The sequence below is a fragment of the Acetivibrio straminisolvens JCM 21531 genome, from assembly GCF_000521465.1.
GTDB classification, from domain to species: domain Bacteria; phylum Bacillota; class Clostridia; order Acetivibrionales; family Acetivibrionaceae; genus Hungateiclostridium; species Hungateiclostridium straminisolvens.
In genome coordinates this window covers 1-96,716 of the sequence record NZ_BAVR01000007.1, presented here as the reverse complement: position 1 = coordinate 96,716, position 96,716 = coordinate 1, and the positions used below count along the sequence as shown (strand labels likewise).

Sequence of the window (96,716 nt, the reverse complement as noted above, 5' to 3'; positions counted from 1 at the left end):
CTTTTCAGGTGTCCGAAGGTTAAGCATGATGAGTACTTTTCATCATTATTAAATATAATAAATTAGTTATAATAATTTTTATCATGTAAAATCACTAGTATAAAAAAGTGAAAGGATGTCGATTATGAGAAAACCAATATTTACCGGTGCCGGCGTAGCAATAATAACACCATTTACAGAAAATGGCGTTAACTTTGACAAGTTGGGAGAACTCATTGACTTCCAAATAAAAGAAGGTATCGACTCGATTATAATCTGCGGTACTACCGGAGAAGCATCGACAATGCCTGATGAAGAGCATAAGGCCGTTATAAAATATGCTGTAGAGAAAGTAAATAAAAGAGTTCCGGTTATAGCCGGAACGGGAAGCAACGATACCCACCATGCAATCTGTTTGAGCAAGTATGCAGAAGAAGTTGGTGCAGATGCAATATTAAGTGTAACTCCTTACTACAATAAGACAACCCAAAAAGGACTTTACGAACACTTTAAACTGATTGCCGAAAGTATCAAAATTCCTGTGATTTTATACAATGTACCGGGAAGGACCGGCCTGAATATTGATCCGAAGACTGTAAAACAGTTGTCCGAAATAGAAAACATAGTTGCCATCAAGGAGTGCAACATAAACCAAGTTGGTGAAATTATCAGCATCTGCCCTCCTGATTTTACAGTGTACTCCGGAAACGACGATATGGTAGTGCCTCTTCTTGCTTTAGGAGGCAAGGGAGTAATATCCGTAATGGCAAATATTATTCCAAAGAAAACCCATGAACTTGTGGCTTCTTTCCTTGACGGAAATATTGAAGAAAGCAGAAAAATACAGCTAGACCTCTTAAATCTCGTCAAAGCATTGTTCATCGAAGTGAGCCCTATTCCGGTTAAAGCTGCAATGAACCTTATGGGCATGGAAGTTGGAAAGTGCCGTTTGCCACTTACAGATATGAGTGAGAAAAACTTCGATACATTGAAGCAAACCCTTAAGGATTATGGCTTAATTTAAATTACGCCGTACATATTACGGCGTTTCATGTTGTTTTAAATTTTTTTAATGTACTAATGTAAAAAGGAAGTGCTATTTAGATGATAAACATATTATTAAGCGGATGTAACGGAAAGATGGGTCAAGTAATCAGCAAGCTTGCCTCGGAAAAGGAGGGCTTGAAAATTGCTGCGGGTTTGGACATAAATACTTCAATACAGAATCCTTACCCTGTATATACCGATATAAATAAATGCGATATCAAAATCGATGTAATTATCGATTTTTCTCATCCTTCTGTTTTGCAAGGTCTGCTTGAATTTGCCGTTGCACGAAAAATACCGGCAGTTATTGCAACAACCGGTCTTAGTAACTCCCAGATAAAAATGCTCCATGAAGCATCAAAGCATATTCCCATATTTTTCTCAGCCAATATGTCAATTGGAGTAAACCTGATTCTGGACCTTGTTAAAAAAGCTGCAAAAGTGCTTGAAGGTAATTTCGACATAGAGATTATCGAAAAGCACCACAATCAGAAAATCGACGCTCCCAGCGGAACTGCACTGGTGATAGCCGATGCAATAAACTCTGTTTTGACCGAGGAGCATGAATATATTTATGACAGACACTCCAGAAGAAAAAAGAGGAATAAAAAAGAAATAGGCATACATGCGGTAAGAGGCGGTACAATTGTTGGCGAGCACTCTGTAATCTTTGCCGGCAATGATGAAATAATCGAGATAAAACACACTGCCACATCAAAATACATATTTGCCGAAGCTCATTAAACGCCGCAGTGTTTTTACATGATAAAAAACCGGGTATGTACAACATGGATGACCTTATTCAAAATAAATAGAATTCTGCCGGGGGGGTGTTTGCATGTCCCAGAAAGCGGATGCAAATATTGATATGTCTTATGATACGGCACTTATGACAATTCGCAATGTTCCAAATGACATAAGACTTATTTCCGATATTTTTACTTCCATAGCAGATGAAGACATCAATATACAGATGATAACTAAAACCCCTCAACACCAAGGACATGTAAACGTACTTTTTTGTCTTCCGTCAGAAGATCTTTTTAGAGTCCTTACTGTCTTAAACAAGTATAAAAGCATTGCTAAAGATCTTTTGATAGAGGTTGATGCGTACAACACAAAAATATCGATATTCTGTGGGGAAAGAAAAAATTTTCCCAGCCTTGTTGCAAAGATTTTCAGGCTTTTTGCCGACGAAGAAATCGATATAAAGCTGGCTACCTGTTCCGAATCGGAAATATCCTGTCTGATTCATGAATATGATTCTGACAAAGCTGCATCACTGATACAATGATTTAAGACCATGGATTTTAATTTTAAGCGGGGAGTTTATTCCCCGCTTAAAATTTTGAAACCGACTATCAATAATGAATTTAATACTCTATTCCTTTTCTTGCGCCGATTCCTCTCTCAAAAGGGTGCTTTTTGCACACATTGTGAGATACATAATCGGCAAGTTCAAGTATTTTATCCGGAGCATCCCTTCCGGTCAAAATCATCTCAACATCGGAAGGCTTGTTTTTTAAAACCTCAGCAACATCGCCGACATCAATCAATCCGTTATTCATAGCCGCCATTATTTCATCCAATATCAATATATCGCACTCTCTTTTAAAAAGTACGGTTTTTACAAAGTCAAACGCAGCTTTAACCTCTTTTTTCAGCTCTGCAATCTCCTCTTCACTCATATTAAATATAAATCCGTGTTTCTTCTCGAAGCGAAAAACTTTAAAGCCAGGCTCCAGCTTCTCAAGGACTTTTAACTCCCCCGTATCCTGACTTTTTAAAAACTGAACCATATAAACGGTATAACCTCTACCAAGAGCCTTATGCCTGGCCTACAGCTGCCGTGGTCTTACCTTTTCCATCACCGGTATAAACCTGAATCAAGCCCTTCTCCACTTCTCTCTCACACTCTCTCCTTCTAATACTTCTATATTCTAACAATTGTGCTCTATTATTTCAACTGAAAATTCACAAATCCAAAAATTATATTATAAATTTTATTAAAAAAAGTATTGACATATGGATTTAATGCTAGTATAATTTATTATGCTGAAACGAGATAACGCGCGGTCGTGGTGGAATTGGCAGACACGTACGTTTGAGGGGCGTATGCGAAAGCATGTGGGTTCAAGTCCCACCGTCCGCACCATTAATGAAGAAGAGGAAAAATGTTCCTCTTTTTTTCATTTTATAAAGCTTTAATCTTCATTCTTCAATATTATCTGCAATATTTTTATTAACCCCAATAAATACTTTAATCAATCGCTTTATATATTTAAAGGTCTAACTCTAACAAGCACCCCTTTACCTCCAACTGAATAGAATATAGTATCTCAAGATTCGTGGAGGTGAATATTATGTCAGGTTTCTTTAAAAAGAATTTCTTTAATGACAACAGCGAAATTTTATTCTTCATTATCCTTTTCCTGTTGCTGTTCTTCAACGGAAAAGATTATGACAAGTATGGCTGCTAATAATTAAAAGCAGTATACAGGGTTGGTAGGTTCACTATATACCCTCTAACTACATGGCATAACATTCGGAAACATACATATCGGAATAAATGCACTAATATTTATTTATGAAATTGTATCCACAGATGCATTTAGGAAGGTATTTATGTTTCCGAATTATTTTTAATTAATAATTCTATAGGCACTGCATTTGACATATGCAAAATTCAACATTATCAAGAAATCGTTGATGTCTGTATCTTTTTACCCTCAATACACGTTTTTAAAGAAAGCATTTTTGTTCCTACGCTTTCAAATTCAATTACAATTAAATCTTTAGATTCATCAAGCCTGGTCACCAACCCCTGACCGAATACTACATGTTCCAATACTGCCCCTTCGCAAATTTCATTGGATACAGCTTTATGTTCAGCCTGTTTTTGGGCGAGATTGAAACGATGAACAAATCTTGATACAGCGACCGGCTTATTGTTTGCTTTTGAAAAAGTTAGAAGTTCAAGGTATTTTCTGGCTCTAGTGACACCCACATAGAAAAGCCGGACTTCTTCCTCCATCAATTCATAGTTTCCTTCTTTGCAATCGCTTATGCTTTTTGATGACGGAAACTGCCCATCCACCAAGTCAATCATATACACTCTGTCAAATTCCAGGCCCTTGCTTGAATGTATGGTGGTTAAAACAACCGCATTTTTATTTCTGTTCTTGATAGAATTTTCCACCGCTGTTTTCAGTATGGACAGTCTTTCAAAGAGCCCTTCGAAGGAATCAACCCTTGAAGCTATTGACTTGAGACTATCAATAATATAATTAAGGCTTTCAACCGAATAACCCATTTCCTTCGATGCCCTGCGAATATATTTCTCGTATTCACATTCCTTTTCTATAAACTCTACCGCCTTTAAAGGTTTAAAATAATCAATGGTTTCAATCTGGCCGGCTAAATACTTTATTGCTTCAAAAGTGTCTTTGGGGATATTGGGGTAATTCAGCAAAGTTTCAATAGCTCCTTTACCCTTCCCCATGTTCTCAACGACGTACTCATACATCTCACGGCTTATAAACGCATTGGTTTTGTAATAAATCTGTCCGAAAGCCTCGACATCAAAGGGATCTAATGCAAGACGAATAAAAGCAAGGATGTCATTAACTACCCAATGCCTGAAAAAATGAAGATTGGTATCTCTAATATAAAAAGGTATGTTGTTGTATTCCAAATAATCCACCAGCGGAATGGCGGAAATATTATTCCTGTAAAGGACGGCACATTGCGCCAAATTGCTCTGACTCTTTAAAGCCGAAGTCAGATATACATACTGTTCATTACGGCTCTCTACATGCTTGAATACTACTGCTTCGCCCTCCTCATTCTCGGTGTACATATCCTTTTGATACCGCCCTTTGTTTTGCTTTATAAAAATATTTGCCGGAACCACAATGCTCTTTGTGGATCGATAGTTTTTTTCCATTAATAAAATTTTAGCACCGGGATAGGTTTTCCCAAAATCAAGAAGCGCTTGGGGAAAAGCAGCCCTAAACCCATATATACTCTGATCCTCATCCCCTACCATGAAAATATTGTTTTTAGGGCGGGCAACAAGCTTTATAATCTCATGCTGAACCAAGGAAGTGTCTTGGGATTCATCGACATTAATATAATGATATTTTTCTCTCAGCATATTTATAATTTCAGTATTTTTCTTTAATAGCCGATAGGTTCCGGTAAGCATATCGTCATAATCTATAAAGCCTTCATTCTTCTTACGTTTTTCATATGCATTATAAATATCAACGAAATTTTTGATTCCTACATCCAATTCCCTTATATTTTCTTCAGTGTAAAGCATATTTTTAACAAAACTGATAGAGTTGGACAAATCCTCAAGCCTGTCGTCGCTGATATACTCGTTGTTTATATCCAAATAAATCTGCTTTAATATCTGATTTTTATTAATCGGGCTTTCATTGCCTTCAATAATTTGGGGCATAGGCTTGTTTTTACTTCTAGTATATAAACGCGCAACCGAATAACAAAAGCTGTGAATTGTTGAAAATATCATGCTGGAAGCCAACTCTTTGCCGAAAATACCGCAAAACCGGGTCTTCATGTCCTGGGCCGACGCTTTACTGAATGTCAGCGTGAGTATTTTACCGGGGTCAATTTTATGATTCAGAATCATATTGGCACACCTTGACACAATTACAGTTGTCTTTCCCCCTCCCGGCACAGAAAGCAGCAGAGAAGGCCCGTGAACCCGCAAAACAGCCTCTTTTTGCTGAGGATTAAGATTTAAATTGTATTTGTCAGCCAAAAGCCTAAAAAAGTCTTCCCGGTTCATAAACTCACTCATCTCTTTCTTCCAATTTCAATTACTTATTTTAGCATGGGTAAAAAAATAAATAAAGAAGGTAAAAATTGTGTTATACTAAAAATAGAAAAATTCTAAGCAAAATTATATTTCTGACTTTACAGAAAATACTGATTGCACAGAGGAGATGGGTTCATGAAGCTTATTGATCTTGCCCATAAAATAGAAGACTTTCTTCCGGCATATCCCGGGGATGATGAAACGAGGCTCATTAATACTCGAAAGCTTAAAGAAGATAGCTACACCAATCACAGGCTTCAGATAGATATGCATTCCGGCACCCATATTGACTCTCCCATGCACCTTATCGATTCCAATGCTTATATTTGCGAATACCCCTTGGAATCTTTTATCGGTGATGGATGTATAATTGACGTAAGAAATGAGCCGGTAATCAAATTAAAAAAAGAGTACAAAGACAAAATAACAGAGGGCTGCATCCTGCTGCTTTATACCGGGCTATATCATAAATTCGGTGCAAAGGAATACTTCTATGAGCATCCTGTAGTTGATATGGAATTTGCAGAATTTATGGTGGAAAGGAAAATCAAAATCCTCGGAATGGATACTCCTTCTCCGGACAAACCGCCTTTTCCGGTTCACAAGCTGCTTTTAAAAAGCAAAATTTTCATCCTTGAAAATCTCACGAACATGGACACGCTTCTTGATGCCGAAAAGTTTGAAGTTATAGCCCTTCCTCTTAATATAAAAGCAGACAGTTCAATCCTAAGGGTTGTGGCAAGGGTAATATAAATTTGTAAAAAAGCCCTTCTTTCCGGTTTTTCATTTTCGGGAAAAAGGGCTTTTAAACTTTTCTTATCGGTTTTTTTCAATTTTTCTATTTCTATTATCGAAGTCTTTCTTTTTCTCTCTTAAATTCTTTTTTAGCTGTTTATAGCTTTCTTTATCTCCGCTAAAAGGCACTATTGCCTGGTGGTGCTGATAAGTCCATAATAGTCTTCTTTCAAATGAGTAAAAGGCTCAACACTGTGTTTCAGATAAAACACCGATTCTTGATCCATCTGCAACTTGTCTTCCACATAATGAATTATCATTTCAGAAATAGCCAAGTTAACTGTTTTATACTTTTTTGCCGTATTATTTACTATCGTATCTGTAACTTCAAGTTCATATACCATACAAGGAGCTTCTCCAACTGTAAAAGCAACTCCCTTTATACCTTTCAATTTACCCTTTACAATCAAGCTGCCTTCGCTAAAATAAGCTTCATCAGTTAATTCACTTTCAGTTACTAATGCAATAATATCATTCTTACCATATTCTTTTTCATACTCCTCAAGACTTAACAACACATCTTTTTCCTCCTGTTTATCATTGTCTTGAGAAGACTCAAAAGCCACGCAACTTATTGAAATAATTACGCAAAGTAAAATAGTAAAAACAATTGTCAAATTCCTTTTCATATTTCCATTCTCCTAAAACATATTTTTATAAAGCTTTTTAATTAATTTCATTTGAATTAAGAAATTTCATATATACATTTGCCCAAAATATGTATTATTCCGGCTTAAATTATATACTGCCCTCACCAATTAGCAAATTATAACATCCACTAACATCATATATATTTATTTTTTCCTTGTCAAATTAATCTTTCTTTACATTCCAAATTTAACCTATTAACACTCAAAAATGTGCCAATAAACTTTCACACCCACCCGGGTAGCTAATAGTCACTTTTTTAAATCTGGACAGCAAGGGACCTAAAAAAATAATAGAAGATCTCATTTCCACTGCGAGATCTTCAGGAATTTCGGTGCTGTTAATAGTTGAAGAATCAATTGTCACAACATCTTCTTCAAACTTAACCTTGCAACCTAACTTCCTCAAAATCTCAAGCATTATCTCCACATCTCGAAGCCTTGGGCAATTCTTTATGACACTTATACCATCATTAAGAACTGTGGCGGCAAGTATGGGTAAAACAGCATTTTTTGAACCTTCAACAACTATTTCACCCTTTAGTTTCTGGCCACCTGTCACAATCAACTTACTCATAATACACCTCCGTAACATTCGGTGGTTAAACCCAAACCATCTTTTTCTCATTGTATAAATGTAAATATAACTATACATATATAATTATCTTATGCTGGGTTTACAAAAATGTTACTTTAGTGATTATATAACGAGTGAATAAAAAAGGACTCTCTTTCGAGTCCTTATATTTGGCCTCTTAGAATGAAATGAAAGAGGCAAAAGCGAAGGGACTTGATGTCCCGAGCCTTTATTTAACTTGCTGTTTTGCTTTTCATTATGTCTTTTATTATTCCAAAAATTTTTTCCGTTGCATTTGTTATACCCATACTCTTGGCATTTTGAGCCATTTGTGAGAGTATGCCATTGCTTTTGAGAAGTGTTGTAATCTGTTCGTACAATATATCCGGCCTTAAGTTTTTTTCCAGAATCACTACCGAAGCTCCCTGCTGTTCCAAGGCCCTGGCATTGTGCTCCTGATGATTGGCCGTAACATAGGGTGACGGAATTAATATTGAAGGAACACCCAATGCGGTCAGCTCGCTTATTGTTATTGCCCCCGCCCTGCAAACCACAAGGTCTGCCGCCGCCATAGTATTTGCCATGTCAAATATGTACGGGAGGATGTTAATATTCGGCAATTTTACATCTCCGATTTTCTTCATTATACCCTCATATTGAGCCTCTCCGGTCGCATATATCAAATGAAATCCCAAATCATCTTTATGTTTTTTGATAAGTTCCGCCACTGTGCTGTTTATATTTTCAGCACCCCTGCTTCCTCCAAATATCACAACCAAGGGCACATCTTTAGGTATTCCAAGTTTCTTACGGGCAGTCTCCCTGCTTACTTCCAGCATTTCACTTCTTATAGGATTTCCGGTAAATACCACTTTGGATTTGTCTTTAAAATACTTCTCCGATTCCTTAAAGCTTATTGCTACCTTGTCAACAAACTTTGACAATATCTTGTTTGTCACTCCGGGGAAAGCATTCTGTTCATGAATAAGGGTTGGTATTTTCATGCTTGAAGCATTGAACAATACCGGTCCGCAAACATATCCTCCGGTCCCTATCACCAAGTCGGGCTTGTAATCCTTTATAATCTTTCTTGCCTCTAAAAGCCCTTGAAACAATTCCTTCACTGCAACAAGAGTATCAACGGAAAGCTTTCTTCTAAATCCCCTCACCTTTATCATCTTTATCTCAAAATTCTCTCTAGGTACAAGCTTGGTCTCAAGTCCTCTCTCAGTTCCGATAAAAAGAATCCGGGCACCCGGCTCTTTTTTCTTAATATACTTGGCAATCGCAAGTCCCGGATTAATATGCCCTGCTGTACCTCCCCCGCTGATAATCACTTTCAAAATCAACTCACCTCAAATTCTTTCATAATTTGCATATTTAGAAATATTAAGAAGTATACCTACCCCCGCCATAAGGAAAATAAGAGAAGTTCCTCCGTAGCTAAAAAACGGAAGGGGCATTCCCGTTACCGGCATGGAAGATGTAACAACAGCAACATTTATAACCGCCTGAACGGCAATCAGCGAAGTTATACCTATAGCCACTAGGCTTCCGAAAACATCCGGTGCATTCATGGAAACCTTGACTCCACGCCATATAAAAATTAGGAACAAAAGAAGCACCAATGCAACTCCTATAAATCCCAATTCCTCTGCCAATACAGCTAAAATAAAGTCATTATACGGTTCCGGGATATAAAGAAACTTCTGAAGACTGTTTCCCAGGCCTCTTCCAAACAGCCCGCCCGAACCGATGGCATAAAGGGATTGTATAACCTGCCATCCTGCTCCCTGAGGATCATTCCAAGGATTTAAAAAGGACGTAACCCTGCTCATTCTGTAATCGGAAGTAAAAATCAAATAACTTACCGCAGCCACAGCAGGCGCCCCCATCAATACAAAGTGTAAAATCCTTGCTCCTGCACAAAAGAGAATTATACACGATACCATACCTATAATTATGGTTGCACTCATGTGAGGCTGCAAAAGCAGCAACAATGCATGAATACCTATCAGTATCAGATATGGAACAAGACCTTTAAAAAAGTACTTCAGACTATCCTGCCTTTTGGAAAGACTAAAAGACAGGAACAAAATCATAGCCAGCTTTGCAAATTCGGAAGGCTGAAAGTCGACAAACCCAAGGTCAAACCACCGGGTTGCGTTGTTACGGGTAGCACCGATTCCGTCTATCCAAACAACAGAAAGCATCCCAAGACTTACAAGCATGATAATGGGCGACAATTTACCAAGCTTTCTGTAGTCAATATTCATTGTAATAAACATTGTAAAAAGCCCTAAAGGAACATATAGCAGCTGTTTCTTTAAAAAATGATACGAATCGCCCTTCATATAGTTATATGCATGGGGAGCACTGGAACTAAATACCATTATTGAACCAATAGTAAGCATTATCAACACAGTTAGGAATATCAAAAAATCAAACGGCTTCTTAGTTATAGTTGCAGATTTCATTGTTTTCCCCCTCTAAAGCTTCAGCCTTAATGGCTGTTAATGCTTTTACCGGATTTTACTTCGCGAAACAGGTTTTATCAATAGAACTTAAGTCTCAGCGCAAAGAATCCAATGATGCAAAGGAGCACCGTTACTCCCCAGAATACCCAAACCACCTTTACTTCTTTCCAGCCGGAAAGTTCAAAATGGTGATGAATAGGCGCCATTTTGAAAACTCTTTTTCCCGTCAATTTAAACGAAAGTACCTGTATCATAACCGATAATGCCTCAATTACATAAATACCGCCAACTATCAATAGTATAAGAGGCATTTTCATCAAAATTGCAATTGCACCAACCGCCCCGCCTAATGCCAGTGAACCTGTATCTCCCATAAAAACTTTGGCAGGGTATGTATTGAATGCCAAAAATCCTAAACATCCACCCGAAACTATGGATGAAAATATTTTTATGTATTCCCACTCGCCTCTTGTCATTGCCACTATGGTGAAAAAGACAGCAATTATAAGAGTCACACCTGCTGCCAGTCCGTCCAGGCCGTCGGTAATGTTCACTGCATTCGTTGAGGCGATTAAAACAACCACCACAAAGGGAACAAACAACCATCCAACGACACCGTTTTATCCATTCCCATAAAAGGAATTATGATATCCGAAGTCTGGGTCCGAGAGACATAAACGGCAAAAGTGACAGCAACCAAAAGTAAACCGAACATTTTTTGATTCCAGTAAAGACCGTCTTTCCTTTTCTTTACTACTTTTATAAAGTCATCAATAAAACCAATAAGCCCAAAGCCAAGAGTTACAAAAATAAGAGGAATAACCCTCTTGTCCTGTCCTGCATAATAAGCTGCAAGAACAACAACAGGTATAAGGAAGATCATTCCGCCCATAGTCGGCGTGCCTGTCTTTTTATAGTGGGATTTCGGCCCGTCGTCCCTTACCGTCTGACCGAATTTCAACCGCGTCAGCATCGGAATAAGCATAGGACCTAATATCAGAGATAAAGCAAAACTCAGTATAAACATAAAAACATGCATCGAAATATTAAACGGCAAATTCAATTCCACACTCCCCCATTAATACCAAATAATCCACTTGTTCAGATATTCTATGCAATTTTGTATCACTCCAACTTTACACCTTTAAGCGGGGCAAGTCAATATATTAACTATTTCCTCCATCCTCATACCCCTTGAACCCTTTACAAGCAGTACGTCTCCGCTCTTTAAAACGTCTTTCAAAAACTTTGCCGCATCTATATTATCCGTGAATTCAAAAACCCTATCCTCCTTTGCTCCTGCTTCAATAGCTCCTTGGGCAATATTTCTTCTGTACTCTCCCACAGCTACAACAAAATCTATTCCCTTTGATACAGCATATCTTCCCAATTCAACGTGAGCACTATGGGAGATTTCCCCAAGTTCAAGCATATCACCCAATACGGCAAAAGTTCTGCCTTGGCAAGATATATCCTTTAAAACATTAATTGCAGCTCCATTGACTGGGGACTGGCATTATAAGCATCGTTTATAATCTTCAAACCGTTATGGTTTAAAATATTTAGCCTCATCTTTCCCGGCGAAAACTCTTCAATTCCTTCAATTATTTTCTCAGGCGATATACCAAGCTCAATTCCCGCTGCAATACCTGCAAGGGCATTGTAAACATGATGAATTCCGGGTACAGGAATTCTCACCCTGTATTCTCTTCCTTTAAGCTCAATATCAAATGTAGTACCTTCTCGCCCAAAGATTCCACATTGTACGCCCGGTAATCGAGCCCTTCTTCCATACCGTAAAACACAGTCCTAAACTTTAAAAGATTGTTTAATCCATACAATAATTTGTCATCACCATTTAGTATTGCCAAACCTTTCTCATTTAAGCCCTCAAAAATCTCCATTTTTGCTTTTAATATATTATTTTTTGATCCCAGCTTTTCAATATGAGATACTCCTATATTTGTTATTATTGCTATATCGGGCTTTACTATTGACGTAAGACGCTTATTTCACCAAAACCGCTCATGCCCATTTCCACAACTGCAGCCTCATGAGATTTGTCGAGGTTGAAAATTGTAAGGGGTACTCCGATTTCATTATTAAAATTCCCCTGGGTTTTTAACACATTAAAACCTTTTGACAACACTGCAGCAACCATTTCCTTTGTGCTGGTTTTTCCCACACTTCCGGTAATTCCCACAAAAGGGACCTTGTATTTCTGTCTGTAATATGCCGCAAGATCCCTTAAAGCCTTAAGTGTATCCGAAACCTTTATCAAAACTTTGCCGTAAAAAGGCTCTATTTCCTTTTGGGTGAAGCTGCCAAAAGCTCCTTGTTCAAGGGAAGATGCAATATAGTCATGTCCGTCAAACCTTTCTCCTATAAGAGGAACAAATAAATCTCCCTGCTTTATATTCCTTGAATCGGTGGAAACATTGCAAAAAACAGTATTGATTTCCCCGGATACCAAGGTCCCTCCAACTGCTTTTATTACTTCCTCGCATTTTAGATTCTCCATTTTTATTCCCTCCAGGCTGTTTAATTATTGTTGCTGTCCAATTCCTCCAGTATATCTCTTACTACTTCCCTCTCGTCAAAATGGATTGTTTTATCTTTTAGAATTATATATGTTTCATGTCCCTTACCTGCAAGGAGAATTATATCCTTTGGCTTTGCATTCATCAAAGCATATTTTATAGCTTCACGCCTATCGGTAATTGTGGTATACAATCCCCCGGTCTTTTTAATTCCTTCTTCGATGTCCCTTATTATCGCTTCCGGATCTTCCGTTCGGGGATTATCCGAAGTTATCACGGTAAAATCCGCAATTTGTCCCGATATCCTTCCCATAACCGGTCTTTTGGTTCTGTCACGATCGCCGCCGCATCCGAATACGCACACCACTCTTCCGGGAGCATACGCCTTTACTGTGGTTAGAATATTTTCAAGGCTGTCAGGGGAATGGCATAGTCAATCATTACCGTATAATCTTTTTGATATCCAAACTTCCGCTCTTCCGGGAACAGTCACCTTTTCCAATCCTTTTTTGATATATTCAAAGGGAACTCCCATAAGGGCACAGCTTCCTATTGCAGCAAGAGCATTATATACGCTGAACTTTCCGGGAATATTTACCTTGACGTCTCCGGTAAACCATGGCGAAACAACCGTAAAATCCACACTGTCCGAGTGGTGTACAATATCCATTGCCCGTAAATCCGCTTTGTTGTCTATCCCCATTGTATAGACTTCACACTTTGCGTTGTCCACCACTTTCGGTCCAAATTCATTATCTATATTTATAAGACCTTTTTTACACATGCTAAAGAGCTTGATTTTTGCATTAAGATAATTGTCAAAGGTTTTGTGGAAATCGAGATGATCTCTTGAAAGGTTCGTAAACACTCCTATGTCATACTCACTGCAGCTTACCCTGTGAAGCTCAAGGGCATGGGAAGACACTTCCATTACAACACTGTTCACATTCTTTTGCACCATCTCTGAAAAAAGCTCTTGAAGGTCATAGCTTTCCGGTGTTGTTCTGTCAGTCGGAAGCACCTCGTGCCCTATCATATTTGATATTGTTCCGATAAGCCCAACCTTCTGCCCAAAGGCTTCAAGAATTGATTTGATCATGTATGTAGTGGTAGTCTTTCCTTTGGTACCGGTAATGCCCACCAGATTAAACCTGCTCGACGGGTGTCCGAAAAAAACGTCGGCGACACTGGCAAGAGCATATCTGGTATCCTCAACCCTAACAACCGATGCATCTTCAGGAACATCCACATCTTTTTGAACCAGAAAAGCTCTGGTTCCATTCTCTATTGCCTGGGGAATAAACTTGTGTCCGTCCACCTTGAAGCCTTCTATGCAAACAAATAGAGAGCCTGCTTTTGCTTTTCTGGAATCGTAAGCAATATCCATTATTTCAATATCCATGTCACCTTCTACTTCAACTACATTCAGTCCTTTAACAAGATCTTTCAGTTTCATAAAAATCCTCCCGTCAAATTACGCTTTCTACGTTTCATCCTGCGTTTTTAAAGTGCATCTCAATAAAATGTTAATGCGTATCAAGAAATACAAACTCAACCTCTACTACTTCGCCCTGTGCTATTTTTGCTCCGGGTTCAATGCTTTGCTTTACGGCATTACCGTTACCTACAACTTTTATGTTAAGTCCTGCAGCGTTCAAAGCTTTAGTCGCTTCATCAATTGTCTTGTTAGTCACATCCGGAACTTCCACCAATATTTCTTCTTCCGGTTCATAAGTATATGCAATGACAACAGATTTTTTGGCAAGAAGCGCACCGGGCTTGGGAGTTTGTTCTTTAATAACCGCATTTCCGTCAGTGCTGTCCCCTTCTATTCTATATTCAAGTCCATACTCTTTTAGAATCTTTTTTGCCTCATCTATAGTTTTATCTCTTATATCGGGAACATATACCTCTTCTGCTATCATTTCCATGTCTTTTTCATTATATCTTCTTTCAACACCAAGATAATCCAATGTCTCTTCCACTATCTTGCCCGCTACCGGAGCTGCAATAGTTCCTCCGTAATATACCTCACCTCTCGGATTATCCAGAGCCACCAAAACGCATATGCGAGGGTTGTCTGCCGGCGCAATGGCTGCAAATGAAGCTATGTATACCCCTTTTTCAATAGTTTCCGAAGTACCTGTCTTTCCTGCCACTCTATATCCTTTAACATACGCATTTCTTCCGGTTCCTTCGGATACCACTCCTTCCAAAACATTCAGAAGAGTTTCTGCTGTCTGCTTTGAAATAACATTTCTCACAACCTGAGGCTCGAATTTTTCTACCACATTTCCTTCAGAGTCAACAACCTCTTTTGTAAGATGAGGTTTTATAAGCTTTCCTCCGTTGGCAATTGCTCCATATGCAGAAATCATTTCAAGTGGGGTAACGGTAAATCTCTGTCCAAAAGAAGCAACTGCCAAGTCAATTTCTTTCGGCTTTGCATGAAAACTTCCCTTTGCCTCTCCGGGAAGCTCTATACCTGTCTTGTCATAAAATCCAAAAGCTCTTAAGTAATTATAGAACTTATCAACACCTACATCCAATGCCACTTTGACAAAAGCGGGGTTGCAGGAATTGTATACTGCTTCCCTGAAAGATTCCTCACCGTGGAAATTCGGTTTCCAGCAATTAATATCGTGTCCCTGGACTTTAATGGTTCTATCACTGGTTCTTGTCTCGGGAGTCACAACACCTTCTTCAAACCCTATGGCAGTTGTTATTGCTTTGAAGGTAGAACCCGGCTCATAAGTATCGGAAACCGCCTTGTTTCTCCATACAGTCTTGTATAAAATGTCTATATCCTTCTGAGAAGTTCCAGTCCATGTTGCAGGATCTTCTGACGGGGGACATGCTCTAGGATTATTGAGATTAAAGTCAGGCTTTGACACCAAAGCCAAAATTTCTCCGTTTCTGGGATCCATTACAATGGCAAAACCTCCGTTTGCCACCTTATTGTCGTCTATAGCTTTTTGCAAAGCTTCCTCGGCAAAATACTGAATGGTTTCGTCTATTGTGAGCACCACATTCAATCCATCCTGAGGGTCAATACGTTTATTTTCATAGTTGGGCATTTGACGGCCATGGGCATCAACCTCGCTCAAGATTTTTCCCGGTACTCCTTTAAGATATTTTTCCATGGTCTTCTCAATACCGTCAAGACCCTGGTTGTCTTCTCCAACAAATCCAATTATATGGGCTGCAAGATTTCCCTTCGGATAATATCGTTTTGTGTCCTCGTCAATATACAAGCCTTTGATTTTTTCTTCACTCTTCCACTGTCTTATCTGATTGCCGATATTTTTCTCAACTCTTTTCTTTATTATCTCATACCGGCTGTTGGTTTTGTTTATTTTCTTCAGTACCGATTCCTCATCCAAGTCCAAAAACTCTGCAAGCTTTTGTGCAATTTGCCTCCTTACCTCCGGCGACTTATCCATTTCTGTGGGATTTACCACTATCCTGTCAACAGTTGCACTCATTGCAAGCTGCTTGCCATTTCTGTCAAGTATTGATCCTCTTCTTGGAGGTATTTCTCTGTCGCTGTTTTGCTGTTCGTAAGCTTTTCTCTGCAGTTCTTCACCTTTAACAATTTGGAGCCATCCAACTCTTACCACCAAGCATACTACTAAAAAAGAAAATATCAACAAGACAGCCAAAAGCCTCTTTTTCATTACTAAACTTGTGCCTGCCAATCAAGTTCCCCCCAATACTTTTTTATATTATAAAAAACTGCCCGCTAAATTTAAGTTAAACAAGCTCTTTTGTCCCAAAAAAGACACAAACCATTTCCTAAGATGCCTAGGGTTCACTTAAAAATTTAAGGTGCAGTTTTACCAAAAATCCAAACATATTCTTTTATACCGGCTATATTTAGCGTTTACTTCTCTATAAGCAACAAGCTTAATATAAGAGACTGGCAAGCAAATTCACCTTGCTGATAAAGGCAGAGAATATGCCGGCATTTTTCATCTCCTCCTGCTTTGCTGCTTCAGATACTATAGTAAAGTCGCTTTGAGGAACCTTTACATATACAATCTGATGCTTGTCGGGTTTATGCATACCAAGTTCTTTTTCGGCAAATTCTTTTATCTTCTGTATGTCAATACTGTTCTCTATTTCAACTTTTATCCTAATATTTTCATTCTTAATTTCCTCATAAGCTTTAAGTTGCCTGTCGATTTCATAATTCATCTCAGTTATACGGGAATATCTGTACATTGCCAGAGAACCCATGGCAAATACAAAAAGAAGACAGAAAATAACCTTTCTCTTTACTTTGTTGTTGTTTCTCTGTTTCTTCTTAGCGTTTAGCACCTTGTTTTCTTCATATACGTCGTATTCGATTTTTCTTGCCGCTGTTCCGATTATGTAGTTCTTATCCTCTAACATATGTATTCACCTCAAACCGATTATATTCCCATAAAACAGACAACAAATCCGGGGGCTAGCATAAAAGCATCCCCACCCGGAATAATCAATCATAAAAGTTCCTGCCGTAAGGCTTTGTCTTTAGTAATGTCGGTTAATCTTTCTCTTTTCAGTTTGACTCATCTTTTGTTTACTCTTTTCTTATCTTTTGTTTGCCTGTAAATTTGTGTTTTCTTTTGTTTTTTTGACTTTCTTGCATTTTTTCTTTTGTGTGAAATTTTGCTTTAACTTTTCTCTTTTTTCTTTGGTTTTTTAATTGTTTTTACTTTATCTTTTGTTGTTTTTACCTTTAAACTTTTGTTTTGTACTTTTAATAAAATTTTGTCCTTTGTATTTCTTTCGCTTTTATCTTTTGTTTTCGTTGTTGTCTATATATTATTTTATATTAAATTTTTTCCAACACTCTAAGCTTTGCACTTCTTGCCCTCGGATTTGCTTGAAGTTCTCTCTCATCCGGAACTATCGGTTTCCTGCTTGCAAGTAATGCCACCGGTTTTCTTCCGCATGTGCAAACCGGAAATTGCTTCGGGCAAACACAAGGGTTTACTTTTTTATTAAACTCATCCTTAACAATCCTGTCCTCAAGAGAATGAAATGTTATTATGCAAAATCTTCCCCCGGACTTTAACAGCTCTGTGCCGTCTTCAATGGTCTTTGCAAGTATTCCCAGTTCATTGTTTACAGCTATTCTTAATGCCTGAAAAGTCCTTTTTGCAGGATGTGGGCCTTCCCTTCTTGCAGAACTGGGTATCGCCGCCTTAATGATGTCAACAAGTTCCCCCGTTGTCTCAATTTCTTTCTTCTTTCTTTCCTCTACAATAAACTCTGCAATTCTCGATGCCCATTTTTCTTCGCCATAGTCTCGAATTATTGCCTTTATTTCCTCCCTGCCGTATTCATTGACTATTGTCTTTGCTGTAAGCATTCCTCTTCTGTCCATTCTCATGTCCAAGGGAGCATCTTTGTTGTAGCTAAAGCCCCTGGAAGCTTCATCAAGTTGATGGGAGGAAACTCCTAAATCCAAAAGTATTCCGTTTACAGTCTCAATATTGTGTTTTTCACAAACATCCTTGATGTTTACAAAATTTGTGTTTTCAAGGATGACTCTTGCTTTAAAGTTCAATTTAGCCAATTTCTCTTGTGATGTTTTAATTGCAAATTCGTCCTGATCCAGACCGATTAATGTACCGTTTTTATCAAGCCTTTTTAAAATCTCAACGGAATGACCCGCACCTCCCAAGGTGCCGTCTATGTATACTCCATCAGGCTTGATTTCAAGGTTTGCAATGGTTTCTTCGAGCAAAACAGGTTTGTGATGAAATTCCATTTAAGCTAACCAACTCCCACTTTAAAATTCAGCATTTATCCGACACAACCTCAAATTCCCAGCATCGCCATCTTTTCAGCAATGCTTTCGGCACTCATATTTTCATCTCCAGAATAGCTTTCCCATTTGCTCTTATCCCATACTTCAACCCTTGTCGATACACCAATTATATATACATCCTTTTCCAATCCCGCATACTCCCTTAAGTTCTGCGGTATAAGTATTCTTCCCTGCTTGTCCACTTCAGCTTCAGCAGCACCGGCAAAGAAAAATCTCACAAATGCTCTTACATCTTTATCTGTGAATGGAAGTGATTTTAGCTTGGCTTCCAAGTTGCTCCACTCTTCCAATGAATACGCAAACAAACAGTTATCCAGACCCTTGGTCAATATAAATCTCTCACCAAGTCCTTCTCTGAATTTGGAAGGTATTATTACCCTGCCTTTGGCATCAACTGAATGTTGGTATTCACCATAGAACAACAATTTCACCTCACATTTTGGAACAACCCACCACTTCGCACCACTTTCCACCACTTATACTTCAATTTTAGTTCAAAATGGCCCAATAATCAAGTCCATTTTAAAAATTTCCTAATAAAAAAACAAAAGATAGGAAACAAGTCCTATCTTTTTAGAATAAATTCCGCTTGATAATATCAGCTTTTCACTTTAAATATGATTTACCCACTCCAGCTATCTTCCATATTTATCCTCCATACAAGCTTTTCTGTCTCCTTGCCGATATGCTTAGAACCACTCCTATAGCAATATAGTTAGTCAGCATCGCACTCCCCCCCTGACTGACAAAGGGAAGAGGAATACCGGTAACCGGCAAAAGTCCGATGCTCATACCTATATTTTCTATAAAGTGTATTGCGAAAATGCAGTTATGCCGGTAACTACAAAAGTTCCGTATCTATCCCTTGCATTTTCAAAATATATAAGCATCTCATTAGAATGAAGAATACCAAAGCCAGAATTATAATTGCTCCAACAAACCCCAATTCCTCACCCACTACGGAGAATATAAAATCCGACTCCTTTACGGGCACCAGTGAATTTTGCGTTTGAATCCCCTTAAAGAGCCCTTTTCCAAAAATCTTGCCCGAACCTATCGCTATTTTCGACCGGATAACGTTCCATCCCGCCCCTAAAGGGTCCAATTCGGGGTTTAGGAAAACCCTTATTCTGTCCTTTCTTGTTTCATTGAGGACAAAAAACCACATAACCGGTAAAGCAGCAACCCCCGCACCCATCAGCATCAAAATATACTTATAGCTGATTCCGAAAACAAACAGCATTACAAAAACCGCAAATACAAATACCAATGTGGTTCCAAAATCCTTTTGTGCCAAAACCAATGCTATCGGTATACCGGAGTATATGACAAACTTTATGATATTGGCAGTCCTATTCTTTTGCCCGTCATATATTCTTTCCAGAAAAACGGATGAAACCAGCACCATCGATATCTTCGCAAGCTCAGAAGGCTGAAAACTAAAACCCATTATATTAAGCCAGCTTCGGCTTCCCAACTTTTCTCCCGTACCTATGAAAAGAACCAGTACCAATAAAACCACCGTGAAAATATAGAATGGAATTCCCAGTACCTTAAAATCCTTATAATCCAGTAAACTAATAATCAGAGCCAAAACAGTACCTACTACAATACTTCCCACCTGTACCAGAAACATTCTCCGTCCACCGGGCATTGTAGCTACCGCACTTTTTAAAACAAAGGCACCAATAATAGATAAAAAAGTAACTGCAAAAAACAAAAGATAGTCGAATTTTTGTAATATATTGGAGTTTTTTGCCTTTTCGATAAAATACATAGAATGTCACCTTCTAACAGATAATATGTAACCACGGTAAAAATCTGTTGGAATCAATAATTAAAAACTACTGTCAAGCCCTTTTAACATTCCTTGCCCGACAGTAGTCAAACTACTAATAATCACAATATAATTATATTTTTATCTCAAAGCAATGTCAACCAATTCCAGAATTTAACCATTTAAAGCTTAACAAACAGTGTCTTTCTCTATTCTAATTCGGATTCTTCCTCCCCAACAATTCGTTATAGTACTGGACGATAAGCATATCAAGCTTCACACTCAGCTCGTATATTTTTGAGTAATCGTCACCGTTGTCAATCATATCGTTTAATTGACTTTGTAAGTCTTCAATTTTAAATTGCATTTACTACACCACCATTTATCTTTTGTATACTAACACGACGTCAAAACTAAATTTGTGACATTCATGTTTGTTTTTTGTTCCTTTATTATAAAAAAATACTAATTACGAGTCAATACCATTCGAAAATTGTAATAATAATGTAATATTTGATATAAACATGTCAATTATAGCATTTTTTTATTGTCAATCTCACTCTCTCCAATACTTTTTTCCACATTTTCCTCTTTGGTGTCGCATTCTGTCTCATTTTTGCAAACCTCTTCACAGTCCTTTATGTCACACGGGCCATTGGCAGCATTATAGACCAATTCTCCTTTTGAAGTCCTGTGCCTTATAACGATTATTATCGCAAATACTATAGAAAAAACAATGGCTAGAAGCTGTGAAATTCTAAAATTCCCAAGATAGAGGCTGTCGGTCCTTAGTCCTTCAATCCAGGCTCTGCCTACGCCGTACAAGAGCATATAGAAGAAAAATAATTCGCCGCGAACTTTATACCTCTTCCTGTACCAAATCAAGAAAAGGAAAACTCCAAAATTCCACAGGGATTCATATAAAAACGTCGGATGAACCGGCATCGTAGGATCAATACCGCTGTCATTCAAAGATCTTAAGTAATTTTCCACATCCCCGCTATGCATTCCCCAGGGAAGATTGGTATTTGTCCCGAAAGCTTCTTGATTTACAAAATTACCCCATCTGCCAATTGCCTGAGCTAAGACAAAGTATGGCGAGCCCAAGTCCGCAAGCTTTAGAAAATCTATCTTTTTTATTTTTGCAAAAAATATGCGGTAATTACTGCCCCGATTAATCCTCCATAGATTGCCAGACCACCGGTCCTGATATTGATTATTTTCTTGAAATCCCCATTAAACTCATGCCAGTTAAAAACAACATAGTAAATTCTTGCACCAATAACAGCTATGGGTGCAGCCCAAAAAACAAGGTCAATCGCATCGTCGGACTTTATACCGAATTTTTCACTGTTTCTAAGACCAAAAACAATTGCAAGGAAAAAACCTGTTGCAATAATTATTCCGTACCAGTAGACAGGCAAATTAAAAATATAAAAGGCAACCTTGTCTATGGTAAACTCCAACCCCAGCTTCGGGAACTTCACAATATTTACAGTATTCATTTTTTTCCCCCTTTTCTTTATACCGGATTTATCACCGACATTGCAAGTCTATCCAAATTAAAATGTTCTTCAAATACATTTTTTACATAATCAAAAGACATATTGTCATAGACATCGGGATAGTCAAACATGCTTACCTCTTTAAAGTACACCGATATGAACATATGCGAAATTCTTTCCACCGAATTGAGTTGCCTCATAAATCTTCCTTTCAAGGCTCTTTTAATCCGTTCGTAGCTGTCTTTATCAAGTCCTTTACTTTGTATTTTCTTAATTTCATCCACCACTCTGTTCTTTACCGTCAAAGGGTCTTTGGACTCACCGCCAAAAGCCGAATAAGCATAATTTTCTTCAATAGTATAGTCAAAATCAAAGGTGTTGTTGATAAGACCTTCATTGTACAATTCATTGTAAAGGCTTGAACTTCTGCCCATTATCATCTCAAGCAGGAGCTTTATTGCAATCTCCCTCTTTAAGCACTCAATTCCCTTTGAAGCAAAATCTGCGTCCTTAAATCCCATTTGAAACATGGGCATGGCAACCGCAAGCTTTTGCTCAACATAGTCCCGGTTAATTGTCTTTGGTTCCTCGGGAAAAATCCTCTTTATTTCAGGCTTGCTGCTCTTTGTATCAACACTGTCCTCTATCTGTCGGAACACTTCTTCAGGTTCAACATCCCCCACTACCAGAATCATCATATTTGAAGGATGATAGAAGGTATTATAGCACTTGTACAAAATGTCCCTGTTGATTTTGCTTATGCTTTCAACAGTTCCCGCTATGTCAATTTTCACAGGGTTATTTACGTAAAATGCATCCAGCAAATTGAAAAAAACTCTCCAGTTCGGATCATCTTCGTACATCCTGATTTCCTGAGCTATTATGTCTTTCTCCTTCTCGACACTTTCCTCTGTAATAAAGGGGTTCTGAACAAAATCCAAAAGGAGCTGAAAATTGTCTTTAAATCTGTCGGTACAGGAAAAAAGATACACCGTCTGGGCAAAGCTGGTGTAAGCATTGGGATTTGAACCCAGCTTAGAAAACTTATCCATGACACTTCCGTCTTTTTGCTCAAAGAGTTTGTGCTCCAAAAAGTGTGCAATCCCGTCAGGAACCTTTATTGCATCCGTTTCTCCGGGTACAACAAACTCATTATTGATAGAACCGTAATGAGTTGCAAAGGTTGCATACTTTTTCGAATATCCTTTTTTCGGCACCACAAAGGATTTAAGACCGCTTGAGTGCTCATATATATAAACTGTTTCATCGATGTTTTTATATTCAATAGCTCTCATATTCATTTTATCTATAATTCTCCCTTCTATTTTTTCTGCCATTTATTCCTTTGATGTTAGGAAATAAACCGTATCCAGCTTTATTCTTTGGGCAATATCCACTACATCTTTTTTGGTTACTTCTTTTACGTTTAAAATAACGTCATCGGGAGTGTCGTTGGTTTCTGCAATATACTGGCTGAGATAGAAGTCCACAGTTTGAAGCTGACTGTCCTTTAGAGACTTAATCCCCGTTTCTATGCTTTTGATGGATGCCTCATACTCATAGTCGGAAATATTGCCGCTTTTTATCTCTTCCAACTGCTTATATATTATCTCCAACGCCTTGTCTTTGTTTTTTATCTCTATCCCGCTGCTTACCACCATAAGACCCTTAAACTTCTCAAGTCTTGAAAATGCATAGTATGCAAGCCCTGCCTTTTCCCTTACGTTCTGGAAAAGCTTTGAATGAAGTCCGCCGCCTAAAATGCTGTTATAGACCAGCAATTTATAATAGTCCTTGCTTCCGGGCTCTGTATTGGTACGAAAGCCCAGACACAGTTTTCCCTGATTTACGCTCACTCTTTCAATAATGTTTTTAACTTCCCCCACATCGGCTTCTACCTTAGTCCTGTCTATGGATTTTATATTTCCTCTCTTTATTTTCCCAAGGCCGTCAATTATGTATTTCACTCCTTCATCCTCAATATCTCCGGAAATGAAAACATATACAGGCAGAGTTTCAAGGAAGTATTTGTAGTGTTCAAAAAGGTTTTTCTCGTCAATACCTTTCAAATCTTCCACACTTCCATAGTCATATATCCCAAAAGGTTCATCCTTGCACATCTCCTCAAGGCATTTTTCTATGGCATATTGCATTTTGTCATTGACTCTGCTCTCAATAAGCTCCTTCAAATTCTGGGCTTCCTGTTCCACATATTCTTTCTTGAAGGCATTGTTTTCAAGAACAGGCTTGGTTATTATGTTTAAAAGGAGATCAAAGTTTTTCTTTGTAAGATCAATATCGGGCTGAGCATACTTATTTGAAATGTATTCAATATAAAACTGAACTATCTGATGCTCCCCCTTCTTTGTTACGCCACAGTCAAATACAGAGCCGTAAAGCTCTTCAAGGTAAAGAGATATGTCCCTTATTGTGGGATAACCCTCGCATCCTCTTCTTAGAACAGCGGGAAGCATTGCATTTTTAGACGCATTTTCCCCGGTTAGATTGTCATAGAAAAAAATATTAATTGAATTGGTTTTAAATTTCTGGCTTTTTATCCTGTAAACCTTTATTCCGTTAAAAGATGCAATTTCCGATACTTTGCTTTCTGAAATCAAAGTATTCATTAAATCAATCCTCTCTTTGTAAATGATATCTTTCCTGCAAAATCTCAATCTTACAAACTTAATTTCCAAAACTTTAGGTAAAATAACGTATGTTAATAGTATAATAAAAAATACACCTTTATTCAATATTTGTCAGTCAAGTTTTATTAGTTGTTTATTATTAGTAAAATAAAAATCTTGGGTATTGAAAATAATAATATTGGAGGGATTTCAATGAATCAGGTTAGATATTACAGAAAATATCCAAGAACTCATTCCAAGCAAAATGAGAATAATGAGCATAATGAGGCGCGGACGATTGATCTAACTATTGCACAGGCTGCCGGAATACTCGTATTAACATTTGCAACGGGCATACTTTCGGGATGTTTGCTAAAAAATACAGATAAAAAGGGAGGCATATCCACCTCCCTTTAGTTCATTTGCAATTTCAATATAAAATCAACTTCCAAAGTACTTTTTTGCGATTTCTATGTCCTTCTCTATTTGGTCTGTAAGTTCTTTTACACTGTCAAACTTAATTTCTCCTCTTAATTTGGAAATGAAGAAAACCTCGATTTCTTTACCGTAAATACTCTTTTCAAAATCCAGTATATATGTTTCAACGGAAATCTTATCCAATCCTCCAAATGTAGGATTGTTGCCGATATTTGAAATACTGGGATGCATTTTGCCGTCAATAAGGGTCTTTGTTATGTACACACCATTAGACGGAAGAACAAGATACTCCTCCGGATAAATATTCGCAGTTGGGAATCCAATAGTATTTCCCACCCTTCTGCCCTTTTCGACCTTTCCGGCAACGGAATAATGCCTTCCCAAAAATGCAAACACCCTATCCATATCGCCCTCTAAAATATAGCTCCTAATCCTGGTGCTGCTTACTACTTCTTCTTCCAACATAATCGGCTCAATAACAATGACTTTGAAACCCAGCTCATTTCCCATCTTATGTAAAAGTTCGGTATCACCCTGTCCCCGGTAGCCGAATCTATAATTAAAGCCTGCCACCGCAAGCCTCATATTGAACTTTCCCACAAGAATGTCTTTAACAAACTCTTCGGGCTGCATTCTTAAAAGTTTTCATCAAACTTTTCAAAATATAAATAGTTAAGCCGGGTCTTTTCAAGCAGCTCCACTTTCTTGTGAGTTGAAGTAATCAACGGTGTAAACAGCTCTTTTCGGATTATGTTTTCCGGGTGCTTGCTAAAAGTGTACACGACCGAATCCAAAGAATTAAGCTCCGATTCCTTTATTAATTTGTCTATCAAAGCCATGTGCCCTATATGCAAACCGTCAAAATTTCCGAGTCCTACACCCGTTGGTTTTATGAAATTGTAATTGCTTTCTGCTCCATATATGACTTTCATATGCCTTCCTTCTAAACTCCAACTACAAAATAAAAGATATCATTTTACTCCAAAAGGCTAAAACTGTTTTTTCACTGTTATACAAAGAGCTTGTCAACCTTTAGATTTAACTGTCCCGTTCTGTCCAAAACAGTCTCTCCCAAAGCCAGAAAAGCTCCATCCTGACCGTATACTCTGATTTTTTGAGCTGAAGTAAATTTGCCGCGCATTTCAAGGCCCACAAATCCCCCGTTTAAAAACCTCTTTTTGTCCTTTTCATTAAGACATATTCTGTCATAGTCCTCGAAAACCCTATCTATGCATGTGAGATTTTTTTCAAGGGTTCCTTCCCGAGCCATATCTTTTATCTGTTCTAAAGTCAGAGCATTTTTAATATCAAAACTTCCGGCCTTCATTCTTACCAGAAAAGCCATATGTCCTCCGCAGCCCAGCCTGTCTCCTATATCAGAGCATAAAGTCCTTATATAAGTACCTTTAGAACATCCCACATCAAAAACAACCCTATTGCCGTTGATGCTTAAAATATCAATAAAATGTATTTTAACGTTTCTTGGGCTTCGTTCCACTTCAATACCGCTTCTGGCAAGCTCATAAAGCTTCTTGCCGTCTATCTTTATTGCAGAATACATAGGGGGCAGCTGGCTGTAGTCCCCTTCAAAAGACTTCATCACCCTTTCGATTTCATCACAGGAAGCCTTTACTTCCTTCTCGCTTATGACTTTTCCGTATGAATCCTGGGTATCGGTGGATATCCCCAACAATAGCTCTGCTCTGTAAACCTTATCTTTATCAGTGAGATATTCAATTGCTTTTGTAGCCTTGCCTGCACAAACAGGAAGCACACCTGCCGCACCGGGATCAAGCGTGCCTGTATGTCCAATCTTTTTCATTTTCAGGATTCCCCTAAGGTATGCCACCACGTCAAAGGAGGTCATACCCGGGGGTTTTAAAACATTCAATATTCCATTCATAACCTATAAAACTTCACGTATCTCCTTTATGAGCATTTCTTTAGCTTCATTTATACCGCATTTTATCGTACATCCGGCCGCTCTTTTGTGACCGCCGCCGGAATGCCTGTTTGCAATAACCGAGACATCAACATAGTTTTTGGATCTGAAGTTTATCTTAAGCTCACCGCCTGCACGCTGCCGGATTACCACCGCTACTTCTACACCTTCTATATTTCTTCCTATATTGACGATACCGTCACAATCCTCTTCCTTTGCTCCGACACTCTTTAATAAGTCATCGGTAATTTTTATTATCGCCAATTTTCCGTTTTCAAACAGCTCAAGATTTTCAATGGCTTTTCCCATCAGCTTTACTTTCGGCAAGGATACGGTTTCAAAAACCGTCTGGGATATATAAGAAACATCCACACCGTTGTTTATCAAATCGGCGGTTATCCGGTGGGTAACAGGTGTTGTATTGCTGTACCTGAATCCCCCGGTATCTGTAGCTATCGCAACATAAAGGCATGTGGCCATGTCCTTGTCTATGTTAATCCCCATCATTTCGATGAGCCGGTATATCATTTCACCGACCGCCGCCGAATCGGTATTTACCAAATTCACCTGTCCAAACTGTGTATTTGTAGGGTGATGGTCAATATTAACGGTAATGCCGGCATCATTAAATATTGCCGCTCTTTTTCCAAGCCGCTCCATATCGCCGGTATCGAGGGCTATTACCAACCCGTATTTATCCGGCTTTTCATCATATATGCGGACAAGCTCCCTGCCAGGTAAAAACCATATATAGAAGGCATCTCTTCTTCAAAATAAATCATTGGTTTTTATTTAGCTTTTTTAGTGCCAATGCCAGCGCCAAACTTGAGCCCATCGCATCTCCGTCTGCTGAAACATGAGGCAAAATAGCAATTCTATCTGCATTTTTGATTAAAGAAATAATTTCATTTTCAATCATTTCATACCTCTCGTCAATTCAGCATTTTTATGGATACTTAAGCATCTTCAGAACCCTTTGCGCTATTATCCTGACCCGATGTCTCATTAATCAGCTTGGTAATATACGCTCCCTTTTCAATGGAATTGTCCAGCTCAAAATGTATTTCGGGAGTATACCTTATTTGTACCCTGCGGCCGATTTCCCGTCTAATAAAACCGGCTGCACTTTTAAGACCTTCCAATGCACTTGCTTTTTCCTCTTCGCTTCCCATAACGCTGACATAAACTTTCGCATAGCGAAGATCTTTTGTCACATTAAGATGCGTTATACTTATAAGTTTGGAAAGTCTCGGGTCCTTTAACTCATTTTGAATAATACCGCTCATTTCCCTTTTTATTTCTTCAGATATACGTTCAATTCTCTCCATTTAAAACACTCCTACAACTTATTGCGTGTCTATTTTAGTCCATAGAATTATTTTACTTCTTCCATAACGTAGGCTTCAATTACGTCTCCTTCTTTTATATCATTATACTTTTCTATGGATATGCCGCACTCATATCCTTGGGCTACTTCTTTCACATCATCCTTAAACCTCTTTAATGAGGCAAGCTTACCTTCGTGAATTACAATTCCATCTCTTACCAATCTGATATCACAATTTCTCACTATCTTTCCATCGGTTACGTATGCTCCGCCAATTGTTCCCACACCGGAAACCTTGAATATTTGCCTAATTTCAACATGCCCGATTACAACTTCCTTGTAAGTCGGATCAAGCATTCCCTTCATAGCGGCCTCAATGTCCTCAATTGCATTGTATATAATTGTGTAAAGCCTCAGGTCAACACCGGCTTTCTTCGCCGCATCAATAACATTAGCCGAAGGTCTTACATTAAATCCGATTATAATAGCGTTGGAAACTTGTGCTAAAGTAACGTCGGATTCGTTTACCGAACCTACGCCTCCATGTATGATCTTAATTCTGACCTCGTCATTGCTAAGTTTCTCCAAAGACTGCTTTAAAGCTTCAACCGAACCCTGAACATCAGCCTTTACAATAATATTCAGGTCTTTAACCTTACCTTCTTTTATCTGGTTAAACAGATCATCGAGGGTAACTCTTGCAGTTGATTTTAGCTGCTGCTCTCTCTGTTTTAGTTTTCTCTTTTCTATTAATTGTTTTGCAGTCTTTTCGTCGGTTATGGCATAGAATATTTCTCCAGCTTCCGGAACTTCATGCATACCAAGGATTTCAACCGGCGTTGAAGGTCCTGCCTTTTTGATTCTATGGCCTTTATCGTCCGTCATTGCCCTTATTCTTCCGGTAGTAGTACCAACTATAATGGAATCTCCGACATTTAAAGTTCCCCTCTGGACAAGTACCGTCGCAACAGGTCCTTTGTCCTTGTCAAGTTTTGCCTCTATGACAGTACCTTTCGCTTGTTTGTTCGGATTTGCCTTAAGTTCAAGCATATCTGCTGCCAGAAGAACCATTTCCAACAAATTGTCAATATTTAATCTCTTCTTTGCCGATACCTCAACGCAAATTGTATCGCCGCCCCATTCCTCAGGAATGAGTCCATACTCGGCCAACTCCTGCTTAACTCTGTCGGGATTTGCAGTCGGCTTATCAATTTTGTTAATTGCAACGATAATAGTTACATTTGCAGCTTTAGCATGGTTTATTGCTTCAACTGTTTGAGGCATAACACCATCGTCTGCCGCTACAACCAAAATGGCAACGTCTGTAACCTGCGCTCCCCTTGCCCTCATGGCTGTGAACGCCTCATGACCCGGGGTATCAAGGAATGTAATATTCCTGTTATTTATTTTTACCATGTACGCACCAATATGCTGTGTAATTCCACCTGCTTCACTTTCTGTAACATTTGATTTCTTAATTGCATCCAAAAGTGAAGTTTTTCCATGGTCAACATGCCCCATAACAACCACTACAGGAGGCCTTGGCACTGCCTCGGGATCATTGGAATCATCGGAATCGTCAAAGAGAATATCCTCTTCATTGACAACAACTTCCTCTTCTGCCTTTACCCCAAACTCATCCGCAACTATAGCCGCTGTATCAAAATCCAGTTCCTGATTCAATGTTGCCATGATTCCCAAAGCCATCAGCTTCTTTATTACTTCAGCAGCTGTCTTCTTGAGGGCTTCAGCCAATTCTTTTACAGTAATGGGCGCAGAAATCTTTATTGATGTAAGAACAGCCTTTGGTGGAATATACTTTTCTTCTTGCTTTTCTTCCTTCTTCTTTTTCACTTTTCTGACTCTCTTTGAGCCATTGAAGTAATACTCCTCCATCTCAAAATCGTCGGATAATACTTCTGAAACTCCTTTTTTAGTGTTCAAAACATTCTTTATTACTTTATGATTCTTATTTTTTCCGTTGTTTATTCCGGCTCTGGGCTGTTCTTTCTTAAGCTCCCTTTTCGAATCCTTTTCGGCATCTTTGTTGAAATCGCGTCTTTCGGCACGCTGCGAATTCAATTCTTCCTTCTGAGAAGCGCTAAGCTCAACCTTCGGTATTTCCAAAGGCCTTTTTGAAACAGCACGGCCGGCATCCCTATTTTTATCGGCACCAGGTCTGTTATTATTCGGCTTGTTGGCATCCTGGGCACGATTGGGTTCATTTCTCTTTGTATCGGGATTTTTATGTTCGTTTCTCTTTACATTGCCGCCTCTATTATCACTTCTATCATTCTTCTTGACATCATTTTTCTTTTCATTACTCTTTTTAACGTCAATCTTTTTATTGTCATTTTTCTTATCCATGTCTTTTCTGCCTGCAGATTCCACAGTATTGCTTTCTTCATTGCCGACTATACTGTTATCCGTTGAAATCGGCTTATTATTGTCTGTCTTTTTGTCTTTATCATTACTAACATCCAAGTTTGAATCACATTATTAACGCTCTCCGCAGAGGTAGCTTTTACTTCTTCCAACACTTTACTTTCCATATTCATAGAGCCATCCTTAATTTCAGCAATTTGTTTGGAAACATCCTCTTTCTTTTTATCCTGAACTATAGTTGTTTCCTTTTGCAGATTCTCTTTTATATTGATTTTATCCGCATCTTTCTTCTCATTGGTCTGAGCTTTCGATGCTTCATTTTTTTTCTGTTCTTCAAGAATTCTCATATATTCCGGCTTCGTTTCCCTCACAAGTCCCGGCCTCAAACCGGAAGTATCTGTTGAAACTTTGATAAAATCATTTTTCTTTCGCCTGTCTTTCGACCTTTTTTGGGCTTCTTGATTCATTTTCTTTATTTACCTTTGGTTCTTCATCTTTTGAATCGAGGTAAATCTCAGTTGTCCTAATAATTCTTGGAGCCTTTTTGGCATCTTTTTTGATTTCCTTCATAGCCTCGCTGCTCGGCTGAACAACGTGATGAGCAGAAGTACTTTTATTGTCATCGGCATCGGCCTTATCATCTTTATGCCTGATTACACCAATATGGTCATATAAAGCTTCCAGTTCATCCTCCTCTAAAAAGCTCATATGATTCTTGACAACTATGTTTATTTCCTCTAGTTTTTCCATCAATCTTTTACTTGTTGTGTTGAGTTCTTTCGCAAGCTCATAAACTCTCTTTTTTGCCAATAGCTTCACCCCCGCATCCAATTTTTGCTTCATCAATCATTTGTATTGTCCTATTTGCAAATCCCTTATCAAGTATTGCTATCACCGACCTTATATCTTTACCGATAAATTTACCCAACAAATCTTTGTTACCGAATATTCTTATGTCCACGTCCCTATATTTGCAGGCATTAATAAACTTTTCCTTTGTGCTTAGCGAAGCATCTTCGGCCACAATTATCAAGCTCACTTTTCCTGCTTTGAGCAATCTTTCACAGGTTTCATACCCTGATACCAGCTTATTTGCTTTTCTAGCCAACCCCAGAAAAGAGTATATTCTTTCAGTCATGACCCTCCTCCAACTCTTTCCTTAATAACTCATATATTTCATCATCAATAGATGTCTCGAAGGCCCTTTCAAACTTTCTACCCTTTCTGGCTTTTTCAAAACAAGAAATACTCTTGCAGAGGTACGCCCCCCTGCCCGGTTTTTTCCCGTTAAAATCCAAAGAAATTTCATTTTCCTTGTTTTTAACCACTCTAATAAGTTCTTTCTTAGGTCTCATCTCCTGACAACCAAGGCACATCCTCATTGGAATCTTTTTCTGTTTCACCTTTCACCACTTCCCAAAATCAAGCTTAAAATATATCAAGTTCCTCCTGTTTCCAGTCGATGAACCGCAAGGAGCAAACTAAAACAAGCCAAAAGTTATCAACGTAGATTTATAAAAATCATTCTTCCAAATCGTCCGCAATATCTTCGGCGGTCTCTTCGTTCACATCATCAATTATATCATCTGCACCATCTTCAGTTACATCTTCATAAGTAACATCCATGGTATTTTCGTCTGCTCCATCCGTAAAATTCGGTTTAAAGAGGTCATTTGCCGTAAACTCTGCTTCATCACTGTAATTGCCGTTATAATTCAAAAGCTGCTGCTCAATTGTAGCTCTAAGCTGTGATTCACTCTTAATATCGATTTTCCAACCCGTCAGTTTAGCAGCAAGTCTCGCATTCTGGCCCTCTTTACCTATCGCCAGTGAAAGCTGAAAATCGGGAACGGTTACCTTGGCACTCTTTTCTTCTTCATTTATGTCAACTCTGACAACTTTGGCAGGACTAAGACTGCTGGAAATATATTCTTCCGGATTGCTGCTCCACTTTATTATATCTATTTTTTCGCCGCGAAGTTCATCAACAATAGCTTGAACCCTGGTACCCTTCTGACCGACACATGCTCCCACCGGGTCCACATTGTCATCTTTTGAGTAAACAGCAATCTTGGTCCTAGAGCCCGGCTCTCTGGAAATACTCCTTATTTCAACAATTCCTTCATATATTTCAGGAACCTCAAGTTCAAAAAGTCTCTTAATAATTCCGGGATGCGTTCTAGACACCATAATTTGAGGACCTTTTGTGGTCTTTTTCACTTCAATTATATATGTTTTTATCCTGTCGTTAAACTTGTATTCCTCACCCGGTATTTGCTCTGCCGGAGCCAGTATTGCCTCAGCTTTTCCGAGATCAATAATTACGTTTTTTCTTTCTATTCTCTGAACAACCCCGGTAACGATCTCGCCCTCTTTATTTGAAAACTCGTTAAAAATAATTCCTCTTTCAGCTTCTCTGATACGCTGTACCACCACCTGTTTGGCAGTCTGTGCCGCTATCCTTCCAAATTTTCTCGGTGTTACTTCTATCTCAACAACATCATTCTCTTCAAAGTCTGGATCTATTTTTTTCGCATTCTCAACGGATATTTCCAATAAGTCATTTTGGGGATTGGCAGTAACCTTCTTCAATGCAAAAACCTTAAAGTCCCCGGTTTCACGGTCAATCGATACTCTTACATTCTGAGATGAGCCAAAACTTCTCTTATAAGCTGAAATAAGAGCAGCCTCAATAGCTTCAATTAGTGTATCCTTGTCAATCCCTTTTTCCTTTTCCAATTGTTCCAATGCATGAATTAAATCCGCACTCATTTTAGAGCCTCCTTATTTACTTTTCATGTTTATAATATCTAAATCATCACCTAAAGTGATCTTGTTTTGTCAGCTTAATTTAAAACTTTATGACTCTTCTCACCATGGCAACCTTATCCCGCTCAAATTCCATGATTTCTTTATCATCATTTTTTATAATAATCTTGTTGTCCTTATATCCTACAAGTTCACCTTCGAATACTTTCTTCCCTTCGATAGGCTTAAAAACTTTGACTTCAACCAGTTCTCCTTTAAACCGTTCAAAATCCGACTCCTTCTTAAGCGGCCTGTCAAGCCCCGGTGAAGAAACTTCCAGGAAGTAACTCTGAGGTATGGGATCCTCTTTATCTAGTATATCACTTATTTCCTCGCTTACAACCTGACAGTCATCTATAGTTATTCCGCCCGGTTTGTCAATATATATACGCAGATACCAATTTGAGCCTTCTTTTATAAATTCAACATCTACCAACTCAAAAGAATACCTGTTTACTATTGGATTGGCAATTTCCGTAACAATTTCTTCTATTCCTTTTCTAGTCATACAAACCTCCGATAGAATTGGTATAACTTTTGTCAAGTTCCTTTTAAAGTTTTCTCTTCGTTCCAAGAAATAATACGAAAGAGTGGGTCCGACCCACTCTTTACCATAAGCTACTATTTGCTTTAGTCCAAAAGTATTATAACATTATTATTCGTAATTATCAACATTTTATTAGCATTAATTATAATTATTATTCAAATTTAATAGAATACCTATTTTCTTCAATGTCAAAGAAGCGGTATCAAATATGTAAACTATTTCACCTTAATCAGGTTCATCAAATTTGAAAGAACACATCATATCCAGTATTTTTTGCCTGTATTTCTTGTCGTTATAGGTATCCTGGGTCAAGACGCAGCCGGTATTGTATTTATAGTTTTCACCTATCATAAATATTTCAATAATATATTCGGTCGTATCACCGTCTTTTTTTACATACAGAAGTTCCTTTGCTTTTTTGCCGCCTATCTCAACATCATTGATATTTTCAAGCTTATATGTCTCAGAAGCGTATTCCTTTTTGATATAATCAATATCCGACTTTACCACATCATCCAATGAAAGGCCTTTTCATAAGAATAAATATTAATGTAAACTTGGTTTCCCAAATTATCTATAAAGCTAACCATGTTTTCGGCATCACTATTTTTTACCTCCATCCAGTCAGCCAAAACATCTATTGAATATTTTAAATTATTATTTGTATAGAGCCTAAAACCCTCTTTTGTGACATCCGAAAGGTCTTCAACACTTCCGTCATCCACAAATTTAACGCTGAAAGAATCGAGAAACTTTTGAACGTCCCGGTTGGCTTTGTAACTGTTGTAATCTTCAAAAATCAAGTTTACAAAATACACTTTGCCTTCATTTACATAAAACCTGTCCTCATAGGCATACGCTTCATCTCTGTACACTACTTTGGCATAAGAATCGCCTTTCTCCTGCCCAATCAAAGTATAACGGTCTTTTATCGTGCTTAACTCCATGGAAAGAATGTTGTCAATTGTAAATTCTCCCTGCTGTAATATGCTGATTATGATAGAGCAGTTTATATACTTGTGCACAAATATATTTACATTACCGCTAAAACTTCTGTAATTTAAGTTTAAATTTTTAGGAAAATCTGCCGACCACCCGTAGTAACTGTCCCCTACTTTCTCCTTGGCTGTTTTCTTTAAAATAAGGCTAAAATCTTTTACACTATTTGCATTTACTTTTACAACCGTGATCTGCTTTGTATAGTCATTATAATCCACATCTGCTCCAAAATTTTCCGTTATAAACCTTAAAGGAACCATTGTCCTGCCGTTTATTATCCTCGGGGCCTCCAAAAGCTCTACGGCAGTACCGTCCACATATGCTTTTTTATTATCAATGTACAGCTTTATTGCAACTTGGCTGTAGTCTAGAGTAACACATCTTTGCTGCCCATTCCAGTCAACCCGGGCACCAAAGGCTTCTGTAATAACTCTTACGGGTACAAGGGTTACTCCATTTACAACAACAGGTCTTTCAACCTTGACCTCTTTACCGTTAATGTATAAGATTTCATCGCCCACTTTAAAGTTTATCGCTATTTTTTCTCCCTCTTTTACCGCTCCTGCAACACAGGTCAGTAAAACAACACACAAAAGAATCATTACCGGCATAAGAATTTTCTTCAAAGTGATTCCCCCAAAAAATTTTAATGCTAAAAATTCAAAGCAAAACATTAGCCAAACAAACTTATCTGATTGCTCTCAGGCAAACCGTCAAGGCATCCGCTCTGCTGCAAAATTTCTATGACAGTCTTACTTACTTTGGCTCTTATTCTCAAGTCATCCACAGATATAACTCACCGTTGTTTCTTGCCTCAACTATACTCTGTGCTGCAGAAGTTCCAAGTCCTTGAAGGGCATTCAAAGGCGGCCTGAGCCCATCTTTTTCAATCTTAAACTTTACGGCATCGGATTTATAAATGTCTATGGGCAAAAACTTTATGCCCCTTGCATACATTTCGTTGGCAACCTCAAGTATGGTAAGGGTATTCTTTTCTTTCTGAGTCATGTTGTTTCCCTTGAGTTCAAACTCCCGAATCTTGTTTATTACTCTATCCTTTCCATGGCACATCATAGCAGCATCAAATTCATCCGCCCTTACGGTAAAATATGTTGCATAAAATGCTTCAGGATAGTATACCTTAAACCATGCAATTCTAAAAGCCATCATAACATACGCAGCCGCATGGGCTTTCGGAAACATGTACTTTATTTTTTTACAGGAACCTATGTACCAATCCGGTACATTTTTCTCTCTCATTATCTGTTCATACTCTTCCTTAAGTCCCTTACCCTTTCTGACATCTTCCATAATCTTAAATGCTGTCTTATTCGGAAGACCATAGTGTATGAGATTGAGCATTATATCATCCTGGTACATATAACCTCGGACAATGATGCAATATTGCTTCTCACAAGGTCCTGGGCATTGTTGAGCCAAACATCTGTTCCGTGGGAAAGCCCCGAAATCCTTATAAGCTCGGAAAAAGTTTTGGGCTTGGTGTCTACAAGCATCTGCCTTACAAACTTGGTTCCGAATTCGGGAATCGCAAAAGTTCCCACTGGACTGTTTATATCTTCGGGGTTTATTCCCAGCGGTTCGGTACTGCTGAATATACCCATTGTTTTCTTCTCCCTATGGGGATTGTTCTGGCATTAACCCCGGTCAAATCCTCAAGCATCCTTATAACCGTAGGGTCGTCATGACCCAGTATATCAAGCTTTAAAAGCCTTCCGCTTATGGAATGGTAATCAAAATGGGTTGTGATAGTACCGGAGGTCGAATCGTCTGCCGGATACTGTATCGGGCAAAACTCATAAATTTCTCTGTCTTGAGGAACTATCATAACTCCCCCCGGATGCTGTCCGGTAGTCCTCTTTACACCGGTACACCCCTTGACCAGCCGGTTGATTTCCGCATTGGTCGCAACTATGTTCCTTTCGTCCAAGTAGTTTTTTACAAAACCGTAGGCTGTCTTCTCTGCAATTGTTCCAATAGTACCGGCTCTGTAAACATGTCCCACACCAAAGAGTTCTTCGGTATATTTATGTGCTACCGGTTGGTATTCTCCCGAAAAGTTGAGGTCAATATCAGGCTCTTTATCTCCTTCAAATCCCAAAAAGGTTTCAAAAGGAATATCATATCCGTCTTTCTTTAAGCTTCTTCCGCAATTGGGGCATTCCTTGTCCGGCATGTCAAAACCGCATCCGTAGCTTCCGTCCAAAACAAACTCCGAATATTTGCAGCTTTCGCATATGTAGTGGGGCGGAAGAGAGTTAACCTCGGTTATGCCTATGAGGTAGGCAACAAATGACGAACCGACAGATCCCCTCGAACCTACCAGATAGCCGTCGCTCAAGGATTTCCATACCAGCTTTTGCGCAATGATATACATAACCGAAAAGCCGTTGGTTATTATCGAGTTAAGCTCCTTCTCCATACGCTTTTCCACAATGTCGGGAAGAGTATCCCCATAAATCTCACAGGCCTTGTTTTGGGCAAGCATCCTTATTTCCTCTTCGGCACCTTCGATTTTAGGCGGAAAAGTCCCGTCCGGTATGGGAAGTATATCTTCGCACATATCTGCAATCAAATTGGTATTGGTTACAACTACTTCGTAGCATTTTCCTCGCCAAGGTAATCAAACTCCTTAAGCATTTCATCGGTGGTCCTGAAATACAGCGGTGCCTGGTTATCCGCATCGGAAAAGCCTTGTCCTGCCATAAGTATCCTGCGGAAAACCTCATCCTCCGGATCCATGAAATGGACATCGCAGGTGGCAACCACCGGCTTGTTGTACTTTTCACCGAGAGCAACAATTTTTCTGTTTATATTTTTCAAGTCTTCCTCACTGTTTACTTTTCCGCTGTCAAGAAGAAAACGGTTATTGCCTAAAGGCTGTATTTCAAGATAATCATAAAATCTCGCAATCTTTGCAATCTCTTGTTCGTCCTTGTTTTCAAGAATTGCACGGTAAAGCTCTCCCGCCTCACAAGCACTTCCCAGAATAAGACCTTCCCGGTATGCCATTAAAAGCTTTTTTGGAAGCCTCGGCCTTTTGTGAAAATATTCCAAATGAGTCTTGGACACAATCTTATAAAGATTCTTAAGACCTATATAATTTTTTACAAGTATAATGGCATGATATGAATTCGCCTTTTGATAATTCCAGCAATCCTCAAAAGCATTCTGTATATCGTCAATGGTTTTAACATTCTTTTGGGCCAGTATCTCAAGGCATTTAATAAAAATACCCGCACAAGCTTTTGCATCGTCAAGCCCTATGATGGTTTTCCAAGGATACCCCAAGATGCTTTGCTACTATGTCCAGCTTATGTTTTTTTAGCTCCGGAAACATCTGTCTTGAAAGCTCAAGGGTATCAATCACCGGATTTTCAACATTCTTATTCATAAGAAAAGCATTATACCTGATAAATCCCGTATCAAAAACCGCATTATGAGCCACCAAAGGAGAATTGCCCACAAACTCCAAAAACTGAGGCAAAGCCTTGTCAATGGTCGGAGCATCGGCAACTAAATCGTCAGTAATACCTGTCAAATTGACTATTAACTCCGGTATCGGAATTTCAGGATTCACAAATGTGCTGAAGGTATCGACAATTTTACCTTCCTTTATTTTTACCGCACCGATTTCCGTTATTTTATCTTTATCAGCCGAAAGACCGGTTGTCTCAATATCAAATACCACAAACTCACCGTCAACAGGATGTCCGTTAGAACGATAGACGATGGGGACGGAATCATCAAGAAGATATGCTTCAATTCCGTAAATAACCTTTATTTTATTCTTTTTGGCCGCATCACAAGCATCAGGATAAGCCTGTACCACTCCGTGGTCGGTTACGGCTATTGCCTTGTGCCCCCACTGGGCAGCCCGCTTTATCAGGTCTTTAACCGATGTAACTCCATCCATTGCACTCATCTGTGTGTGAAGATGAAGCTCCACCCTCTTTTCACCGGCATTGTCGTTTCTCGTCTGCACAGAAACCTCAACAATATCCGAAGCCAACACCGTCAGCTCCCTTGAAAATTTATCATACTGCTCGCCGCGAATCTTTACATTTGCCTTTTCCTTAATCCTCTCCATAACGCTTCCGGACTTGTCCTTGTCCAGAAAAATCTTAACAGTGAGGGAGCTGGTAAGATCCGTTACATCAAATATATAAAGCAGCTTGCCGCTTTTTAGTTCCCTGGTTTCCGTCCTTATTATCTCACCCTTTACGGCAATTCTGCCGGAATCCTGCGTCACTTCGGACATGTTCATAACACTGTCATTAAAGTTTTTACCTAAAATAACCTCCGACTTGTCTCCTGAATCCAAAGGTGCACTCTTCTTTGAATCGCCGGAGGTTTTCACAGGCTTTGCAATATTCTTGATAACCGTATCGGTTACAACCTTTGCTTCCTCATTCTCTTTAAACTCAATATACTCGTTTATTTTATCCTCATTTATTTCAGAATCCTTAAACTCAACCCTTATCTGCAATCCAAAACATTCTTTTATTATATTTTCAATTAAAGTGTCGCAATTCTTGCATTTCAAAATCTCCGTTCCCTTTGTCTTGAGATAAATGCAAAGCTTTTTATCCTCTATTTTCCACTTGCATCCGCTTAATATTCCACGGCACAACGCAATATTTTTCTTTGTCATATAGAGTATGCTGTCCCAGTATTTATCAAGCACTTCCTCTATGGAAAGCGCAATATTAAAGGAAACCCTGAGATGAACCTGTTCAAGCCCAAACATCCTTTTAAAGCTCTGCTCCACATCATCGAGGGTCTTTGCAGGTATTAGTGTGTCCGAAACAATAAAAATCTCCAGTTTTCTGGATTTTTTATAGACATTAATATTATGTATTCTTGCAGCACTAAAAAGCTCTCTGTCAACGTCATTATTAATTACCTCAGGAAAAAGATCCGAGAGCCTTTTATCCTTCATCAATACATTTTGCACCAATTCCTCCCCACCTTTTCTCACATCTTCAGTATTTCCTCCATAAGTTCTTCCACTGCTCTTTCCTGCGGAATCTTGCGAACTATATCTCCCTTTTTAAACAGCAATACCTCACCTTTTCCTCCGGCAATGCAATATCCGCTTCCTTGGCTTCGCCCGGTCCGTTTACGGCACAACCCATAATTGCTACCTTGATATTTTTATCAAGTCCCCCAAGTCTTTTCTCTACTTTTTCGGCTATTCCGATTAGATCAATCTGGCATCTTCCGCATGTAGGGCAGGAAACAAACTCAATTCCGCCCTTTTCTATTCCTAAAGCTCTAAGCAGTTCATGTCCGACCAAAACTTCTTCTTTGGGGTCCCCAGTCAGCGATACTCTTACCGTGTCCCCTATTCCCTCGGCCAAAAGGCAACCCAAACCGGCACAGGATTTGATAGTGCCTTTAAAAACGGTTCCAGCCTCGGTAACGCCAATATGTAAAGGATAATCCGTTTTCTCTGATATCAACCGGTAAGCTGCTATAGTCATTGGCACATTTGAAGCCTTTAAGGAGATTACTATATTGTGAAAATCCAGTTCCTCCAATATCCGGGCATGTCCTAATGCACTTTCTACCATTGCCTCAGGAGTTATTCCTCCATATTTTTCAACAATATTTTTCTCAAGGGATCCGGAATTCACTCCTATGCGAATGGGTATCTGCCTTGACTTTGCAACCTCAACAACTTTTTTTTACCCTTTCTTTGTCTCCTATGTTTCCGGGATTTAATCTAATCTTGTCAGCTCCGTTTTCCATGCTGGATATAGCAAGCCGATAATCAAAATGAATATCGGCTACCAGCGGAATCCTAATAGACTTTTTTATTAACTTTATCGCCTCTGCTGCTTCCTTGTCCACGACAGCAACTCTAATAATTTCACATCCCATATCCTCAAGCATTTTTATTTGATTTACGGTAGACCCGACATCCCTCGTATCGGTGTTGGTCATGGACTGAACTGTAATTTTGGCATCTCCGCCTATATATACATCTCCAACTCTTACCGTTCTCGTTTGCTTTCTTTTAATATACTCCATATTTAAAACTCTCTTCTTTCTTTTTGATATTACTTCGTACTATTTATATCAAGCAATCTTTATGCTTTTTATTTAATTATAAATCTAATTATGTCATTTGCCATTACAAATATTGAAAGGCCTATCAAAATAACAAACCCTATTGATGTAATAATCGCTTCCTTCTCCAAAGGAATCTTCCTTCTGCTTATCGCCTCAATCGCAAGAATAAGAAGCTTGCTTCCGTCAAGAGCCGGGAAAGGCACAAGGTTTGTTGCACCAATTGCGGCACTTATCAAAGCAGTCCAAAGGAGTATGTTCAAAACCGCATCTTTAAAGGTATCACTTTGCTGGGCCACATCATTCATTGTGCTGACAATCCCCACCGGACCTGTCATCTGATTTAGGGATACCTGACCCGTCACAAGCCAGTACAGGCTGTATGGCACCATACGTATGTTGGAATAGGTAAACATTGCACCGTTCTTCATAACATCTAAAATATTGCCTCCCTTTGCCCGGGTAAAGGCTATACCCAATGCGTAATTCTCGACGAATTGCGGTACAACATTAAAAGCCATTTCTTTTCCGTCTCTCAAAATAGTTACACTAACCGGCTGCTCCTTATTCTCTTTTAAAAAATCCCTTATTTGGTCAATACCGCCAACTTCTATATCATTCAGCTTCACAATCTTATCCCCAGGTTTTGCACCGGCTTTTTCTAAAGCTCCACCGTTAACCAACTCAGCAATAACATTGGAGTTTTCCACCGATTCGGAATAATAACCCAACTGGTAAGTCCTCTCTATCGCAGGCTCGATATCTTTTTTTATCTTAGTTCCGTTTCTTACAAATTCAATTGTTGTTTTTTCTCCTTTGGATATATACAAAAACTGGATAACTTCCAGAGGATCATATATTCTCTTGCCGTCGTAGCCGACAATAGTGTCTCCTTTTTCGATACCGACATTATAAGCTGCAGAACCTTCCTGAACAACACCCACAGTTCTTGTGGTATAACCCGTCGTATAATACACTATTGATATTATCAGGAATGCTGAAATCAAATTGGCCAACGGTCCTGCCGCCACCACTGCAGCCCGCACCCATACCGGCTTGTTGCTAAAGGCCCTTTCGCTGTCCGATTCTTCCTCTTCTCCCTCCATCTTGACGTAGGCAAGTATCGGAAACAAACGCAATGAATAGGCCGTCTCACCGCGCTTGACGGAAAAAAGCTTCGGACCTACAAAGAGAGAAAACTCTTCAACCTTTATGCCCGACAGTTTGGCAACAATAAAGTGTCCAAGCTCATGAATAATAATTATAAAATCAAAAGCCAGAATAACCAATAAAAATCTCATAAAAACCTCCTGAAATTGATTGTGTCATACATTATCCAAATCGAGAGTAATACAAATCTTTCATTGTCTCATATTATGTACAGCAAATAAACTAAAACCAGATATTTAATTAACAACTTCCCTAACTATTTTCCTTGCCCATAAATCGACATCAATTATATCGTCAATGCCAGGGTCGGACTTGATTGAATGTCTCCCCATTACATTTTCTATGATTCGGGGTATATCCAAAAACCTTATTTTCTCCTCCATAAACAATCCTACAGCTTCTTCATTGGCTGCGTTGAGCACTGCAGGCATGGTACCTCCGGCTCTTAACGCCTCAAAAGCAAGCTCAAGACACGGAAAAGCCTCAAGGTCAGGAACCTCAAAGGTAAGACTTCCGTTCTTGATAATGTCAAGCTTTGAAAAGTTATTTGGCTTTCTGTCCGGATATGTGAGAGCAAACTGTATGGGAAGTCTCATATCCGGTGATCCCAACTGGGCTATTATAGAGCCGTCTTTGTATTCAACCATTGAATGAATGATGCTCTGAGGATGAACTAAAACCTCAATATCTTCTTGCGGCATATCAAAAAGCCAACGAGCCTCAATAACTTCCAATCCTTTATTCATCAAAGTTGCCGAATCAATAGTTATTTTACTGCCCATGCTCCAGTTCGGATGTTTTAGGGCCTCCTTAAGCGTTACATTCTCAAGCTGTTCCCTCTTTCTGCCTCTAAAAGGACCTCCCGATGCAGTCAAAATTATCTTTGACACATCTTCCTTATTATTACCCATTAAGCTTTGAAAAATAGCAGAATGCTCACTATCTACCGGAAGAATCTTAACTTCCATCCTGGAGGCTTCGGACATAACAATATGCCCTGCGGTTACAAGGGTTTCTTTGTTTGCCAGTGCTATATTTTTTTTATGCTTTATGGCCTCCATGGTAGGAATAAGGCCAGCTATCCCCACTATAGAGGTAACTACAGTTTCCACACTTTCAATGGAAGCCACCATTTTAAGCCCTTCAATTCCACCTACCACTTTACAATCCGTTTCTGAAAGCCTTGCGCTTAAAACCTTCGCCAGCTCTTCATCTTTTACCGCGACTATCTTGGGATAAAACTCTCTTGCCTGTTTTTCAAGCAAATCTATGTTTTTATTTGCCGCCAATCCTTCAACTTTTATATTCAAATTTCTGGCCACATCCAAGGTCTGAACACCTATAGAACCTGTAGAGCCAAGAATTGAAATCCTGTTTACCATATTATCCTCCTTATGCTTATTCATCAAAGCAGCCTAAATAATCCAGCTTAAATAAAAGTATACCACAGGAGCGGTAAATAATATACTGTCAAACCTGTCAAGGCTCCGCCGTGCCCCGGCATTATATTGCCAAAATCCTTAACTTTGACAAACCGTTTTATTGCAGAAGCTGCCCAATCTCCCACCTGGATATAATACCGCACAAAATCCCCATAAGCAAGAAGTGATAATATGGAATAAAGCCAATAGAGCCACTTTTATTCAAATACAAGCCATAAAGCAGACTTGTCAATGCACAGCCTATTACTCCGCCAATTGCTCCTTCTACTGTTTTTTTAGGGCTAATAGCGGCATAAGCTTGTGTTTTCCGAAAAAGCGTCCGGCGAAATATGCCATGGTGTCGGTGGAAAAAGCCCCGATAAATATAAGCCATACAAAGAAAAAACCGTTATTTAAATTCCTTGTGAAGACAATAAATGATAATAAAAACGCTATATAGAAAACACCGAAAAAAGTCAGTGAAATATCCACAATATTGTATTTACTATGTAAAAAAATACTAAACGAAAATAGGGCTACAATCATAATAAAAACAGCAAATATCAATGTTTTAAAAGATAATATCTGTTCAAGGAAAAGAGTTTTTGGTACTCTGTCGAAACAAAGAAGCAAAATACCGGCACACGAAATGTAGCTACTGCCCTGACAGGCCTGTAACCGGCATTCCTCAAAGACTTAAAATACTCATACATTGCAAGCAAGGAAACAAAAAAAACCGATATCCCAAGAATTATTTGCCCCGAACATACCACTGCGATCAATATAATAACTGCTATTAACGCACTTACACTCTGGTTTTAGCAACTCTATATCCCTCCAAATCTTCTGTTTCTCTTCTGATACTCAAAAATAGCATCTAAAATGTGCTCCTTCTTAAAATCGGGCCAGAGTACATCAGTATACCAAAATTCGGTATATGCCGACTGCCATAACAGAAAATTGCTGAGCCTTTTTTCTCCTCCGGGACGAATCAATAGATCAGGATCCGGTATCATAGCAGTGTATAGACCGTCATTTAACACTTTCTCATCAATATCATCGACTTTCAATTTGCCCTCGGAAACTTCCTTTGCTATTTTTTTTGCTGCATGCACAATCTCTGCCCTGCTGCCGTAATTCAATGCGATATTCAAAATCAACCCGGTATTTTTTGAAGTAAGTTTCGTAACCCTGTCTATTTCTTTTTTTATCTTATCGTCAAATACGCTGACATCACCTATAACCTGTATTCGAACGTTTTTTTCCGCCAATATGGGTTTCGGCATTTTTCAGATAGTCTAAAAGAAGATTCATCAAAGCATCAACTTCGCTTTTAGGTCTCTTCCAATTCTCCGTTGAGAAAGCATAAACAGTGAGATACTTTATTCCGATCTCTCCGCAAAATGTAGTTATTTCCTTCAGAGTCTTTGCACCTTCTCTGTGACCTACAGAACGCGGAAGCGCTCTTTTCTTTGCCCATCTGCCATTCCCATCCATTATAATTGCAATATGAGCCGGTAATTTGTTGTAATCTATATCACTTTTTTTCCAATTCCTTATTTTAAATATATTTTTCAAAAAACTCATTATAACCTCCAAAACCTACTAGCAAAAATACTTTTACTACTAATTATTATATTATATATATAAGCAGCAATAAAAGCAACAAATTCATTTCACCGATACAATTTTAAAACCCCTCTTATTTAGAGGGGTTTGCAAACAATAAGTTCAATTCCTTCTTCACCTTTATCAATTGCATTTATCACTCTGTAATAGTCACAAATATCAGTAAGTTCAGCCTTAGGCGGAGATGTCATCCTAACAGAAGCAATCTTCCCTCCTGTGTCTTTCAGCATGTTTCTTGCTTCTTCCAATGTAAAACCAATAACATTTTCAGCCTTCATGGCTAAACCTCTAATATTTCTTTCTCTTTTGATTCAACAACCTTATCTATTTCCGCAATATATTTGTCAGTAAGGTTCTGGATTTCTTTTTCTGCATTCTTGAGATCATCTTCGGTAATTTCGCCGTTCTTTTTCATGGATTTCATTTTTTCAAGTCCGTCTCTTCTTATTGACCTAATAGCGACTTTGGAGTCTTCTCCGTATTTTCTGGCAAGCTTTGTAAGTTCTTTTCTTCTTTCCTCAGTGAGCGGAGGGAAAACCAATCTAATAACCTTGCCGTCATTATTCGGATTTATGCCAATATCAGATTTTTGAATTTCCTTTTCTATTTCCTTCAATATCTGGACATCCCAAGGTTGAATCATAATAACCCTTGGCTCCGGTATTGAAATAGTACCAAGCTGATTAATCGGTGTAGGCACACCGTAATACTCAACCATTATCCTATCTAATATCGCTGCGTTTGCCCTTCCTGCTCTGACAGTATTTAGCTCATCTTTTAACACACTAATGGTTTTTTCATCTTTTCTTCAATATTCTTATACTCTTCCATTGACATATTCCTCCTCTATTTACATTACTATTGTGCCGATGTTATCACCCAATACAGCTTTCACAATATTTCCCGGTTCATTGAGCCCAAAAACTATTATCGGGATATTGTTGTCTTTGCAAAGGGAAGCAGCAGTTGAATCCATTACTCCCAGACCTTTATTGATTACATCCATAAACGAAAGCTTATCAAACTTCTTTGCATCAGGGTTTAGATTGGGGTCACTGTCATATACGCCATCAACCTTCTTTGCAAGAAGTATAACTTCTGCATCAATCTCTGCTGCACGCAAAGCGGCTGTAGTGTCTGTCGAAAAGAAGGGATTCCCCGTTCCACACGCAAAAATAACAATCCTCCTCTTTTCCAAATGCCTTACAGCCTTCCTTCGTATATACGGCTCTGCTATCTGACGCATTTCGATGGCTGTCTGAACCCTCGTAGGCACCCCCTGGGATTCAAGGGCATCCTGAAGTCCTAACGCATTTATGACTGTTGCAAGCATCCCCATATGATCCGCTGTAGTACGATCCATTCCTTTTCCGCTTCTACCTCTCCAAAAGTTTCCACCCCCTACAACAATAGCAATCTCAACTCCCATATTGTAGACTTCTTTTATATTTCTTGAAATTTCATTTATTGTATCGGTATCAAGCCCCATCTTCTTTTCTCCTGCCAAGCTTCACCGCTTATTTTCAACATAACTCTTTTATACTTTGTTTTTTGCATTAAAGATAATCCTCCGCTCCTTAATGTTATTCTAACACACAAACATTACAATTGGAAACAGTATTTTATTAAAATAACAATAATCCCTAAAAAGGAACATATAAAGTAACTTTATATGTTCCCTTAACTACTTGAGATTTATCCGCCTATTTGCTTCATAACTTCCTCGGCAAAGTTTTCTTCCTTCTTTTCTATACCTTCGCCTCTTTCAAATCTTACAAATCTTCTGATATTGATATTTTCGCCTATAAGAGCTATCTTCTCAGTGAGAAGCTGTTGTATTGTCTTGTCTGGGTCTTTTATAAAAGGTTGCTCTAAAAGACATATTTCTTTATAAAACTTGTCTATTCTTCCTTCAACCATCTTATCGACAATCTTTTCAGGTTTTCCTTCATTTAATGCCTGAGCTCTAAGAATTTCTTTCTCTTTTTCAACCTTTTCCGCGGGAACTTCATCTCTACTTATGTATTCAGGCTTGCTTGCTGCAATATGCATTGCAATGTCTTTTACAAAAGCTTTAAAATCTTCATTTTTAGCGGCAAAATCCGTCTCAATATTAACTTCGACCAATACGCCTATTCTTCCGTCACCATGGATATAAGCATCAACCAAACCTTCCGCTGCAATTCTTCCTGCTTTCTTAGCTGCTGCCGCCAATCCTTTTTCTCTCAAAAGCTCAATAGCCTTTTCCATATTACCATTTGCATCCGCAAGAGCTTTCTTACAATCCATCATGCCTGCTCCGGTTCTTTCACGAAGCTCCTTAACCATTTCAGCAGTAATCATTCTGAATTCCTCCAAACAATATTAATTTCTCAAAAATTTATAAGCTGATTTTTGAATATTATTCTCATTTAAGGTGTTTTTTAAACCTTACCGAAAAAAGTTTGAGACATCATCTCAAAAGCTTTTATATCTTTCCTATCATTAAAAGATACCTAAAATCCGACTTCAGCATAACAATCCGCTGAAGTCGGAAAATTTTTAAGCTTCTACAGAAACTTCTTCCTCAACACTTTCTTCAACTGCTTCTTCCGAGCTGCTTTCAACCGAGAGCTGCTCGCCCTGTCTTCCTTCTATAATAGCATCTGCAATTTTTGATGCAATCAACTTAACAGCTCTGATGGCATCGTCATTTCCGGGAATTACATAATCCACTTCGTCCGGATCGCAGTTGGTATCAACAATTGCAACTACAGGAATGCCGAGCCTTCTAGCTTCGAGTATCGCAATTCTTTCTTTTCTGGGATCCACTACAAACAATGCTCCGGGAAGTTCTTTCATCTCTTTGATTCCTCCCAGATACTTTTCCAGCTTTTCCCTTTCACCCTTAAGCTTTATAACTTCTTTCTTCGGCAGAACGTCAAAAACGCCTTCCTCTTCCATTTTGATAAGCTCTTTTAACCTGTTTATTCTTCCTTTGATTGTCTTGAAGTTGGTGAGCATTCCACCGAGCCATCTTGCATTTACGTAGAACTGATCTGCTCTTTGTGCTTCTTCCTTTATGGAATCCTGAGCCTGCTTCTTCGTACCTACAAAAAGAATTCCCTGGCCGTTCATTGCCACTTCTCTGATAAAATAATAAGCCTCTTCAACCTTTTTCACAGTCTTCTGAAGGTCTATAATATAGATACCGTTCCTTTCTGTGAAAATGTACTCGGCCATTTTCGGGTTCCATCTTCTGGTCTGATGACCGAAGTGAACACCTGCTTCTAACAATTGTTTCATTGAAATAACTGACATTTAAAGCACCTCCATTAGTTTTATACCTCCGCAACCTTCATCTTTATGGGGAACCTTGCGGCACCATCCCATAAATCAAGCTTGCGTGCGTATTTTCCGTCTAGTAGTATAACACATAGTTATTCTTTTATCAATAATAAATAAAATTTTTTACGAAAATCAATTAAGGCCATATCAATTATATTTCCAATTCGGTACTTTTCTGTATTCCTACTTTATTGACAAGACCCAATACCTATTTTACAATAATATAGTTATTAAAATAATTGAATTTTTAACGATTTAGAGGGAGATTTTTGTGGAAAATATTAAAGGAAATATTAGAGAAAACATCAGAAATGTCGCTATAATTGCCCATGTCGATCACGGGAAAACAACGCTTGTAGATGCAATGTTGAGACAAAGCGGTATATTTAGAGAAAATGAACAGATTCAGGAAAGAGTAATGGACTCAAATGATTTGGAAAGAGAGAGAGGCATTACAATTCTCGCAAAAAACACTGCCGTAACTTATAAGAATATCAAAATTAATATTGTTGACACCCCGGGGCACGCTGACTTTGGCGGCGAAGTTGAACGGGTGCTTGGAATGGTTGACGGTGTTCTTTTATTGGTTGACTCCTTTGAAGGCACCATGCCCCAAACAAGATTCGTACTCAAAAAAGCTCTTCAGCTTAATTTAAAACCTATAGTTGTAATAAACAAAATTGACAGACCGGAAGCGCGGCCCATTGAAGTTGTGGATGAGGTTCTTGAGTTGTTCATCGAACTTGGAGCAGATGATGAGCAGATTGATTTTCCGATTGTATATGCCTCTTCAAGAGAAGGCTATGCTATACACAACTTGAATGACGAGCCGAAAAATCTTGAACCGCTGTTTGAGACCTTGATAAATCACGTACCTGCTCCCCAAGGTTATATGGACAAACCGCTTCAGCTTTTGGTATCAAATATAGATTATGACGGTTATGTGGGAAGAATAGCAGTAGGAAGAGTCGAAAGGGTATAATCAAAACAGGACAGCAAGCTGTTTTGTGTAAAAAGGACGGAAGTGTTGAAAATGTCAAGATAAGCAGGCTCTACGTGTTTAACGGCCTCAAAAGAATTGAAGCTGACTCTGCGATGATGGGAGATATTGTTGCAGTGTCGGGTATCGGCAATATTAATATCGGTGAAACAGTTTGCGATATCAGCGCACCGGAACCTTTACCTTTTATTGACATAGACGAGCCCACAATTTCCATGACCTTTATCGTAAACAACAGCCCATTTGCAGGACGCGAAGGAACTTTTGTTACTTCAAGACATCTTAGAGACAGGCTTTTTAGAGAATTGGAAACCAATGTGAGCCTTAGGGTCGAAGAAACCGATTCTCCCGACTCCTTCAAGGTATCCGGAAGGGGCGAACTTCATCTTTCAATATTGATTGAAACAATGAGGCGTGAAGGCTATGAATTTCAGGTTTCCAAGCCCAGTGTTATTTACAAGGAAGTCAACGGTGAACTGTATGAGCCTATTGAGTACTTGATCATTGATGTTCCCGAGGACTTTATGGGTGTCGTTATGGAAAAGCTGGGAAGCCGCAAAGCTGAAATGGTAAATATGCATTCTTCCAACAGGGCTATATGAGACTGGAATTTAAAATTCCTTCAAGAGGGCTTATCGGATACAGGTCGGAATTTTTGACTGATACGAAGGGAAATGGTATAATGAATCATGTCTTCCATGGTTTTGAACCTTTCAAAGGAGAAATACCGAGAAGACAGAGAGGCTCAATGGTTGCATGGGAGGATGGAGAAGCTGTCACCTATGGCCTTTATAATGCCCAGGAAAGAGGTTCTCTGTTCATTACGCCCGGGACAAAGGTATACGAAGGTATGATAGTGGGAGAGAATTCTAGGGCGGAAGATATTGTTATTAACGTTTGCAAAAAGAAACACGTTACCAATATGAGAGCATCCGGTTCGGACGAAGCCTTAAGACTTACTCCTCCCGTAATACTAAGCCTGGAGCAGTGTTTGGAGTTTATCGAAGACGACGAACTGGTAGAAGTTACTCCAAAGAATATTCGACTTAGAAAGAAAATCCTCAATACAGAGCTTCGGGCAAAGGCAAGAAGAAAAGAATAATTTTATCTAAGATGTACAACACAAAGATTTATGTAATAAAAAGAATATTGGGTGGTGAGAATAATGAATGGAAGCAGTTCGGCAGCATCAAAAAATAAAGCAAAAAAGAGTGGGAATAAATTTCCATCTTTGATTTTGTACTTTCTTGTCTTCCTTATTATATTTACAATAAGCACCCTGGCTTCTTACACATATTTTGTAAATGAGGAAGAAATCAACTATGAGGAAGTTTTGGCAAAAATAGACCCCGAAAAAGGTATTCAGGTCGAAATCCCCCGTGGTGCTAATACCGATGACATTGCAAATATACTTAATAAAGAAGGGGTAATAAGTTCTCCTTTTTGGTTTAAGTTTGTTTCAAAATTTAACGGTTATGACGGCCGCTACAAGTCGGGAAAACATATTGTAGACAAAAACCTTGGATATAAAGAAATTATGGAGATACTGTGTAGCAACCCTGTTACAACCACCGTCACTATAATTGAAGGTAAAAACTCAGACCAAATTGCAGATATTCTAAGCGAAAAAAAGTTGTGGACAAAGAGGATTTTATTGAAGCCTGCAATACCGAAGAATTTGAATATAAATTCTTAAAAGATATTCCCGACAGCCCGGAAAGAAAAAACAGGCTTGAGGGCTACCTCTTCCCCGACACCTATTTCTTTGACCCAAAGGGAGGAGAACGGGCAATAATTGAAAAGTTTCTGGACAACTTTGATGCAAAATTTAAGCCGGAATTCTACGAAAGAGCTAAAGAGCTCAACATGACAGTTGACGAAGTAATTATTCTTGCTTCCATTATAGAAAGGGAAACAGCTCTCCCCGAAGAACGGGCGATTGTTTCCAGCGTATTTCATAACAGGCTGAAGTCTTCGAACCCTGAGCTAAAAAAGCTTCAATCCTGTGCTACCGTGCAATATGTTTTATATAATACTCAGGGTAAAATGAAGGAGAAATTATCCGATGAGGATACCAAGATCAACCACCCGTATAACACATACCTTTTTGAAGGACTTCCGCCGGGGCCTATATGCTCCCCGGGTCTTGCTGCCATAGAAGCGGCATTGTACCCCGACGAAGAATCGGAGTATCTGTTCTTTGTAGCTAAAGGTGATGGAAGCCACGAGTTTTCAAAGACTTTGGCGGAGCATTTGGAAGCCGTTAAAAAATACGAAGCAAATTAAGCAATGCTATAAAAAACTGTTGTGAGGATTTCAAAAAATCCTCACAATTTTTATAATCTCTATAAGGACTGAATAAAAATGATTTCTTATGAATATATAAACGACTATATTAGAAATACAATAAAGAAAAATGACGGGCTTTTGGCAGAGCTCGAGGTTTTTGCCAAAGAGAATCATGTTCCTATTGTACATCCGGAAGTGGCATCCCTTCTTAAAGTAATAGGTCTAACCCTTAAACCCTCCCGTATTTTAGAAGTAGGGACAGCCATAGGTTATTCTGCCATCCTCTTCTCCACCGTGCTTTCGCCGGGAGGAAGAATTGATACAATTGACAGATACGAGTTGATGCTGGAAAGAGCCAGAGAGAATATTGAAAAAGCAGGACTTAAGGAAGTCATAAACATAATTGAAGGCGATGCCTTAGATGTCCTCAAATGCCTTGAACATAAATACGACATGATATTTTTGGATGCCGCCAAAGGCCAATACCCGGAATTTCTTCCCGAGTGTCTGAGGCTTCTAAGGAGCGGGGGGCTTCTTATATCAGACAATATCCTGTATAAGGGAATGGTTGCAACGGATGAACTTGTCGTAAGAAGAAAAAAAACTATTGTAAAAAGGTTGAGAACTTACCTTAAGACTATTTGCAGCATGGATGAACTTGAGACAAGCATTCTGCCTGTCGGTGACGGAGTGGCAATAAGCTTTAAAAAATAGCCCTCTTTTTGTTGCATCCATAGCAGAATTTTATCATCTGATTAGGAGTGAAGTATATGAAAAAAGCTGAACTGCTTGCACCTGCCGGCAGCCTCGAAAAACTGAAAATGGCTGTTTTATACGGTGCAGATGCCGTTTATCTCGGCGGAGAGGAGTTTAGTCTTAGAGCCTATGCCGAGAATTTCACAATGGATGAGTTGAAAGCAGGAGTGGAATTTGCCCACAATAAAGGAAAAAAAATATATATAACCATGAATATATTCCCTCACAATGAGGATTTAAAGAGAATTCCCAAGTATATAAAAGAAGTTGCAAGTATCGGAGTTGATGCCATAATACTGTCTGATCCCGGTGTTTTCTCAATGGTAAAAGAAGTGGCCCCGGATATGGAAATACATTTAAGCACCCAGGCCAACAACACCAATTTTATGAGCGCCCGCTTCTGGCATGACCAGGGCGTAAAAAGAGTGATACTTGCAAGAGAACTGTCCCTTAATGAAATCCGCGAAATAAGAGAAAAAACTCCCGATTCTTTGGAGCTTGAAGTTTTTGTCCACGGAGCTATGTGTATCTCCTATTCCGGAAGGTGCCTTCTCAGTAATTACATGGCCGGCAGGGATTCCAACAGAGGACTGTGTGCCCATCCCTGCAGATGGAAATACTACTTGATGGAGGAAAAAAGGCCCGGTGAATACTTCCCGGTATATGAAAATGAAAGAGGTACATTCATTTTCAATTCGAGAGACCTTTGTATGATTGAGCATATACCGGAACTAATAGAGGCCGGAGTTTCCAGTCTCAAAATTGAGGGACGGATGAAAAGCTCCTTTTATGTCGCAACAGTTGTAAAGGCATATCGCGAAGCTTTAGATGCCTACTATCAAAACAAAGACAGCTATAGATTTGACCCTCGACTCTTTGATGAGGTTTGCAAAGTCAGTCACAGGGAATTTACCACAGGCTTTTTCTTCAACAAGCCCGGGCCAAAAGATCAGATTTATGCCACCAGTTCATATATAAGAGAGTATGACTTTGTAGGAGTTGTCCAAAAATACGATAAGGACACAAAAATAGCAACAATAGAACAAAGAAACCGTATGTACAAAGGTGAAGAAATAGAAGTGGTAAACCCTCAGGGCGATTTCTTTATTCAGAAAATCGAATGGATGAAAAATGCTGACGGTGAAGATATAGACGTTGCTCCCCACCCTCAAATGACGGTATACATGCCCATGAAAGAAGATGTAGAGGAATATACAATGCTTAGGCGAAAAAGCAGTCCTAATGAGTAAACCCTGTAAATAAGCGGTTAATATTGTAAATCTGTTCTAAACTGAGGTCCTGTGACGGACTTCAGTTTTTTTGCAAATACTAAAAAACAAGTATAAAGGCCCCGCTATTTGGAAAAATTAATTAATAATACTAATTAATACAAGGGGGCTTTCTATGTCTATCAAACGCAATAAAATTATTCTTGCAGTATTTACTCTTTCAATCATGCTGCTTATATTAAGAGCGCTTTATATACAACTGGTTATGGGTGAAAAGCTTTTCATACAGGCAACTGCCCAAAAAGTAACCAACCTTCCTGTCGATGTGCCAAGAGGAAACATACTTGACAGAAACCTTATTCCCCTAACCAACAGAAAAAAGAAAGTGGATGTAATAATACAGCCGCTTTATCTTAAAGATAACACAAGCGATCTTTTAAAGATATCAAACATTCTGGAACTTAATTTTAATGAAATCAAAAGACAGGTTGAAATTAAAAAAGAACCCTTAAAAATAAGTGTAGATGAAAATAAAAAAGAGCTTCTTATAAAAGAAAAAGTTCAAGGTATATCCTTTATACACTCCCTTGAAAGATATGACGACAGTACGCCTGCCAAGCATGTTGTTGGCTACCTGAATAAAATTGATATGACAGGACAAACAGGTATTGAAAAAGCTTATGAAAATTATCTTAAACAAGACTCCCAAAGCAGTATCGCAGTCATAACCGACGCCAAAGACAACCCTGTAAAGGGTCTTGGCTATCGATTTATAAATCCCGTTAAAATCAATGAAAAGCTGAATGTAAAGCTGACCATTGATTATAATATCCAGAAAACAGCTGAAGAAGTCATGGAGAGGTATAATCTCAAAGGTGCTGTCGTAATAGAAGAGGTTAATTCCGGAGATATTGTTGCTATGGTAAGCAAGCCCGATTACAACCCCAATGAAATCGAGAAATATCTGGAGAGTCCGGACAACGAGTTGTTTAATAGAGCCGTGGCATCCTACAATCTCGGCTCCATATTTAAAATTATCGACCTGGCCAGTGCCTACAGCAAAAATATAGATCCGTCGATGTATTACTATTGCCCGGGATATGTGATTTTGGGAGACAAAGAATTCAGATGCTCCGCTTACGGAAGAGGGGGACATGGATTAATTGACCTGCACGAAGCCTTTGCATCCTCCTGCAACCCGTATTTTATTGAGCTGGGCATTAAAATTGGTCCAAAAAGCATAATAGAAACAGCAATTAAATTTGGCTTCGGCCAAGTCACCGGCATTGATGCCCAAGGCGTTGAAGAATCGGCCGGTATTCTTCCAAAACCCGACAGCTTCACCTACGGAGATACCGCAAATATTTCCATAGGTCAAGGAGATGTTCTGGCAACTCCCCTTCAGGTTGCAGATATGGTTGCCACTATTGCCAACGGTGGAATTAAGAACAATGTGAATATTGTCGATTCCATAGTTGACAGTAAAGGAAATACTGTAAAAGTAATCAGAAAAAATAAAGGCCAAAGAATTATAGATAAAGGAGTATGCGATAAAATAAAACAGCTTATGGAGGAAGTTACAGTCAGCGGTACCGGAACCAGAGCAAACCTAAGTGAGTACGGCGGCGCCGGCGGAAAAACCGGAAGTGCCGAAACGGGTCAATACATTAACGGTGAAAAAGTTGTTCATGCGTGGTTTGCCGGATATTTTCCACGGCTTGATCCGAAATATTCGGTCGCAGTATTTATTGAAGACGGAAAAAGCGGTGGAGCAATAGCTGCTCCCATCTTTGAGGAGATTGCCAAGACTATCTTGAAAAAGGGCTTCTAATTTATTGTTGTACTGGCACCTTAAATATTTTTGCTACATATACTTATAAGGTAGCCAATTTATTGGAGGTGCCTTATCTTGCTATATATATTGATTTCCTCAATTCTAGAGATACTAAATAATATATTTTTTCTATTAGGGTATATTTCCAATGTAAATTCATTCCCCCAGCCTTTAAGCGCTGAGGAAGAACAACACTATTTAAATCTTCTTAAAAAAGGAGATGAAGAAGCAAGAAATATACTTATTGAAAGGAATTTAAGACTTGTTGCCCATATAGTAAAAAAGTACAACTCTACCACAAGTGACAGTGATGATTTAATTTCAATCGGAACCATCGGATTAATAAAGGCCATTTCAACTTTCAACCATGAAAAAGGTACAAGACTTGCAACTTATGCAGCCCGGTGCATCGAAAACGAAATTTTAATGCACATCCGTTCCACTAAAAAAAATCAAAGCGAAGTCTCCCTTCAGGACCCTATAGGAGTTGACAGGGACGGAAATGAAATTGCTCTCATTGACGTTATCGGCAACGAATCAGAGTCAGTAGTTGAAGAAGTAGAGCTTAAAATGCAAGTGAAACGTCTCTACAATAAAATGAAAGATGTATTGAAAGCCCGGGAGAAAATGGTTCTAGAGCTTAGATACGGACTCTTAAACGGCACAAGCAAGACCCAGAGGGAAATAGCAAAAATGCTAGGAATATCAAGGTCTTATGTTTCGAGAATTGAAAAAAAGGCGATAAAAAAATTGGGAAAAGAGCTGAAATCTGAAGGCTGTAAATAGTTATCAAAAAGACATATATTACGTTCGTTGCCTTTTACACCTTTATTTTTTATTGAAATCATTTATCAGCTCTTTTAGGCTCCTTTGCTTCATCATTCCCGATATGATATTTTTAACAATCAATACTACAATAGGACCTAAAATAAGCCCGAGCAAACCGAAGAACTTCATTCCAAGATACATCGACATTAATGTCACCAAAGGATGGAGTCCTATCTGATGTCCAACTATTTTTGGCTCTATCATTTGCCTTATAACAAGTACTATAATATACAAAATCAAAAGTGATACTCCCATCCTAATGTCCTTGGTTAGAAACTCATATATTGCCCAAGGAACCAATACACCGCCCGTACCAAGGACGGGAAAAGCATCTATAAAACTGATAACCATACCAAGCAAAACAGAGCGTTTTACTCCAATTATCGTTAACCCGATAGAAAGCTCACAAAAAGTAATCACCATTAGTATAAGCTGCGCTTTAAAATATCCAAACAAGGCCATAAATGTATCGTCTTTTATACTTATTATTTTATTTAAAAATGTTTCCGGCAAATTATTTTTGATATAACTATAAATTCTGTCCCTGTCACCGGAAAGAAAATATGTTGAGAGAATTGTCACAAGTACAAATATCACCATCTGAGGTATGGATACCGCCGTGTTGTAAATCCCTTTCACAAAAGAATCCACCACACTGGAAATGGAATTGGAAAGATTCGAAACCATATTTGAAATCTGTGCGGTGACCTCACCGGGAAGACCAAAATAAATGTTCAATCCTCTATTTATCAAATTTGATATGTTTTGATACGCTTCTTTCAAAAACTCCGGCTGAGTGTTTGAAAGGCTTGTTATTTCCTTATAAAGTTTTGAGAACAACATAAGGAGCAATATTGTTATAATCGACAAGACCAAAAGTAATGACACCAACGCAGCAAATTTTCTTCTGAACTTTAGCCTTTTCATAAGAAACTGGATTACAGGCTCTATCAAAGAAGATATGGCAAATGCAATAAGAAACGGTGCCAAATAAATTGCAAGCTTAAGTCCCAGCAATATTCCGACAATTGTCCCCCCAAAAATAAGGACTAATTTTATAACAAGTTTTACTCTTCTATCCATAATACCCTTCCTATTTTAAAATTTACAATATTACTATCTGCAAAATATAACATTCTTTTGCTTATATAATATTAAACACTTCAACATAATGCAAGGGATTTTTTATTTGATGGAAATAAATACGAAGAAAATAATTAAAAAAGTGCTTGCATCTACTGGAATCTACAAGCACTTAAACTAAAATATACGTTTGTCGAACTAATTATAAAATACCTTATTTTACATATGATTGTCAACATATTTGCATGTTCTATTTTGCACACACCGCAATTTGTGTTCAACATGCCATAACACTATAAAATACCAGGATAATAATTACATTACTTAAGTTCGACTATTGTAACTCCCGACTCTCCTTCCCCGTACTTCCCAAGCCTGAAAGATTTAACCCGGGGGTCAGATTTTAAATACTTCTGTATACCGCTACGCAGTATTCCGGTTCCCTTGCCGTGGATAACAGACACTTCTTTAAGCCCGGAAATGAACGCATCATCCAAATACTTGTCAACACTTTCAATAGCCTCTTCCAAGTTGTACCCTCTAAGATCAATCTCTGTTGATATGCTTTTGGTCTTTGATACGCCTATCTTGCCCATACCGGAGCTGTTTAGCACGCTTTTCTGTTCATCCACCAGTTTCAAATTTGATATGTGAACATTTATTTTCATTATTCCTGCCTGCACCACTGCTTCTCCATCTTTGTCAGGAGGAGTGATGACTGTTCCCTTCTGGTTTAGGTTGACAATCAAAACACTGTCTCCCGGCTTCAGGTTTTCCGGAGGCTTTACCAAAGTGTTCCTCGGCACAAGGGGTGCAGCCAGTATATCCTCGATGGAATCAATCTTTCTCTTAAGCTTGAGTCTCATTGCTTCCGCTTCCTTTTGCCTCTGCTCGTTATGTGCTTCCTGCTCGAGCCTTTTCATTTCTGAAATAATTTCTTCCGCTTCTCTTCTTGCTTCAAGAAGGATTTTCCTTGCTTCTGCCTTCGCCTCCTGTAGGAATTTCTCTCTGGTTTCGTCAAGCCTCTTTTTTTGCAGCTCCAGCTCTTTTTTCAGCTTCTCAGCCTCAAGCCTGTAGCTTTCAGCTCTCATCTTTTCATTTTCCGATTGACTTAAATTTTTCTCAATTGACATAAGCATGTCTTCGAACTTTATATCGTCTTTTGTCAAAAACTCTTTAGCCCTCTCAATAATATCATCAAATAACCCAAGTCTTTTGGATATGGCAAAGGCATTACTTTTTCCGGGAACTCCAATCAAAAGCTTGTAAGTAGGCTTCAATGTCTCTACATTAAACTCACAGCAGGCGTTTTCCACAAACTTTGTGGTAACGGCATACACCTTGAGCTGGCTGTAATGAGTGGTGGCAACCGTAGTACTGCCCTTATTTCTTAAATACTCAAGTATTGACATTGCAAGGGCCGCACCTTCAGTGGGATCTGTTCCTGCACCAAGCTCGTCAAACAGGACTAGGGAATCTTCGTCCACATCTTTTAGTATTCCAACTATATTCTTCATATGTGAGGAAAAAGTACTAAGACTCTGCTCTATACTCTGCTCATCCCCAATGTCGGCATAAACCTTTTTGAAAATACTCATTCCGGTTCCTTCATTTGCCGGAATGTGGAGACCTGCCTGCGTCATAAGGGTAAACAGGCCCACAGTTTTTAAAGTAACTGTTTTTCCTCCTGTATTCGGACCGGTCACTACAAGGGTATTAAAATCTTCTCCAATCCAGAAATCGGTGGGAACTACGGTTTTTCTGTCTAAAAGAGGATGTCTACCCTTTTTTATTAATATCTTATGTTCATCGTTAAGCACCGGACAAACACAGTTATAATCAAGGCTGAATTTTGACTTGGCAAATATAAAATCCAGCAGTCCGAGAATGGAAACATTGGATTTTAAAAAATCAGCAATTCCTCTAACTTCCTCGGTTAATTCGCTTAATATTTTCTCAATCTCAGCCTGCTCTTTAATCTTGAGCTCTCTTATGTTGTTGTTTGCTTCAACAACTGCCATTGGTTCAATAAAAATAGTCGCTCCGCTGGCAGACGAATCGTGTATAAGTCCGGGTATTTCAGACCTGTACTCCTGTTTGACCGGAATAACATATCTATCGCCCCTTAAGGTAACTATAGGCTCTTGAATATACTTCTGATACTTTGACGACCTTATGATGTCATTGAGCCTGTCTTTTATTGACTCCTGTGCATTGCGTATCTGTCTTCTTATATTTGCAAGGGTCGGACTCGCATTATCGGCTATTTCATCCTCGCTCAATATTGACATGTAAATTCTGTCCTCTATCCGTTTATTGGATTCAAGGCATCTTATAAGCTCACTTACCGTATTGTCTTCATCTGTCTTGATTCTGTCATCGCTTGCATAGCTTTTAAGATTTCTTACAGTTCTTAAAATATCAGCAGTCTTTAATAGCTCTCCGGGACTTAAAACCGCCCCAATCTCAACTCTCCTAAGGCTGTTTCGTATATCATGGATTCCTCCATGGGAGGGCTTCCTCTTCTTGCAATAAAGGTGACACCATCACTGGTTTCTTTTAGCGCCTTCTGTACTCTTACAAAATCTGTATCGGGCACCAGCGCCTCTGCCAGTTCCTTCCCCAAAGGAGATGCTGTAAGACTTACCAGTTTGTTAATTATTTTATCAAACTCCAATACTCTAAGCGTTTTCTCGTTCATTTATTCCTTACCTCATATTTTTATGCTTTATTTACATCAAATAATTATAACACAAATATGTCTGCCTTAAAAGAAAGTTATAACTTGGAACAATTCCCCAATAAATTCTTTTGAATTAAATTTTTTTTACAAAACACTATATATTAAAGAAAACTTTGCCTTGAATAATTAAATATTAAAACGAAAAACCTATAAATGGATAAGCCTTTATATATATTTTATAAAACCTTAAGGAGGTTTTAGCATATGACAAATGAAAAAAAGCTTGAAATAATTAAATCCTACATTGACGAGATAAAAGCATATGAGGAAAGCCAGGACTGGCCTATAAACAAAAAGCAACATATAAGAAGGGCTCGTGAGGCGTATATAAGTCTGTATAAGGATGCTGAAAGCGGAAAGCTGGACCCGGATCTTCTCCATGAAAATATCACCAGCTTCATGTATATGCTGCAATAAAAGCTCGGAACATCGAGTCCCTTCACTTTTCTCTTTCATTTCATTCCAAGAAGCCAAATAAAAAAGCAATACTAATCGAAAAGCACTATTGATTAGTATTGCGGACCGATAATTAATTATTCTTTACTTAAATAATCTATTCACAGGAAATTTTTATTTATACATCTTTTCAAGGCTTTCAAGTACGGCATTTCTTAAGGCTTCTGCGGCCTGCTGCTTATAGGAATCTGTCTTCAGTTTTGCAAGCTCCGAGCTGTTGGTCATATAGCCTATTTCTGCAATCACCGCAGGCATGTTTGATGTTCTCAATACTGCCAGATTTGGTCTTTGAATAACTCCCATATCCTTTGATTTCAATGTCTTATTCAAGTTCTTCTGTACTATTTGTGCGAACTCATAAGCAGTAAGATTTCCCTTTTTTTTGCTGCTGTCAGGATGATATAATGTCATGGACCCAGAAGTCTTGCTGTTTCCGGCATTGTTATGCACGCTTACCAACAAATCCGCACCTACATTGTTTGCAAGAGCAGATCTTGCATACAGACTTACCGTTGCATCATTTTCTCTGGTCATATATGTTTTTATACCTTCAGCTTTCAGCAAAGCATTTAGCCTCTTCGCAATATCCAGATTCAAATCTTTTTCTTTTACTCCTCCGTACACAGCCCCTGATTGGCTTCCCCCATGACCGGCATCTATTACGACTTTGTATGTTCTATTAGCTTAAGTCCACTTCTTGAAGGCACTTCTGCCGGTTTATTTCCGATATAAGCCACCTCATTTTTCGCATCCCATCCTACATTTTCTCCGAAGGTTTCGGCGACAAATCTAATTGGGACCATAACCGTGCCATTGACAAGCACAGGAGGCGCTTCCATATACTTTATAGAACGTTCCGTATATGCCACTTTATTCCCTATGCTCATTGTAATGGACTTACTGCCTTTTGACATCTCTATTACTCCATAAGAAGGATACCAATCGGTCGTTACTCCTAATACCTGAAAAGTAGTTCTTGCAGGCACTAGAATTCTTCCATCGATAACCACAGGATTTCGTTCGAGAGTCAAAACCTTTCCGTCCACAGCTATAAATGCATTTGAGGTAACAGCCCAATACCCCGAATAATACTCACCACTTGCAGCAAAGCTAGGAACTGCTACGAGTAATACTAGTGTTAATACAGCGAGCAAAAATGCTAACTTTCTCACGACTCCCCTCCTCTCTCTCCTTTGATTCAATTATATCAGGTTTACATAATAATTCTATAAATAAACTCAAACTTCCTCTATGTAATTTATTCTAAGGAAAAATAAGATACATAAGAAATAAGTTAACATAAAGTGTTTTTTCGAAAAAGTGGTTGTTGCTCAGTCTTTGAATTTTCTTCTAATGATTGGAAATACCCAAAAACCAAGGGACATGGAAAAAAGACATGCTCCAATTCCCGAAAGAATGGGAAGCAAAGAAAAATACAGCTGCGATAGTGAAACAACAGAATTGCTTAAAATAGTTGATGTCATTCTAATGATTCCTATCATAAAAAGAAAAGCTATTCCCGTAATTTGAAATATATAATGCTCTTTTAACAGATTTAAAATAGAAGCCGCCAACAGTACTACAATAAACACTGCAATTGAATATGAAATACTTAAATCCGCATTCAAGTCTCAACACCCGGTCTTTCAATTTTTTTCTTCCAAAATTTCATTTATTCAACCACAACATATATTGTAATACTCAATTAAAATAATTTCAAACTATTTCCCTAACCGTAAAATAAGTTTAGGCTTCGACAAAATCAGATTTCGCCAAAGCCCAGATAAAATTAATTAAAGCTTTTTATTTTAATATAAGTCATATTTCAAATAAAATTAATTCTTTCTCTTAAAATTATCAAAAGCAAATACTGCTTTTTAATTTGTCCCCATACAGGCACAAACACTCAGGCCATTATAATTAATCAAAGTATTAACCCTTAACTGCTCCGGCTGTCATACCGCTAATGAACTTCTTCTGCATACTGAAGAACATAATGAGTACAGGAACAGTTACTATACTACCAGCTGCCATCAATAAATCATATCTTGCAGTTGTGTATGCAATAAAGGCTCTGATACCGACAGGAATAGTAGTTACTTCGGCATCTTTCAAGAGAACCCATGCAAAAAGCAACTCGTCCCAAGCCATCAGGAAAATGTATATTGCTGTTGCAACAATTCCAGGAACGGCCAAAGGAAGCATTACTTTTATAAATGCCGAAAACTTATTGCATCCGTCTATTCTGGCTGCTTCTTCAAGCTCGCCGGGTATAGATGCAAAAAATCCTCTAATTATCCAAATACTAAAAGGAACAAAAAACGCAGAATACACTATAACAAGTCCGGGAATTGAGTTTGTCAACTGTATTCCAGTTGCTTCCTTAAGTTTAACAAAATCAAGATAAAGAGGAAGCAAAAACATCATTCCTGGAAGTAACTGCGTCGAGAGAATAAGAATACCAAAAAAATTCGAACCCGGAAATTTGTACCTAGCCAATGCATATCCAGCCAACGTTGCTATAACCAGTGCTACAACCATAACAAATCCACACACAATGAGACTGTTTCTAAAATAAGTTCCGAAAGGGAGTTTTTGAAACACTTCAACATAGTTTGAAAAACGAGTAGGTAAAATCCATTTACCTGTTGCGATGGCACTATGGTTCATTAATGATGTCAATACCATAAATACTATTGGCCCAAGAGATAATACCACCAATATAGCAAGAACTATATTAGAAAGGGCATTCTTCATTTTCTTTTTTCTTTTCATTGATTCAAAATAACCTATTTTCGCCATTACTTCACCACCAAATCATCTTTAAAGAATGCATACCATAAAGCAACCACGCCAAGCGCAAAGAACATAACAATCATCAAGCTGCCGCACCAGGACCAAATTGCCACAACTGGAATGAGTTTCTATGAATGTTTGTCATCAGAAGATCTCCCCAGTCACCCGGTATACCGGCACCATTACCAAACATCATAGCAACGATGTTGTAAGAATAAATATTTGAAATCAAAGAAAACATGATGTTGATGGCAAGAATAGGTTTAAGCAACGGCAAAGTAATATTCCAGAACTTCTGCCAACCGTTAGCGCCATCAATATCAGCCGCTTCATAATAGTCAGGAGATATACTCTGCAAACCAGCCAACATCAAAATCATCGAAAGAGGAAGACCTCTCCAGATGGTAGGCAATATTATTGCCCAGATCTGATTTTGTCCAAGCAACCAATATGGCTTTTCGGGCAATATATGCAGAATGTCATGCAAAATAATATTTATTAAACCTGAATCTTGTCTCCATAAAAAGCCCCATACTATACCAACAACATATGAAGGTACAACCCAAGGCATAAGAAGCGCAGTCCTTACAATACCTCTACCTTTAAATTCCCTGTTAACCAACATAGCCAATATAATTCCCAAGGCAAATGTTGCAAAGGTAACTACAATTGTATAAATAGCAGTATTTCTAAGTGCATTCAAGAAACCTGTCCTAATTAAGCTGTCCGGATCAAAAAGAACCTCATAGTAATTCTGAAAACCAATAAATGGTGCATTCAGAAACTTAGTCATAGTCATCATGTTGAGATTCAGAAAAGAAATATATATTCCCTGAATCATAGGAATAAAGTGAATACACATCATTGCCACAAAAGCAGGTATTAGCATAGCATATGCAAATAAATTCTGCTTTATCGAATACAACAGATAACTAGACCTTTTTTCTTTAACCCCTATAGTAGATTTTTTCAATTGAATATCCATATAATCAAGCTCCCACAATTATTATAGCATTTTGACAATATAGAATATAATAAAAGTATTGAGTCTGTGCAGAGCATTTCTGCCCTGCACTAAACTCAATTAACTTTATTAGATACTCTTTACAAGTAATTATTTATAAAAGCTATTTCATGCTTACTTGTATTACTGAGCGCTATCCTGCAATACTTTGTTAACCTGTGTTTCAACTTCTTTTACGATTTCTTTAGTCTTTTCGAAGCTGTATGCACCTTCGATTCCCATAGCGTTATCCCAGATTTTGCTGAGACCCTGCTGGAAGTAAGTTTCTGAAGGAGCCCAACCAGGAATTGATGCATAGTGTTTAGCAAATTGCAACTGATCCTTGAATACTTTTACCATAGCATCTGATTCAAAGTATGGATCTTCGTAAGCAGCTTTAACAGTTGGAAGCATGTTAGTAACTTTTGAGTATGCAACCTGAGCTTCTTTAGTGCTCAAGTACTTAACAAGTTCAAGAGCTGCTTCTTGATTCTTAGATGACTTGAATATAGCAATATTACTTCCACCCAAGAATGCGTATCTTCCTTTTGGTCCTTCTGGAATCATAGTAACTCCTACTTTGTCAACAAGATCTATACCTTGTTCAGCTTTGTTTCTCTTAAGAGTTGAGATAACCCAAGGACCCATGAATGATGTAGCATATCCACCACTGCAGAATGTGGATTCAATATCGGAAGTGTTCTTTTCGAGTGAAGGCTTATCCATTAAACCTTCAACAGCAAGTTCTGAATAGAATTTGATACCTTCAAGTGCTGCTTCACTTGCGAATGTAGCAGTTTTGCCATCTTCGCTGATCAAGTCTCCGCCAGCACCGTAAATCCACCATGCGAAGTTGTGGATAACGTTCCAGTCGTTCTTACCTGGCATACCCAATGCAGGCAATTTCTGACCGTCAATTTCGATATTGTTGAGCTTCTTAAGAGCTTCTTTATATTTGTCCCAAGTTGCAAAATCTGTTTCAGGATTTACACCAGCTTTTTCAGCTGCATCTGTTCTGTAGTAGAGAGCTCTTGTTTCAGCAAACCAAGGCATACCGTAAATTTGCTCTGTACCTCTGATACCAGCTGACTGCAAAGTTGAATCAACGAATACGCTTGTGTCGATTTTTCCGTTGAGGTCAACCAATGCACCCATTGCTCCGATAGCAGCTGTCCAAGTTGAACCTAACTGAGTAAGGTCAGGAGCTTCTCCACTTGTAGCAGCAGCTGTGATCTTAGTCCAAGCTGCACCCCAGTCAACAACTGTAGGTTGAACTGTGATATGTGGATTAGCATCAGTGAATGGCTTAATAGCATTCAAGAAGTCTTGGTCTGCAGTGTTACTGTTAGGCATAATCCAAAGTGTCAATGTTACTGGTTCCTTATTGCCACCAGCGTTTGAATCTGGTGAAGTTTGATTTTGATCTGGTCCTGGAGATGTCTGAGGCTCATCTCCACCACATGCTGCCAGACTTAAAGCCATAACAGCAACCAACATTAATGCAATTACCTTTTTGAGCATAGTTTTGTTCCCCCTTTAATGATAATTAAGATATTGCTTATACAATAAATTATATTATAAATTAATCTAAAAAACACAACATGAAATAATTAGTATTTTTAGTGAAAATGTTACGTTATAGCTCGAATTGCATCATTTTGCTTGTTCTACGTCCGTTTTTTGACTTATTGTATTAATTTTACTGGTCAGGCTAAAATATCCTGATGTTCAAGATATTCTATTTGGCTAATACCGATACTTTGCCTGATTTGGAGCAACGAAAAATTCATTGTTGTTATTTATTGGCATGTCGATTATGTAGCTATACTGTAAATTTTTTTAGATTAATTTCTTGTACAAACAATATCTGCTCGCTTTATATATATTATCATACTTTATGTCTTTATTCTATAATTTTAATGCATTTTCTTTTATTTTAATGCATATTTTTTGATTATTTATTTTTGTCAGCACATCAAAAACTTCTATATTGTTTATTTTTATGTTGTTTTTTGGCAAAACAAGCAAAGCACTTCCATAATATCATCTATATGGCAGCACTTTGCAGGATTCACAATGACTATTTTATTTACTTTTATTATTTGGATTACAGAATAATACAGATAAGCCTCCACTTCCCTCGTTAATTATTTTCTGTAATGTCTCCTGAAGTTTTAGCTGTGCATCCTCAGGCATTCTGTAAAGTTTGTTCTGAAGTCCTTCGCTTACCAATTCATGCAAGGACTTTCCAAAGATATTTGACTGCCATAGTTTTTCCGGCTCACTTTCAAACTCTTTAAGAAGGTAGCTAACCAATTCTTCGGATTGCTTTTCCGTTCCCACCAAAGGTGCTATTTCCGTTTCAATATCTGCCCTTATCATATGTATTGAAGGTGCACTTGCTCTAAGCTTAACCCCAAAACGGCTTCCCTGTTTTATTATTTCGGGTTCTTCAAGAGACATCTCTTCTATCTGGGGTGATACTATACCATATCCTTTAAGTTTAACCTCATTAAGGGCTTCTTGAACCTTGTCATACTCTTTCTTTACCTTTGCGAGATCCGTCAAAAGCGATATGAGCCTGTGTTCGCCATCGATTTCAAGTCCGGTGACTTCACTTAATATGCGATAAAGTAGTCCATCCTGCTCGTTAATTTCCACATAAGCAGCTCCCGAGCCAAGGTTTATACTGTCGATATAAGCCCTTTTTATAAACTCATATTGATCAAACCTGCTTACGCTCCCTTTAATCTCCCGAATTCTGGTAATTCCGCTGAAAACCTCTTTCACCGCATTTATCATGTCAACCTTAAGCCAGTGACTTTCATCGAGGGATTCTATCCATTTGGGTATATTAACTCCAATTTCGCTTATCGGGAACTCAAGCAACACTCTCTCCATTATGTTGTTTAAGTCTTCGATTCTAAGCTGTGCACAATTGGTGCCTATCACCGGAACATTGTACTTTGCTTCGAGTTCCTGTCTCAAAATTTCTGTTTCAGGATTCGACGGATTTACCGAATTCAAAAGTATTACAAAAGGCTTGTTGATCTCCTTTAATTCCTTAACAACTCGTTCTTCGGCTTCAACATAGTCCTCTCTCTCGATATCGGTTATACTGCCGTCGGTTGTAACTACGAACCAATGGTAGAATGATCGTTGATAACCTTCTTGGTGCCGATTTCAGCAGCCTGAACAAACGGAATCTGCTCATCAAACCAAGGTGTGGACACCATACGGGGCACATCGTTTTCCATATGGCCAATGGCACCTTTCACCATATACCCGACACAATCTACCAGCCTCACCTTAAACTGAACATTTTCATCAAGCTCAATTTTAATAGCCTCATTGGAAACAAATTTGGGTTCCGTGGTCATTATCGTACGCCCAGAAGCACTTTGTGGGAGTTCATCCTTTGCTCTTCCTCTTGAAAATTCATTTTCTATATTAGGTATAACCAATAAGTCCATGAACCTTTTAATAAATGTGGACTTTCCTGTTCTCACCGGACCTACAACACCTATATATATATCTCCCTGCGTTCTTTCTGCTATTTGCTGGTATATATTATATTTTTCCACCCGCAAGCCCTCCTTACTTTTATTTAAACCTACTGCTATCAACTTTTTCACTCGAAACTTAAGCTTAAGTATTGCGGTAATACCGTTTTTTGCGCCTTCATAAATGCTATATGAGCTTTTATTGATCATTTAGCATTAAGAAACGCATCTTAAGTTTTGAGTACTAGTATTCTTATCAATATAAATATATTGTCTGTATTCTTCTATTATTACAAAAAGGACAAAAAAGTGAGCAGTTGTCTTTTAATCTGCTCACTTTTTTTGTCAAATTCTTAGAGTTTTAAAAAATCCCTTAATCATAGCCATTTTGCATCTAATTCCTCAACCTCATTTTTCTTGTTTCTCATCATAAGGTCGGACACCGCCTGTCTCGCTTCTTGCCATTAAACAATACTTCATATGCTTCAAAAGTTATAGGCATCGGCACCTTTCTCTTCTGTGCAAGTTCATAGGCGGCTTTTGTGGTTGTAACACCTTCAACAACCATTTTTACTTCATCCATAGCTTCTTTAGGAGATTTTCCCTGTCCGATTAAGATTCCGGCACGGCGATTTCTGCTGTGCATGCTGGTACAGGTTACAATAAGGTCTCCTATGCCCGTAAGCCCGGCAAAGGTCTGCGGATTGGCTCCCATGGAAACCCCCAGCCTTGAAATCTCGGTTATCCCTCTGGTCATAAGTGCAGCTTTGGTATTGTCCCCAAAACCCAAACCGTCCGATATCCCGGCACATAATGCTATTACGTTTTTCAAGGCTCCCCCAAGCTCAACTCCCACGGCATCCGAATTGGTGTACACTCTGAATTCCGGACTCATAAATATATCCTGAACAAGCTCTGCCGCTTTGATATCACAAGATGCTGCAACAACTGTCGTAGGTATTCCTTTACCCACTTCTTCAGCATGGCTAGGACCCGACAAGATAACAGTCTTTGCATCCTTTATTTCTTCGCCTATTACTTCGGACATTCTAAGCCCTGTTCCTTCTTCCAATCCTTTAGAACAACTCACAATTATCATATCTTTTCTTATATATTTGGATATATCTTTTGCAGTCTGCCTGACCGTCTGAGAAGGTACCACTAAAACCAGCACCTCAGCATCATGCACAGCTTTCTCCAAATCCGAAGTGAATGTGACATTCTCCGGAATAACAACTCCCGGCAACTTATGTACATGTTCTCTTTTTTCACTCAGCATCTTAATCTCATCTTCAAAAACGGACCACATGTTAACGCTTATACCGTTGTTGGCCAAAGACACTGCCAGAGCAGTACCCCAACTTCCCGCACCAATTACAGATATTTTTTTAATCATATTAAGTCTCCCCTTACTCATTCTTTTTTTGCACCAAGCTTATTTTCAGTACCTTTGCATAGTCTTGCAATATTGGATCGATGCCTGATTATAACAAGAAGAGATACAAAAACCGCAAATGAAGTATATATTATTTCTTTTTCCATAAAGGCAGCCAGAAAAGGAAAACATAATGCAGCAGTTATTGAGCCCAGGGACACATATCTAGTCAATGCAACTACTGCCAAAAATATACCCAAGAGAATTAGTCCCTGATATGGCCCTGCGAAAAGTATCACGGCAAAAGTAGTCAATACACCTTTTCCGCCTTTAAAACCGAAATAAAGCGGCCAGTTGTGGCCCAATATTGCTCCCAAGCCGCCGGAAAACACCCCAACTCTGTCAAGTTCTACGGCAAATTTAAGTTCCGGCATATTAAAACTATTAAAACTAATTTTGAAAATATAATACCCGATAATACATGCCAAAATACCCTTTAGCATATCCCCTACAATTACAAGCAAAGCCGGAAGCTTTCCAAGAGTCCTCAGAGTATTAGTCATGCCGGCATTTCCGCTCCCGTGCTTTCTCACATCCACACCGTAAAATTTTCCGACAATAAGTGATGTATTTGCGCTCCCTAAAAGATATCCCGCCAATGCAGCCAAAACAATCTTCAATACCAGCCAAGCCAACGCAATCACTCCCTTTCCTTTTCCCTCAATATGAATTTTATCGGAGTACCCTCAAATCCAAAACTCTTTCTAAGCTGGTTCTCGAGGTACCTCTCATAGGAGTAATGCATAAGCTCCATATTATTTATAAAAAGAATAAATGAAGGCGGCTTGACAGAAGCTTGAGTCATATAATAAATTTTGAGTCTTTTTCCCTTGTCAGACGGAGGCTGAACCATAGCAGTTGCCTCATTCAGGAGGTCATTTAACACTCCAGTGGTAATTCTCATAGCTGCTTGATCTGCCACATACTTTATGAGTCCATAAATTTTATCTACCTTTGTCCGGTCATAGCCGATATAAAGATTACCGGAGCATAAAGCATAAACCCCAATTTCTCATAGACCTTTTTTCTATACTCTTCAAGAGTACCGGTTTGCTTCTCCACCAAATCCCACTTGTTCACCACTATAACAGAAGCCTTCCCCTGTTCGTGAGCGTACCCGGCTATTTTGGTATCCTGCTCGGTAACACCTTCTTTTGCATCTATCAATATTAGGCAAACATCCGCTCTTTCAATTGCTGTCCATGACCTTATAATGCTATACTTCTCAATTTTTTCATTAATCTTGCTTTTCCTTCTAATACCGGCAGTATCAATAAAAACAAATTTACCGTGCTCGTTTTCAATATATGTGTCAATGGCATCCCTTGTTGTACCCGGGATATCGCTTACAATAACTCTATCTTCCCCGGCAATTCTGTTTATAAGAGAGGATTTACCGGCATTGGGCTTTCCCACCACCGCAATCTTTATTACATCTTCATCGTAATCCTCGGGATCCTCCTCAGGGAAATATTTGAATATCTCATCGAGCAAATCCCCCATCCCGAGTCCATGAATAGACGAAACGGTCATTAATTCGCCAAAACCCAGGTTGTAGAACTCATAGACATCTGCCGGAGGTTCTCCAATCTGATCCACTTTATTGACAACCAATATAACAGGCTTTTGAGTTTTCCTGAGCATAGTTGCCACTTCTTTATCCGAAGCGGTAACCCCGTCTTTTACATCCACCATAAATACAATGACGTCTGCTGTCTCAATAGCTATCTCAGCCTGTCTTTTCATCTGCTGCATTATCATATCCTCAGAATATGGCTCTATGCCGCCCGTATCTATCAGTGTAAATTTCCTGTTTCTCCATTCCACTTCAGCATATATTCTGTCACGGGTAACTCCCGGTGTATCTTCCACAATAGAAATTCTTTTTCCCACAAGATAATTAAAAAAAGTCGATTTGCCCACATTAGCCTTCCCACTACCGCAACAACAGGCTTTGACAACTTATCTCCCTCCATATGTTTCAAAATAGTTAAAAATCAAACCATATTATTATAAAACTATTCCTAGAATTTTTTCAATGAAGTCTTTTCCATTATTGCTAACTATCCCTATTTTTGTTTCTAATTTATCTTCAAGCATTCCAACAGTATAATCATCAAGAAATACCTTCTCACCGGTCCTTAACATGGATTCCGAAATCAAAAGTTCTTCCCCTATATTTTTCCCCAAAAGCTGTTCTGCTATATCTTGTCCTGTTAAAAGCCCGGTCACAGTAACATTTTCTCCAAAAAAACGATTCTTTATTTTATAAACATGAATACTCAAATTTTCATATTTCCTTTCAAGAATATCTATCATTTCCTTTATATATTTATAAGAAGAAACTCCGGTCGCTATAGCAACTTCTCTCTTTTTTTCGGATTTGAAATCCACTTTTTCCAGGTAATCATCAAATTCCTTCTTAAACATTGCAATAAGGCCTACACCGTTTTCTATCTGGGGAAAGTCCTCGTAAGCGCAATAATCCGGCATATCAAGTTCTCCCATAATATAAAACTCATCCGCAAGAAAAACTATCCTTGACCCGCACCTTGAAAGAAGCTCCCTCTGCCAAGCTTCGACCTGCTCGACAACTTTCCGGGACGACTCTTTGTCAAAGGGCTTTAGCTTGTATAAACCATCACGGTGTTTTGTAATGCCTACAGGAACAACTGAAACACTGTTCAAACCCGGGTATAATGCACTAAGATCCCCTAGGGTTCTGTCCAGTTCTTTTCCGTCGTTTACTTCCCTTACCAAAACTATCTGTGCATTAACCGTTATCCCGCCGTCTATCAGCCTCTTAATTTTATCCATCACATCTCCGGCCGTCTTGTTCTTTAACATATATACCCTTAATTCCGGATTTGATGTGTGAACCGAGACATTAATGGGAGACATTTTATATTTTATTATCCTATCTATATCATTGTAACTCATATTTGTGAGTGTTACATAATTTCCCATAAAAAATGAAAGCCTGGAGTCATCATCCTTAAAATAAAGAGTCTCTCTCATTCCTTTGGGCAATTGGTCTATAAAGCAAAAAATGCACTTATTCCTGCAGCTTTTGGCATCATCAATCATCAGACTCTCGAATTCTATGCCCAAATCCTCATACTCATCTTTTTCAATCTCTATTTCCCAGATTTCTCCGTCCTTCTTCTGTACTTCAAGAACCAGATTTTCATCGGTAATTAAAAACCTATAGTCAAATATGTCGCCTATTCTTTCGCCATTAACGGATAGTAAAAAGTCTCCTTCCTGAAGGTCCGATTCTTCCGCAATACTTCCGGGCAATACCCTTTTAATTGGTATAGGTCTGTACTCCAACCCAAAACCTCCCCATTCTTTACTTCAACGTATGCTCAAAAATAATAAAATATACTATAAGCAAAAAGCAGCAGTTGTATCTGCTGCTTTTACTCTATTCTACGCTGAGAACCTCAATTGATTTGCGCTCACCCTTATGCCTTACTGTATAATGTCCACACTCTTTGCATACTCTATGGAGCATCTTCAAGGAGTGACAATGTGGACATTCAACCAAGTTAGGTGCTGATAACTTCCATTGAGACCTTCTCTTACCTGTTCTAGCTTTAGACCATTTACGCTTTGGATTTGCCATGAATTACACCTCCTCGTCACCATACAACAAACCTTGTGTATAAATAAAATCTTGTACACATCGAAGGTACTCGATTTTGTTTCTGTTTAAACTTTTATACAGCTTGATTAATTCTCGCTAAAAAACTTCTTAAAAACTTCCATCCTAGGATCTATATCTTCATTTATGCATTTGCATTCATTGTTGTTAAGATCCACTCCACACTTCGGGCAATATCCCTTACAGGTCTCATCGCAAACCTGCTTTACTGGAAGATTCAATATTATATTGTCTATAATTACTTTATCCAGCTCAAGGAACTTACCCTGGTATGTATAAAAATCCTCCTCGGCTTTATCGCTGCCTTCTTCAATAAAATCCTCTTTTACAGCAATATGCATCTTTGACTCGATATCCCCCAGGCATCTTGAGCACTTCGCCCTGTATTCCGCCCAAAGTTCACCGTCAAGCTTAACAATCCCGCCGGCATTTACTAAAGTACCTTTAAAACTTACCGGCTGGTCAAAGTCAAAATCCTCAGCAATAAAATCATTGACCCTAATTGGCTCACTAAAATCCAGTTTCAGCGATGCTCCATTATGCTTCAAAATATTTGATATATCAATTCTCATAAAAGTCACCTCTTAAAACCGACAAGGACTATTATACTAACTAATAACTCACATGTCAAGAATTATGTGATAGATTAGCACCAAGAACAAAAATAATTTTGATTATCTTAATTCAAAATTTCTTCTTATATTATTGACATATTCCTCGTATTAATACAAGGCAAGCCTGTTTCCGAAAAAACAGGCTTGCAAACTTTAAAACTCTTATTTTATAAGCTTTAAAGTTTCTCTTGCAATCTCCAGTTCCTCATTTGTCGGAATAACCAGAGTTTTAACTTTGGCATCGGGAGCACTAATATCGGTTTCTATGCCTTTTACCTCATTTTTATCCCAGTCTACTTTAATTCCGAAGAAGTCCATGTCTTTCAAAACTTCTTTTCTTATATAAGCGTTGTTTTCACCGATACCTGCTGTAAATACTACCGCATCAACGCCGTTTAACACCGCAATGTATTTTCCTATATACTTCTTAACACCATAACAGAAAATATCCAATGAAAGCTTTGCCCTGTCATCTCCCTTTTCAGCTGCGTCCTGGACATCCCTGAAATCACTGCTTACACCGGAAACTCCAAGCACACCCGATTTTTTATTGAGGAAGTTGTTTATATCATTAATATCCATTTTTTCTTTTTCCATCAGGTAAGTTATAACTGCCGGGTCAACATTTCCGCTTCTTGTACCCATACACAAACCTTGAAGAGGAGTAAATCCCATTGAAGTATCAACAGATTTTCCGCCTTTCACCGCACAAATACTTGCTCCGTTTCCAAGGTGGCAAGTTATGAGCTTTAAGCTCTCAATGGGTTTACCCAGCATCTGTGCCGCCCTATGGGCAACATATTTGTGGGAAGTTCCGTGGAAACCGTATTTTCTCAATTTATACTTATCATATATCTCATAAGGAAGAGCATAAATATATGCATGTCTTGGCATTGTCTGATGAAAAGCCGTATCAAACACAGCAACCATCGGCACATCAGGCAGTATCTGCTTGCAGGCCTCAATTCCGACTATATTTGACGGATTGTGGAGCGGAGCCAGCTCAACGCAATCGTTAATTGCCTTCATTACATTTTCATCTATTATAGCAGATTCCTTGAAGTTCTCGCCGCCGTGAACAATACGATGACCGACGGCAGAAATCTCAGACATGCTCTTTATAACTCCGATCTTTTCATCCGTAAGAGCTGAAATTACCTCTTGTATGGCAAGCCTGTGGTTGTACAGGTCTTTTTCTATAACTACAGTTTCTCCACCAGTCTTTGAATGCTTTAAAAATGAATGTTCAAGACCGATTCTGTCACATACACCTTTTGCAAGTACAGACTCGTTTGTCATATCAATCAGCTGATACTTTAGTGATGAACTTCCGGTATTAATAACCAAAATATTCATTTAAAAACTCACTCCTGTTCTGTTTTTTGTAAATTTATATTTCTATTAAACGCTGCACAACAGCTTACTTAAAGTTTGTGCAGGATTTATGGCTTGACGTATTGAGCCTGAACCGCAGTAATTGCTGCAACTCCAACTATATCCTCGGCACTGCAACCTCTTGACAGATCGTTCACCGGTCTTGCCAACCCCTGTGTTATCGGTCCGTATGCTTCAGCCTTTGCCAATCTCTGTGTAAGCTTGTATGCAATATTGCCCGAATCAAGATCCGGGAAAATGAGAACATTAGCCTTACCTGCCACATTGCTTCCTTTCGCTTTAGACTTTGCACTTCGGGAACAATAGCGGCATCCACCTGAAGTTCTCCATCAATTGCAAGCTGCGGAGCCTTCTCCTTGGCAAGCTGTGTTGCCTTGATCACCTTTTCGGTCAACTCACTCTTCGCACTGCCGTAAGAAGAATAAGAAAGCATTGCCACTTGAGGTTCTGCACCAACCAATATCTCAAAAGATTTGGATGCAGATATTGCAATTTCGGAAAGCTCTTCTGCATTCGGATTTTCCACCAAGCCGCAATCGGAATATACAAAAGTTCCGTTATGTCCATATTCGCAGTCGGGTACAACCATAACAAAAAAGGATGATACAAGTTTTGTCCCCGGAGCTGTCTTTAATATCTGTAAAGCAGGTCTTAAAGTATTTGCAGTAGAATTGACAGCACCTGCCACCATACCATCCGCTTCGCCCTTTTTAACCATCATTACTCCATAATAAAGGGGATCCTTTATTGCTTCCCTTGCAGCCTCAATAGTCATCCCCTTTGATTTCCTAAGCTCATATAATGTATTTGCATAATCCTCCAACTTTTCGGAGTTATATGAGTCCTCTATTATAACTCCTTGAAGGTCAATATCTCCAGCCAAATTCTTGATTTCATTTTCATTTCCTATAAGTACAACTTTTGCAATTCCTTTTTTAACTATCATGGATGCTGCTTTAATTACCCTCAAATCCGTACTTTCCGGCAAAACTATGGTTTTGATGTTTGATTTTGCCCTTTCAATTATCTGTTCCAAAAAACTCATAAATTCTTCTCCTTTCATAATACCAAAGCTATTTCATGAAATTTATATTTATTTCATTCAATTAACGATTATATTATCACCAGGTAATAATACCTGCTCACTATAAACAGCTATTTTACTGGGTTCCGAGCCACTCTAATTATATACAAAATGTTTTTTGTATACAAGACCCACCTATCTTTTTTTTCGCCTCTAATCATAAATAGTGGCACATTACTCTTAAATGCAGGCTATTTCATCGTTTTTAGAGCCTCTCCAATTATTTGGACTTTATTGAAATCAAATCATTGAGTTCCTTTAAATGGTCATCCAATTCTTGCTCTTTTAGATTACTCAGATACGACAATTTATAGCTTTTAGCCTTTGTTGCCATTTCCAGCGCCTTCTCCATCCTTCCCAAATCTTTTAACACACAGCTGTAATTATAGTATGCTTCAGGAAAGGAGGGATTAAGACCAATAAGCTTTTGATATATTTCTTCAGCTTTTTTAATATTGCCGATTTTATAATAGGTATATCCCAAATTGTCAAGTATAACAGCATCCGAGCTATTATATTCATATGCCTCTTTATTGAAATTTAAAGCCTTGTTCACGTCTCCGTCCAAAATTAAAAGATAACCGAGACTTCCGTATATTGTTGTGTTTTTATAATTTGAAAATACATCCTCCAGCATTTTTACAGCATCTTTCAATTTTCCTTTTTTCCAAAGTACCAATGCATAATTGGACTTTGCCTGCAACATACTGTTATTGTCAATACCGGAATTCAAAAGCTCTTCAAAAACCTTCTCGGCCTCTTCCAACTTTCCTTTCTTAAGAAGCAAATATCCATATAAGATTTTTACTGCCGGTTTGCTTTTGGCAATTCTGCATGCCTTTTCAAGCCAGCTAATAGCTTTATCCATATCTCCCTTTCGATAAGCCCGGCTTGCAAAAACTTGATAAAAAATACTTCTCTCAATATATAAAGTAAAAATGAGAAATGCAAACAAAAGTATATATCCCGCTGTTTTGTGAAGTAAAAAAGCAAAAAAGATTAACACTGTACAAACTATATATCTTGTTAATGCATTCTTATTCATAATCAAACCTCCCGCGTAAAAAAACTAAAAATACTTATGGCATACATCATACTTATAAATTTTTCTTTTCAAGTTCCTCTTTTAAAAGCTTGTTTAATAACTTTGGATTTGCTTTTCCCTTTGTCTCCTTCATAGCCTGCCCCACAAGGAATCCAAAAGCTTTATCCTTGCCTTTTCTGTAATCTTCAACCGATTTTTCGTTATTTGAAATTACTTTTTTCACAACTTCAATAAGGGCTTTTTCATCGCTTACAACTTCAAGCCCTTCTTCCTTCACTATGGCCTCAGGGTCTTTTTCTTGCTCAAACATTATCTCTAGTACCTTTTTTGCAATCGTTGTGCTTATTGTCCCCATATCAACCAGCTTAACCAGCCTTGCCAAGTATTCTGCCGGAAAAGGTATGTCTTCTGCTTCCATCCCTTTATCATTAAGGATTCTCGAAACATCTCCCAGAATAAAATTGCTCACGGCCTTGGGATTATTGCTTTTTACCGCCGCATTTTCAAAGAAATCGGCAAGGGCCTTTGAGCCTGTAAGAATCGAGGCATCATACTCGGGAAGTCCATATCCACTTATATACCTTTTTCTTCTGGCATCGGGAAGCTCAGGAAGGCTCCTTTTTATCTCTTCCTTCCATTTTTCATCCACAACTACCGGCATAAGGTCCGGTTCCGGAAAATACCGATAGTCATGGGCCTCCTCTTTGGTTCTCATGGAATAACTTATACCCTTCTGGTCATCCCATCGTCTGGTTTCCTGAACGATGATTCCTCCACTTTCAATAACCTCAATCTGTCTTTTGGCTTCACTTTCAATTGCTCTTACTATTGACCTTAGGGAATTTAAGTTTTTCATCTCCGTCCTGGTACCAAACTCCTTTTGTCCCTTAGGCCTTACCGAAAGATTTACGTCAACTCTTAGCGAACCTTCCTGCATCTTGCAGTCAGAAATATCTATGTATTGAAGTATATTCCTAAGGCTTTCCACAAAAGCCCTGGCTTCTTGTGCCGAACGCATGTCAGGCTCGGTAACAATTTCAATAAGCGGCACACCACACCTGTTATAATCAATCAGCGTGTCCGTTTCATTCTCATCATGCATAAGCTTTCCGGCATCTTCCTCAATATGTATCCTTGTGATTCCAATTCTCTTTGCCCCTCCTTCCACCTCGATGTCAATATATCCGTTTTGACAAAGGGGAAGGTCATACTGTGAAATCTGATATGCTTTAGGAAGGTCGGGATAAAAATAGTTTTTCCTGTCCTGCTTGCTGTATTCTGCAATACTGCAGTTTGCGGCAAGACCTGCCTTTACAGCATATTCTACCACCTTTTTATTAAGAACAGGAAGTACTCCCGGCATACCGGTGCAGATAGGGCAAATATGAGTATTTGCTTCTCCACCGAAATCTGTAGTGCACGAGCAATATATTTTAGATTTCGTTGAAAGCTCAACATGAACCTCCAATCCAATAATTATCTCATATTCCATACCAATTTCCACCTCAAATCCTTGCCCTGTTTTTATGAAACTCAGTATTTTGCTCAAAAGTGTATCCTACGCGCAGCAAAGTACTTTCGTCAAAGGGCTTTCCTATCAGCTGCATCCCTATGGGAAGGTGATTAGCGTCAAACCCGCAGGGTACTGTAAGTGCCGGAAGGCCTGCTATATTTACCGACACCGTATATATATCCCCAAGATACATTTCAAGAGGTTTTTCTTTTTTCTCCCCAATTTTATAAGCAGTGGCAGGGACTGTAGGACCAAGCAGAACATCGCACTTTTTAAACACCTCATCAAAGGAGTTCTTAATCAACGTCCTTACCTGAAGCGCTTTTTTGTAATATTCGTCATAATAACCTGAGCTCAGTGCATATGTTCCAAGCAAAATCCTTCTCTTTACTTCGACCCCAAAACCTTCACTTCTTGATTTAATATACAAATCCAATAAATCTGTATACTTTTCGGCTCTGTATCCATACTTTATCCCGTCATATCTTGCAAGATTGGAGCTGGCTTCGGCAGATGAGATAATACAATAAACAGGAACAGCATACCAAGTCAATGGAAGAGAAACCTCTTCCAACAACGCCCCTAGCTCTTTTAAAGTCTCTGCCGCATCCAAAACAGCTTTTTTTACCTCGGGATTTGTCCTGTCTCCGATATATTCTTTAGGTATGCCGATTCTTATCCCTTTTACATCATTAATTAATGCCTTTGAATAATCGGGATATTTTACATTGGCAGAAGTAGAATCCATCGGATCATGACCGGTTATAGCATTTAGTACAATGGCGCAATCTGTCACATCCTTTGTCAGCGGTCCAATCTGATCCATGGAAGATGCAAAAGCCACCAAACCAAAACGTGAAACCGCACCGTAAGTTGGCTTCATTCCCACAATGCCGCAAAAGGAAGCAGGCTGTCTTATGGACCCACCTGTATCGGAGCCCAGGGCAAAACCCGCCATACCGGCAGCAACAGCCGCAGCCGAACCGCCGCTTGAGCCACCGGCAACCCTTTCAACATCCCATGGATTTCGAGTAATCTTAAAGTATGAATTTTCAGTAGATGCCCCCATAGCAAATTCATCCATATTGAGTTTGCCTAAAAGCACCGTATCCTCATTATAAAGCTTTTTCGAAACCGTTGCATCATAGGGCGGTATAAAATTATCCAGCATTTTCGAGGCACAAGTTGTTTTTACATTCTCGGTACAAATATTGTCCTTTAATGCCATGGGAATACCTGCAAGAAGTGATTTTACTTCACCTTTATCAATCCTCTCTTGCACTTCTTTAGCCCTTTTTAGCGCCTCATCCCCAAGAACTGTTATGTAACTTTGAACTTTTGTCTCAACCGCATTTATTCTATCAAGTACTGACTGCGTAAGCTCTACAGCACTGACCTTTTTACTTCTTATGAGATCACTCATCTCGTGAACCGTAAGCTGGTAAAGTTCCACTATATGCCCTCCCCATCTTTTGTCTGCGTGCTCAAAAACACATCTATTCAACCACCTTGGGCACCTTAAAACATCCGTTCTCTTTTGACGGAGCATTCATCAGCATTTTGTCTTTTGGGTATGAATCTAAGACTTCATCGTCTCTGAAAACATTATTTATCGGTATGACATGATCTGTTGGAGCAATTTCGGATGTATCCAGTTCATTTAATTTGTCTACATAGGAAATAATATTTTCCATGTCTCTAATAAACTTTTCCTTTTCTTCTTCAGTGAGTTTCAGCCTTGCAAGGTTTGCAACATATTCTATCGTTTCTTTGGTAACTTTCATGTAAATTCCCTTCCTAATAGTGAACAATAACCAAAATAGCCGCCTTGCAGCATGAAATTTTTCATATACCGCATTGTGCAAGCTTCAGAAATAAACAACAACACCATTGATTATTATATAAAATGGTCAATAATGCGTCAATTATCAATACCCTATAGTTCCAAACGCTATTTCTATTATTTCCAATAACACGGAGTTTTAAATCATAAAAGCAATAAATGCTCGGGACATCAAGTCCCTTCGCTTTTGCCTCTTTCATTTCATTCCAAGAGGCAAACAAAAAGCGGCCTTAAAAAGACCGCCAATTTCTTCATCTGCACCTTTCAAGCAGATTCATTATCACAATCCCCAATTCTTCGTCGCTGACATCATTCTTAAGAACCTTTTCATAGCCTCTAAAATTAAAACTGTATGAACCGTCAGAACCTTTCTTGGTTGTATTAAGTACGAGGCCAAGCTCTTCTTTGTAGTAAATGGAGATGTTTCTTTTCCCTTCTGAAAATTCATTCCATGACTTGCATTTAAGCTTGTTCATAAGCTGATTGTCGGAATGAATTATCTTGCCGTTACACGTAGCCATAGAAGACCTTACCAGCCCACCAAGTTCCAAAGGCTTGTATGGTGCCTTTAAAAACATAGGACCTTCCACAGCTATTCCGATGCCATGTTTGTCTCTTGCGTAAGGAATTACAGTCACATTGTTGTCCTCATCGAAAAACACACAAACATTGCCGTAATCAATACTCTTCGTATTAATTGCTTTTTTACGCTTATTTTTCCTTTTAATGGCCATCAGGATAAATACGAGCATTAGTATAAGTACTATTGCAAAACAATAGAACAGATAAACCAAAAATCTGTCTTCCATATCCAAAACACCCTATTTCCTGACCTTAAAAGCCTAGTGCGACCCAAATAGCACTCATGTACCGCACTTCACCGCAATTACCATTAAAAGTTTTTTCATCATCGTGTTTAATGTGTTTTTCGATTTTCTTTCCCTCTAGGTTGCACCTAATACCAGTTTTCAACATATGTACCCCCCTAATAATAATTGATTTTATATATTAAAAAAATTATATACACTTTGAAATCTCTCTATATATTAACGCACATAAATGTATATCTTACTCTATCATTTGTCTGAATCTTTCCTCATCAATTATTTCAATCCCCAGCTCTTTTGCCTTTTCAAGCTTGCTGCCCGCATCCTCGCCGGCTAATACATAATCAGTCTTTTTAGATACGCTTCCCGAAGTCTTTCCTCCAAAACTTTTTATAATTTCTTCCGCTTCTTTTCGAGTAAAGCTTGGAAGAGTGCCGGTAAGCACAAAGGTTTTTCCCTCAAACCTGTTGTCTTTAATTTTCTTTTTACCAAAACTTATAGTATTTACTCCGGCAGCTTTGAGCTTTTCTATAATATCCCTGTTTTGCTTCTGGCTGAAAAACTGTTCAACACTTCTTGCCATCTTGTCTCCGAATTCGGGTATTGCCACAATGTTTTCTGCCGATGCATTCATAATAGCATCAATTGATTCGAAATTTTCACTCAAAAGTTGTGCTGCCCGAAGTCCTATGTGTCTAATTCCAAAGCCGAATATCAGCCTGTCGATATTGTTCTTTTTTGATTTTTCTATCGAAGCAAGAAGATTTTCAACCGACTTCTTACCCATTCTTTCCATTGTAACAAGGGTTTCTTTTTCTTTATGCAAATAATACAAATCCGCTATTCCTTTTATAAGCCTTTTTCCAGAAGAACCTCAATAATCGCAGGTCCAAGACCTTCTATATTCATTGCATCCCTTGACGCAAAATGAACTATCTTTCTGTAAAGCTGGGCAGAACATTCTATGCCGGTACATCTGTATGCAGCTTCCCCTTCCTCTCTCACTACATATGCGCCGCATACAGGACATTGAGAAGGCATACTAAACTCGACTTCGTTTCCGCTGCGCTTTTCAAAAACCACATCCACAACCTCGGGAATTATGTCCCCTGCCTTTCTTATACGTACCGTATCACCTATTCTAATATCCTTTTCTTTTATATATCCATGTTGTGAAGTGTTGCTCTGCTCACGGTGGAACCTGCAAGTCGAACCGAGTCAAAAACGGCAATTGGCGTCAGCACCCCTGTTCTTCCTACGTTTACCGATATCTGTTTAACGATAGTCTCTTTGATCTCTGCAGGATATTTATAGGCCACCGCCCATCTCGGAGCCTTGATTGTAGAACCCAAAAGCTCCCTCTGCCTCAAGGAGTTTACTTTAACCACTGCACCGTCAATTTCAAAATCCATGTCTCCCCTCTCTTCACCAATGCGGTTTATTTCCTCCCAAACAGCATTTATACCTTGGCATACCTTGTACCCCGGGCTTACTTTAAACCCAAGCTCTTTTAGAAACTCAAGAGTTTCGGAATGGGTCTCAAAGCTTTCACCCTCAATTCTTTGTATATTAAAAATAAAAATATCAAGCTTTCTTTGACTGGTCACTTTCGGATCCAACTGTCTTAATGAGCCGGCCGCGGCATTTCTGGGATTCGCAAAGAGCTGTTGGCCTGCTGCTTCCTGCTCCTCATTTATTTTAATAAAATCCTTTTTGGAAATAAATACTTCGCCCCTTACCTCAAGTAAAGGCAAATCCTTCTTTAGTCTCAAAGGTATTGATTTAACGGTTTTGAGATTCTGCGTCACATCTTCTCCAACCAAACCGTCGCCTCGGGTCGCCCCCCTTATAAATATACCGTTTTCGTAAACCAGGGAAACCGACAAACCGTCAATTTTTTTCTCTACGACATACTCAACATTGTCTCCTATGCTTCCCTCATCCTTCTGTCAAATGCCAAAAGCTCTTCCCTGTTGAATACATCGGAAAGACTTTGCATCTGTACGGAATGTACCACTTTTTTGAACCCTTCCAGAGGCTTATCTCCAATCCTCTGCGTAGGAGAATCCGGAGTGACAAGGTCAGGTCTTTCCATTTCAAGTTTTTCAAGCTCCCTGTAAAGAGCATCATATTCAAAATCACTTATTTCCGGTGCATCCTCCACATAATACTTATGGCTGTGATAGTTTAGAATCTCTCGTAGCTCAAGTATTCTTTTCTCTATGTCCACTTGTTTTTTCCCTCCATTAAACAACCGTATATTCTCATATCTTATCCCTTGTAGCAATCAATACTATATAATTTAATACCGTCTGATTCCATGCAATCGTTCTTATGCTTAAATCAACATTACCTTCTTCTGGCTTTAGTCATTTTCAAAACCACCGCATTTAGCACCAAAACCGAAATCGCAATCCAGACTATTGCCCACAGCAATTCCGGCAATCTTGTAATACTTCTCAATCTTGCTATATCCAAAGGAATACCTGCGTTCCATCCCTTTACAATCGAAAAATGCTGATTAATCTTAAACAATACAGTATCGACCAACGTCTCATAAATAATATATGCAATGGAAGACATTGCTACTACATCAATTACAATTTCTTCTATCACATCTCTCTGAATCATATAAAGAAGAATCGCAATTGCTGTGAATATCGCAGCATATAAAACAGTCCCCCGTAAAGCCGGAACACTTACGGAAATAAAAAGATATATAATTGCCAGACTCCCCAGGAGATATTTTTTTGCACTCGTCCTTTTCAAAAACATAATCAACACAAAAAACAACATACTACCCAAATAACCGCCATTGGATATCACAAAAGACGGAAACCATCCTTGTGCACTAACCATTGTATCCCCCATTGACCCAAATACGACTTTGAAAGCGTTCGAGCCATAACCGAAAAGAAACGCCGCAATAGCATGTCCTACCTTGTGAAAGAACGCGGATAGAATCCTAAACGGTTTTAGTACAATCTGATTCCACAGCAAAACAACAGCAATAAGAATCATCAGATATTTCCATATAGTTTTCATATTCACCTCATATAAAATTTTATATGTTTTTAAATAAATGCAAAATAAACCGTATTATCATATTAATAATGTAATGATTTATTTGCCAAGCTTACACCTAAAATTATACCTATAGAAAATAAAAAAGGAAAGAGATTTCCCTTTCTTTTTTTGATTTGGCCTCTTGGAATGAAATGAAAGAGGCAAAAGCGAAGGGACTCGATGTCCCGAGCTTTTACTAATTGGATTCATTTATGAAATTCTATTAATAACTCTTTTTTAAAAAGCTAACCAATTATAATCATTAATCTACTATTATTGTATAAGTTCCGTTTTCATCTACAACGGCCCCCATCTCGTCAAGTGCCTTCATAACCGCATTGGCCAGAGCCTGGGCAGCCTTCTTCCTAAACGAATCATCAGACAGCTTCGCCCTGTCCGACGGATTGGAAATATAGGCAATTTCGGCTATTACTGCCGGCATCACAGTTTTTCTTAATACTGCCAGATTGGGCCTTTCAATTATACCGTTATCCACAGTACCAAGGGTCTTTACCAATTCTTTCTGAACAATTACGGCAAGTTTTTTGCCATCCATTTTACTATATTTAGGATTCGCAGGAGGACAGTAAAGAGTCTCCGTGCCCCGGTAGTCGGAATTATCGGGCATGGAGTTGCTGTGTACACTAATAAAAAGCGTGGCATCAAGCTTGTTTGCAAGGTCAACTCTTGGATCAAGGTCAACAAAAACATCGGTTTTCCTGGTATATACTACATTGACCCCCAACTCCTCTAAAAGTTTTCCCAGCTTTAATGATATATCCAGATTTATATCCTTTTCATAAAGAGTTCCATTATAGGCTCCCAGATCTTCTCCCCCATGACCCGGTCTATTACCACTATTACCTCTTTAGGTATAGCTTCATCTGTATTGCGTGTCCCATCTGCATTGTCGTTATTGTCAATCACTTTATTGCCATCGCCTGTTAAATAATCGTTACCGCCTTCGGATCCCCGGGACATAACTTGGTTCTTTATACCAATTCCGGCTGCCGCCAGAATTGCAATCCCCAATACCAAAACGATTATCCTCATTTTTGGCGGAATACGCAAATACAACTTTCGCACCTTTATAAGAAAACCCATTGTGTTCATAATCTTCCCCACTTATAACCTTTGATATTGAAAATCATACTATCAAAATATATGTAAGTCAAATCAATAAGCTTGATAATTTATCCTGAAAAAGCAAAAACTGCTTTTATACTTAAGACAACGCAGAGTTGTAATATGCAACTCATAAATTATGTTGTCTATATTATCGTATAAAAACAGTTTTATTACAATGTAAATTTTATTGGAAACAGTCTAATTTTTACTGGACATATCTGTTTACATCGTTTAATGTAATTCCCTGATGAAGCGCAATATTGAGCCCGTTTGCAATTACCTTTGCAATTCTGTCCACAACATCGTCAATCTCTTTTGGAGTCACCACCAGATTTCCGACATAAGGCTGCAACACCTCTTGTATCAACTGGTATTTCTCATTTTTGTCAATATTTTTAAGCAGGTTGTAAAAATGCGCATCATCTTTTGCTTCTTTTATAAGGTTATCAATAACCAGGTCAATCGTGTCATTTGCCATGGTTGCTGCATCCACTACTGTCGGAACACCAATTGCAATAACCGGCACTCCCAAAGTTTCTCTGGAAAGCTCCATTCTTTTATTGCCTACTCCAGACCCCGGAGCAATTCCGGTATCTGCAATCTGAATAGTGGTATTCACTCTCTCCATTTTTCTGGAAGCCAAAGCATCTATTGCAATTACTATATCGGGCCTAACCCTGTCCACAATACCTCTTACAATCTCACCCGTCTCAATACCGGTAATACCTAATACACCGGGCGATACTGCACACACCGGTCTTACGCCTTTGTCAACCTGTTCGGGAACATATTCAAGCAAATGCCTTGTAACCATAAGTCCCGAAACAGCTTTCGGGCCTAATGCATCCGGTGTAACATTCCAGTTACCCAACCCTATAACCAGAATTGTTGAGTCGTCTCTAAGATTCAATATACGTGTCAATTCCTTGGCAAGAGCCTTGCAGGTCTCCTCGTACAATTCCTGGTCATTTTCTTTCAATCTGGGCACCTCAAGGGTGATATAATTCCCCATCGGCTTTCCGATAGCCGCCTCGCCGGTAGGAGATGTTACCTTCACTCTGGTTATCTTTATATCTTCCGTACCGTCATTTTCGATATCAACCCCAGGCGGTCCCTTCTTTCTTCTCTAAACTCGTTTTCCTTTAACAGTTCATGAGCTTCCAAGACAAGATCCGTTCTTATACTCTTTCTCACCCTATAATCCTCCCTTACCTATTTTGCCAAGTAAAATATTTTCGAATGTCTCACATAAGCTTTATTTTTCCTCAATAGCAAATAATAAATACCTGTATTTTAATTTTCAGCGCATTAATGTACTTTTTGTCCACTCTGTCTATATTTATGCAAAAAATGTGATTTTGGCCTTGCATTTTGATTTATAACGTGTTAAAATACTCTTTGTCGAATAACTCGCAGGAGGTGAAGAGGTTGCCAAATATTAAGTCTGCTATTAAAAGAGTACGTGTTGCAAAGACTAAGACTCTTAAAAACAGTATTAGAAAATCAGTACTTAGAACTAATATAAAGAAATGCAAACAAGCTATTGCAAGCAATGATTCCAACGCTGCAGAAGCTCTTAGAGTTGCAATAAAGACTATAGATAAAGCAGCAGCAAAGAACATCATTCATAAAAACACCGCTGCGAGAAGAAAATCAAAGCTTGCTAAGGCATTAAATGCTGCCGCTAAATAAAAAACGTACTGGAAAGTACGTTTTTCTACTTAAAGCCTGATTTTAAAAGCTCACGGGTTATCTCCCCGGAGCTTTTTTACATCTCCTTTTATTCGGCTGCCAAATTACAAATTAGTATTTCCACAGCCGTTCTGTCGTTTATCTTTCCCGTTTTTATTGAAAGATCCAAATCAAGGGCTTCTTGTACTGCACTTTTCAGTTTCTCCAGCGAAAAGCACTTGGACTGCCGGATCATTTTCTTTATGGCATAAGGGTTCAAACCCATCTTAGAACACACTTCCTTCTCATCCATACCTTTGCTAAATAAAAGCTTTAGCTCCAATAATTGCTTCAGTTGTTTTGCTATCATAAATAAAATCTTGGGCAGAGGCTCCTTTAAAATAATCATGTCGTTTAAAAGCTTCAAAGCCAAATCAAGCTTTCTTTCCGCTATAGCGTCAATCAAATCAAATATTCTGCTTTTTATTGACTTTGTGCAAACCTTTTTTATATCTTCAACGGTGACTTTCTGTCTTTCACCCAGATAAAGAACAACCTTGTTTATTTCGTTTAATATTTCAGCCATCCCATCTTCACATATATCTATAAGGTATGATGCGTACTTACATCAATCGTCTTGCCGTAGGACCCGAAAACTTTAACAGCCCATTTAACAAGTTCGTGAGGCTTTTGAAAAGGAAATTCCACCATCAAACCATATTTCTTGACAGCGCCTACAATTTTCAGTCTTTTGTCAATATCCTCCTCGTAAAAAACCAAACATATATAATCGGGTATATTTTGCAAATATTCAACCAGTTCATCATTCTTATTTTCTTTAGAGGAGTTTGACCTTTTAGAATTAAACAACTCCGATTTTTTTACAACAACCAGTTTTCTCTCTGCGAAAAACGGCATTGTCTCACAGGCTTCAACAATCTTTGAAGCTTCTGTCTTTCCCTCTATTACTACTTTGTTTAGACCCGTCCTATCATCTCTTAGAATTATTTCTTCAATTTTGCCCAGATAGAATTTCTTCAGGTATTCTTCCTCACCGTAAAAAAGATAGAGCTTTCCTAGACTTTCGTTTTTTATTTCCAGTTTTAATTTATCTATACTCATTTTAATCTCCCAAGGTCTTTGAAATTCGCCAACAACATAGATTATATATTTACTGAAATATTTCTTCAAGCCTGCTTCAAATTATAATTTACTATTTTCGAAATATTTTCGTAAAAATTCTCTTGACTTATATCCGGATTTCAATTATACTATTCATTGCCGTCAGAAAAAGCCTTGAGAAATATGGAATTCATTGTTTTGTCAGGCTTGGTTTTATGCGGGCCTTTAGCTCAGTTGGTTAGAGCAACCGGCTCATAACCGGTTGGTCCGGGGTTCGAGTCCCTGAAGGCCCACCAACACAAAATATTTTGCCCAGATAGCTCAGTTGGTAGAGCAGAGGACTGAAAATCCTCGTGTCGCTGGTTCGATTCCGGCTCTGGGCACCATAATGTATAGTAGGATTATTTAGCAAGTATCACCGATTAGTTTTACAAAATAATATTATATATGGAGGGGTTCCCGAGTGGCCAAAGGGGGCAGACTGTAAATCTGTTGTCTCTGACTTCGATGGTTCGAATCCATCTCCCTCCACCAAAATGTTAGAGTAAATACTCTAACCATTTCTTATATTTGTCCTTGTTTTTTGATATTCCTTTATTCTTGTCAAGCTTTGATAGAATTAACAATTTCCTTAAACTTATTGCCTCTCTCTTCAAAACTTTTAAACATATCAAAGCTGGCACTTGCCGGAGACAAAATTATTGTGTCCCCTAAGGAAGCAAATCGATAAGCTGTCTGAACGGCTTCATCAAGGGAACCGCACCTGTAAACCGGAATATCGGTGCCTTTTCCCGTTCTTTCAGTTTCATCCTTTAATGCCTTTTCAATCTTTGGAGCTGTCTGCCCTATTAAGACAAGACACTTTACTTTTTCTGCAATTACCGGTCCTAAAGCATCATAAGGTATTTTTTTATCATAGCCGCCGGCAATTAAGATCACTTTATCTTTAAAGGAATTCAACCCTGCAATCGTTCTCGTGGGACTGCTTGCTATAGAGTCATTATAAAATTTTATACCGTTTAGCTCCCTTACAAGCTCAATCCGGTGCTCAACTCCGGTAAAGGTGGTGGCAACCTTTTTTATAACATCCCTGTCAACACAGTCTATTACTGCAGCAGTAGCCGCAAGGAAATTTTCAATGTTATGGACTCCCGGAATAACAATATCATCAGCTTTAACAATCTCAGTTACCGATTCGCCATCTTTAAAAATCAGCATATTGTCCTTTAGCATTGCGCCCTTCTCAAGACTGGCTTTTCTGCTGAAATAGACTACATCCCCCTGTGCCTCATTTGCAAATCCGCGGGTAATATCGTTGTCAAAATTAATTACCAGCTTATCCTCTGCCGACTGGTGCTTAAAAATATTCTTTTTGGCAAATACATACTCGTCCATGGACTTATGTACATCCAAGTGATTGGGCGAAACATTTGTCACAACTGCTATATGAGGGCTCTCGGTCATGGTGTGCAACTGAAAACTGCTCAGCTCCAGCACAACCTTATCCGTATCCTTTATTTCATCAATTTTGCTTAGTAAAGGTATGCCTATATTTCCACCCAGCCAGCAATTATAGCCCTGCTCCTTTAGCATATTATATATAAGCGTGGTAGTTGTGGTCTTCCCATCACTGCCCGTCACGGCAAAAATTTGCGCCGGACAAAGCTCAAAAAAGACTTCCATCTCCGAGGTTATCTCAGTTCCTTCCTCCTTTGCGGCCAAAATCTGTGGGATATCATACCTCATACCCGGAGTCCTGAACAGTATGTCAAAACCTTTTAAATTATCGAGATAACCTTCGCCAAGACTATATTTAATATCCATACCTTTAAACGCTTCCAATGTAGGCTTAAGCCTAGTTTCGTCCGATTTGTCAAAGGCCGTTATATCTGCTCCAAGTTTGTACAGATACGAAATTAACGGTGTGTGGCTGATTCCTATGCCCAGCACAGCAACTTTCTTATTTTTTATTTTCTTTTTAAAATCATTCAACTTGCTGTTCAAAATATTTCCTCCAATTTTTACTTCAAGTATATTATATGGTCAAAACCCATATAAGATTATAAATCAAAGTAACTTTAACTCAATTTTTTATATAAAGCAATATTAAAACCTTCTTCGATTATTGCGGTACATATAATGCATTAAAGTCTTGTCAAATTTTCTAACCCACTTCTCCGAACCGATTTTTTTAGAAAATTCTATGCACTGTCTTAAAAAGACCTCTTCACTTTTTATCTTGCTGTTTATCATTCTTTCTCGTATTGACATGAAAGTACCGTATCTATCGTAAAGGATGATATTCTCCCGACATATCATATACAAAAATGTTCCCACCATCTCATCCTTATATAGTATTTCCTCAAATATTTCCGGAGTATAATTTAAAACATTGACATTTAGATATTTCTCTTTTAAAAGTTCCAACTTGACAGTTTCATTAAATAATATAAATTTATCGAGGGAAGTATCATTATTTGATAAGATCAGAAATTCATATACACTTTGCGAAGTATTGTCTCCCTTTGCCCTGGCCCCATACAAAACAATACTCATTAATTTTACATCAACTCTTTCCGAACACTGTTCCATTATGTCTAAAATGCGTTTTAAGCCTCTGTCATTTGCAAGACTTAAGCTTCTCATTAAAATGCCCTCCCCATAGTAATCAACCTTCGGATTCTAATTATATAATTGCATAAATAGTATAATGGACAACTATAAGATATTTAGCAGCAAAAAACACAAAAAACCGGGTACAGCTATCTTAAATCTTTGCATATCTTGTTTTATGTTAAGTAAGTACAGTAATTTTTTATTATCTCATTGGAACAATTTACTGTATTCGACAGTTACAATATTACCACATTTTTTAGCCTATGCCTAGACTTTTTTTAATTTTATAAAAAAATATAAAAATTTCTTCTTGCATAATTACGATTTTTAATGTACAATATTTATTGCACTTACGAATGCGAGGATGGCGGAACTGGCAGACGCGCTAGATTCAGGTTCTAGTGGCCGCAAGGTTGTGAGGGTTCAAATCCCTTTCCTCGCACCAAATAAAGTTTTATAATTTACAAAAGGAGTAGCCGATTGCTACTCCTTTTACCGTTTATATCAAAAAATGCACAAACACAAAATACCAAAACAAAAAGGAGCCTGCTACAGCTCCAGTATAGAAGATTAAATCTATATAAAAGGTTTTCACTGGTTATATAAATATTACCTCATAAATATTAAAAACATATGAATAATTTATTAATAATTTATAAACTTTAATTAATAAATTTAATATTACTACTACATATCAATCTTAAATATGGACATAGTTTCATTAAGCTCCTGTGCCATTTTGTTTAGCTGATCTGCATACTCCAACAGTTCTTCGGCTCCCATCAGTTGTTCCTGGGAATTGGAAGATGCATTCTGTGACGTTGCAGCTGCTGCCTCAGACAAAACAGCAACACTGCCTAATGCATTCTTTACCATCTCATTTAATGACACAATTTCCTTCATTGAATCATGCACATTATTTATTTGCTCGGAAATATCCGCCATGCCTTCCCGTATGGTCTTAAATGCATTGTCCGTCTGAATCACCGATTCCAACTGTTGGCTGATTATATGACTGGTGCTGTTGGCATAATCCACTGTGGACTCAGTTTTTTGCTGAATAGTGTTCAATATGTCGTTTATTATATTGGATGCATCCTTTGTACGATTTGCAAGTTTTTTTACTTCTGAAGCCACCACAGCAAATCCTTTTCCCGCTTCTCCTGCTCTGGCTGCCTCAATAGTAGCATTTAACGCTAGTAGTTTTGTTTGCCCGGATATATCCATAATCATCTTTATAATCTTCTTTATTTCCTTCATGTCTTTATTTAACGATGTAATATCATAAATTATCTTGTTTGTTACCTCTTTAGTCTCTATCGATTTGTTTTTCAGTTCTTCAACAACAACAAGAGCGTTCTCACTCAACATGTGGGTATTATTCGCGATATCGGATACAACAGTGGTTTTACATTCAACTTCTTTTACTCCGTCATACAGCTTATCTATGCAACCAACGGCATCTGAAATATCCTCTGCCTGCTTTGCCGAACCTTTTGCTATCTCCTCCATAGTGGAAGCAATATTCGATGTTAGACTTCTGGACCTGTTTGCAGACAGCTTAATTTTCTGCGAACTGTCTAATACATGGATTGATGATTCATTGCCTTTTAATACTACCTTCCTTATGTTTTCAATCATATCATTAAAGTTGTTTATAACAACGCTGATTTCATCCTTGTTATTGTCGGTCTCATCAACAGTAAGACATCCGTCCCTGTTTTTCTTCATCAATTCCACAAGCTTTTGCAAAGGAGATGAAATACTCCGGGTTATTATGAATGACAGCAAAACAGTAATTAAAAAGCAAACTAAAAAGACAAAAATTATCGTTGATAAAAGATTGCTCGACTCTCTATTAAGATATGAATACGGGATATTGCTAATCAGATACAATCCAAATTTGCTCAGGTATGTGAACGTGATATGGCAGTTTTCATTGTTTATGTTTGCCGGAAAAGAATATATTTCTTTATCTTTGCTTATTGTCAAATTATTGATAAATTCCTCATTTTCAAACCTAACACCTATGGGAATTTCATTGTTATTGCTTGATACTACTATACCTTCTTCATTCATTATAAAAATACCGGTTTCTTCTCCTAAATCAACCTCTCTGTATTGATTTAATAAAAAATCCTCTCCCAACATAAAAATAATATATCCCAGTTTTTTTCCCGTTCTGACGGAAATGATTTTTTTAGTAATCATCGGGTAGCAATTCTTTTCACCCTCTTCATTTTTCGAAATATAAAAGCTGAAATTATTAATCTGACTTGAGTTCTCAATATCTTCAATAATTTTATCCGTATCCATGTCCGTAATTATATTGTTATTACCATAAAACACTTCAATTTCATCGTTAACTACAACTTTCATCAGCTCAATTCTATTACCCAAAGTCCCTATCATCTGGCCATATAGCTTCCACATCGTTAATCAGCTTTCTTCTGGAATATAAATCCATACCAGGTTCTCTCATTTTAACCAAAACATCTTGAAAATAAGACCTCTCGGAAGAAAAATCATTCAGGAATTTCCCATACTTGTCCATTTCCCTTTCCAATATGCCACCCAGCTGATTTGTTATCTGTATTGAATAAGTACTGATTTTCGATTTCATAGCTTCGCTGGATTTGCTGTAGGACAGATAACCGGTAATAAGCAAAAGTATCAGGGCAATTGAAGTAAAAGATATAAAAAGCCTTGTCTGTATACTAATGCTCCTTAAAGGCATACTTAAAAAATCAAGTATTTTTTCGACATTTTTATTTCCCTTTTCGCTATTCGTATTATTAATTTTTTGCCAAGTGTCATACCCATCCTTTAGCTTTTTCTTTAAACTAACAATCATTTTATTGCAAAATTCCATACTTCCTTTAAACCAATCCGGTAAACGCTTTATGAAATTCATAAAATTGCCTCCTACATAATTAAGGTGGAAGTATCAAGTTTATTAAACCGCTTGTATCAATTTACTTTTAATATTCGGAATCAATAGCCCTCTGGGCTTCATCCTTAAAATCTTTTATAAAAATTTCCGCAGGAACGTTTTTATCTATTATTTCACCGGTCACCTTTTTGAAAAGCAGGTTATCAAATGTAGGATATCCCTGGTGCATCGACACTTTGCCTTTTTCAAGCATCTTTCTGACTGTAGCTTTCTCTTCAGTACTGTCTAAAAATTCCGCAATCCAATACTCGAAACCCACCATGTCATTATAAAATGGGAATATTTCCTCAAAAACCTTAGCTACCTCTTTAGGATGCTTGGCATATTTGGGCATTACATATATTTTACATTCCTGCTGAACAGGAACAATGTAATCGGAAGCTTTAGGCCCTTTAGGCAAAAATACAAAACCAAAATCATCTTTCATTGCAGTTTTTAAATCCTGTCCGTCCCATCCTTGTCCGAAAAACATGGCAACATTGCCTTTTGAAAATTCCCGAGGAGCTTCATACCAGTCAGTCGAATCCATAACAGGAGCCACAACCTTATACTTATTGTGCAAATCCCCAAAAAACTGAAGGGCTTCAATGGCATTCGGGTCATCAAGAGCAAAAGTAGCTTTTCCGTAATCATCAATATTTATTATATTGGCATTATTGGATAAAACAAGGGCAGCATACAGATTATGACCTTGAATTACCAATCCCCACCGGTCATTTTGTCCGTCTCCATCCTCATCCCCTGTTGCTTTTTGCGCTATTTCAAGGAATTTTTCCCATGTCCATTCCCCGTTCTCCTGAAGTACATACGGGTCAGGCAATCCCAGCCTGTCAAACAACACCTTGTTGTAATAAATGCCCGATATATTCCAAGAAGCATTGGTAAATCCGTATTGCTTTCCTGCATACCTTCCTGTTTGTTTAATTATAGACGGCCATTTGGGATGATTAAAGTTAAAATAGTCGTCCACCGGAATTATAAGGTCCGATTCGGCAAACACAGGAAGTGCCTTTGTCATTTCAAATAGAATAATATCGGCTATCGGCTCTCCCGATAATACCGATGAAGTAAATTTACTTACAATCTGATCCCATGCAATGGTTACATATTCAATCTTGCAATTAAATTTCTCTTCAGCAGCCCTGTGACGCTCAATACTCATTCTATCCTTTGGACTTCCATCCCACCATTGAGCAATCTTAACGGTATAACCGTTTAGGTCAATCTCTCGTCGGGGAGTACTAAAAACTACTTGGGGCTCTGTATTTTCCTCTGCACTGGCAGGTTTTTTAGTGCACCCGGTAAAAAAAGCGGCAAGCAACAAAACCGAAAGAACCAATAACAACATCTTAATCGTTATGTTTTTCATATGTTTTTCCTCCTTTTCGGAATAGTAAAAAACAATGAAGCAACATGTAAATATCTATCCGAAATCAAATTATTCTTCAGCAGTATAAATCAAGAGATATAAAAAGAAAATCAATTAAATTAGGAAATGTCGTTTTGAAAAACAGAATTTTACAAAACTATATATTTTATTATACCATATTTATTCGATCCATTCAATAAAATTCTTTAATCAAAATTCTTTGAACTTGACACATTCTCCTCTACATGCTTTGTACAATAAAAGCTCGGGGCATCAAGTCCTTTCGCTTTTGCCTCTTTCATTTCATTCCAAGAGGCCTAATAACAACAGACACCCGGTTTCGATATGTCCCCTGTCAAGTAGACAGGTTTAATATCTAAATTAGGTGTCTGTTTATAACTTTAATTATTATAATTTGCCCTAGTTTTGAATAAAATTCTTTATTCTGTTGCTGTCTAAAGCCTTACCCAGTTCGTTTTCTATTTCCAGTGCGGTATTAAATATATATGTCAAATTAGATTGAAATCGGGAATATTCGCTTTTCATAGGAAGTACAGACTTGAAAGATGTGGCAAAAATCTGGATAATTGTCATGCATATCTTGAGCTTAAGTATTCCAATGTATGTATTTACCGGTTTTGCTATAGTCTCCTTTTTTATTCTTACATCTTCATTGGCAGGAAGAAAATCTCCCAATTTCTGTACCATCTTATACATCTTTAGTCTGATATTTTCATTTAAAATCCAAGGGGTAGTATCCCCAGGCTTTCCGAATAAATGCTTTGTCTCGCTGTTAACCTGCTTAATCTCTTCCATTAACATATGCACAATATTCCCCAGATTCTCCAAATACCGGTCAACATCTGTGATGCTGTCCAACTCGTTAATGCTCCTGCAAAGTTCATTGTTACAGATAGCCTCCGTAAAACCGCCAGTGAGCAGTTCTCCATTAGTATTAAACAATCCTTCCATTTTTCCCTCCCTTCTGGCGTTTTTGACATTTGCAAATTATAAAATTTATTATGTCAAAAGCACCAAAAAAAAAATTACTTTAATATCTATTGTTAATTAAATATTGTTTTACATAAAATAATCAAATTAATTATATCATATTTATCGTTATA

The 96,716-nt window shown here is 38.3% G+C and carries 66 protein-coding genes, 5 tRNA genes and 24 pseudogenes; 20 read left to right on the top strand and 75 right to left on the bottom strand.

The genetic code is table 11. From position 1 onward, the window contains the following. Positions 1 to 124 precede the first annotated feature (124 nt). The 3 genes and pseudogenes from dapA (at position 125) to JCM21531_RS03310 (ending at position 2,320) form a co-directional block, all read left to right on the top strand. Entirely contained in the window at positions 125 to 1,003 is an 879-nt protein-coding gene (dapA, locus tag JCM21531_RS03320) for a 4-hydroxy-tetrahydrodipicolinate synthase (RefSeq protein WP_038287327.1), read from the top strand. Positions 1,004 to 1,083: 80 nt separating this feature from the next. Continuing rightward, positions 1,084 to 1,841, top strand: a pseudogene (gene dapB, locus JCM21531_RS03315) (4-hydroxy-tetrahydrodipicolinate reductase). Between the two features lie 23 nt (positions 1,842 to 1,864). Then, positions 1,865 to 2,320 (top strand): ACT domain-containing protein, encoded by a 456-nt coding sequence (locus tag JCM21531_RS03310; protein WP_038287324.1) that lies wholly within the window; start codon positions 1,865 to 1,867, stop codon positions 2,318 to 2,320. 79 nt (positions 2,321 to 2,399) lie between these two features. On the opposite strand, the pseudogene JCM21531_RS03305 reads toward JCM21531_RS03310, so the two are convergent. After that, positions 2,400 to 2,928: pseudogene (locus tag JCM21531_RS03305) on the bottom strand (cob(I)yrinic acid a,c-diamide adenosyltransferase). A gap of 170 nt (positions 2,929 to 3,098) precedes the next feature. Here JCM21531_RS03305 and JCM21531_RS03300 point away from each other — a divergent pair. Beyond that, positions 3,099 to 3,181, top strand: a tRNA-Leu gene (locus tag JCM21531_RS03300). 540 nt (positions 3,182 to 3,721) lie between these two features. On the opposite strand, the gene JCM21531_RS03295 is transcribed toward JCM21531_RS03300, so the two are convergent. Then, positions 3,722 to 5,854, bottom strand: coding sequence for an ATP-dependent helicase (locus JCM21531_RS03295; RefSeq protein WP_243467144.1), 2,133 nt, complete (start codon positions 5,852 to 5,854; stop codon positions 3,722 to 3,724). A 153-nt stretch (positions 5,855 to 6,007) separates the two neighbouring features. Between JCM21531_RS03295 and JCM21531_RS03290 the strand changes: the two genes are divergently transcribed. Beyond that, positions 6,008 to 6,625: a cyclase family protein gene (locus JCM21531_RS03290; RefSeq protein ID WP_038287322.1), complete on the top strand. Its 618-nt coding sequence runs from the start codon at positions 6,008 to 6,010 to the stop codon at positions 6,623 to 6,625. 170 nt (positions 6,626 to 6,795) lie between these two features. On the opposite strand, the gene JCM21531_RS03285 is transcribed toward JCM21531_RS03290, so the two are convergent. From JCM21531_RS03285 to yfmF, 16 genes and pseudogenes are all read right to left on the bottom strand, one after another. Continuing rightward, positions 6,796 to 7,296 carry a hypothetical protein gene (locus JCM21531_RS03285; protein ID WP_243467143.1) on the bottom strand — a complete coding sequence of 167 codons (501 nt, stop codon included), beginning with the start codon at positions 7,294 to 7,296 and terminating at the stop codon, positions 6,796 to 6,798. 223 nt (positions 7,297 to 7,519) lie between these two features. After that, on the bottom strand, positions 7,520 to 7,891 hold the full coding sequence (locus JCM21531_RS03280; RefSeq protein ID WP_038287320.1) for a carboxyvinyltransferase: 372 nt from the start codon (positions 7,889 to 7,891) through the stop codon (positions 7,520 to 7,522). Between the two features lie 233 nt (positions 7,892 to 8,124). Then, the gene (gene murG / locus JCM21531_RS03275) at positions 8,125 to 9,234 is read right to left on the bottom strand and encodes an undecaprenyldiphospho-muramoylpentapeptide beta-N-acetylglucosaminyltransferase (protein WP_038287318.1); all 1,110 of its coding nucleotides are present in this window, start codon (positions 9,232 to 9,234) and stop codon (positions 8,125 to 8,127) included. 12 nt (positions 9,235 to 9,246) lie between these two features. Further along, a complete protein-coding gene (spoVE, locus tag JCM21531_RS03270; protein ID WP_038287316.1) occupies positions 9,247 to 10,368 on the bottom strand; it encodes a stage V sporulation protein E in 1,122 nt (373 codons plus the stop codon). Between the two features lie 77 nt (positions 10,369 to 10,445). Next, positions 10,446 to 11,431: pseudogene (mraY, locus tag JCM21531_RS03265) on the bottom strand (phospho-N-acetylmuramoyl-pentapeptide-transferase). 81 nt (positions 11,432 to 11,512) lie between these two features. After that, positions 11,513 to 12,889: pseudogene (locus JCM21531_RS24255) on the bottom strand (UDP-N-acetylmuramoyl-tripeptide--D-alanyl-D-alanine ligase). 20 nt (positions 12,890 to 12,909) lie between these two features. After that, a pseudogene (locus tag JCM21531_RS03255) lies at positions 12,910 to 14,364 on the bottom strand (UDP-N-acetylmuramoyl-L-alanyl-D-glutamate--2,6-diaminopimelate ligase). A 70-nt stretch (positions 14,365 to 14,434) separates the two neighbouring features. Further along, entirely contained in the window at positions 14,435 to 16,606 is a 2,172-nt protein-coding gene (locus tag JCM21531_RS03250) for a PASTA domain-containing penicillin-binding protein (protein ID WP_038287314.1), read from the bottom strand. A 208-nt stretch (positions 16,607 to 16,814) separates the two neighbouring features. Further along, positions 16,815 to 17,303 carry a cell division protein FtsL gene (locus JCM21531_RS24755; RefSeq protein ID WP_038287312.1) on the bottom strand — a complete coding sequence of 163 codons (489 nt, stop codon included), beginning with the start codon at positions 17,301 to 17,303 and terminating at the stop codon, positions 16,815 to 16,817. Between the two features lie 424 nt (positions 17,304 to 17,727). Beyond that, positions 17,728 to 18,669, bottom strand: a complete 942-nt coding sequence (gene rsmH / locus JCM21531_RS03240) for a 16S rRNA (cytosine(1402)-N(4))-methyltransferase RsmH (protein ID WP_038287310.1) — start codon at positions 18,667 to 18,669, stop codon at positions 17,728 to 17,730. A gap of 50 nt (positions 18,670 to 18,719) precedes the next feature. Further along, entirely contained in the window at positions 18,720 to 19,151 is a 432-nt protein-coding gene (mraZ, locus tag JCM21531_RS03235) for a division/cell wall cluster transcriptional repressor MraZ (RefSeq protein WP_038287308.1), read from the bottom strand. Positions 19,152 to 19,377: 226 nt separating this feature from the next. Further along, positions 19,378 to 20,506: pseudogene (gene rodA, locus JCM21531_RS03230) on the bottom strand (rod shape-determining protein RodA). A gap of 214 nt (positions 20,507 to 20,720) precedes the next feature. After that, entirely contained in the window at positions 20,721 to 20,873 is a 153-nt protein-coding gene (locus JCM21531_RS18210; protein WP_094184723.1) for an aspartyl-phosphate phosphatase Spo0E family protein, read from the bottom strand. Between the two features lie 164 nt (positions 20,874 to 21,037). Next, positions 21,038 to 22,011: pseudogene (gene lgt, locus JCM21531_RS03225) on the bottom strand (prolipoprotein diacylglyceryl transferase). Positions 22,012 to 22,028: 17 nt separating this feature from the next. Then, on the bottom strand, positions 22,029 to 23,306 hold the full coding sequence (gene yfmH / locus JCM21531_RS03220) for an EF-P 5-aminopentanol modification-associated protein YfmH (RefSeq protein ID WP_038287331.1): 1,278 nt from the start codon (positions 23,304 to 23,306) through the stop codon (positions 22,029 to 22,031). A gap of 42 nt (positions 23,307 to 23,348) precedes the next feature. Beyond that, on the bottom strand, positions 23,349 to 24,638 hold the full coding sequence (gene yfmF / locus JCM21531_RS03215) for an EF-P 5-aminopentanol modification-associated protein YfmF (protein WP_038287306.1): 1,290 nt from the start codon (positions 24,636 to 24,638) through the stop codon (positions 23,349 to 23,351). Between the two features lie 213 nt (positions 24,639 to 24,851). On the opposite strand from yfmF, the gene JCM21531_RS03210 reads away from it, so the two are divergent. Next, positions 24,852 to 25,055 (top strand): hypothetical protein, encoded by a 204-nt coding sequence (locus JCM21531_RS03210; protein WP_038287305.1) that lies wholly within the window; start codon positions 24,852 to 24,854, stop codon positions 25,053 to 25,055. Between the two features lie 24 nt (positions 25,056 to 25,079). Here the strand turns inward: JCM21531_RS03210 and JCM21531_RS03205 are convergent. The 24 genes and pseudogenes from JCM21531_RS03205 to rpsB form a co-directional block, all read right to left on the bottom strand. Beyond that, positions 25,080 to 26,008, bottom strand: a pseudogene (locus JCM21531_RS03205) (bifunctional riboflavin kinase/FAD synthetase). 77 nt (positions 26,009 to 26,085) lie between these two features. Beyond that, positions 26,086 to 26,979: a tRNA pseudouridine(55) synthase TruB gene (truB, locus tag JCM21531_RS03200; RefSeq protein ID WP_038287302.1), complete on the bottom strand. Its 894-nt coding sequence runs from the start codon at positions 26,977 to 26,979 to the stop codon at positions 26,086 to 26,088. A 3-nt stretch (positions 26,980 to 26,982) separates the two neighbouring features. Beyond that, positions 26,983 to 27,937, bottom strand: a pseudogene (locus JCM21531_RS03195) (DHH family phosphoesterase). A 37-nt stretch (positions 27,938 to 27,974) separates the two neighbouring features. Next, entirely contained in the window at positions 27,975 to 28,346 is a 372-nt protein-coding gene (gene rbfA / locus JCM21531_RS03190; RefSeq protein WP_038287300.1) for a 30S ribosome-binding factor RbfA, read from the bottom strand. A 47-nt stretch (positions 28,347 to 28,393) separates the two neighbouring features. Continuing rightward, a complete protein-coding gene (gene infB / locus JCM21531_RS03185; RefSeq protein WP_243467140.1) occupies positions 28,394 to 30,829 on the bottom strand; it encodes a translation initiation factor IF-2 in 2,436 nt (811 codons plus the stop codon). Continuing rightward, a complete protein-coding gene (locus JCM21531_RS20310) occupies positions 30,760 to 31,197 on the bottom strand; it encodes a hypothetical protein (protein WP_243467139.1) in 438 nt (145 codons plus the stop codon). Before JCM21531_RS20310 ends, infB begins: the two co-directional genes overlap by 70 nt. Beyond that, positions 31,148 to 31,540: a translation initiation factor IF-2 N-terminal domain-containing protein gene (locus JCM21531_RS20305; protein ID WP_243467138.1), complete on the bottom strand. Its 393-nt coding sequence runs from the start codon at positions 31,538 to 31,540 to the stop codon at positions 31,148 to 31,150. The genes JCM21531_RS20310 and JCM21531_RS20305 overlap by 50 nt, the downstream gene beginning before the upstream one ends. Beyond that, a complete protein-coding gene (locus tag JCM21531_RS03180; protein WP_038287298.1) occupies positions 31,518 to 31,868 on the bottom strand; it encodes a L7Ae/L30e/S12e/Gadd45 family ribosomal protein in 351 nt (116 codons plus the stop codon). The genes JCM21531_RS20305 and JCM21531_RS03180 overlap by 23 nt, the downstream gene beginning before the upstream one ends. Continuing rightward, the gene (gene rnpM, locus JCM21531_RS03175) at positions 31,861 to 32,133 is read right to left on the bottom strand and encodes an RNase P modulator RnpM (RefSeq protein WP_038287296.1); all 273 of its coding nucleotides are present in this window, start codon (positions 32,131 to 32,133) and stop codon (positions 31,861 to 31,863) included. Before rnpM ends, JCM21531_RS03180 begins: the two co-directional genes overlap by 8 nt. Positions 32,134 to 32,251: 118 nt before the next feature. Continuing rightward, positions 32,252 to 33,502: a transcription termination factor NusA gene (gene nusA, locus JCM21531_RS03170; protein WP_038287294.1), complete on the bottom strand. Its 1,251-nt coding sequence runs from the start codon at positions 33,500 to 33,502 to the stop codon at positions 32,252 to 32,254. A 79-nt stretch (positions 33,503 to 33,581) separates the two neighbouring features. After that, positions 33,582 to 34,046, bottom strand: coding sequence for a ribosome maturation factor RimP (gene rimP, locus JCM21531_RS03165; RefSeq protein WP_038287292.1), 465 nt, complete (start codon positions 34,044 to 34,046; stop codon positions 33,582 to 33,584). 264 nt (positions 34,047 to 34,310) lie between these two features. After that, positions 34,311 to 34,604, bottom strand: coding sequence for a hypothetical protein (locus JCM21531_RS03160; protein ID WP_038287290.1), 294 nt, complete (start codon positions 34,602 to 34,604; stop codon positions 34,311 to 34,313). Beyond that, positions 34,589 to 35,710 carry a copper amine oxidase N-terminal domain-containing protein gene (locus JCM21531_RS03155; RefSeq protein ID WP_038287288.1) on the bottom strand — a complete coding sequence of 374 codons (1,122 nt, stop codon included), beginning with the start codon at positions 35,708 to 35,710 and terminating at the stop codon, positions 34,589 to 34,591. Before JCM21531_RS03155 ends, JCM21531_RS03160 begins: the two co-directional genes overlap by 16 nt. 47 nt (positions 35,711 to 35,757) lie before the next feature. Next, positions 35,758 to 40,059 (bottom strand): annotated as a pseudogene (locus JCM21531_RS03150) (PolC-type DNA polymerase III). Positions 40,060 to 40,079: 20 nt separating this feature from the next. Next, a pseudogene (gene ispG / locus JCM21531_RS03145) lies at positions 40,080 to 41,138 on the bottom strand (flavodoxin-dependent (E)-4-hydroxy-3-methylbut-2-enyl-diphosphate synthase). Between the two features lie 68 nt (positions 41,139 to 41,206). Beyond that, a complete protein-coding gene (gene rseP, locus JCM21531_RS03140) occupies positions 41,207 to 42,478 on the bottom strand; it encodes an RIP metalloprotease RseP (protein ID WP_038287286.1) in 1,272 nt (423 codons plus the stop codon). A gap of 105 nt (positions 42,479 to 42,583) precedes the next feature. Further along, positions 42,584 to 43,729 carry a 1-deoxy-D-xylulose-5-phosphate reductoisomerase gene (locus JCM21531_RS03135; protein ID WP_038287284.1) on the bottom strand — a complete coding sequence of 382 codons (1,146 nt, stop codon included), beginning with the start codon at positions 43,727 to 43,729 and terminating at the stop codon, positions 42,584 to 42,586. A 47-nt stretch (positions 43,730 to 43,776) separates the two neighbouring features. After that, a pseudogene (locus tag JCM21531_RS03130) lies at positions 43,777 to 44,314 on the bottom strand (phosphatidate cytidylyltransferase). Between the two features lie 281 nt (positions 44,315 to 44,595). Further along, positions 44,596 to 45,355 (bottom strand): annotated as a pseudogene (uppS, locus tag JCM21531_RS03125) (undecaprenyl pyrophosphate synthase). A gap of 119 nt (positions 45,356 to 45,474) precedes the next feature. Beyond that, a complete protein-coding gene (locus JCM21531_RS03120) occupies positions 45,475 to 45,675 on the bottom strand; it encodes a hypothetical protein (RefSeq protein WP_038287283.1) in 201 nt (66 codons plus the stop codon). A gap of 2 nt (positions 45,676 to 45,677) precedes the next feature. Continuing rightward, on the bottom strand, positions 45,678 to 46,187 hold the full coding sequence (gene frr, locus JCM21531_RS03115; RefSeq protein WP_054846978.1) for a ribosome recycling factor: 510 nt from the start codon (positions 46,185 to 46,187) through the stop codon (positions 45,678 to 45,680). 60 nt (positions 46,188 to 46,247) lie between these two features. Beyond that, positions 46,248 to 46,954, bottom strand: a pseudogene (gene pyrH / locus JCM21531_RS03110) (UMP kinase). 138 nt (positions 46,955 to 47,092) lie between these two features. After that, complete coding sequence (gene tsf, locus JCM21531_RS03105; RefSeq protein WP_038287279.1) at positions 47,093 to 47,740, bottom strand: translation elongation factor Ts; 648 nt, start codon at positions 47,738 to 47,740, stop codon at positions 47,093 to 47,095. A 198-nt stretch (positions 47,741 to 47,938) separates the two neighbouring features. Next, positions 47,939 to 48,697 carry a 30S ribosomal protein S2 gene (gene rpsB / locus JCM21531_RS03100; protein ID WP_038287277.1) on the bottom strand — a complete coding sequence of 253 codons (759 nt, stop codon included), beginning with the start codon at positions 48,695 to 48,697 and terminating at the stop codon, positions 47,939 to 47,941. Positions 48,698 to 49,004: 307 nt separating this feature from the next. On the opposite strand from rpsB, the pseudogene typA reads away from it, so the two are divergent. The 7 genes and pseudogenes from typA to sigK all read left to right on the top strand — a co-directional run bounded on the left by typA (position 49,005) and on the right by sigK (position 56,618). After that, positions 49,005 to 50,826, top strand: a pseudogene (gene typA / locus JCM21531_RS03095) (translational GTPase TypA). 63 nt (positions 50,827 to 50,889) lie between these two features. Further along, on the top strand, positions 50,890 to 51,420 hold the full coding sequence (locus JCM21531_RS20300) for an endolytic transglycosylase MltG (protein ID WP_243467137.1): 531 nt from the start codon (positions 50,890 to 50,892) through the stop codon (positions 51,418 to 51,420). Beyond that, positions 51,360 to 52,010, top strand: a complete 651-nt coding sequence (gene mltG, locus JCM21531_RS20295) for an endolytic transglycosylase MltG (RefSeq protein WP_243467136.1) — start codon at positions 51,360 to 51,362, stop codon at positions 52,008 to 52,010. The genes JCM21531_RS20300 and mltG overlap by 61 nt, the downstream gene beginning before the upstream one ends. A 78-nt stretch (positions 52,011 to 52,088) precedes the next feature. Then, positions 52,089 to 52,727, top strand: coding sequence for an O-methyltransferase (locus tag JCM21531_RS03085; protein WP_038287275.1), 639 nt, complete (start codon positions 52,089 to 52,091; stop codon positions 52,725 to 52,727). Positions 52,728 to 52,783: 56 nt separating this feature from the next. Then, on the top strand, positions 52,784 to 54,019 hold the full coding sequence (locus tag JCM21531_RS03080) for a peptidase U32 family protein (RefSeq protein WP_038287273.1): 1,236 nt from the start codon (positions 52,784 to 52,786) through the stop codon (positions 54,017 to 54,019). Between the two features lie 154 nt (positions 54,020 to 54,173). Next, positions 54,174 to 55,829 (top strand): peptidoglycan D,D-transpeptidase FtsI family protein, encoded by a 1,656-nt coding sequence (locus JCM21531_RS03075; protein WP_038287270.1) that lies wholly within the window; start codon positions 54,174 to 54,176, stop codon positions 55,827 to 55,829. A 78-nt stretch (positions 55,830 to 55,907) separates the two neighbouring features. Then, on the top strand, positions 55,908 to 56,618 hold the full coding sequence (gene sigK, locus JCM21531_RS03070; protein WP_038287269.1) for an RNA polymerase sporulation sigma factor SigK: 711 nt from the start codon (positions 55,908 to 55,910) through the stop codon (positions 56,616 to 56,618). Positions 56,619 to 56,660: 42 nt separating this feature from the next. On the opposite strand, the gene ytvI is transcribed toward sigK, so the two are convergent. Continuing rightward, on the bottom strand, positions 56,661 to 57,743 hold the full coding sequence (ytvI, locus tag JCM21531_RS03065) for a sporulation integral membrane protein YtvI (protein ID WP_038287268.1): 1,083 nt from the start codon (positions 57,741 to 57,743) through the stop codon (positions 56,661 to 56,663). Between the two features lie 320 nt (positions 57,744 to 58,063). Then, a pseudogene (locus JCM21531_RS03060) lies at positions 58,064 to 60,444 on the bottom strand (endonuclease MutS2). A gap of 246 nt (positions 60,445 to 60,690) precedes the next feature. Here JCM21531_RS03060 and JCM21531_RS03055 point away from each other — a divergent pair. Then, positions 60,691 to 60,903, top strand: coding sequence for a hypothetical protein (locus JCM21531_RS03055; RefSeq protein WP_038287266.1), 213 nt, complete (start codon positions 60,691 to 60,693; stop codon positions 60,901 to 60,903). 153 nt (positions 60,904 to 61,056) lie between these two features. Here JCM21531_RS03055 and JCM21531_RS20290 read toward each other — a convergent pair whose 3' ends face one another. Together JCM21531_RS20290 and JCM21531_RS20285 are read right to left on the bottom strand one after the other, a co-directional pair. Next, positions 61,057 to 61,566, bottom strand: coding sequence for an N-acetylmuramoyl-L-alanine amidase family protein (locus JCM21531_RS20290; protein WP_243467135.1), 510 nt, complete (start codon positions 61,564 to 61,566; stop codon positions 61,057 to 61,059). 35 nt (positions 61,567 to 61,601) lie between these two features. After that, complete coding sequence (locus JCM21531_RS20285) at positions 61,602 to 62,114, bottom strand: copper amine oxidase N-terminal domain-containing protein (RefSeq protein ID WP_243467134.1); 513 nt, start codon at positions 62,112 to 62,114, stop codon at positions 61,602 to 61,604. 181 nt (positions 62,115 to 62,295) lie between these two features. Between JCM21531_RS20285 and JCM21531_RS18850 the strand changes: the two genes are divergently transcribed. Beyond that, entirely contained in the window at positions 62,296 to 62,472 is a 177-nt protein-coding gene (locus tag JCM21531_RS18850) for a hypothetical protein (RefSeq protein WP_157833639.1), read from the top strand. Positions 62,473 to 62,874: 402 nt separating this feature from the next. On the opposite strand, the gene JCM21531_RS03045 is transcribed toward JCM21531_RS18850, so the two are convergent. From JCM21531_RS03045 to gpr, 22 genes and pseudogenes are all read right to left on the bottom strand, one after another. After that, complete coding sequence (locus JCM21531_RS03045) at positions 62,875 to 63,744, bottom strand: carbohydrate ABC transporter permease (RefSeq protein WP_038287264.1); 870 nt, start codon at positions 63,742 to 63,744, stop codon at positions 62,875 to 62,877. Continuing rightward, a pseudogene (locus JCM21531_RS03040) lies at positions 63,744 to 64,723 on the bottom strand (carbohydrate ABC transporter permease). The gene JCM21531_RS03045 and the pseudogene JCM21531_RS03040 overlap by 1 nt, the downstream one beginning before the upstream one ends. Positions 64,724 to 64,885: 162 nt before the next feature. Further along, positions 64,886 to 66,262, bottom strand: a complete 1,377-nt coding sequence (locus JCM21531_RS03035) for a sugar ABC transporter substrate-binding protein (protein ID WP_038287262.1) — start codon at positions 66,260 to 66,262, stop codon at positions 64,886 to 64,888. A 586-nt stretch (positions 66,263 to 66,848) separates the two neighbouring features. Then, a pseudogene (spoIVA, locus tag JCM21531_RS03030) lies at positions 66,849 to 68,325 on the bottom strand (stage IV sporulation protein A). A gap of 296 nt (positions 68,326 to 68,621) precedes the next feature. Continuing rightward, positions 68,622 to 69,640: pseudogene (locus tag JCM21531_RS03025) on the bottom strand (NAD(P)H-dependent glycerol-3-phosphate dehydrogenase). A 17-nt stretch (positions 69,641 to 69,657) separates the two neighbouring features. Beyond that, positions 69,658 to 70,314: a glycerol-3-phosphate 1-O-acyltransferase PlsY gene (gene plsY, locus JCM21531_RS03020; RefSeq protein ID WP_038287260.1), complete on the bottom strand. Its 657-nt coding sequence runs from the start codon at positions 70,312 to 70,314 to the stop codon at positions 69,658 to 69,660. 5 nt (positions 70,315 to 70,319) lie between these two features. After that, positions 70,320 to 71,640: pseudogene (gene der, locus JCM21531_RS03015) on the bottom strand (ribosome biogenesis GTPase Der). A 49-nt stretch (positions 71,641 to 71,689) separates the two neighbouring features. Continuing rightward, on the bottom strand, positions 71,690 to 73,012 hold the full coding sequence (locus JCM21531_RS03010) for a radical SAM protein (RefSeq protein ID WP_038287258.1): 1,323 nt from the start codon (positions 73,010 to 73,012) through the stop codon (positions 71,690 to 71,692). 94 nt (positions 73,013 to 73,106) lie between these two features. Then, the gene (gene rpmF, locus JCM21531_RS03005) at positions 73,107 to 73,307 is read right to left on the bottom strand and encodes a 50S ribosomal protein L32 (protein WP_038287256.1); all 201 of its coding nucleotides are present in this window, start codon (positions 73,305 to 73,307) and stop codon (positions 73,107 to 73,109) included. 107 nt (positions 73,308 to 73,414) lie between these two features. Continuing rightward, positions 73,415 to 73,918 carry a YceD family protein gene (locus JCM21531_RS03000; RefSeq protein WP_038287253.1) on the bottom strand — a complete coding sequence of 168 codons (504 nt, stop codon included), beginning with the start codon at positions 73,916 to 73,918 and terminating at the stop codon, positions 73,415 to 73,417. A gap of 204 nt (positions 73,919 to 74,122) precedes the next feature. Further along, positions 74,123 to 75,316: an acetate/propionate family kinase gene (locus tag JCM21531_RS02995; RefSeq protein WP_038287251.1), complete on the bottom strand. Its 1,194-nt coding sequence runs from the start codon at positions 75,314 to 75,316 to the stop codon at positions 74,123 to 74,125. 86 nt (positions 75,317 to 75,402) lie between these two features. Further along, positions 75,403 to 76,400, bottom strand: a pseudogene (pta, locus tag JCM21531_RS02990) (phosphate acetyltransferase). Positions 76,401 to 76,659: 259 nt separating this feature from the next. Beyond that, a complete protein-coding gene (locus JCM21531_RS02985) occupies positions 76,660 to 77,307 on the bottom strand; it encodes a tetratricopeptide repeat protein (RefSeq protein WP_243467131.1) in 648 nt (215 codons plus the stop codon). Positions 77,308 to 77,536: 229 nt separating this feature from the next. Beyond that, a complete protein-coding gene (gene gatB, locus JCM21531_RS02980) occupies positions 77,537 to 78,976 on the bottom strand; it encodes an Asp-tRNA(Asn)/Glu-tRNA(Gln) amidotransferase subunit GatB (RefSeq protein WP_038287329.1) in 1,440 nt (479 codons plus the stop codon). Between the two features lie 13 nt (positions 78,977 to 78,989). Then, complete coding sequence (gene gatA, locus JCM21531_RS02975) at positions 78,990 to 80,450, bottom strand: Asp-tRNA(Asn)/Glu-tRNA(Gln) amidotransferase subunit GatA (RefSeq protein WP_038287248.1); 1,461 nt, start codon at positions 80,448 to 80,450, stop codon at positions 78,990 to 78,992. 43 nt (positions 80,451 to 80,493) lie between these two features. Further along, on the bottom strand, positions 80,494 to 80,781 hold the full coding sequence (gene gatC, locus JCM21531_RS02970; RefSeq protein ID WP_038287246.1) for an Asp-tRNA(Asn)/Glu-tRNA(Gln) amidotransferase subunit GatC: 288 nt from the start codon (positions 80,779 to 80,781) through the stop codon (positions 80,494 to 80,496). 310 nt (positions 80,782 to 81,091) lie between these two features. Further along, a complete protein-coding gene (locus JCM21531_RS02965) occupies positions 81,092 to 81,649 on the bottom strand; it encodes a hypothetical protein (RefSeq protein ID WP_038287244.1) in 558 nt (185 codons plus the stop codon). Between the two features lie 259 nt (positions 81,650 to 81,908). Next, positions 81,909 to 83,897 (bottom strand): annotated as a pseudogene (gene ligA, locus JCM21531_RS02960) (NAD-dependent DNA ligase LigA). A 119-nt stretch (positions 83,898 to 84,016) separates the two neighbouring features. Next, positions 84,017 to 84,712 (bottom strand): M50 family metallopeptidase, encoded by a 696-nt coding sequence (locus JCM21531_RS02955; RefSeq protein WP_038287242.1) that lies wholly within the window; start codon positions 84,710 to 84,712, stop codon positions 84,017 to 84,019. Between the two features lie 283 nt (positions 84,713 to 84,995). Then, positions 84,996 to 85,523: an N-acetylmuramoyl-L-alanine amidase family protein gene (locus JCM21531_RS20280; RefSeq protein ID WP_243467145.1), complete on the bottom strand. Its 528-nt coding sequence runs from the start codon at positions 85,521 to 85,523 to the stop codon at positions 84,996 to 84,998. Next, positions 85,520 to 85,846, bottom strand: coding sequence for a hypothetical protein (locus JCM21531_RS20275; RefSeq protein WP_243467130.1), 327 nt, complete (start codon positions 85,844 to 85,846; stop codon positions 85,520 to 85,522). The genes JCM21531_RS20280 and JCM21531_RS20275 overlap by 4 nt, the downstream gene beginning before the upstream one ends. Positions 85,847 to 86,066: 220 nt before the next feature. Beyond that, positions 86,067 to 87,055: pseudogene (gpr, locus tag JCM21531_RS02945) on the bottom strand (GPR endopeptidase). A 234-nt stretch (positions 87,056 to 87,289) separates the two neighbouring features. On the opposite strand from gpr, the gene rpsT reads away from it, so the two are divergent. Beyond that, positions 87,290 to 87,553, top strand: a complete 264-nt coding sequence (gene rpsT, locus JCM21531_RS02940) for a 30S ribosomal protein S20 (protein ID WP_038287241.1) — start codon at positions 87,290 to 87,292, stop codon at positions 87,551 to 87,553. An 88-nt stretch (positions 87,554 to 87,641) separates the two neighbouring features. Here rpsT and holA read toward each other — a convergent pair. Next, a pseudogene (gene holA, locus JCM21531_RS24240) lies at positions 87,642 to 88,654 on the bottom strand (DNA polymerase III subunit delta). A gap of 219 nt (positions 88,655 to 88,873) precedes the next feature. Here holA and JCM21531_RS02930 point away from each other — a divergent pair. From JCM21531_RS02930 to JCM21531_RS02920, 3 genes are all read left to right on the top strand, one after another. Beyond that, positions 88,874 to 88,950 (top strand) — tRNA-Ile (locus JCM21531_RS02930). A gap of 14 nt (positions 88,951 to 88,964) precedes the next feature. After that, positions 88,965 to 89,040 (top strand) — tRNA-Phe (locus JCM21531_RS02925). A gap of 63 nt (positions 89,041 to 89,103) precedes the next feature. Further along, positions 89,104 to 89,188: transfer RNA gene (locus JCM21531_RS02920), tRNA-Tyr, on the top strand. A gap of 69 nt (positions 89,189 to 89,257) precedes the next feature. Here the strand turns inward: JCM21531_RS02920 and murD are convergent. Continuing rightward, on the bottom strand, positions 89,258 to 90,658 hold the full coding sequence (gene murD / locus JCM21531_RS02915) for a UDP-N-acetylmuramoyl-L-alanine--D-glutamate ligase (protein WP_038287240.1): 1,401 nt from the start codon (positions 90,656 to 90,658) through the stop codon (positions 89,258 to 89,260). Between the two features lie 102 nt (positions 90,659 to 90,760). After that, positions 90,761 to 91,300 (bottom strand): nucleotidyltransferase, encoded by a 540-nt coding sequence (locus tag JCM21531_RS02910; RefSeq protein ID WP_038287238.1) that lies wholly within the window; start codon positions 91,298 to 91,300, stop codon positions 90,761 to 90,763. Positions 91,301 to 91,628: 328 nt separating this feature from the next. Between JCM21531_RS02910 and JCM21531_RS02905 the strand changes: the two genes are divergently transcribed. Beyond that, a tRNA-Leu gene (locus JCM21531_RS02905) sits at positions 91,629 to 91,715 on the top strand. Positions 91,716 to 91,957: 242 nt separating this feature from the next. Here JCM21531_RS02905 and JCM21531_RS02900 read toward each other — a convergent pair. The 4 genes from JCM21531_RS02900 to JCM21531_RS02890 form a co-directional block, all read right to left on the bottom strand. Then, positions 91,958 to 93,670: a methyl-accepting chemotaxis protein gene (locus JCM21531_RS02900; protein ID WP_243467127.1), complete on the bottom strand. Its 1,713-nt coding sequence runs from the start codon at positions 93,668 to 93,670 to the stop codon at positions 91,958 to 91,960. After that, a complete protein-coding gene (locus JCM21531_RS20260; protein ID WP_054846976.1) occupies positions 93,663 to 94,184 on the bottom strand; it encodes a CHASE3 domain-containing protein in 522 nt (173 codons plus the stop codon). Before JCM21531_RS20260 ends, JCM21531_RS02900 begins: the two co-directional genes overlap by 8 nt. Positions 94,185 to 94,251: 67 nt before the next feature. After that, the gene (locus JCM21531_RS02895; RefSeq protein ID WP_038287237.1) at positions 94,252 to 95,592 is read right to left on the bottom strand and encodes an ABC transporter substrate-binding protein; all 1,341 of its coding nucleotides are present in this window, start codon (positions 95,590 to 95,592) and stop codon (positions 94,252 to 94,254) included. Positions 95,593 to 96,012: 420 nt separating this feature from the next. Beyond that, positions 96,013 to 96,564 carry a hypothetical protein gene (locus JCM21531_RS02890; RefSeq protein WP_038287235.1) on the bottom strand — a complete coding sequence of 184 codons (552 nt, stop codon included), beginning with the start codon at positions 96,562 to 96,564 and terminating at the stop codon, positions 96,013 to 96,015. Between the last annotated feature and the right edge of the window lie 152 nt (positions 96,565 to 96,716).

Bases quoted from the DNA above. Each gene is read 5' to 3' on its own strand.
- dapA (WP_038287327.1), top strand. From the start codon at position 125: ATGAGAAAACCAATATTTACCGGTGCCGGCGTAGCAATAATAACACCA.
- JCM21531_RS03310 (WP_038287324.1), top strand. From the start codon at position 1,865: ATGTCCCAGAAAGCGGATGCAAATATTGATATGTCTTATGATACGGCA.
- JCM21531_RS03295 (WP_243467144.1), bottom strand. From the start codon at position 5,854: ATGAGTGAGTTTATGAACCGGGAAGACTTTTTTAGGCTTTTGGCTGAC.
- JCM21531_RS03290 (WP_038287322.1), top strand. From the start codon at position 6,008: ATGAAGCTTATTGATCTTGCCCATAAAATAGAAGACTTTCTTCCGGCA.
- JCM21531_RS03285 (WP_243467143.1), bottom strand. From the start codon at position 7,296: ATGAAAAGGAATTTGACAATTGTTTTTACTATTTTACTTTGCGTAATT.
- JCM21531_RS03280 (WP_038287320.1), bottom strand. From the start codon at position 7,891: ATGAGTAAGTTGATTGTGACAGGTGGCCAGAAACTAAAGGGTGAAATA.
- spoVE (WP_038287316.1), bottom strand. From the start codon at position 10,368: ATGAAATCTGCAACTATAACTAAGAAGCCGTTTGATTTTTTGATATTC.
- JCM21531_RS24755 (WP_038287312.1), bottom strand. From the start codon at position 17,303: ATGTTAGAGGATAAGAACTACATAATCGGAACAGCGGCAAGAAAAATC.
- rsmH (WP_038287310.1), bottom strand. From the start codon at position 18,669: ATGGAATTTCATCACAAACCTGTTTTGCTCGAAGAAACCATTGCAAAC.
- JCM21531_RS18210 (WP_094184723.1), bottom strand. From the start codon at position 20,873: ATGCAATTTAAAATTGAAGACTTACAAAGTCAATTAAACGATATGATT.
- yfmH (WP_038287331.1), bottom strand. From the start codon at position 23,306: ATGAGAGCTATTGAATATAAAAACATCGATGAAACAGTTTATATATAT.
- yfmF (WP_038287306.1), bottom strand. From the start codon at position 24,638: ATGAATACTTTGATTTCAGAAAGCAAAGTATCGGAAATTGCATCTTTT.
- JCM21531_RS03210 (WP_038287305.1), top strand. From the start codon at position 24,852: ATGAATCAGGTTAGATATTACAGAAAATATCCAAGAACTCATTCCAAG.
- truB (WP_038287302.1), bottom strand. From the start codon at position 26,979: ATGAATGGAATATTGAATGTTTTAAAACCCCCGGGTATGACCTCCTTT.
- rbfA (WP_038287300.1), bottom strand. From the start codon at position 28,346: ATGGAGAGAATTGAACGTATATCTGAAGAAATAAAAAGGGAAATGAGC.
- JCM21531_RS20310 (WP_243467139.1), bottom strand. From the start codon at position 31,197: ATGAATCAAGAAGCCCAAAAAAGGTCGAAAGACAGGCGAAAGAAAAAT.
- JCM21531_RS03180 (WP_038287298.1), bottom strand. From the start codon at position 31,868: ATGACTGAAAGAATATACTCTTTTCTGGGGTTGGCTAGAAAAGCAAAT.
- nusA (WP_038287294.1), bottom strand. From the start codon at position 33,502: ATGAGTGCGGATTTAATTCATGCATTGGAACAATTGGAAAAGGAAAAA.
- rimP (WP_038287292.1), bottom strand. From the start codon at position 34,046: ATGACTAGAAAAGGAATAGAAGAAATTGTTACGGAAATTGCCAATCCA.
- rseP (WP_038287286.1), bottom strand. From the start codon at position 42,478: ATGAGATTTTTATTGGTTATTCTGGCTTTTGATTTTATAATTATTATT.
- JCM21531_RS03135 (WP_038287284.1), bottom strand. From the start codon at position 43,729: ATGGTAAACAGGATTTCAATTCTTGGCTCTACAGGTTCTATAGGTGTT.
- JCM21531_RS03120 (WP_038287283.1), bottom strand. From the start codon at position 45,675: ATGAAGGCTGAAAATGTTATTGGTTTTACATTGGAAGAAGCAAGAAAC.
- tsf (WP_038287279.1), bottom strand. From the start codon at position 47,740: ATGATTACTGCTGAAATGGTTAAGGAGCTTCGTGAAAGAACCGGAGCA.
- rpsB (WP_038287277.1), bottom strand. From the start codon at position 48,697: ATGTCAGTTATTTCAATGAAACAATTGTTAGAAGCAGGTGTTCACTTC.
- JCM21531_RS20300 (WP_243467137.1), top strand. From the start codon at position 50,890: ATGAATGGAAGCAGTTCGGCAGCATCAAAAAATAAAGCAAAAAAGAGT.
- JCM21531_RS03085 (WP_038287275.1), top strand. From the start codon at position 52,089: ATGATTTCTTATGAATATATAAACGACTATATTAGAAATACAATAAAG.
- JCM21531_RS03080 (WP_038287273.1), top strand. From the start codon at position 52,784: ATGAAAAAAGCTGAACTGCTTGCACCTGCCGGCAGCCTCGAAAAACTG.
- JCM21531_RS03075 (WP_038287270.1), top strand. From the start codon at position 54,174: ATGTCTATCAAACGCAATAAAATTATTCTTGCAGTATTTACTCTTTCA.
- ytvI (WP_038287268.1), bottom strand. From the start codon at position 57,743: ATGGATAGAAGAGTAAAACTTGTTATAAAATTAGTCCTTATTTTTGGG.
- JCM21531_RS03055 (WP_038287266.1), top strand. From the start codon at position 60,691: ATGACAAATGAAAAAAAGCTTGAAATAATTAAATCCTACATTGACGAG.
- JCM21531_RS18850 (WP_157833639.1), top strand. From the start codon at position 62,296: ATGATTGGAAATACCCAAAAACCAAGGGACATGGAAAAAAGACATGCT.
- JCM21531_RS03045 (WP_038287264.1), bottom strand. From the start codon at position 63,744: ATGGCGAAAATAGGTTATTTTGAATCAATGAAAAGAAAAAAGAAAATG.
- JCM21531_RS03035 (WP_038287262.1), bottom strand. From the start codon at position 66,262: ATGCTCAAAAAGGTAATTGCATTAATGTTGGTTGCTGTTATGGCTTTA.
- rpmF (WP_038287256.1), bottom strand. From the start codon at position 73,307: ATGGCAAATCCAAAGCGTAAATGGTCTAAAGCTAGAACAGGTAAGAGA.
- JCM21531_RS03000 (WP_038287253.1), bottom strand. From the start codon at position 73,918: ATGAGAATTGATATATCAAATATTTTGAAGCATAATGGAGCATCGCTG.
- JCM21531_RS02995 (WP_038287251.1), bottom strand. From the start codon at position 75,316: ATGAATATTTTGGTTATTAATACCGGAAGTTCATCACTAAAGTATCAG.
- JCM21531_RS02985 (WP_243467131.1), bottom strand. From the start codon at position 77,307: ATGGATAAAGCTATTAGCTGGCTTGAAAAGGCATGCAGAATTGCCAAA.
- gatB (WP_038287329.1), bottom strand. From the start codon at position 78,976: ATGGAATATGAGATAATTATTGGATTGGAGGTTCATGTTGAGCTTTCA.
- gatC (WP_038287246.1), bottom strand. From the start codon at position 80,781: ATGAAAGTTACCAAAGAAACGATAGAATATGTTGCAAACCTTGCAAGG.
- JCM21531_RS02965 (WP_038287244.1), bottom strand. From the start codon at position 81,649: ATGGAAGACAGATTTTTGGTTTATCTGTTCTATTGTTTTGCAATAGTA.
- JCM21531_RS02955 (WP_038287242.1), bottom strand. From the start codon at position 84,712: ATGAAAACTATATGGAAATATCTGATGATTCTTATTGCTGTTGTTTTG.
- JCM21531_RS20275 (WP_243467130.1), bottom strand. From the start codon at position 85,846: ATGAACACAATGGGTTTTCTTATAAAGGTGCGAAAGTTGTATTTGCGT.
- JCM21531_RS02910 (WP_038287238.1), bottom strand. From the start codon at position 91,300: ATGAGAAGCTTAAGTCTTGCAAATGACAGAGGCTTAAAACGCATTTTA.
- JCM21531_RS20260 (WP_054846976.1), bottom strand. From the start codon at position 94,184: ATGAATTTCATAAAGCGTTTACCGGATTGGTTTAAAGGAAGTATGGAA.
- JCM21531_RS02895 (WP_038287237.1), bottom strand. From the start codon at position 95,592: ATGAAAAACATAACGATTAAGATGTTGTTATTGGTTCTTTCGGTTTTG.
- JCM21531_RS02890 (WP_038287235.1), bottom strand. From the start codon at position 96,564: ATGGAAGGATTGTTTAATACTAATGGAGAACTGCTCACTGGCGGTTTT.